Source organism: Peribacillus frigoritolerans, from assembly GCF_030676415.1.
Classification (GTDB): domain Bacteria; phylum Bacillota; class Bacilli; order Bacillales; family DSM-1321; genus Peribacillus; species Peribacillus frigoritolerans_A.
On sequence record NZ_JAUUTW010000003.1, the window covers coordinates 115343 to 230685 of the forward strand.

Annotated in this window: 98 protein-coding genes, 3 pseudogenes and 3 riboswitches (1 of these 104 cut by a window edge); of the genes and pseudogenes, 66 read left to right on the forward strand and 35 right to left on the reverse strand. The window is 41.2% G+C overall.

The window, feature by feature from the left end:
- From qoxB to Q8G36_RS04315, 4 genes are all read left to right on the forward strand, one after another.
- On the forward strand, window positions 1-1868 hold the 3' portion of the coding sequence (gene qoxB, locus Q8G36_RS04300; protein WP_305159134.1) for a cytochrome aa3 quinol oxidase subunit I. It extends 79 nt beyond the left edge of the window; only the last 1868 of its 1947 coding nucleotides appear in the window; its start codon lies beyond the left edge, outside the window; its stop codon occupies window positions 1866-1868.
- Window positions 1868-2464, forward strand: coding sequence for a cytochrome aa3 quinol oxidase subunit III (gene qoxC, locus Q8G36_RS04305; protein ID WP_214745717.1), 597 nt, complete (start codon window positions 1868-1870; stop codon window positions 2462-2464). The genes qoxB and qoxC overlap by 1 nt, the downstream gene beginning before the upstream one ends.
- Window position 2465: 1 nt before the next feature.
- Window positions 2466-2750 carry a cytochrome aa3 quinol oxidase subunit IV gene (qoxD, locus tag Q8G36_RS04310; protein ID WP_048684982.1) on the forward strand — a complete coding sequence of 95 codons (285 nt, stop codon included), beginning with the start codon at window positions 2466-2468 and terminating at the stop codon, window positions 2748-2750.
- 323 nt (window positions 2751-3073) lie between these two features.
- Window positions 3074-3523: a YfmQ family protein gene (locus Q8G36_RS04315; RefSeq protein ID WP_305159135.1), complete on the forward strand. Its 450-nt coding sequence runs from the start codon at window positions 3074-3076 to the stop codon at window positions 3521-3523.
- A gap of 465 nt (window positions 3524-3988) precedes the next feature.
- Here the strand turns inward: Q8G36_RS04315 and Q8G36_RS04320 are convergent, their stop codons facing one another.
- Window positions 3989-4246, reverse strand: coding sequence for a BA3454 family stress response protein (locus Q8G36_RS04320; protein WP_305159136.1), 258 nt, complete (start codon window positions 4244-4246; stop codon window positions 3989-3991).
- A gap of 123 nt (window positions 4247-4369) precedes the next feature.
- A complete protein-coding gene (locus Q8G36_RS04325) occupies window positions 4370-5227 on the reverse strand; it encodes an EamA family transporter (RefSeq protein ID WP_305159137.1) in 858 nt (285 codons plus the stop codon).
- A gap of 130 nt (window positions 5228-5357) precedes the next feature.
- Window positions 5358-5403, forward strand: a riboswitch (PreQ1 riboswitch).
- A 104-nt stretch (window positions 5404-5507) separates the two neighbouring features.
- Here Q8G36_RS04325 and queF point away from each other — a divergent pair.
- Window positions 5508-6008, forward strand: coding sequence for a preQ(1) synthase (gene queF, locus Q8G36_RS04330; protein WP_061461394.1), 501 nt, complete (start codon window positions 5508-5510; stop codon window positions 6006-6008).
- A gap of 203 nt (window positions 6009-6211) precedes the next feature.
- The gene (locus tag Q8G36_RS04335; RefSeq protein ID WP_305159138.1) at window positions 6212-7558 is read left to right on the forward strand and encodes an aspartate kinase; all 1347 of its coding nucleotides are present in this window, start codon (window positions 6212-6214) and stop codon (window positions 7556-7558) included.
- 686 nt (window positions 7559-8244) lie between these two features.
- Here Q8G36_RS04335 and Q8G36_RS04340 read toward each other — a convergent pair.
- Complete coding sequence (locus Q8G36_RS04340; protein WP_305159139.1) at window positions 8245-8805, reverse strand: nitroreductase family protein; 561 nt, start codon at window positions 8803-8805, stop codon at window positions 8245-8247.
- 447 nt (window positions 8806-9252) lie between these two features.
- Between Q8G36_RS04340 and Q8G36_RS04345 the strand changes: the two genes are divergently transcribed.
- From Q8G36_RS04345 to Q8G36_RS04390, 10 genes are all read left to right on the forward strand, one after another.
- The gene (locus tag Q8G36_RS04345) at window positions 9253-11001 is read left to right on the forward strand and encodes an ABC transporter ATP-binding protein (RefSeq protein ID WP_305159140.1); all 1749 of its coding nucleotides are present in this window, start codon (window positions 9253-9255) and stop codon (window positions 10999-11001) included.
- Window positions 10976-12766, forward strand: a complete 1791-nt coding sequence (locus Q8G36_RS04350) for an ABC transporter ATP-binding protein (protein WP_305159141.1) — start codon at window positions 10976-10978, stop codon at window positions 12764-12766. The genes Q8G36_RS04345 and Q8G36_RS04350 overlap by 26 nt, the downstream gene beginning before the upstream one ends.
- A 57-nt stretch (window positions 12767-12823) precedes the next feature.
- Window positions 12824-13006, forward strand: a complete 183-nt coding sequence (locus Q8G36_RS04355) for a hypothetical protein (protein WP_305159142.1) — start codon at window positions 12824-12826, stop codon at window positions 13004-13006.
- 121 nt (window positions 13007-13127) lie between these two features.
- Window positions 13128-15182 (forward strand): carbon starvation CstA family protein, encoded by a 2055-nt coding sequence (locus Q8G36_RS04360; RefSeq protein ID WP_305159143.1) that lies wholly within the window; start codon window positions 13128-13130, stop codon window positions 15180-15182.
- 13 nt (window positions 15183-15195) lie between these two features.
- Complete coding sequence (locus Q8G36_RS04365) at window positions 15196-15399, forward strand: YbdD/YjiX family protein (protein ID WP_305159144.1); 204 nt, start codon at window positions 15196-15198, stop codon at window positions 15397-15399.
- A gap of 296 nt (window positions 15400-15695) precedes the next feature.
- Window positions 15696-16910, forward strand: a complete 1215-nt coding sequence (locus Q8G36_RS04370) for an ammonium transporter (protein ID WP_305159145.1) — start codon at window positions 15696-15698, stop codon at window positions 16908-16910.
- A gap of 14 nt (window positions 16911-16924) precedes the next feature.
- The gene (locus Q8G36_RS04375) at window positions 16925-17287 is read left to right on the forward strand and encodes a P-II family nitrogen regulator (protein ID WP_305159146.1); all 363 of its coding nucleotides are present in this window, start codon (window positions 16925-16927) and stop codon (window positions 17285-17287) included.
- 583 nt (window positions 17288-17870) lie between these two features.
- Window positions 17871-18521: a LytTR family DNA-binding domain-containing protein gene (locus Q8G36_RS04380; RefSeq protein ID WP_095390442.1), complete on the forward strand. Its 651-nt coding sequence runs from the start codon at window positions 17871-17873 to the stop codon at window positions 18519-18521.
- A 131-nt stretch (window positions 18522-18652) separates the two neighbouring features.
- On the forward strand, window positions 18653-20179 hold the full coding sequence (locus tag Q8G36_RS04385; RefSeq protein WP_305159147.1) for an acetyl-CoA hydrolase/transferase family protein: 1527 nt from the start codon (window positions 18653-18655) through the stop codon (window positions 20177-20179).
- Window positions 20180-20577: 398 nt separating this feature from the next.
- On the forward strand, window positions 20578-21684 hold the full coding sequence (locus Q8G36_RS04390; RefSeq protein WP_305159148.1) for an AI-2E family transporter: 1107 nt from the start codon (window positions 20578-20580) through the stop codon (window positions 21682-21684).
- A gap of 68 nt (window positions 21685-21752) precedes the next feature.
- Here Q8G36_RS04390 and Q8G36_RS04395 read toward each other — a convergent pair whose 3' ends face one another.
- The 5 genes from Q8G36_RS04395 to Q8G36_RS04415 form a co-directional block, all read right to left on the reverse strand.
- Entirely contained in the window at window positions 21753-23171 is a 1419-nt protein-coding gene (locus Q8G36_RS04395) for an NAD-dependent succinate-semialdehyde dehydrogenase (protein ID WP_305159149.1), read from the reverse strand.
- Between the two features lie 208 nt (window positions 23172-23379).
- Window positions 23380-24648 carry a dicarboxylate/amino acid:cation symporter gene (locus tag Q8G36_RS04400; protein ID WP_305159150.1) on the reverse strand — a complete coding sequence of 423 codons (1269 nt, stop codon included), beginning with the start codon at window positions 24646-24648 and terminating at the stop codon, window positions 23380-23382.
- 230 nt (window positions 24649-24878) lie between these two features.
- Entirely contained in the window at window positions 24879-25799 is a 921-nt protein-coding gene (locus tag Q8G36_RS04405; RefSeq protein WP_336622948.1) for a ketopantoate reductase family protein, read from the reverse strand.
- A 147-nt stretch (window positions 25800-25946) separates the two neighbouring features.
- Window positions 25947-26507, reverse strand: a complete 561-nt coding sequence (locus tag Q8G36_RS04410) for a 3D domain-containing protein (RefSeq protein ID WP_214745767.1) — start codon at window positions 26505-26507, stop codon at window positions 25947-25949.
- 396 nt (window positions 26508-26903) lie between these two features.
- Window positions 26904-27968 carry a M20 family metallopeptidase gene (locus Q8G36_RS04415; RefSeq protein WP_305159152.1) on the reverse strand — a complete coding sequence of 355 codons (1065 nt, stop codon included), beginning with the start codon at window positions 27966-27968 and terminating at the stop codon, window positions 26904-26906.
- Window positions 27969-28131: 163 nt separating this feature from the next.
- Here Q8G36_RS04415 and Q8G36_RS04420 point away from each other — a divergent pair, with 163 nt between their 5' ends.
- Window positions 28132-28638 carry a general stress protein gene (locus Q8G36_RS04420; protein WP_305159153.1) on the forward strand — a complete coding sequence of 169 codons (507 nt, stop codon included), beginning with the start codon at window positions 28132-28134 and terminating at the stop codon, window positions 28636-28638.
- Window positions 28639-28679: 41 nt separating this feature from the next.
- Here the strand turns inward: Q8G36_RS04420 and Q8G36_RS04425 are convergent, their stop codons facing one another.
- The gene (locus Q8G36_RS04425) at window positions 28680-29048 is read right to left on the reverse strand and encodes a PH domain-containing protein (protein ID WP_305159154.1); all 369 of its coding nucleotides are present in this window, start codon (window positions 29046-29048) and stop codon (window positions 28680-28682) included.
- 249 nt (window positions 29049-29297) lie between these two features.
- Here Q8G36_RS04425 and dacB point away from each other — a divergent pair, with 249 nt between their 5' ends.
- Window positions 29298-30788 (forward strand): D-alanyl-D-alanine carboxypeptidase/D-alanyl-D-alanine endopeptidase, encoded by a 1491-nt coding sequence (dacB, locus tag Q8G36_RS04430; RefSeq protein WP_305159155.1) that lies wholly within the window; start codon window positions 29298-29300, stop codon window positions 30786-30788.
- A gap of 318 nt (window positions 30789-31106) precedes the next feature.
- On the opposite strand, the gene Q8G36_RS04435 is transcribed toward dacB, so the two are convergent.
- Window positions 31107-31385, reverse strand: coding sequence for a hypothetical protein (locus Q8G36_RS04435; RefSeq protein ID WP_305159156.1), 279 nt, complete (start codon window positions 31383-31385; stop codon window positions 31107-31109).
- 65 nt (window positions 31386-31450) lie between these two features.
- Here Q8G36_RS04435 and Q8G36_RS04440 point away from each other — a divergent pair, with 65 nt between their 5' ends.
- Both Q8G36_RS04440 and bluB read left to right on the forward strand, forming a co-directional pair.
- Window positions 31451-32059: a uridine kinase family protein gene (locus Q8G36_RS04440; RefSeq protein WP_305159157.1), complete on the forward strand. Its 609-nt coding sequence runs from the start codon at window positions 31451-31453 to the stop codon at window positions 32057-32059.
- Window positions 32060-32163: 104 nt separating this feature from the next.
- Entirely contained in the window at window positions 32164-32805 is a 642-nt protein-coding gene (gene bluB / locus Q8G36_RS04445) for a 5,6-dimethylbenzimidazole synthase (RefSeq protein ID WP_305159158.1), read from the forward strand.
- Window positions 32806-32993: 188 nt separating this feature from the next.
- Here bluB and rpoN read toward each other — a convergent pair whose 3' ends face one another.
- Window positions 32994-34361 (reverse strand): RNA polymerase factor sigma-54, encoded by a 1368-nt coding sequence (gene rpoN / locus Q8G36_RS04450; protein WP_305159159.1) that lies wholly within the window; start codon window positions 34359-34361, stop codon window positions 32994-32996.
- A gap of 383 nt (window positions 34362-34744) precedes the next feature.
- On the opposite strand from rpoN, the gene Q8G36_RS04455 reads away from it, so the two are divergent.
- The 3 genes from Q8G36_RS04455 (at window position 34745) to Q8G36_RS04465 (ending at window position 39292) form a co-directional block, all read left to right on the forward strand.
- The gene (locus Q8G36_RS04455) at window positions 34745-36070 is read left to right on the forward strand and encodes an aspartate aminotransferase family protein (protein WP_305159160.1); all 1326 of its coding nucleotides are present in this window, start codon (window positions 34745-34747) and stop codon (window positions 36068-36070) included.
- 18 nt (window positions 36071-36088) lie between these two features.
- Window positions 36089-37522, forward strand: coding sequence for an aldehyde dehydrogenase family protein (locus tag Q8G36_RS04460; RefSeq protein ID WP_370694016.1), 1434 nt, complete (start codon window positions 36089-36091; stop codon window positions 37520-37522).
- A gap of 249 nt (window positions 37523-37771) precedes the next feature.
- Window positions 37772-39292, forward strand: coding sequence for an aldehyde dehydrogenase family protein (locus Q8G36_RS04465; protein ID WP_305159162.1), 1521 nt, complete (start codon window positions 37772-37774; stop codon window positions 39290-39292).
- Window positions 39293-39476: 184 nt separating this feature from the next.
- Here Q8G36_RS04465 and Q8G36_RS04470 read toward each other — a convergent pair whose 3' ends face one another.
- Entirely contained in the window at window positions 39477-41525 is a 2049-nt protein-coding gene (locus Q8G36_RS04470) for a molybdopterin oxidoreductase family protein (protein ID WP_305159163.1), read from the reverse strand.
- 157 nt (window positions 41526-41682) lie between these two features.
- Between Q8G36_RS04470 and putP the strand changes: the two genes are divergently transcribed.
- From putP to Q8G36_RS04485, 3 genes are all read left to right on the forward strand, one after another.
- Complete coding sequence (gene putP / locus Q8G36_RS04475; protein ID WP_305159164.1) at window positions 41683-43152, forward strand: sodium/proline symporter PutP; 1470 nt, start codon at window positions 41683-41685, stop codon at window positions 43150-43152.
- A gap of 164 nt (window positions 43153-43316) precedes the next feature.
- Window positions 43317-44594, forward strand: a complete 1278-nt coding sequence (locus Q8G36_RS04480) for an ATP-binding protein (protein ID WP_305159165.1) — start codon at window positions 43317-43319, stop codon at window positions 44592-44594.
- 47 nt (window positions 44595-44641) lie between these two features.
- On the forward strand, window positions 44642-45778 hold the full coding sequence (locus tag Q8G36_RS04485; protein WP_305159166.1) for a DEAD/DEAH box helicase: 1137 nt from the start codon (window positions 44642-44644) through the stop codon (window positions 45776-45778).
- A 77-nt stretch (window positions 45779-45855) separates the two neighbouring features.
- Here the strand turns inward: Q8G36_RS04485 and Q8G36_RS04490 are convergent, their stop codons facing one another.
- On the reverse strand, window positions 45856-46752 hold the full coding sequence (locus tag Q8G36_RS04490; protein ID WP_305159167.1) for a DMT family transporter: 897 nt from the start codon (window positions 46750-46752) through the stop codon (window positions 45856-45858).
- A gap of 166 nt (window positions 46753-46918) precedes the next feature.
- On the opposite strand from Q8G36_RS04490, the gene megL reads away from it, so the two are divergent.
- Window positions 46919-48094, forward strand: coding sequence for a methionine gamma-lyase (gene megL / locus Q8G36_RS04495; protein ID WP_305159168.1), 1176 nt, complete (start codon window positions 46919-46921; stop codon window positions 48092-48094).
- A gap of 13 nt (window positions 48095-48107) precedes the next feature.
- Here megL and Q8G36_RS04500 read toward each other — a convergent pair whose 3' ends face one another.
- A complete protein-coding gene (locus tag Q8G36_RS04500) occupies window positions 48108-48839 on the reverse strand; it encodes a TspO/MBR family protein (protein ID WP_305159169.1) in 732 nt (243 codons plus the stop codon).
- Window positions 48840-49043: 204 nt separating this feature from the next.
- Window positions 49044-49174: riboswitch (FMN riboswitch) on the forward strand.
- Between the two features lie 146 nt (window positions 49175-49320).
- Between Q8G36_RS04500 and ribE (Q8G36_RS04505) the strand changes: the two genes are divergently transcribed.
- The 4 genes and pseudogenes from ribE (Q8G36_RS04505) to Q8G36_RS04520 all read left to right on the forward strand — a co-directional run bounded on the left by ribE (Q8G36_RS04505) (window position 49321) and on the right by Q8G36_RS04520 (window position 52939).
- Window positions 49321-49959 (forward strand): riboflavin synthase, encoded by a 639-nt coding sequence (gene ribE / locus Q8G36_RS04505; RefSeq protein ID WP_251431494.1) that lies wholly within the window; start codon window positions 49321-49323, stop codon window positions 49957-49959.
- 18 nt (window positions 49960-49977) lie between these two features.
- Window positions 49978-50616: pseudogene (ribB, locus tag Q8G36_RS04510) on the forward strand (3,4-dihydroxy-2-butanone-4-phosphate synthase); the annotation flags it as partial.
- 79 nt (window positions 50617-50695) lie between these two features.
- Window positions 50696-51166 carry a 6,7-dimethyl-8-ribityllumazine synthase gene (gene ribE / locus Q8G36_RS04515; RefSeq protein WP_305159170.1) on the forward strand — a complete coding sequence of 157 codons (471 nt, stop codon included), beginning with the start codon at window positions 50696-50698 and terminating at the stop codon, window positions 51164-51166.
- 606 nt (window positions 51167-51772) lie between these two features.
- Complete coding sequence (locus tag Q8G36_RS04520; RefSeq protein WP_305159171.1) at window positions 51773-52939, forward strand: DHH family phosphoesterase; 1167 nt, start codon at window positions 51773-51775, stop codon at window positions 52937-52939.
- Between the two features lie 61 nt (window positions 52940-53000).
- Here the strand turns inward: Q8G36_RS04520 and Q8G36_RS04525 are convergent, their stop codons facing one another.
- From Q8G36_RS04525 to mreBH, 5 genes are all read right to left on the reverse strand, one after another.
- Window positions 53001-53867, reverse strand: a complete 867-nt coding sequence (locus tag Q8G36_RS04525) for a YihY/virulence factor BrkB family protein (RefSeq protein WP_305159172.1) — start codon at window positions 53865-53867, stop codon at window positions 53001-53003.
- A 416-nt stretch (window positions 53868-54283) separates the two neighbouring features.
- On the reverse strand, window positions 54284-55510 hold the full coding sequence (locus Q8G36_RS04530; RefSeq protein WP_305159173.1) for a cation:proton antiporter: 1227 nt from the start codon (window positions 55508-55510) through the stop codon (window positions 54284-54286).
- A gap of 6 nt (window positions 55511-55516) precedes the next feature.
- Window positions 55517-56014, reverse strand: a complete 498-nt coding sequence (locus Q8G36_RS04535) for a cation:proton antiporter regulatory subunit (protein WP_214745985.1) — start codon at window positions 56012-56014, stop codon at window positions 55517-55519.
- Between the two features lie 52 nt (window positions 56015-56066).
- On the reverse strand, window positions 56067-56630 hold the full coding sequence (locus Q8G36_RS04540; RefSeq protein WP_305159174.1) for a tyrosine-type recombinase/integrase: 564 nt from the start codon (window positions 56628-56630) through the stop codon (window positions 56067-56069).
- Between the two features lie 257 nt (window positions 56631-56887).
- Complete coding sequence (mreBH, locus tag Q8G36_RS04545; protein WP_305159175.1) at window positions 56888-57895, reverse strand: rod-share determining protein MreBH; 1008 nt, start codon at window positions 57893-57895, stop codon at window positions 56888-56890.
- 417 nt (window positions 57896-58312) lie between these two features.
- Between mreBH and Q8G36_RS04550 the strand changes: the two genes are divergently transcribed.
- The 6 genes from Q8G36_RS04550 (at window position 58313) to map (ending at window position 63247) form a co-directional block, all read left to right on the forward strand.
- A complete protein-coding gene (locus Q8G36_RS04550) occupies window positions 58313-59410 on the forward strand; it encodes an AbrB family transcriptional regulator (protein ID WP_305159176.1) in 1098 nt (365 codons plus the stop codon).
- Between the two features lie 407 nt (window positions 59411-59817).
- Entirely contained in the window at window positions 59818-60609 is a 792-nt protein-coding gene (gene motA / locus Q8G36_RS04555; RefSeq protein ID WP_305159177.1) for a flagellar motor stator protein MotA, read from the forward strand.
- Window positions 60602-61357 carry a flagellar motor protein MotB gene (gene motB, locus Q8G36_RS04560; protein WP_305159178.1) on the forward strand — a complete coding sequence of 252 codons (756 nt, stop codon included), beginning with the start codon at window positions 60602-60604 and terminating at the stop codon, window positions 61355-61357. The genes motA and motB overlap by 8 nt, the downstream gene beginning before the upstream one ends.
- 46 nt (window positions 61358-61403) lie before the next feature.
- On the forward strand, window positions 61404-61595 hold the full coding sequence (locus tag Q8G36_RS04565; RefSeq protein ID WP_305159179.1) for a late competence development ComFB family protein: 192 nt from the start codon (window positions 61404-61406) through the stop codon (window positions 61593-61595).
- A gap of 283 nt (window positions 61596-61878) precedes the next feature.
- Window positions 61879-62394, forward strand: coding sequence for a type 1 glutamine amidotransferase domain-containing protein (locus Q8G36_RS04570; protein ID WP_305159180.1), 516 nt, complete (start codon window positions 61879-61881; stop codon window positions 62392-62394).
- A gap of 106 nt (window positions 62395-62500) precedes the next feature.
- Window positions 62501-63247 (forward strand): type I methionyl aminopeptidase, encoded by a 747-nt coding sequence (map, locus tag Q8G36_RS04575; protein ID WP_305159181.1) that lies wholly within the window; start codon window positions 62501-62503, stop codon window positions 63245-63247.
- A 41-nt stretch (window positions 63248-63288) separates the two neighbouring features.
- Here the strand turns inward: map and Q8G36_RS04580 are convergent, their stop codons facing one another.
- The 4 genes from Q8G36_RS04580 to Q8G36_RS04595 form a co-directional block, all read right to left on the reverse strand.
- Window positions 63289-63531: a DUF2164 domain-containing protein gene (locus tag Q8G36_RS04580; RefSeq protein ID WP_305159182.1), complete on the reverse strand. Its 243-nt coding sequence runs from the start codon at window positions 63529-63531 to the stop codon at window positions 63289-63291.
- 11 nt (window positions 63532-63542) lie between these two features.
- The gene (gene mobB, locus Q8G36_RS04585) at window positions 63543-64058 is read right to left on the reverse strand and encodes a molybdopterin-guanine dinucleotide biosynthesis protein B (protein ID WP_305159183.1); all 516 of its coding nucleotides are present in this window, start codon (window positions 64056-64058) and stop codon (window positions 63543-63545) included.
- A complete protein-coding gene (gene glp, locus Q8G36_RS04590) occupies window positions 64046-65311 on the reverse strand; it encodes a gephyrin-like molybdotransferase Glp (protein ID WP_305159184.1) in 1266 nt (421 codons plus the stop codon). The genes mobB and glp overlap by 13 nt, the downstream gene beginning before the upstream one ends.
- A gap of 98 nt (window positions 65312-65409) precedes the next feature.
- Window positions 65410-65634: a DUF1128 domain-containing protein gene (locus Q8G36_RS04595; protein ID WP_034305672.1), complete on the reverse strand. Its 225-nt coding sequence runs from the start codon at window positions 65632-65634 to the stop codon at window positions 65410-65412.
- Between the two features lie 230 nt (window positions 65635-65864).
- Here Q8G36_RS04595 and Q8G36_RS04600 point away from each other — a divergent pair, with 230 nt between their 5' ends.
- Both Q8G36_RS04600 and Q8G36_RS04605 read left to right on the forward strand, forming a co-directional pair.
- Window positions 65865-66257 (forward strand): YtxH domain-containing protein, encoded by a 393-nt coding sequence (locus tag Q8G36_RS04600; RefSeq protein WP_305159185.1) that lies wholly within the window; start codon window positions 65865-65867, stop codon window positions 66255-66257.
- A 16-nt stretch (window positions 66258-66273) separates the two neighbouring features.
- Window positions 66274-67113, forward strand: coding sequence for a YihY/virulence factor BrkB family protein (locus Q8G36_RS04605; protein ID WP_305159186.1), 840 nt, complete (start codon window positions 66274-66276; stop codon window positions 67111-67113).
- Between the two features lie 237 nt (window positions 67114-67350).
- Here Q8G36_RS04605 and Q8G36_RS04610 read toward each other — a convergent pair whose 3' ends face one another.
- The gene (locus Q8G36_RS04610; RefSeq protein WP_305159187.1) at window positions 67351-69270 is read right to left on the reverse strand and encodes a heavy metal translocating P-type ATPase; all 1920 of its coding nucleotides are present in this window, start codon (window positions 69268-69270) and stop codon (window positions 67351-67353) included.
- 332 nt (window positions 69271-69602) lie between these two features.
- Entirely contained in the window at window positions 69603-70769 is a 1167-nt protein-coding gene (locus Q8G36_RS04615) for an MFS transporter (RefSeq protein WP_305159188.1), read from the reverse strand.
- A 189-nt stretch (window positions 70770-70958) separates the two neighbouring features.
- On the opposite strand from Q8G36_RS04615, the gene cax reads away from it, so the two are divergent.
- Window positions 70959-72017, forward strand: a complete 1059-nt coding sequence (gene cax, locus Q8G36_RS04620) for a calcium/proton exchanger (protein WP_305159288.1) — start codon at window positions 70959-70961, stop codon at window positions 72015-72017.
- Between the two features lie 470 nt (window positions 72018-72487).
- Window positions 72488-73300 (forward strand): YfkD famly protein, encoded by an 813-nt coding sequence (locus Q8G36_RS04625; protein WP_305159189.1) that lies wholly within the window; start codon window positions 72488-72490, stop codon window positions 73298-73300.
- A 35-nt stretch (window positions 73301-73335) separates the two neighbouring features.
- Here the strand turns inward: Q8G36_RS04625 and yfkAB are convergent, their stop codons facing one another.
- A complete protein-coding gene (gene yfkAB, locus Q8G36_RS04630; protein ID WP_305159190.1) occupies window positions 73336-74463 on the reverse strand; it encodes a radical SAM/CxCxxxxC motif protein YfkAB in 1128 nt (375 codons plus the stop codon).
- Between the two features lie 150 nt (window positions 74464-74613).
- On the opposite strand from yfkAB, the gene Q8G36_RS04635 reads away from it, so the two are divergent.
- On the forward strand, window positions 74614-74799 hold the full coding sequence (locus Q8G36_RS04635; RefSeq protein ID WP_034305661.1) for an SE1561 family protein: 186 nt from the start codon (window positions 74614-74616) through the stop codon (window positions 74797-74799).
- A gap of 309 nt (window positions 74800-75108) precedes the next feature.
- Window positions 75109-76677 (forward strand): fumarate hydratase, encoded by a 1569-nt coding sequence (locus Q8G36_RS04640; RefSeq protein ID WP_305159191.1) that lies wholly within the window; start codon window positions 75109-75111, stop codon window positions 76675-76677.
- 49 nt (window positions 76678-76726) lie between these two features.
- Here Q8G36_RS04640 and Q8G36_RS04645 read toward each other — a convergent pair whose 3' ends face one another.
- Entirely contained in the window at window positions 76727-76864 is a 138-nt protein-coding gene (locus tag Q8G36_RS04645) for a hypothetical protein (protein WP_305159192.1), read from the reverse strand.
- Between the two features lie 111 nt (window positions 76865-76975).
- Between Q8G36_RS04645 and Q8G36_RS04650 the strand changes: the two genes are divergently transcribed.
- The 5 genes from Q8G36_RS04650 (at window position 76976) to Q8G36_RS04670 (ending at window position 81197) form a co-directional block, all read left to right on the forward strand.
- On the forward strand, window positions 76976-77161 hold the full coding sequence (locus tag Q8G36_RS04650; RefSeq protein ID WP_305159193.1) for a hypothetical protein: 186 nt from the start codon (window positions 76976-76978) through the stop codon (window positions 77159-77161).
- 223 nt (window positions 77162-77384) lie between these two features.
- Entirely contained in the window at window positions 77385-78170 is a 786-nt protein-coding gene (gene pdaA / locus Q8G36_RS04655; protein WP_305159194.1) for a delta-lactam-biosynthetic de-N-acetylase, read from the forward strand.
- Window positions 78171-78291: 121 nt separating this feature from the next.
- Window positions 78292-79176, forward strand: coding sequence for a DNA-3-methyladenine glycosylase family protein (locus tag Q8G36_RS04660; RefSeq protein ID WP_305159195.1), 885 nt, complete (start codon window positions 78292-78294; stop codon window positions 79174-79176).
- Window positions 79173-80558, forward strand: coding sequence for a 23S rRNA (uracil(1939)-C(5))-methyltransferase RlmD (rlmD, locus tag Q8G36_RS04665; protein ID WP_305159196.1), 1386 nt, complete (start codon window positions 79173-79175; stop codon window positions 80556-80558). The genes Q8G36_RS04660 and rlmD overlap by 4 nt, the downstream gene beginning before the upstream one ends.
- Window positions 80559-80675: 117 nt before the next feature.
- Window positions 80676-81197 (forward strand): DUF1456 family protein, encoded by a 522-nt coding sequence (locus Q8G36_RS04670; protein ID WP_144478868.1) that lies wholly within the window; start codon window positions 80676-80678, stop codon window positions 81195-81197.
- Between the two features lie 186 nt (window positions 81198-81383).
- Here Q8G36_RS04670 and Q8G36_RS04675 read toward each other — a convergent pair.
- Window positions 81384-82279, reverse strand: a pseudogene (locus Q8G36_RS04675) (3-hydroxyacyl-CoA dehydrogenase).
- Between the two features lie 523 nt (window positions 82280-82802).
- Window positions 82803-82934 (reverse strand): hypothetical protein, encoded by a 132-nt coding sequence (locus tag Q8G36_RS04680; protein WP_258832873.1) that lies wholly within the window; start codon window positions 82932-82934, stop codon window positions 82803-82805.
- Window positions 82935-83306: 372 nt separating this feature from the next.
- Between Q8G36_RS04680 and Q8G36_RS04685 the strand changes: the two genes are divergently transcribed.
- From Q8G36_RS04685 to Q8G36_RS04710, 6 genes are all read left to right on the forward strand, one after another.
- Window positions 83307-84497, forward strand: a complete 1191-nt coding sequence (locus tag Q8G36_RS04685) for a glycine C-acetyltransferase (protein ID WP_305159197.1) — start codon at window positions 83307-83309, stop codon at window positions 84495-84497.
- A gap of 44 nt (window positions 84498-84541) precedes the next feature.
- Entirely contained in the window at window positions 84542-85501 is a 960-nt protein-coding gene (locus Q8G36_RS04690) for an L-threonine 3-dehydrogenase (protein WP_305159198.1), read from the forward strand.
- 332 nt (window positions 85502-85833) lie between these two features.
- On the forward strand, window positions 85834-87228 hold the full coding sequence (locus Q8G36_RS04695) for an amino acid permease (RefSeq protein WP_305159199.1): 1395 nt from the start codon (window positions 85834-85836) through the stop codon (window positions 87226-87228).
- 178 nt (window positions 87229-87406) lie between these two features.
- Window positions 87407-87700 (forward strand): RNA polymerase alpha subunit C-terminal domain-containing protein, encoded by a 294-nt coding sequence (locus Q8G36_RS04700; protein ID WP_305159200.1) that lies wholly within the window; start codon window positions 87407-87409, stop codon window positions 87698-87700.
- Window positions 87701-87879: 179 nt separating this feature from the next.
- Window positions 87880-88800, forward strand: coding sequence for a type I pantothenate kinase (gene coaA / locus Q8G36_RS04705; protein ID WP_305159201.1), 921 nt, complete (start codon window positions 87880-87882; stop codon window positions 88798-88800).
- 619 nt (window positions 88801-89419) lie between these two features.
- Complete coding sequence (locus Q8G36_RS04710; RefSeq protein ID WP_305159202.1) at window positions 89420-90925, forward strand: malate:quinone oxidoreductase; 1506 nt, start codon at window positions 89420-89422, stop codon at window positions 90923-90925.
- A gap of 347 nt (window positions 90926-91272) precedes the next feature.
- Here Q8G36_RS04710 and Q8G36_RS04715 read toward each other — a convergent pair whose 3' ends face one another.
- Entirely contained in the window at window positions 91273-92343 is a 1071-nt protein-coding gene (locus tag Q8G36_RS04715) for a potassium channel family protein (protein WP_305159203.1), read from the reverse strand.
- Between the two features lie 521 nt (window positions 92344-92864).
- On the opposite strand from Q8G36_RS04715, the pseudogene Q8G36_RS04720 reads away from it, so the two are divergent.
- The 5 genes and pseudogenes from Q8G36_RS04720 to Q8G36_RS04740 all read left to right on the forward strand — a co-directional run.
- A pseudogene (locus Q8G36_RS04720) lies at window positions 92865-93143 on the forward strand (urocanate hydratase); the annotation flags it as partial.
- Between the two features lie 55 nt (window positions 93144-93198).
- Window positions 93199-94536 (forward strand): YjiH family protein, encoded by a 1338-nt coding sequence (locus Q8G36_RS04725; protein WP_305159204.1) that lies wholly within the window; start codon window positions 93199-93201, stop codon window positions 94534-94536.
- Window positions 94537-95146: 610 nt separating this feature from the next.
- Complete coding sequence (locus Q8G36_RS04730; protein ID WP_137017804.1) at window positions 95147-95923, forward strand: transporter substrate-binding domain-containing protein; 777 nt, start codon at window positions 95147-95149, stop codon at window positions 95921-95923.
- A gap of 57 nt (window positions 95924-95980) precedes the next feature.
- Window positions 95981-96625, forward strand: a complete 645-nt coding sequence (locus tag Q8G36_RS04735) for an amino acid ABC transporter permease (protein WP_305159205.1) — start codon at window positions 95981-95983, stop codon at window positions 96623-96625.
- Complete coding sequence (locus Q8G36_RS04740) at window positions 96622-97356, forward strand: amino acid ABC transporter ATP-binding protein (RefSeq protein WP_305159206.1); 735 nt, start codon at window positions 96622-96624, stop codon at window positions 97354-97356. The genes Q8G36_RS04735 and Q8G36_RS04740 overlap by 4 nt, the downstream gene beginning before the upstream one ends.
- Window positions 97357-97595: 239 nt before the next feature.
- On the opposite strand, the gene Q8G36_RS04745 is transcribed toward Q8G36_RS04740, so the two are convergent.
- Window positions 97596-100103: an NEW3 domain-containing protein gene (locus Q8G36_RS04745; protein WP_305159207.1), complete on the reverse strand. Its 2508-nt coding sequence runs from the start codon at window positions 100101-100103 to the stop codon at window positions 97596-97598.
- A gap of 253 nt (window positions 100104-100356) precedes the next feature.
- Between Q8G36_RS04745 and Q8G36_RS04750 the strand changes: the two genes are divergently transcribed.
- Genes Q8G36_RS04750 through argH form a run of 5 tightly spaced genes read left to right on the forward strand, consistent with a single transcriptional unit; the run spans window position 100357 to window position 106984 of the window.
- The gene (locus Q8G36_RS04750) at window positions 100357-101583 is read left to right on the forward strand and encodes an ROK family transcriptional regulator (protein WP_305159208.1); all 1227 of its coding nucleotides are present in this window, start codon (window positions 100357-100359) and stop codon (window positions 101581-101583) included.
- Window positions 101583-102674, forward strand: coding sequence for an extracellular solute-binding protein (locus tag Q8G36_RS04755; protein ID WP_305159209.1), 1092 nt, complete (start codon window positions 101583-101585; stop codon window positions 102672-102674). The genes Q8G36_RS04750 and Q8G36_RS04755 overlap by 1 nt, the downstream gene beginning before the upstream one ends.
- 15 nt (window positions 102675-102689) lie before the next feature.
- Window positions 102690-103799 carry an ABC transporter ATP-binding protein gene (locus Q8G36_RS04760; protein ID WP_305159210.1) on the forward strand — a complete coding sequence of 370 codons (1110 nt, stop codon included), beginning with the start codon at window positions 102690-102692 and terminating at the stop codon, window positions 103797-103799.
- Window positions 103796-105484, forward strand: coding sequence for an ABC transporter permease (locus Q8G36_RS04765; protein WP_305159211.1), 1689 nt, complete (start codon window positions 103796-103798; stop codon window positions 105482-105484). Before Q8G36_RS04760 ends, Q8G36_RS04765 begins: the two co-directional genes overlap by 4 nt.
- A 15-nt stretch (window positions 105485-105499) precedes the next feature.
- Window positions 105500-106984 carry an argininosuccinate lyase gene (argH, locus tag Q8G36_RS04770; protein ID WP_305159212.1) on the forward strand — a complete coding sequence of 495 codons (1485 nt, stop codon included), beginning with the start codon at window positions 105500-105502 and terminating at the stop codon, window positions 106982-106984.
- 44 nt (window positions 106985-107028) lie between these two features.
- Here the strand turns inward: argH and Q8G36_RS04775 are convergent, their stop codons facing one another.
- The 4 genes from Q8G36_RS04775 to Q8G36_RS04790 form a co-directional block, all read right to left on the reverse strand.
- Complete coding sequence (locus Q8G36_RS04775) at window positions 107029-107364, reverse strand: hypothetical protein (protein WP_305159213.1); 336 nt, start codon at window positions 107362-107364, stop codon at window positions 107029-107031.
- Window positions 107365-108111: 747 nt separating this feature from the next.
- Window positions 108112-109590, reverse strand: a complete 1479-nt coding sequence (locus Q8G36_RS04780) for a sodium:solute symporter family protein (RefSeq protein WP_305159214.1) — start codon at window positions 109588-109590, stop codon at window positions 108112-108114.
- Window positions 109587-109787, reverse strand: a complete 201-nt coding sequence (locus tag Q8G36_RS04785; RefSeq protein WP_125161884.1) for a DUF3311 domain-containing protein — start codon at window positions 109785-109787, stop codon at window positions 109587-109589. Before Q8G36_RS04785 ends, Q8G36_RS04780 begins: the two co-directional genes overlap by 4 nt.
- Before the next feature lie 293 nt (window positions 109788-110080).
- Window positions 110081-111421, reverse strand: coding sequence for an amino acid permease (locus Q8G36_RS04790; RefSeq protein WP_305159215.1), 1341 nt, complete (start codon window positions 111419-111421; stop codon window positions 110081-110083).
- A gap of 205 nt (window positions 111422-111626) precedes the next feature.
- Window positions 111627-111705, reverse strand: a riboswitch (glycine riboswitch).
- 503 nt (window positions 111706-112208) lie between these two features.
- On the opposite strand from Q8G36_RS04790, the gene Q8G36_RS04795 reads away from it, so the two are divergent.
- Window positions 112209-113597 carry an amino acid permease gene (locus Q8G36_RS04795; protein WP_305159216.1) on the forward strand — a complete coding sequence of 463 codons (1389 nt, stop codon included), beginning with the start codon at window positions 112209-112211 and terminating at the stop codon, window positions 113595-113597.
- Between the two features lie 377 nt (window positions 113598-113974).
- A complete protein-coding gene (locus Q8G36_RS04800) occupies window positions 113975-115324 on the forward strand; it encodes an FAD-binding oxidoreductase (protein ID WP_305159218.1) in 1350 nt (449 codons plus the stop codon).
- The last annotated feature ends 19 nt before the right edge of the window (window positions 115325-115343 follow it).

A 115343-nucleotide genomic window follows, 5' to 3' on the forward strand; every position in this document is an offset into this window, starting at 1 on the left:
TGATTGCGGTTGTTGCCGGAATTACCTATTTTAAAAAATGGGGTTACTTATGGCGTGAGTGGTTAACAACGGTTGACCATAAACGTATTGGTATCATGTACATCTTGGCAGCACTGCTTATGCTCTTCCGTGGTGGCGTTGATGCTCTTATGATGCGTGCTCAAACGGCTATTCCAGATAACGGTCTTTTGGATGGACAACATTATAATGAGGTATTTACAACACACGGGGTCGTCATGATCCTGTTCATGGCTATGCCATTTATCATTGGGTTAATGAACATTGTTACACCATTGCAAGTTGGAGCGCGTGACGTAGCATTCCCACGTCTGAACGCAGTAAGCTTCTGGTTATTCTTCATGGGGGCAATGCTATTTAACATCTCTTTCGTAGTCGGTGGTTCTCCTGATGCAGGTTGGACATCTTACTTCCCGCTGGCAGGTAACGATTTCAGTGAATCAGTAGGTTCGAACTATTACGCGATTGCAATTCAAATAGCTGGTATCGGTACATTACTGACTGGTATCAACTTTATCGTAACAATCTTGAAAATGAGAGCACCTGGCATGAACTTAATGAAAATGCCGATGTTCACATGGTCTATCTTGATCACAAACTTCATTATCGTTTTCGCTTTCCCTGTATTGACAGTGGCACTTGCGTTGATGACAATGGATCGTCTATTCGGAACTCAATTCTTTACGATGGCCAATGGCGGTAGCGATATGCTTTGGGCGAACTTGTTCTGGGTTTGGGGACATCCTGAAGTTTATATAGTAATTCTTCCAGCTTTCGGTATTTACAGTGAAATCATTTCGACATTTGCTCGTCGTAACCTTTACGGGTATAATTCGATGGTTATCTCCATGGTAGCTATTTCTACTCTATCTTTCATTGTATGGGCTCACCATTTCTATACAATGGGTCACGGTGCAATGGTTAATGGTATCTTCTCGATTACCACGATGGCAATTGCCGTCCCGACCGGTGTTAAGATTTTCAACTGGTTGTTCACACTTTGGAAAGGTAAAATCGTATTTACCGTACCAATGCTATACTCTTTAGCTTTCATTCCGATTTTCACGCTCGGTGGGGTAACAGGGGTAATGCTTGCCATGGCAAGTGCTGACTACCAATACCATAATACAATGTTCTTAGTAGCTCACTTCCACTACGTTTTAATCCCTGGTACTGTATTTGCCGTACTTGCTGGTTTCACGTACTGGTGGCCAAAAATGTTCGGTTTCATGTTGAGCGAAAAAATTGGGAAATGGTCGTTCTGGTTCATTACAATCGGCTTCAATGTAACATTCTTCCCGATGTTCATCACTGGTTTAGATGGGCAGGCACGTCGTATGTATACGTACTCTGAATCAACAGGGTATGGCCCATTGAATATGCTCTCTTTCGTTGGAGCGATTGGCTTGGCAATAGGTTTTGCACTTATTGTGTACAATATCTATTGGAGCACTCGTTATGCGTCAAGAAATATTTCAAACGATCCATGGGATGCACGTTCTCTAGAGTGGGCTACACATACACCAATCCCTGAATATAACTTTGCAATTGTGCCAACAGTTGATTCTACAGAAGCATTCTGGGATTCAAAGAAAAAAGGCTTTAAATTATTTGGCGGTAAAGTAGAAAAAATCCATATGCCAAATAACAGTGGCGTGCCGTTTATCATGAGCTGTATCTTCTTCGTTTGGGGCTTTGCATTGGTATTCAGCATGTGGATCATTGCAATCATTGCAACGATCGGTATCTTTGCTTGTATGATTCACCGTTCATTCGAAAAAGATCACGGACGTTATATCTCTGTTGAAGAGATCGAAGAAACTGAAAATAAATTGCGAGGTGCTAAGTAATGAAAATAGATAACTCGCTGCCACTAGAATATAGCACGGAAGAAAATCGCTTAAAGATTTTTGGATTCTGGATTTTCCTGGGAGCAGAAATAGCTCTTTTCGCTACACTGTTCGCCACTTATTTTGTATTAGTTGATGGAACTGGAAATGGTCCAACAGGGGAACATCTTTTTAAACTCCCAACCTTAATGTTTCAAACAATCTTTCTTTTAACCAGTAGTTTTACCATAGGTCTTGGAATCAATGCAATGAGACTTGGCAGGCAGAAAGCAACGCTTGGTTTCTTCATTATCACCCTTATTCTAGGTTTAGGCTTCTTAGGAGTCGAAATTTATGAATTCGTGGAGTATGTACACGAAGGAGCAACCATTCAAACAAGTGCTTTCTTATCTAGTTTGTTTACATTACTAGGTACGCATGGAGCTCACGTTACACTTGGTTTATTCTGGGGAACCTTCATCATCATGCAGATTAAAAAGCGCGGTATGACTCCAGAAACAACAAACAAGGCTTTCATCTTTTCACTTTACTGGCATTTCTTAGACGTTGTCTGGATCTTCATCTTCAGTTTCGTCTACCTGAAAGGAATGATGTAATATGAAAGAATTATTCCCACGGGGCCAAGTTATGGGATTTGCCTTTTCACTAGTCCTGACTTTGGTCGCACTATCAGTTATTATGTTTGATCTCTCACTGAAAATGGCTATGATCATCCTGCTTGTTACAGCTTTCATGCAAGCTGCACTGCAATTAGTTATGTTCATGCACGCAGGAGAGTCTGAAGATAAAGCATCGATTTACACAAACGTTTATTACGGATTGTTCGTTGCATTGGTTACAATTTTCGGTACAATGCTAACAATGATTTGGGGATATCAATAATCGATTCCGGAAAAACTGGGCGTCTTGATGACGTCCAGTTTTTTTGTATTTTAATAAGTAGAAATTCATATACCACTCTATCCACTTCGTTCATAGAAATTTGTTAAGAAAGATGTGGAAGAAACCATTTTCTTTAGTATAACCATTTCGGAACATTATATTTATTATACGAAAAATTCCCCCCTTCGAAGCTCGTCCGTGCGTTTAAGTGCAATGTTTTTAAACGTTAATAGAACGGACACATCTTCTAAGAAAAACTGTCAGCCCATTTGAAATAATCAGCTATATAAGAATTAATTTATAAACGTAGCGGAGATGAAGAATTGACATTGCCGGTTTTGATTTTGACAATTATCTTAAGCTTGATAAAAATATTGGTTTCCTGTCTTCCAACCGATGCAGTTAATTGGATTATCAGCAAATTTAAAATACACTCAGAAATTAGTGACGAGAATGCGATCGTAACCTTTGACGGAAAACGTTTGGAAGGTGAAGAAAAAATTCAAGTTATTAATTTTTTTAATAACGCTAGATTTTTGAAAAAAAATCATATATTCCCGGGGAACGAGCAATTGTTTTTACATCCAGAGAACAGTGGGACTCCATTGGTCATTGATACCAAAAGAGGCAAAAAGGATGTTAAGTTATTTGTGTACACTTACAATGACCACGTGGATGTAGTTAAACAGTACAAGAAGAAAGTCATTTCTTATAGTCTGCATTCCGATAGCCTCCAAGAACGTTCCATGCCATTAATAAGAAAGTTAGTTTAAAAGAACATAAAATCCGGTCTCAGTTTGTAGACAAAAGAGGGTTCTATCTGAATTTTAAAACAAAGTTGATGGAACGTAAGGTGCGGGACTCCCGCGGAAAGCGAGTGCTGGAGGCAACGTTCAAATTGTACAAACCTTAAAAACTGCAGACAAACTCGATTTTCATCGAGTTTGTCTGCAGTCCGGGACGTTCCTTAAAAAGACCGTCCTTTTTTATAAGTCTTTTATTGTGTAATCCCATTTCATTTAGGTGCTTTTTTCATTATAACAATCCTGAATTACTTGTTATTCAGATTGAGAGGTTAAAGTACACACTGAAGTCTTGTATTTTAGTATATTTTGGAAAATGTAATTAAAAGTGAGGGAATTGCTGTAAGAGGTCCTTTAATAGTGCACATGAATAGTATTTTGGAAGTTATTAAAATGGTAATAAAAAAGCAGGTATCTATTACGATGCCTGCCTTTTTATGCTTTCCATTGTTTTTCAACTTGATGAAGGGCTTGTTGTAAAATTACTTCATGATCAGTACCTGGTTTAGTAAGGACATTCGTTTGATAAGATTTTCCTTGGAAATCAACTGTTACTGTAACTTTTACCATTATGCATCTTTCCTTTCCAAATTCAGAATTAAATGAGGTGGTTGTACCTATTTCTTTAATACCCGTGGCAGAGGAACGTTCAAACATTTCAAAAGTTGTAAAATCTAAAGAATTAATATTCAAAATTATCTGATATTTTTGAGGTTATGTCAACATTTTTTTTTGACCAACCCCGTTTCCCGGCTAAATACAAAAACGGCTTGGCTTGTGTGCACAAGCCAAGCCGTTTTTGTAAATGAACTATATTCATATTTTAGTTAAGATAATGCCGATTAATGCTGCAAGTACGCCTGCAATTTGATAGGTTTTTAGTTTTTCCTTGAATAAATAACATCCAGTGAATACGACAACTAAACAGTTCAGGCTGACGACAGGGAAAATGATGCTTGCGATCCCGGTGTTCAACGCAAAGAAATAACATCCATAGGCTATGGTGCTTAAAAGTCCTACTAGTGAACCGATTTTGACTTCCTGTAGCTTGATTTTTTCATTTTTAAAGGCCAGCACCGATAGAAGATAAAGCATTCCTCCTCCATACATTGATACTAGGATATCGAGGGAGTTTAAATGAAGACGTGTTGATGTCGTCATTAGAATGCCGAGCACACCAAAGGATAAGATGGAGAATAATGTGTGCATCATCCAAGGGACATATTGATGGTTACCTTTAGCATTAGGTGTATACTGAATGACTAAGGTAGCGAGAAACATGCAGACAATCCCACTCCACTGCAAGGAAGAAATATGTTCGTGAAAAATTAAAGCTGCACAGAGAATGGGGAATATCGCATTCGCTGCGATTAAAGGGGATGTCAAGCTTGCCGGCCCTTTTTCAAAGGCGCTTGCCATCTGGATATTACCATTAGCGTTCAATACCCCAATGGCTGCACCAAGCAAGATGGACAGCCAGTTCAGCTGCAAACCATCCACAATCACTCCATAAAATATGGACAAAATAAAAGCTGCAAAATAAAAGAAAAATTGGATATGTACCTTTGAGTAACCCTTTCCGCTACTCCATTTAAAAATGCTGTTATTGATTCCGAAACATAAACTCGTGATAAGTGCTGCAAAAATCCACATTGACTTAATCTCTTCCTTCATGTAGGATAAACTTCTTCTACATTTTAAGCTGAATGCATGCAGGAATCAAACCAAATTAAAAAAGTATGATTGACAGATTAGATATTTTTTTCTATATTAACTATGACAATTTTAAAATATTTCCCGATAAACGGGAGAGGTTCATAGCATCACCCTCTTAAAAAAACTATGGCTTTGATATTTTTCGCGAATCAACCATATCTTTGAGGAGATATGGTTTTTGTTATATAGAGGCCCATTTTATGAATCTCCCTGGAACGTGGGATTAGGAGGACTTTTAATGTCTGGAAGAAAAGAAGAAGAATTAAAAAAAGATATTACACTGCTTGGGAATCAAGGAACAAAATATACATTCGACTATGCGCCTGAAATCCTTGAGTCATTCGATAACAAGCATCCGAACCGGGATTATTTCGTCAAATTCAATTGCCCGGAATTCACTAGCTTATGTCCGATAACGGGCCAGCCGGACTTTGCTACCATTTACATCAGCTATATTCCCAGTGTGAAAATGGTGGAAAGCAAGTCTTTAAAACTTTATTTATTCAGCTTCCGCAATCACGGTGATTTCCATGAAGACTGCATGAACATCATCATGAATGATTTAATCGAATTGATGGATCCTAAATATATTGAAGTCTGGGGCAAGTTCACGCCTAGGGGCGGAATTTCCATCGACCCTTACACAAATTATGGGAAACCAGGTACGAAGTATGAGGAAATGGCCGATTACCGCTTGATGAACCATGACTTATACCCGGAAACCGTGGATAATCGCTAAAGAATAGGAGAGACAATGGGCATATGCCCATTGTCTTTTTTAGTTTTTTAGCCATTCTCGATCAATGGTTCTGCCGCTTTGTCCTTTTTGAAAATACAAATGTCCTCCTATAATGGAATTTTCACTTGATTGTTTCATGAAAAAGCGTAATAATAGGGAGAGTTGATTTTGACAGAATATTTACGAAAATAGGGGATGTCGAGATGAAAGTTGCAAAGTTTGGTGGAAGTTCACTTGCGTCAGGTGAACAGTTGAAAAAGGTATTCGAAATTGTTGTTTCTGATCCAGAGAGGAAAATTGTAGTCGTTTCGGCTCCAGGGAAACGCAATTCCGATGATATAAAGGTGACGGATTTATTGATTGAAGCTGCGGAACAGCAGCTGCGCGGGGATAACGGAGAGCATTTGATAGAAGATGTCGTATCCCGCTATGCGAGCATTGCTGAAGAGTTGGATATATCCGAGAGTGTCATCACTGTGATTCATGAAAATTTAATGGCACTGTTGCATGCAGACCAAACTAACCCGAAGCGCTATTTGGATGCCTTGAAGGCCAGTGGCGAGGATAATAATGCGAAGCTGGTCGCAGGTTATTTCCAAAGCCGTGGGGTAGAGGCTCAGTATATAAATCCGAAGAAGGCTGGCTTGATCGTAACGGATGAGGGTGGATTTACCAAGGTGCTGCCAGAGTCTTACGAACGGTTATATGCTCTGCGTGATGAGCCTGGAATCGTAGTATTCCCAGGGTTCTTCGGTTATACGTTAGATGGTGATATATTAACCTTCTCAAGAAGCGGTTCCGATATTACGGGTTCGATACTTGCGAATGGGGTCAAAGCTGATTTGTATGAAAACTTTACGGACGTGGATGCCGTTTATGCGGTGAATCCAAATGTGGTTTCCAATCCCAAGGGAATCCGGGAATTAACCTATCGTGAAATGCGGGAGCTTTCTTATGCAGGTTTCTCGGTATTTCATGATGAGGCGCTGATTCCTGCATTCCGTGCGGGAATACCTGTCCATATCCAGAATACGAACAATCCAGCGGCACAAGGGACCCGCATTGTGAGTACACGGGATAATACGAACGGGCCGGTTATTGGGATTGCAAGTGATAAAGGATTTTGCAGTATTTACATTAGTAAATATTTGATGAACCGGGAAGTTGGTTTTGGCCGGAAACTGCTGCACATCCTAGAAGACTATGGAGTTTCATATGAGCATATTCCATCAGGCATCGATGATGTGACGCTTATTCTAAGGCAGGACCAGATGAAAGGTGAAGCCGAGAAGAAAATCATTTCACGAATCAAGAAAGAGCTTCATGCCGATGAAGTGATTGTGGAGCATGATCTTGCCTTGATCATGGTTGTAGGGGAAGGAATGCGCCATAATGTCGGTACAACGGCAAGAGCGTCAAAAGCCTTGGCTGAAGCAAAGGTGAATATTGAGATGATCAACCAGGGTTCTTCGGAGGTAAGCATGATGTTCGGTGTGAAAGGGCATAACGAAGAGACGGCAATTCAGGCATTATATCACGAGTTCTTTTGAGTATGAGCGTTTAGGGACCTCCTTTTAGAAGGGGGTTTTTTGTGATTAATCTTTTAGTCACTATACATACGCTGGATTTTTCATCCGGTTCTTTATGATAGTGGCAATGACCGTGTGGGGATAATCATTCCAAGCTAACAGACGCGCTGTAGGGTTCAGAGCGTGGCTAAAGCAATTGGAGGAGAACGGAGTTGACGCTCTTGAAATGGATAAAAAGGGGCGTCCAACCTCTGAATACATATCTTTCACCAAATTATAAATGAAAGAGATGTCAATGGCACATCAAGTTTACGAGCCAAATGATTCACTGGCACCAATTGATTTAAAGTAATTACTTCGAGTTTATCTTGCTGAATAGAATCATGTTTAGAAAGTATCCTTATCACCTCAAGTTAAATACTTCTATATAATACAAAAAAAGAAAGTGGGAATAAGTTCTATCTATGTTAAAACAAAGTTGATTGGAGTGTAAGGCGCGAGACTCCTGCGGGAAAAGCGCGTCTAGGGAGACACCGCAGGCGTAAGCCGAGGAGGCTCCCGGACCGCCCGCGGAAAGCGAGTGCCTGGAGCGGAAATCAACGTTCAAATTGTAAAAAGCCATAAAAAAACTGTAGAAAACTCGGTTTTCATCAAGTTTGTCTACAGTCTGAGCCTCCAAATAGAAGATTGGAGGCTTTCCTTTTATGTTACTCCATAATTGTCAGGAGTTGATCAATCGCGTTCCTTGGACGTGGGGCAGGGATCATATCGGGATAGCCGACGTGAAGGCTGCCGACAATCTTCTCGCCGGGTTTCACGCCTAAAGCTTCACGAAACTCCATGCTGTGTATCATGCCGTATGTTTCCCATATCATCCCGATTCCTTGTTCCCAGGCAAGCAGGCTGAAATTCTGGATCAAGGCACTTGTAGCCGCATAATCTTCTTCACGTGTCATGGGATTCGGGTTCTCTTCCATGATCACTGCGACAAACATCGGTACACCTATAAGTTTATTATATCCTCGCTGTCCGGCTGCTTTTTTCTTTTCAGGGTCCTTCTCTTTGCCTGCCATGAATGCACGGGTTGCTTCTGCGAGTTTTAAACGGCTATCACCATGAACCACGACGAAGCGCCATGGTTGGGTCATTTTATGGTTTGGTGCCCATGTTGCAGTTTCCAATAATGATTGGATGGTATCAATAGGAACAGGAATGTCCTTAAATCGTTTGATGCTACGCCGTTCTTTAATGATATCTTCTAGTTTCATGATCATCCTGCTCCTTAAATATATGTAAGTTTAATAGTTGAAAAAAAATAATCCCCGGCTGCCTAATATGCTTCCAACGTGAATAAATTACTTGAATAAAGAGGGGGCAATATTCTAGTGACTTGCATTCGCTAATGAGCATATAATTTTTACTAGGCACAGAGAAGCCGGGGCGACATTGTATCTATGTACAATATCAAAAGGGTACGATAAGAGATTATCGTAATTGCTTATCAAATTTCAGAGATCGATAATGAAATTGAAAATCATTATCAATTAGAATTTTCGCTTATTTCCTGTTATTTGTCAAGGGTATTTATTAAAAAAAAATCAAGATATTTACCAATCCTTTAAAACAGTTAAAATCTTTTAAAAAATCTGTATAAAAATGTATAATGAGAGGATGAAAAGATGCTATCTACATATGAAGAATCGAAGGTGTCATAGATGAAAAAATTGTCCTCATTTCTTAAGCCATACTGGCTTTTGATCATTCTTGCTTTATCCTTAATGATTGTCGAGCTCGGTGTTGAGCTGTTACAACCTCTATTTATAGCAAAAATAATTGATGATGGCATTTTGCAGAAAGATTTATCGGTGGTGATTAAATGGGGAAGTGTCATGGTTGGACTTTCCGTTTTTTCATTTCTTGGCGGAATCGTTAATTCCTTTACGGCATCACATGTAAGTCAAAGCTTTGGACATGATGTCAGGAAAAGCCTTTTTGGTAAAATACAGGCGTTTTCTTTTGCAAATTTGAATAATATCCCGACTTCCTCGTTGATAACAAGGATGACGAATGATGTGACCCAACTTCAAAATACGGTTTTTATGGGCCTGCGTATCATGGCAAGGGCGCCATTGATCGTAATCGGCGGGGCGATAATGGCTATTGCGGTCGATTTGAAACTATCACTTGTTTTGGTCATTTCAATTCCGGTTCTTGTTTTCTTCCTGGGATGGGTTATGAAACGAGCAGCTAAGCTGTTTAAGCTCGTACAGAAAAAACTCGATAATGTCAATGGCGTCATGAGGGAAAACCTGATAGGCATGCGCTTGATCAAGGCTTTTCTTCGTAAGGAGCATGAAATCGGCCGATTTGACGATGCGAATGAAGAGTTGAAAAGAAAGACTGTGACTTCCCTTCGTTTAATTGAAACGACGATGCCAGTGTTGATGCTTGTCATGAATGTGGCGATTCTGATCATTCTCTGGCTTGGAAGTGAATTTATAACAACGGGAGATATACAGGTAGGGGAAGTTGTGGCGATTGTCAACTATGCCACGAGGATTGCGGCATCCCTTTCCGTTTTTTCATGGCTGATCATGGTCATTTCCCGTGCGAAGGCTTCAGCAGAACGTGTGACGGAAATATTTGAAACCCCGATAGATATTGATGAAGGTAAGGCGGAAAGCAAGAGTGGGGCCGTCAATGGGGGAGGCATTAAGTTTCTGGATGTATCTTTCCGCTATCCTGGAACCGATACCCCGATATTGAAAAATTTGAACTTCTCCATCGATCCGGGAGAATCGCTTGCCATTTTAGGAGCGACAGGATCAGGGAAAACATCACTGTTTCAGCTGATTCCGAGATTATATGAAGTTGAAAGCGGCTCCATTCAAATTGATGACCAGGACCTGAAAGATATTCCCTTGAATTCGTTGCGGAAAAGGATCGGCTATGTACCGCAAGAGGCCCTGCTTTTTTCAGGTACCATTAAAAATAATGTCGCTTGGGGAAAAGAAGGTGCCTCGATGGAGGAAATCATGGCTGCGGCCATGCATGCTCAGGTCCATGAGACCGTAATGAAACTTCCGAAACAATATGAAACCCTGTTAGGACAAAAAGGAGTGAATCTGTCCGGAGGGCAAAAACAGCGCTTATCGATCGCAAGAGCATTGGTGCGCAGGCCAAAGATCCTCCTTCTGGATGATAGTACGAGTGCGCTGGATTTGAAAACGGAAAGTAAATTGCTTGCCGCTTTAAAGACCTATACATGCACAACGCTCATCATTACACAAAAAATCAGTACAGCCATGGAGGCGGACAAGATCTTGTTGCTGGAAAGCGGTCAAGTGCTTGCCCTGGGGAAACATCAGGATTTGATGCAAACAAGCGATCTCTATCGAAAAATTGTTCACTCGCAGTTTGGGGAGGAGGGGATTTCTCTTGAGTCGAAGAATATCTCCCGATAAGGTAAAGTCTAAACCGGTCAACTCCTGGAATACTATAAAAAGGATCATTCCCTACTTAGCAACGAATAAAAGCCTGTTATTTTGTGTCCTTTTCATGGTACTGATAAGCTCGGTTTTGGGATTGCTTGGCCCCTTTCTTGTTGGGATGGCCATTGATGATTATATTGTCACAAGAGATAGCGGGGGGCTGATCAGCCTTCTTTTCGGACTTCTTGGAGTCTATATATTTTATTCCCTATCCATGTGGCTTCAGAATTATTGGATGATCGGAATCGCTCAGGATACGGTTTATGCGATGCGCAATCAATTATTCAAAAAGCTTCACCAATTGTCCATTCCCTTTTTTGACCGGCGTCAGTATGGGGAATTGATGAGTCGGGTCACGAATGATATAGAAAATGTCAGTTCCACCTTGAATAGTTCCGTCATCCAGATTTTTTCAAGTGTGCTGACACTGGTCGGGACGATGGGAGTAATGCTTTATTTGAGCCCTTTATTAACTGTTTTAACCTTATTCATCGTTCCTCTTATGTTCTTCGGTCTGAGGTGGATAACGAACCGGACGGGAAAGCTGTTTAAACAACAGCAGAAGAACCTTGGGGAACTGAATGGTTTTATAGAAGAAACGATTTCCGGACAACGGATCGTAAAGGCTTTTTCACAGGAAGATAAAGTGATCCGAGATTTTATCATCCGGAGTGAAAACTTAAAGAAAGCTGGCTTCCTATCACAATCATACTCTGGGCTGATTCCAAAACTGATGAATTTACTGAACAACTTAAGTTTCACGGTAATAGCCGCTGTCGGCGGGTTTTTGGCGCTTAGTGGCATAGGAACGGTTTCCATCGGGGTCATTGTCATTTTCACGGAGTATTCAAGGCAATTCACCCGTCCGCTCAATGACCTGGCTAACCAATTCAATACACTCCTCTCAGCTGTTGCCGGTGCGGAGCGGGTTTTCGCCATACTTGATGAAAAAGAAGAGGAAGTGGATGAGAAACAGGCCTCTGAACTTCGTGATGTCCGTGGTGAGGTGGACTTTGAGGGTGTTTCCTTTTCGTATAATGATGAGGAGCAAACGATATATGATGTTAATTTCCATGCGGAAAAAGGGGAGACCATCGCGCTTGTAGGTCCCACTGGGGCCGGTAAGACTACGATCATTAATCTTCTTGCCCGTTTTTACGAGCCGAACAGCGGCCGGATAATGATTGATGGCCAGGATATCCAACAGGTGACGAGGTCCAGTCTACGTAAGCATATGGGCTTCGTTTTACAGGATTCCTTTTTGTTTCAAGGTACGATCCGTGAAAATATCCGCTACGGCCGACTGGAGGCGGAAGATGAAGAAGTGGTGAATGCAGCCAAGCTTGCCAATGCCCATTCCTTTATCATGAAACTGCCTGATCGATATGACACCATATTGAATCAGGATGGCAGTGGAATTAGTCAGGGACAGCGCCAGCTATTATCGATTGCCAGGGCTATTTTAGCCGATCCCATTCTATTGATTTTGGATGAAGCGACAAGTAGCATAGATACGATTACCGAACTTAAAATCCAGGAAGCATTACACCGTTTGAAGGAGGGAAGGACAAGTTTTGTCATTGCCCACAGATTGAATACAATTCAGCAAAGTGATCAAATCCTCGTACTTGATGAAGGAAGGATCATTGAAAAGGGTTCCCATGATGAATTGTTGAGACAGAGGGGTTTTTATTACGAGCTATTTCGCAGTTCATTAAGGGGAAATCAGATTGGGTGAAGAAAGAATGTGTGCCGTCAGGCGCACATTTTTTGTGTTGGTCCCAGGACCTTAAACTTGGGGATTGCATTCCGTTCATTTAATGATGCACCGGATTTTTCACCCAATACAGTTTTTATAAAGCGAGAAATTACCAATTCCAGCTTGTTGGGGAAAGAGGGGATTATCGACAAAATAATGGAAAATACTTTAAAAATTGACCAATTTGCTATTGCTAAAAATCCTTTTAGTAACATATAATTCAGAATATATATAAAATTCTTTAAATTTAATGGGTACGGGGAGGAATGTAGCCCTGACCCCTTATAAATGAAGGTTTTTTATAGTTGCACACTAGTTCAATAGAGAGGAGATGGAAGAAATGAAAGCGCTTAAGTCAGTCATTCTTTGGGGGATCATATCTGCGGTGGGAGCGGTGAGTTTTGGTTTCGTCGCGCTAAACCGGGGGGAAAGCATCAATGCCATGTGGATTGTCACTGCAGCACTCTGTGTTTATTCAATTGCATACCGCTTTTATAGTAAATTCATTGCACGGAAAGTGTTTGAGCTAGATGACAATCGCCAGACTCCATCGGAAGCGAATAATGATGGGAAAGACTATGTGCCTACAAACAAATGGGTGTTGTTTGGCCACCATTTTGCAGCAATTGCCGGAGCTGGCCCTCTTGTAGGTCCCATCCTTGCAGCGCAGATGGGATATTTGCCAGGGACGCTATGGCTTGTAGTCGGAGTTGTATTAGCTGGTGCCGTACAGGATTTCATCATTCTCTTCGGTTCGATGCGCCGTAACGGCAAATCATTGGGAGAGATGATCAAAGAGGAAATTGGACCGATTACAGGCTTGATAGCTATGATCGGTATCCTGGGCATCATGATCATTTTATTAGCGGTACTTGCCCTGGTTGTCGTAAAGGCGCTGGTGGGCAGTCCGTGGGGGATGTTCACGATTGCCTCGACCATACCGATCGCAGTCATTATGGGTATTTATATGCGTTATATAAGGCCTGGACGGGTTGGTGAAGGATCGATTATCGGAATCATACTATTGATGCTGGCGTTATATTTCGGCCGCTTTGTATCCGAGAGCGCAACATTGGCGCCAATGTTCACTTTCAGTGGGGAAACGATCGCCATCATGTTGATCGTATACGGATTCGTTGCCTCCGTTTTGCCTGTATGGATGTTATTGGCACCGCGTGATTACTTAAGCACATTCTTGAAAATCGGTACAATCATCGGACTTGCACTTGGTATCTTTATTGTGATGCCGAGCCTTGAAATGCCTGCCGTCACTCAATTCATCGATGGAACAGGACCCGTATTTTCCGGGAATTTATTCCCGTTCCTATTCATTACGATCGCTTGTGGAGCGGTATCGGGATTCCATGCACTCGTTTCATCGGGTACAACTCCTAAAATGATCGAACGCGAATCCCATTCACGTCCAATCGGATACGGGGCAATGCTGACTGAGTCCTTTGTAGCCATCATGGCGATGATAGCAGCCTGTGTATTGACCCCAGGGATCTATTTTGCTATTAACAGCCCGGGGGCCGTTGTGGGAACGGAGCCGGCTCAAGTGGCTGCTACGATATCCGATTGGGGCTTCATTTTGACACCTGAGATGATTACCGGCCTTGCAGACGATGTTGGGGAAGAGACCATTATATCCCGTACTGGAGGAGCTCCAACCTTTGCTATCGGCATGGCCCATATCTTCTCGCAAGTGATTGGCGGGGCGTCCCTGATGGCGTTCTGGTATCATTTCGCGATCCTGTTCGAGGCATTGTTCATATTGACCACCATTGATGCGGGAACCAGGGTAGGGCGTTTTATGATACAGGATATCATCGGCACCTTTTACAAGCCATTTGCCGAAACTAATAAATGGCTGCCCAATATTATTGCGACGGCCATTTGTGTAATCGGTTGGGGGTACTTCCTTTATCAAGGGGTCATTGATCCTCTTGGCGGAATCAATACCCTTTGGCCATTGTTTGGAATTGCGAATCAGATGCTTTCCGCCATTGCGTTGCTGCTTGGGACGACGGTCCTTTTCAAAATGGGCAAAAAAGCGTACACATGGGTGACTCTTGTGCCTACTACATTCTTGTTGATAGTGACCATGACGGCAGGGTGGCAAAAGCTGTTCCACGAAAACCCTGCGATTGGCTTTTTAGCACATAAGGATAAGTTTAAAGCAGCCTATGAAAGTGGGGAAATTCTTGCTCCGGCAGCTAATCTAGCCGAGATGAAGCGGGTGATCGTCAATGATTATGTGGATGCTGCCCTTTGTGCCATCTTCATGATCGTTGTGATCACGGTCCTGATTTCTGCCATTAGGTTATGGATAAAAGTCTTAAAAAAGCAGAAAATAGATTTACATGAATCGCCTTATGTATCAAGGTCGTCATAAGGGAGGGAAGGAAATGTTGAAAAGATTAATTAAAATTCTCAGCTACAGAAAGCAATTCGTCAGTTTGCTTGTCGGCGTGCCGAGTTATGATACCTATGTGGCACATATGAGAGTGCACCATCCGGAAGATCCTGTGAAAACCAGGAAAGAATTTTTCTGTGAAGCCCAGGATGAACGATATAATGCAAAGGGCGGGAAAGTGTCCCGTTGCTGTTAACTGAATATTTTATGAAGGGTCCTCAACAGGAGGGCCCTTTTTTTAGTCGGATTTTTTGAAGCAGGACATATGTAGAGGGGGAAATGTAACAGCCGTGGAGTCCTTAAAATGTGGAAAAGTATTTATAAAACTAAAAATCTGATCCTTTATTCTTATAGATGTCATATAACCTAACGTTTTTTTTATAAAACACAAAAATTAAGTTGAATTATTAGAAAATTAAGTATATGATAAAAAATATAACATTATTATGTGAGTAAACATAACATATATAAAAACAAGGGGGAAAAAACAGTATGCAAATGGCAGATTCGGTATTCATGTTTTTGGCGACGATGATGGTTTGGCTAATGACACCAGGGATTGCCCTATTTTATGGAGGGATGGTAAAAAGTAAAAATGTCCTGAATACGGCAATGCATAGTTATATGCCACTGGCTGTCATTTCGATTCTTTGGGTGCTCATTGGGTATTCATTATCATTTTCACCTGGTAATACACTTCTGGGCGGTCTGGACTGGGTTGGTTTAAAGGATGTAGGCTTTGCACCTGGACCATACAGCGAAACAATTCCTCATAGTTTGTTCATGTTATTCCAAATGACTTTTGCCGTTTTAACGGTCTCGATCATTGCAGGTGGCATTGCCGAGCGGATGAAGTTTTCAGCATTCCTGATTTTTACGATCCTTTGGTCTTTATTCGTATACGCTCCCGTTGCACACTGGGTATGGGGAGGCGGTTGGTTAGCGGAACTGGGTACACTTGACTTTGCAGGTGGCAACGTTGTTCATATTTCTTCAGGGGTTGCAGGTCTTGTTTTAGCGATCATGTTAGGTAAAAGGAAAGAGTCGGGGGACAGTGCACCACATAATCTTCCTTTAACATTCCTTGGCGGATCATTAATTTGGTTCGGTTGGTACGGCTTCAACGTCGGAAGCGCACTGACTATCAATGAAGTGGCGATGAATGTATTCGTTAATACAGCTGTTGCAGCAGCTGCTGGTATCATTGGCTGGCTGATCGTTGAGTATATGGCTAATAAGAAGGCAACATTGCTGGGTGCGGTATCCGGAGCTATTTCTGGCTTGGTAGCCATTACACCTGCTTGCGGATTCGTAACGCCCTCATCATCAATCATCATCGGGGTCGTCGGCGGTGCCGTATGTTTCTGGGGCGTATTCTTCCTTAAGAATAAACTGGGTTACGACGATGCACTCGATGCTTTCGGATTACATGGGATCGGTGGGACATGGGGTGGCATCGCTACAGGTTTGTTCGCGACCACTTCCGTAAACGAAAGCGGTGCAAATGGTTTATTCTACGGCGATTTCAACTTGTTGTGGAAGCAGCTTGTAGCGATCGTCGCGACATATATCTTCGTTGCCGTGGTCACTTATATCGTTGCTAAAGTCATTAACCTTTTCGTGCCGTTGCGTGTCAGTGAAGAAGATGAGTCAATGGGGCTTGATCTTACACTTCATGGAGAAAAAGCTTATCACGAATCAATTTAAAAGGGGTTGCTCATATGTCCGAGGTTTTAACGAAAATAGAAATCATTACACGTCCTATCAAGTTTGAACAATTCAAAGCGGAACTTGCAAAAATAGGGGTAAGCGGAATGACAGTATCGGAAGTAAAAGGAACGGGTCTTCAGAAAAGTTATGTGGAAACATATAGAGGTAGAAATCGTGAAATGTCATTGCATGACCGAATAAAAATTGAAATCGTAGTGTGTGAAGTGCCAGTTCAGGATGTTGTGGATGTAGCAAGGAAATTCTTGAGTACCGGTAAACCAGGTGACGGTAAAATCTTCATTTGTGAATTGACGAATGTTGTGAATATCCGTACCGGAAAAGAAGGTCATGATGCGTTAAAGAATGATGTCTGATGCTGTAATTAATGGTCTGAATGTGCCGGATACAGCAGATTGAGGAAAGGGAGCTGAAAATGGGGAGACTGGTCCGAATTGTTAATGCAAAAAAACAGAAGATCGTTAATACGCTCATTTCAGAGGATGTATATCAACCTGATGACCGACCCTTTTTATTGGAATTGCCACTGAAAAATTTAGAAGAGATTTTATCCCTTCGAATAAAATCCCCGTTTCAAAATCCCCGTTTTAAAAAATAACCTTTCAGCCGTTATCCTATATGGGGAGAGCGGCTTTTTTATGCGTTTGATGCCCACCCTCGGCTGTGGCATTTAAATGTTAGTATATAAAGAAACTTTTTTCTTGTATCCCCCATGGAAATCGGGGAGCTTTCCAACTATAATGAATAAGGATATAAATTTAGATGCGCTTTTTTTGCTTTTTTTGACGCTTTTCGCTTAGTTACTTCAATTTTTCTTTAATTTTACGAAAAGTAAATTCAAAAAAATGTAAGTTTCCCAAAAAACTATGAATTATTTCATGAATGCCCTGTTTAATAATAGGGAAATTATTAATATGTTCTTTTAAGAGGTGAAAGGAAATGGATCAATTTACGGTCGAATCCGTTTTAAATATCATCAGGGAGTTTGTACCGAAGGATGCTTCAATTTCTGTGGCTGATTCCGAAAAATACATTTATTATCAACCGAGCAAACAAGTTGACTTAAGAATAAAACCGGGTGATTTAATCAGTGAAAACACGGCGACATATAAAGCGCTGAGTGTCCGTAAAAAAATAGGGGTCCAAGTTGAAAGTAATGTATTTGGCGTACCTTACTATGGGCTGAGCGTTCCTATCATGGACGAGGGAAATCCTTTAGGGGCGGTAACTGCCATCTTGCCGTCAAAGCCATTAATTTTACCGACATCATTCTTGACCATTAAAACAGATGACCGCTGGATACCGCTTCCATATGATGAAATTATGTATTTGGAAGCTCAAAATAGGAAAACTAAAATTCAGTCCGAACGTGTGAGTGGATTTCATAAAATGAATTTAAGTGAATTGGAATTCATTTTACCTAGTGATTTATTCATTCGTGTGCATCGTTCGTACATCGTCAATATCAACTATATACAAGAGATCCTTCCCGATTTTCATTCTACATTTTTACTGATAATGAAAGACAATTCCAAAATCCAGGTCAGTCAAACATATGCCAGTCAATTCAGAAGGGCTTTGGGGTTTTAGTGATTCTCCTTTGTGTGAAAAAAATGCTGGTTTATGCTCTATTTAAGGCTTTTCATTCGAAAATGAATGTGACGATTACACAGGATTGGTAAAATTAAGTGTAAGAAAAGCGAAAAATGGGGGTCTTTTGTATGAACGAAAGCGTTTTCAGAAAAATTCGCAACGAACAATTTAAGGGGAAAGTAGTTACAGCGGAAGAAGCAGCTTCATGGATTAAAGATGGGATGAAACTCGGTATGAGTGGATTTACCCGTGCCGGTGATGCTAAAGTTATTCCGATGGCTCTAGTTGAAAGAGCTAAAACAGAAAAATTCAAAGTTGACGTTTATACTGGTGCCTCATTAGGACCGGAAGTCGACCAACATATGGCGGAAGCAGGTATCATAAACAAACGTTTGCCGTTCCAAGCGGATAAAGGTATTCGCAATAAAATCAATGCTGATGAAGTCACTTATGTGGATCAGCATTTATCTCATACAGCTGAACAAGTTCGTCAAGGCATTGTCGGACCTATAGATTTTGCAATCATCGAAGCATTGGCGATTACGGAAGACGGATTGATCATCCCGACAACTTCTGTAGGTAACTCAGCCATATTCGTTCAAGAAGCTAAACATGTAATCATTGAATTGAACGTGTCCCATCCAGAAGGATTGGAAGGGATGCATGATATATATACACCAGCTAAACAAGGGGAACGCGAACCGATTCCTATGATTAAAGCAAGTGATCGCCTAGGATCGATCGGTATTGCGGTTGATCCTGAAAAAGTAATGGGAATCGTCGTTTCTACAGATCTTGATGCACCTTCTACAATCGTGCCGCCGGATGAAGAAACTGCAACAATCGCCAACCACCTTATTAACTTCCTTCGTGAAGAAATCAAGGCTGGCCGTTTAACTGAAAGTCTTGCTCCGCTTCAGTCGGGTGTAGGTTCAGTGGCAAATGCAGTATTCGCTGGCTTCCTTGATTCTGAATTTAAAGATTTGGAAGTTTATTCAGAGGTGCTGCAAGATGCGGTATTTGATTTAATCGATGCTGGAAAAGTTAAATTCGCTTCAGGATGTTCGATTACATTAGCTGAAGAAAAAGGTAAACAAGTTTACGGTGAGCTTGAAAAATACCGTGATAAACTAGTTCTTCGTCCACAAGAAATATCTAACCATCCTGAAATCATCCGTCGCCTTGGCCTGATTTCAATCAATACAGCGTTAGAGTGTGATATCTATGGTAACGTGAACTCGACACATGTTTCTGGGACAAGAATGATGAATGGAATCGGTGGATCAGGAGATTTTGCCCGTAACTCACGCCTAGGCATTTTCGTAACGAAATCATATGCAAAAGGCGGCAAAATTTCTAGTATCGTTCCTTTCGTTTCTCATGTGGATCATACTGAACATGATGTGGATGTATTAGTGACAGAGCAAGGGATCGCTGATTTACGTGGTTTGGCACCAAAAGAGCGCGTAGAGTTAATCATAGAAAACTGTGCGCATCCTGACTACCGTCAACAGCTTCGTGCATACTTCACTGAAGCTGTTGCGCAAACTGGTGGGCATCAAACTCCACACATTCTTGAAAAAGCATTTTCATGGCATACAAACCTAGCTAAAAACGGTACGATGCTTGAAGCAGTACTTCAAGATCAAAAATAGGATTCAAAACCCCGCCAATACAGCGGGGTTTTTTTATTTGGGTCCGTGTCCCGTATTGGGTGAATACTGATGAATCTTTCATCACACCAATGGAATATTGAAAGGTAAATAGATTATTTCTCCTAAGTAATTTGTATGATGTTGCCGATTAGTCCTTTTTCCTCCAACATATAACAGATATAAAGTGTAAAATGAAGCTTAACCATCAAAAAGATAGGGAACTGTATCTTTAGGCTTTTTTCTTTTATTTATTTTGTATATAATTATTCATTCAAGTTATAGAAATATGGTAAACTGCTAACAATGAAAGATTATCATACATAGAATTTTCCTTATTTATGATGTTGTTTCCTTAGAAATAGGGAGTTAAATAGAATGCTTATAGTGGAGGAGATAATTTGTTCAAGCAAAAACTGCATTTTTGGACGTTAGAGTTATTACTATTGTCTTTACTTTTTTATGTTGGTACAAAGATTTCTTTTCTTTTTGAACCAATAGTCATTTTTACATCTACATTGTTCTTTCCAATCTTGATTTCAGGTTTTCTCTATTTCCTGTTCAATCCCACTGTTGATTTCCTGGTTAAAAGAAGAGTGCCTAGGGGATTGGCGATATTATTGCTTTATGTATTTTTCCTGGGATTGATTAGTTTGCTGGTCGGTCTGGTTGGACCGTCACTTTCCAAACAGGTTACGGATTTAATCAATAACCTTCCGGATTATTTCAATCAAGTAAGGAAGTTCGTTGAAGATTCAGCTGAGTCAAAATGGTTTTTATGGACGGTGGAACAAGATTATGTACCTCTGCAAGAAGTAGGGGATTCGCTGCAGAAATATTTGACTGATTTACCTAGTAATATTACGAACAGTTTAACTTCCGTTTTCAGCGTAGTGACGAATATTACTTTAGTGGTCGTAACGGTTCCTTTCATTCTGTTTTATATGTTGAAGGATGGGGATAAGCTCCCGGCCGCCATTATGAAATTCGTGCCGGTTCGCTATAGGAAACCAGCTTTAACAGTACTTCAGGAAACTGGCGGGACGCTTACTACATACATACAAGGGCAGATGCTTGTTTGCATGTTTGTCGGGATCGGAACGTTCATCGGGTATTTGATCATCGGTTTGCCTTATGCGTTCTTATTCGCGCTGATTGGTGCTGTAACCAATATCATTCCATATGTAGGTCCGTTTATTGGAGCCGCTCCTGCCGTCATAGTGGCGTTGATTCATTCACCGACAGAGGCATTACTGGTCATTCTGGTTGTAACGGTCATTCAGCAATTGGATGGTAATTTCATTTCACCGTTAGTCATCGGGAAAAAATTGAACACACATCCGCTTACCATCATCATCCTATTGCTCGTCGCCGGAAACATTGCCGGTATCATCGGCATGATTTTGGCCGTTCCGACTTACTCCGTTGTTAAAACGATTGTATTGAATATTGTAAAATTCATCAGGATCCGAAAAGAGGAAAAGCTTGAAGAGGATATATTGGAATGAAAAAACGGGCCCGACTCCATTGAGTCGGGCCCGTTTTCTTAGTGAAGGAGCAAAAGCGCCTAAATAGGTTACAAACTTAAGGAAATATATTTTACTTCCAGGAATTCTTCGATGCCTTGGTGTCCACCTTCACGGCCGAGCCCGCTTTGTTTGAATCCGCCAAATGGAGCTTGCGGAACGGAAGGAAGCCCATCGTTTAAGCCTACGATACCGAACTCAAGTGCCTCGGTGAATTTGATGCCCTTATTGATATTTTCAGTGAAGACGTAAGCTGCCAAACCGAAGATGGAGTCATTTGCCCTTTTGATTGCCTCTTCATCAGTCTTAAAGGAGGCAATAGGAGCTAGAGGACCAAATGTTTCTTCCTTCATGCAGAGCATGCTGTCGTCAATGTTGGACAGTACGGTCGGTTCAAGAAAAAGGCCGCTTATTGATTTGCCTCCAGCTTCGAGCTTAGCACCGCTGCCGATTGCTTCATCTATTTGTTTTTGAACCTTATCCACTGCATTTTGATCGATGAGCGGACCGATATCGACGCCATCTTCCAGTCCATTTCCTACCTTTAGTTCTTTGACCTTGGCAACGAGCTTTTCGATGAAGGCTTCTTGAATGGCTTCGTGGACATAAATGCGATTTGAACAGACGCATGTTTGTCCTGCGTTACGGAATTTTGAACTGATGATGCCATCAACCGCTTTATTAAGGTCGGCATCCTCAAGAACGATTGCGGGTGCGTGACCTCCGAGTTCAAGCGAGATTTTCTTTACCGTGTCAGCTGAGCCCCTCATAAGGGTTTTACCGACTTCTGTAGAACCGGTAAACGTCAATTTACGAACCCTCGTATCTTGAAGCCAAGTTTCGCCAATTTCTGATGATTTTCCTGTCACGACATTGATGACTCCTTTTGGAATGCCAGCTTCTTCAGCTAATTCAGCCATTTTTAAAGCTGTTATGGGAGTCAGGTTTGCCGGTTTAATGACGACTGTGCAGCCGACGGCAAGCGCTGGTGCAACTTTTCTTGTAATCATGGCTGCAGGAAAGTTCCATGGCGTAATGACAGCTACAACTCCGACAGGCTGTTTAGTCACGAAAAGCCGCTTATTGGACACGGAAGCAGGAATCGTTTCGCCGTACACTCGTTTTCCTTCTTCGGCAAACCAAGATAAAAAGCCATTTGCATATGTCATTTCACCAAGAGCCTCTTTAAGGGGCTTGCCTTGCTCTTCAGTCATGATTTTGGCTAGTTCTTCTTTATTATCATCAATCAATCGATGCCATTTCCAAATTAGTTCAGCACGTTCGTAGACTGAGAGTGCAGCCCAGCCCGTAAAGGCTTCATATGCAGCATCTGCAGCCTTCGCTGCTTCAGTTGCACCGCCTTTAGGAACGGTGGCAACTACTTCATCCGTTGCCGGGTTTCTCACTTCAATTTTATCCAATCCAAAATCCGACCACTCACCGTTAATAAATAATCCGTAATCCTTCATGATAAAACCTCCTAATTTGGTTAAATCCATCAAACTACCAAAACTTTTAACTTTATACTTTTACCTGTTACATAAAAGTATAAACACTTTTCAGTGATTCTGAAATTTATTTGATTGGCTATTTTTTGAAACTCGTATATTCATTGATAGAAGGGGGGAATGCATAAAAAAGAGGTGTAAGTTGCACACCTCTTCATTCAAAATTTGTTTATTTTTCCGATGAGACGGCCACTTCACTCATATCACTTGAGATGGCTTGGTTTGGATTGAATTCACCTTCTGATTTAGAAATGACCACTGTAGCAACACTGTTACCGATTAGATTAGTGATGGCACGTGCTTCAGACATGAAGCGGTCGACTCCCAGCAGTAATGCCATTCCTTCAACTGGAATCATTGGGAAGGCGGCTAATGTGGCAGCAAGTGTAATGAAACCGGATCCCGTTACACCGGCAGCTCCTTTGGATGTTAACATCAAGATTCCCAGAAGGGTCAATTCCTGCCAGATGCTTAAATCGATACCATAGGCTTGGGCGATGAAAATCGCTGCCATGGATAAGTAGATGGATGTGCCATCAAGGTTGAAAGAATAACCAGTTGGGACAACTAAACCGACTACCGATTTTGAGCAACCGTACTTTTCAAGTTTTTTCATCACGCTTGGCAGGGCGGATTCCGACGAAGATGTTCCTAAAACTAAGAGGATCTCTTCTTTTATATAGGCAATGAACTTGAAAATATTAAAGCCGTATATTTTTGCGATCGAACCAAGGACTAGAATAATGAATAGTGCCATTGTGATATATACGCTACCCATTAATTGTCCTAACGAGGTTAAAGAACCAAGGCCAAACTTACCGATTGTATAAGCCATTGCTCCAAATGCGGCCAATGGAGAAACTTTCATGATCATACCGACGATGCCGAAGAAAATATCGGCAATATGCTGAAAGAAAGAAACGACTGGCTGCACTCTCGGTCCCATTGCCGCCATTGATAATCCGAATAATACGGCAAAGAATAGAATAGGGAGTAAATCTCCGCCAGCCAGTGCGGCAACAGCATTATCGGGAATGATATTAGAAATGAAAGAAACGGCGCCATGTTCCGTTTCGGAAGCGGCTGTTGTATATTGTGATACATCTCCGCCCTCGACTGAATCGATGTTAAAGCCTTTACCAGGTCCCAGCAGATTGACCACGATGATTCCGATGGCAAGTGCGAAAGTGGTAACGATTTCAAAATAGAGAAGGGCCTTTCCGCCGATGCGGCCAACTTTTTTCATATCACCCATACCGCCAATTCCGATTACGACGGTTAAGAAGATGATTGGTGCAATGACCATTTTAATCATTTTAATAAATAAATCTGCCAATATCTTCAGCTGTTCACCGAAAGCAGGGAAGAAGAAACCGACTGTTATACCCAGAATGATACCGATGATGACCTGAACTGTTAGATTTTTTAATATTTTCAAGGTGCATTCTCCTTTGCTATATGATAGCGCTTTCTTAACTTGATAATAGTGTATCAGAAAAAAGAATCAGAATATTCTTTTGGTGATATTGTTTTCTTTTTGGTCTTTTTGGTCTTGGGGATTTCTAATAACTGAAGGGTGGAAGAGAAATTAAAAGTTACTATTAGGATATAGATAGACTGCTAAACTGCAATAAAAAAATACCGGCGGAGCGCCGGTATTGGGGAAAATTAATTTTCAAATGGTTTTATGAGTGCGTATAGGGTTCCCATCACAGGGAGTTTCAAACCAACCTTGTCGGCAAGGCGCAGTGCACCGCCCTGTAAATGCTCCACTTCGAGGGTTAGTCCCTTCCGGCGGTCCTGGTGCATGGAAGAGGTGGATTCATCAGGTAAACCTGCCATGTTTTCCAACGCCTGAGCAATATTCTCCACAGAAATTCCGACGTCATAAGCATTTGCAAGCTCCTTCATTTCTACAAGGACCTTTTCTAGCAATCCATTGGTTTCCGGGAATTTCCGTATCGTGCCGATAGGAAGGTTGGAGGCTGTTGTCACACCGGAAAAAGCGGTGATGAACATATATTTGATCCACATCCTGATCAATATGTTTTCCGTTCTGCTTACCTTCATGATAGCTGATCCGGCCGCTTGTTCGATTTCATCACAAATCTTTTTTTGTGACGGATGAAGCGGGCCGTAGATTAAATCATGATTATCATTGGAGTGAATGACATGACCTTTTTCATCAAGGGTGGCGATTATGAACGCGCTTCCTCCCAATACGGCTTCATCGCCCAGTTCGTCCTGTAAAATGGATATATGTTCCAATCCATTCAAAAGCGGGAGGACCTTTGCGCCCTTTTCAACAAGGATCTTTAAATCTGAAAGGGTGCCTTGCAGATGCTGGCCTTTTACGGCGAGAATCACGAGGTCGACCTTTTCTATATCACTTACATTCTCTGTGATATGGAGGTCGTTAAATTGGTAGTTTCCATGTGGGCTGGTTATGCTGATGCCGTTTTCTTTCAATTGTTTGGCGCGGTTTTTTCGGACAAGGTATTGAACATCCTGCCCGGCCTGCTGCAACCTGCCTCCAAAGTAGGAGCCGAGTGCCCCGGCCCCTATAATGACAATATTCAAAGTGCACACCTCTCTTTTGATTAAGATGTACTAATCATAACATTGACTGAAATTTCAGTAAATATTTCCATTTGAAGGTAAACTGGTTGTTTAGATGTTTGGAAGAATGGGAAAAACAAAAGACCAGCCTGAAAGGTTTCAGGCTGGTGCTTATCATTATTTATAGATTTTTACTTTAACGGTCTTTCTGCCCCAATTGATAGCTTTTGAGTGAGAAGAGTAGAAGACGTCAATTTTATTTCCTTTGATTGCGCCGCCTTTATCTGCCGCAATGGCATCCCCGTATCCTTCTACATGAACTTTTGTTCCTAGTGGAATGACCTTAGGGTCGACTGAGATTGCTTTTACGTTAGGGTTTTTCTTTAAGTTAAGACCCGATGCTGTAATACCGCTGCAACCTTTACAGTTCGCTGTGTAAGCTGTTGCCTTCACCGTGATCGTTTTATATTTTTTTGATGATGTCGTTTTAGCTTTAGCTTTAGGCTTAGCTGAGGTCGATGTTTTCTTGACCTTTAAAACCTGTTTTGGATGGATGTTATCTTTTTTCAGGTTGTTCCAACTTTTGAGTTGATTGACTGTTATATTATGTTTATTGGCGATACCCCATAGTGTGTCGCCGCTTTTAACTTTGTATGTAGTAGTAGCAGCCGATGAAACTCCGGAAAAACTAAATACCAGGAAGAAAGCAGTGAATAGTGGAAGTAGTATTTTTTTCAAAATGAATAGTCTCCTTTGTTTTAAATCGTAGACTTAGAATAACAGGTCTTTATGACAATGATGTTTCGGTGGAATAGTAATTGTGTTACAAAATCGTTTCCCTTGATAAATAAATGTAATATAAAGTAGGGCAAAAGTACTTATCTGTTAAATGTAAATATATTATTTATTATGTCAGTATAAGCGTATTTTTGCTAAATAGTGTTGGTATAATGGCGTATCCTGTTTAATTAGGTAAAATATGGATGTCCAATCCCTGGTTTAAAAGTCCTGTATATTTTGTAAAAAAACAGCACAATAATAGACGATTGAATGCCGTTTATTTTAGTAGAAGAGGATATTCGGAACATGAAAAAACCGACATCTATGTGATGCCGGCTTTTTTCATGATTTGGATTAATTTAAAATGAATTCAGAAGCAAAATCGACTAGCATTTTTTGATAGACTGCTACCGATTCAAGGTTGACGCATTCCCTATCTCCATGCCAGTTCTCACCTTTTGGTCCGAATTCAATGGCTGGGATATCATATGCCGCAAAAAAGACGGTATCTGCGGAGCCGTGTTGTCCAAAAATGACAGCGTCTTGCTTGGTGTTTCTTTTGATAATCGGACGAAGCAGAGTGATGAATGGGTCTGACTCTTCGGTTTTTACAGGTTTACTGTACATATTAAGGTGAACACTATTTCCTGTCACACTTTCGATCTGAGCAAGGATATCTTCCATTGTTTGCGTAGGTAGATAGCGAATATCAAGACTTAGCAAACAGGCATCCGGTACCTTATTATAGACATCCCCGCCTTTTATTTTTGCTAGGTTAAGTGAAGGGGAAGAGTAAAGGGGAGTATGATCCCGGGTGAAAGGAAGTTCCTTTATTTTTTGATAGAGATCATAGGCCTTTTCAATTGCATTCACGCCTTCCCATGGACGGCTTCCGTGTGCAGATTTGCCGGATACTTCAATATCGAGACGAAGGGCACCCTTTGCTTGGAGTCCGATTCCCAATTGCGTCGGTTCAGCACAGATTACAAAGTCCCCTCTGTAACCATGTTTCGCTAAATATCCTGAACAGTTCAACCCACCAATCTCTTCATCCGATACGATCTGTAGCTGGATTTTTAAACCTAAGTCCTTATCTTTCAGTTCGGTAAATGCACACATCATCCCTGCAACTCCAGCTTTCATATCTGCTGTCCCGCGTCCATATAAGTTTCCTTCATGAACCTCAGGGAAAAATTGATCCGGCGTTCCGCTGACAACATCGACATGGCCATTCCAAATTAGGGTTTTATCTCCGCTGCCAATCTCGCTAACAAGCATTTTATAACCGTTATTTACAATCACATTCACGGTAAGTCCTTGTTTTTTAAGCCAGTCCGCACAGTAATCAACTGCTTGGTTAGCTCCTTCTTTCGATGAACTGTCAATGGATACTAAATCTTTAAGTAACTCGATGAGCAAAAAGAAAACCTCCTAAAAATATGCCTACTATTATTATATATACCCTTTCTAAGTAAGGGTTAACGCAAAAATATTTTCCTGCTAAATAACGTTTAGCCTTTTCATCCCCTGGGGTATGTAAAGGGGGAGCGACAATTTACATTCTTTAAGGAGGATGATAGATATGGATAAACGTATAATTGGTGTATATGAATCTGGAGAAGAAGCTATAAAGGCTGTTGAGTCATTACAGGCCCAAGGGTATAACCGTGAAGATATTTCAGTGGTAGCTAAAGATAAAGAAGAATTAAATACAGTGAATGAAGAAACGGGTTCAAAAGTTGAAGAGGGGCTCGCAGCTGGTGCGGCGACCGGAGGTATTTTGGGCGGTGCTGCCGGATTATTAGCAGGTGTGGGTGCGTTGGCGATTCCGGGAATCGGACCAGTACTGGCTGCTGGACCGCTTGCTGCAACATTAGCCGGAGCCGCTGTAGGTGCTGGTACAGGAGGATTGGCCGGTACATTAATCGGAATGGGCATACCAGAAGACGAGGCGAATCGTTATGAAGCGGATGTAAAGAATGGCAAGCTGCTTGTGTTAGTCGATTCGGATGCGAGAAAATCCAGTTCTTCTTACTCAGGAATAACTGAAACCGATGAAACGCTAACGAACAGTAGAAGAACTCTATAAGTCGTAAGTAAAAAAGGACGGATCCCTTAGGACCCGTCCTTTCAGACAGTAGACAAACTCGATGAAAATCGAGTTTGTCTATTTTTATGGCTTGTACAATTTGGACGTTGATTTCCACTCCAGGCTCCACGTTTTGTTTGAATGAATTCTTCATTCACGTCGTAACGCCAATACTTTTGCAACAAGATCGGTTCAATGAAGATGGACCAGATTGCATGGAAAAAAGATAATACGATAAGTCCGTTTAAAATCCATCCAATCCATTCTTTCCAAGTGAAATAATCATCAACAAATAATAGGATGCCAAGGACGGCGAGGATAATGAGATTGGTAATGGCTTCAGTCATCCGCCAAACCTTCACTGATTCTTTGGAAATTTTCTTCGTTGGTGGCTGTATCTTGGAATACATATATTCACTCCTTACTATGTCTTTATACTTATACGGATTATCTTACAAAAAAGTTCCCTATTATAAGTACTGGTAAGCAAATAATGAAGACGGGACCACTGATGGATTCCATGAAATGGAGGCCGAATAATCCTGAAGATTCTTGAGTATGTATAAATAAGGGACTTTTTCTATTGGATCTTTTCTTTTTATATGACCGTAAAATGGACAAGATAGAAGAGGTGAGTTTTTAGAGTGGGAGTGATAGGTTTGACATATAAAAGGAAGTTGAGTTTTATATTCTTCCTGTTTTTGATTTGTTTTTTTGATGGAGAATCGATGCAGGCTGCAAATGATGATGGAAACCTAGGGCAGGAAATTCAACGAATATTGGATGATTCGCCGGGATTGGCTGGGGCATTGACGGGAATTTCCATCCGTTCAGCTGAAACGGGGGAAATGATTTATGAACGGGGGGCGCAAACGAGATTGCGGCCTGCTTCGAACCTTAAGCTATTGACTGCAGCAGCTGCGCTGGAAACTTTAGGGGAAGATCATGCTTTTCAAACAGAACTATACATAAAAGGAGTGCAAGTTGGCCATGTTCTGCAGGGCGATGTATACCTGAAGGGAAAAGGAGATCCCACATTATTGGAAAAGGATTTTGATGAGCTGGCAGCTTCACTGAAAGACAGGCAAGTTAAGCTGGTTCACGGGGATCTTATAGGCGATGATACTTGGTATGATGATGTTCGCTATTCCCAAGACTTAGTTTGGAGCGATGAACAGGAATATTACGGAGCTGCCGTTTCAGCTTTAACCTCTTCCCCGAATGAAGACTACGATACCGGTACCATCATCGTGGAGATAACCCCTGCTGAAAAGGCTGGTAAAAGGGCAACGGTGAAGCTGAAGCCGGAAACGGATTACGTGAAGGTCATCAACAAAACGAAAACTGAATCGGAAGACGGCAATAAGAAAATTGAAGTCGAACGGTCTCATGGTGCACAAGTCATTACGGTGACCGGGACCATTCCGGAGCATGCCGGGGTGACCAAAGAGTGGATCTCTGTGAATGATCCCACAGAATATGCCCTGAGCCTATTTGAAAACTCAATGAATAAACATGGAATTAAAGTGTTGGGAAAAAGGAAAAAAGGGAAAACGCCAGTAGGGGCGGACATGATTGCCACTCATCAGTCCATGCCGCTTTCACAATTGCTTATTCCTTTCATGAAATTGAGCAATAACAGCCATGCCGAGGTTTTGGTGAAAGAAATGGGCAAAGAGGCAGAAGGGGAGGGAAGCTGGAAGGATGGTTTGAAGGTTGCTCGAAATCAACTGAAGAGTATGGGGATCGATATGCAAACGATCATGATGCGTGATGGATCTGGCATTTCCCAAGTCAATATGATTCCAGCGAATGAAATAACGAAGCTGCTGTATGCCGTACAGGAAAAAACGTGGTTTCCTGCTTACTTGAATGCTTTGCCGATTGCAGGCAACGAAAATCGGATAGTGGGCGGTACGCTAAGAAAGAGGATGAAAGGGACATATGCAGCTGGGAATGTTCACGCTAAAACAGGGACGATTTCAGGAACGAGCTCTTTATCAGGTTATGTGACGACCAAAAGAGGGGAAAAAGTCATATTTTCGATCATCTTGAATAATTTTGTAGAAGAAAAAGGCATCACGGCAATCCAGGATAGGATAGCCGTGATGCTAGCAGAACAGGAAAACCGATTGGGGAGTGGCCTTTAGTATCCACGGAAAACTAAGTTCGAAGTTCAGAAAAATCTGCGAAAAACAAATCGGCATCTGCCCATTCATTTTTTATTCGGCAAATCTGAATGGGCAGCATACAGCCGATAAGCCATTTTTATTTGCTGACTCGATGTCGGGTTTTCAATCGCACATCCAAATGGCGTATTCAAATCGATGGTCATTCAGTAACATTGCATCAAGTCGGTCTTCGAACCTTCGAAGACCTTTCCCCGATATATATGTCTATAATAAGAATAGATTTCTTCCACTTTTCAAGACCGTTGCTAGCAATCAAAATGGAAAGGCCAAGCTGTTTTATCGTTGACATGGTCTCCATGACGTGAGGGAAAAGCGACCCTTTTCCTTCTCTGTTTCTTGAATCAAACTTGATGCTTGTAATATAGTCTCCCAAACGACTTTAAGTGGGACGCCCGTAATCCAAGAGCGGTATCCCCTGTCCAGCTTACTTTTAAACGTTTTCTCAAGTGAAGGACCTAATCTATTGTTTGTTTGAAACAAATTGCCGTCCAGATCGAAAATGGGAGCAAATTGGATTTTATTCAATACCAGCACCTTCTTCTTAGTTTTTTTCATTTTATCCCCTCAAGGAAGGAATTTAAGGGAGGAAGAATAGAAATAAGGAGTAAGGGGGAATGCTTATGAACTTTCCAACACTTAATGGACAGTATACGATTAGCAGTCTTATAGCTGAAATTCAGGAAATTTCAAAAAAACGCTCTCTTTATATATTGGCCATAGATGGCCGGGGCGGGTCTGGAAAAAGTACACTTGCTTCCAGTATCCAAGCAGAATTTCCAGGTAGCGCGGTCGTTCATATGGATGATTTTTATTTGCCATCTTCGGATAGAGTTCAACTGCCTCCATCCCAAAAGCGGATTGGTGCGGATTATGATTGGGAACGGGTTTATAACCAAATACTGAAACCGCTTACATCAGGTGAGAAGGAAGCAAGGTATCAAAGGTATGATTGGGAAACGGACACTATGGCCGAATGGCATGAGGTTCCTGCTGGGGGCCTTGTCATTATAGAAGGAACGTATTCTATCCGTGAAGAATGGGCAGGGTACCATGATTTCACGATTTGGGTGGAATGTCCCCGTGATCAGCGTTTGAAACGTGGCCTTGAGCGGGATGGTGAAGATGCGCGTCAAATGTGGGAGGATAATTGGATGGTTCAAGAAGATCTCTATGTGGGCGTGCAAATGCCTCAAGAAAGAGCGAATCTTATTGTGGACGGAACGAGCTGAATCCGGGGATATTTGGACCTCGCTTTTAATTGTAAGGGTTTACCTATAAACTATATGGTATGTTTAGATAAATTTCTGGGGAACCGGAAACATGGGGGGAAACTATGTTTACTAATGAAGAACAAGCTGCCGTATATAAAGCCATTTATAACCGAAGGGATATCAGGAGTTTTTTGCCTAAGCCCATTTCAAAGGATATACTCCGCAGAATTCTGGATGCTGCACATCATGCGCCGTCTGTAGGATTCATGCAACCTTGGAGTTTCATCGTGATTTCATCTCAGGAAACCAAGAAAAGTTTGGCGTGGGCAGCGGATAAAGAAAGAAGGGCACTCGCTATTCATTATGAAGGAGGTAAAGAAAATAAGTTTCTTAGTTTGAAAGTGGAAGGGTTAAAAGAAGCACCATACACCATTTGTGTTACATGCGACCCGACACGGGGCGGCTCCCATGTTTTAGGGAGGAACTCCATTCCGGAAACCGATATCCTATCCACAGCCTGCGCGATTCAAAATATGTGGCTGGCTGCCTGTGCGGAGGGATTGGCAATGGGATGGGTTAGCTTTTATAAGAAAAATGATATTCGTGATATTTTGGAGATTCCGCCGCATATAGAACCCGTCGCACTCCTGTCAATTGGCTATACGGATCAATATCCGGATAAACCCATTCTTGAACTTGCTAATTGGGAAAAAAGAAGGCCGATGGATGAACTTATTTTCGAGGATAAATGGGGAAATAAATAAAACTATATATCGTTTATTAAGCCCCTGGTTCAGGGGTTTTTGGTTGTGAGGAATGATTTTTTTTAAAAAAAATCAAATGAAGCAGTGAAAATATAGAAGACTCTTACGATAGATACATCCTTTGTAAGAGTCTTTTAAAATACGTTATTCCGTAATGTGGACACAAAAAAACAAAGTTTGGTTTGATTTTAAAATCTGCGCCGTTTTGAAGATCCCGGTATACCGAGATCTTCACGGTACTTTGCAATAGTACGGCGGGAGATCTTCGTCCCTTCATTTTCGAATATTTGACAAAGTTTCTGATCTGAAAAAGGCTTTATTTTATCTTCATCGGCAATCAAGACCTTTATTTTTTCTTTTATGGTGGTCGTTGATTCGGTTGCTTGGCTGTTCACGCGGTTTAACCCTCTAGTAAAGAAGTTCCTTAGTTTAAAAAGGCCATGCGGCGTCTGGATATATTTATTGCTCGTCGCCCTGCTGATTGTTGATTCATGAAGCTGAAGTTTTTCCGAAATGTCCTTCAGTGTCATAGGTTTTAATCCCGTAATTCCCTTCATGAAAAACTCTTGCTGCTCGTCCACGATTGACGCTGTCACTTTGTAAAGTGTCATTTGCCTTTGTTCGAGCCCTTTTAAAAGTAATTGGGCATCATTTATGTGCCCTTTTATATAATCTTTAGCTGGATTAACAGGATTCATAGCGATTTGGTTCTTGTAGTAAGGATTGATGGAAAGTTTAGGTGTGCAGCTATCATTGACCGTTATCAGAAAACCTTCTTTTTCTTTTTCCACGTAAACGTCCGGAACGATGTAATGAGTCATATCATTGGAAAAGTGACTGACGGGACGCGGGTTTAACGTACGGATGAAATCCGAGGCCTCTTGTACTTCCTGAATGGTCACTTGGTAAAGGGCGGCAATTTTCCTGTAGCGTTTTTCTGCTAGATCCGTTAAGTGCTTTTTAACGACCTTATACGCGAATTCATTGCGATCCTCATGCTCACGCAGCTGAATGAGTAAACAATCGGTCAAGTCTTTAGCCCCGACTCCAATGGGGTCAAGGGATTGCAATACTTGAATCAAATTTTCGATTTCTTCAACGGATACGGAAAAATGCGAGGCAGCCCAATTGGCATCCAATTCAAGAAATCCATAATCATTTAAGTTCCCAATTAAAAATTGGAGAATCTTCTTTTCAAGTGCTTTCAACGAACTTAGTAAACTCAACTGTTCCATTAAATGGCTTTCCAGTGTTTCTGTGTTGATTGAATAATTGTTGATTGGGTTGTAATCATTGTCTCCGTTGAAACTTTTACTTTTAGAGGAGGATCCACGTATCTGAGAATTTATTTTATGTGTACGAATGCTAGGTTCAGTAAGTGATGCGAGGGGTTCTTTAAAGCTAATTTCGAGAACGGGATTTTCGTATGCCTGTCGGTTTAGGAAATCTATTAGTTCATGGGTGGAATATTGAAGGATATTGATCGATTGCTGTAATTCAGGGGTTAATGACAATTTCAAGGTTTGTTTTTGGTACAGTTCAAATCCTACCTGCATATATATCAACTTCTTTCGTTTAGATTAACATAGCGGCTCAAAAGGAATGGAAAAATATTAACATGATAATAATACAAATCTTCCGAAAATTCAACATTCTATGTCAGGTTTTATAACATGATTTAGAAAATAAAGAGGGGGATTCGAAAAATTGCTTGTAAATTAGTATTTAATCTAATGAATGGGATTGAGTGATTCGAATGTGAATCGAATGATTCGTATATGAATCAACACACGCTCCTATTGATTTATATATGAATCATTTTAACTTGAATACCTTTAATATAAGGCTCATATAATTTGGCATGCATCTTGCTATATCTATAAATATAAAAATAAACTAGCTTGAAAAAAATCCATTACATGAGAAGGGTGTTTTTTACATGATTAAAGAGAAAACGGGTATTCAGGAATTAATCGATTTGGATAAAAAGCATTTTATCCATCCGACTACGTCAATCGAACAACAGCAGGCAGATGGTCCAAGTTTCATCTTTAAGGAAGGGAAGGGAATATACCTTACGGATGTCACGGGCAGGACTGTCATTGATGGCATGGCTTCACTTTGGAATGTGAATATTGGACATGGACAAGAAGAGATGGCTGATGTCGCGAAGGAACAAATGGCGAAGTTAGCTTTCACCTCAAGTTTCGCCACTTTCAGCAATGAACCGGCAATCCGTTTAGCGGCCAAAATCGCTTCCATCGCACCTGGGGATTTGAATGCAGTTTTCTTCACTTCAGGTGGATCGGAGTCGAATGATACGGCTATCAAACTTGCTCGTCATTACTGGCTTTTGAAAGGGCAGCCAAATCGTCAAAAAATCATTTCCCGCTCGAAATCCTATCATGGAGTGGCAATGGGAGCTACAAGTGCGACTGGCCTGAAGCCGTTCCGAGACTTCACGAATTCAATAGCACCGGATTTTTACCATGTGGACGGTTCCTCCATTGAGGAGTTGCGTAAGGTCATAGAACAGGAAGGACCGGAAACGATTGCGGCATTTATCGCTGAACCGATTCAAGGGGCCGGTGGCGTAAACCTTCCTCCTGAAGGCTATTTTAAGGAAGTGAGGGAGATTTGTAATGAATACGGCATTTTAATGGTGACGGATGAAGTCATTACAGGTTTCGGAAGAACAGGGACTTATTTTGGGATTGAACACTTTGGTGTTGTACCTGATATGATGTGCTTTGCAAAAGGTGTGACGAGCGGATATGCACAGTTAGGCGGGGTCGTCCTGAATGATAAAATGCATCAGGATTTCATTGCCCTTTCAAAAGGCACGCTTTTACACGGCTACACATACAGTGGCCATCCTATGGCATGTGCGGTTGCTTTGAAAAATATTGAAATAATTGAACGTGAAAACCTGATAGAAAACTCGAAACAGCGTGGCGAAGAGTTGCTTGCCGGCTTTAAGAAGCTTCAAAGCAAACACCCGATTGTTGGTGATGTCAGGGCACTTGGGTTAATTGGAGGCATCTCCATCGTAAAGGATAAACAAACAGGCGAAGGCTTTGAGACGCAGCTTGCTCCAAGACTGGTTGCGGAAGCGGCGAAGAATGGTTTGATTTGCCGGTCTGTTACGTTTGATCAAGATACACTCGTATTCGCACCGCCTTTAATCATTACTAAATCGGAAGTCGAAAGAATAATTGAAATCCTTGATGTGACATTTACTGCTGTCGAAAAAGAAATTTTATAAGAGGTGAAAGTGATGGTCATGACGGAAACGCTGAAAAAGAAATTATTCATTAATGGTAAATGGAAAGAAGCTGAAAAGTTCACGACACTTAAGTCTCCCTATAGCGGGGAAGTTCTAGCGGAAATTCCTTCAGCAAGCCTTGAAGATGTAGATTTGGCAATAGAATCAGCCTATCAAGCTAGAAAAACAATGGCAGCTTTACCTAGTCATAAACGCGCTGCAATACTTGAAAAGCTTGCGAGCCTTTTGGAAAGCCGCAAAGATGAGGCAGCTGAAATTATTGCTAAAGAAGCAGCGAAACCGATTAAAACGGCAATGGTTGAAGTATCCCGGACGATTGCCACATATAAATTTGCAGCAGAGGAAGCAAAAAGGATTCATGGAGAAACATTGACTATGGATGCTACAGCTGACGGAGAAGGAAGGATAGGATACACAGTCCGTGAGCCTCTAGGTGTTGTGGGTGCGATTACGCCTTTTAATTTTCCGATGAACCTGGTTGCCCATAAAGTAGGCCCGGCCATTGCTGCCGGAAATACACTTGTCCTGAAACCTGCGAGCCAAACACCGCTATCTTCGCTATTTCTAGCTGAACTATTAGCCGAAACGGATTTGCCGGCAGGTGCGTTTAATTTAGTTACCGGAAGCGGTTCGGTAATTGGTGATAAATTAGTCACCGATTCACGGGTGAAGAGCATTTCATTTACTGGAAGTCCGGCTGTCGGAATCGGGATCCGTAATAAGGCTGGGTTAAAGAAAGTGAGTCTTGAACTAGGTTCGAATGCGGCTGTCATCGTTGATAAAGGGATCAATATCAATAAAATCATCCAACGCTGTGTATCGGCAGCATTCGCTTTTCAAGGGCAGGTCTGTATTTCCTTACAGCGCGCATATGTTCATGAAGAGGTATATGATGAGTTCGTCAAAAAATTCACAGAAGCAACGAATGGATTGAAACTAGGAGATTCTTTGGACCCGTCTGTGGATATTTCGGCAATGATCAGCGCTGGTGATGTACAGCGAAGCTTGGATTGGATCGGTGAAGCTAAACAACATGGTGCAATTGTTGCAGCAGGAGGTAAATCTGAAGGGAATATCCTGCATCCCACTGTGTTGCTGGAAGTGGATGCAATGCTTAAGGTATCTTGTCAGGAAGTCTTCGCTCCCATTGTTTTGATCAATAAGGTTTCGTCTGTTGAGGAAGCGATTGATTTGGTCAATGATTCCGAATTTGGATTGCAGGCCGGGATTTACACAGAAAATATCAATCTGGCTCTTTCTGCCGCAGAAAAATTGGAAGTCGGCGGTGTTATCATTAATGATATCCCAACTTACCGTGTCGACAACATGCCATATGGCGGAGTCAAAAAAAGCGGAACGGGCCGCGAAGGGCTAAAATATGCCATTGAAGAAATGACGGAAATGAAACTGGTCATTATTAACCGAAATTAATCAAAAAAGAGATGAGCAGCTGCTCATCTCTTTTTTTGAGCTGCGGGTTTATTTTCTATGAATCTTGAAAAAGATTGAGATGAAGGATTGGCCATATGCTATGCAAAAATGAATAGGTAATTCACGGTTGAATTTAAATGAGACAGGAAAGGGCAAAAAAAACGAGAGTTACCTAATATTTCAAACTGGCATGAATCTTGCTCATATCTTATATATAGGTAGATAAATTAAAATCGAGGAGGAATTTACATGCAGGAAACCTTGCAAAATAATACGAAAAAAGAAGGAACCGGAGCACTGGACTTAAGGATGTTCATCAATGGGGAATGGGTGAATTCGACTTCAGGTGAGAAGCGGGATGTATTGAATCCGGCCACAGGGGAGGTTATTGCCAAAGCTGCGGAAGGAACACAGGAAGATGTGGATGCAGCAGTCGAGGCAGCAAAATATGCTTTCTATGAAGGTGGTTGGTGGGGAACTCCTGCCGTCGAAAGAGCTCGCATTTTATTCAAAATAGCCGACAAAATAGAAGAAAAAGCTGAAGAACTAGCTGCGTTGGAAACATTGGATAATGGGAAACCATTGCGTGAGGCTCGTTTTGATATAGCTGATTCGGCAGCCTGTTTTAGATATTATGCAGGATTGGCCACAAAACCGACAGGTCAGACTTTTGAAGTTCCTGACGGTCAGCAGGCGATGGTCGTAAGGGAACCGATCGGTGTATGCGGGCAGATCGTTCCTTGGAATTTCCCACTTATGATGTCAGCCTGGAAACTCGCTCCGGCGCTTGCCGCAGGAAATTCCGTTGTGTTCAAACCATCTGAGATCACTCCGGTGACGGCGGTCAAACTATTTGAAATCATGGATGAGGTAGGATTGCCAAAAGGTGTCGCAAACCTTGTATTAGGAGCTGGGCCAGTTGTCGGACAAGCCATTGCTGAACATGAGGAAATCGATAAAGTAGCCTTTACAGGTGGTACGGCAACAGGACGTAAGATCATGGAGGCTTCACTGGGTAACCTAAAGAAAGTGACATTGGAGCTCGGCGGGAAATCGCCTAATATCGTATTTGCGGACTCTGACTTTGAGACTGCGGTTGATTATGCTCTTTACGGGATTTTCTGTAATCAAGGACAAGTGTGTTCAGCAGGTTCCCGTTTACTGTTGGAAGAGTCCATTTACGATCAGTTCATTGCAAGTCTTACTGCGAAGGCGAAAAAGATCAAAGTAGGTTCAGGTTCTGATGAAAACAGCCAGATGGGACCTATCGTTTCAGAAGCCCATATGAACAAAATATTATCGTATATCCAAATCGGAAAAGAAGAAGGTGCCAAATTAATCGTCGGTGGAAATCGAATTAAAGAAGAAGGCATGGATAAAGGTTACTTTGTCGAACCTACTATTTTTGTTGATACGACACCGGACATGCGGATTGTGCAGGAAGAAATTTTTGGGCCGGTACTTGTTGTTCAAAAGTTCAAGGATGAAGCGGAAGCTCTTCGACTTGCCAATGATACGAAATATGGTTTAGCGGGAGCTGTGTTCACGAATGATGTCGCAAAAGCGTACCGTGTCATTAAAAAAGTGCGTGCCGGCATCACGTGGATAAACTCATATCATCCGACTTATAACGAAGCTCCTTGGGGAGGGTTCAAGCAAAGTGGAAATGGACGCGAACTGGGAACATTCGGTTACGAAGCTTACACCGAATTGAAACAAATCAATAACAACTTGGATATCCAGCCAACAGGTTGGTTTGATGAAGAGTAAATAGCTTGACGAAAAGGCTGTCCCTTGGGGAACAGCCTTTTTTTGTGGAATCGAAGATATATTCCGAAAATCATAGATGTAACTCCAGAAACGCAGATATAACTCCGAAAACGAAGATATAATTCCAGAATCATAGATATATACCGAAAAACGGAGATATAATCAAAGATTGCTAAACATTCTTTTACTTTTGTTGGACTTTTTCAAGATCAACCCGTCCTGAAAAGAAAACGGCGCCATTACCCATATCTGCGAGGCGATCTGGGGTAAGGGAATTGATGTGTTGCTTTGTTTCGGGCGTATTCTGCCACAAGCCTTGGCTGACAAGAACGCCTGGTAACACATTTTCACCGGGAGCAGCGGTAAGCAAACATTCACCGCGACCGTTCCAGATTTTAACCATATCTCCGGGGGCTATCCCCATTGTTTTGGCATCAGCGGCATTCATGTGCAGTTTCGGTTCCTTTTCCATGGAGATATGTTTGGCATTATTTGAAAAGGTTGAATTCAAGAAATTGTGATTAGGTGCCGGAATGAATAAAAATGGCAGGTCGCTGTCTTTTATGATGGGCGTATATGTTGGCAAAGGCTCGTATCCATCCCGCTTCATTCGTTCGGAATAAAGTTCAATTTTACCGCTTGGTGTCGGGAGTTTGCCGGGGAACATCGGCCGCATTTTGGCTTTGACAAATTGATTCCTTGAAAGGGAGTCATAGGTGATGCCTTCCAAATGCGGGTTGTCGGGAAAATCCAGAGCCTGCCGTATCATATCTTCCTCTGAATCTCTAAATGCTTGTTCCCCAAATCCCATCCCAACAGCTAACAGTTTGAACAATTCAACATTCGATTTCGATTCGCCATATTTTTCGACTACAGGTTTTTGTATTTGGACGTAATTATGCCAGTATGAATTATAAAAATCCTCCGTTTCATAAGATGACGTGGCAGGAAGGACGAGGTCGGCAAACATGGCCGTTTCGGTTAAGAACAGATCATGGACCACTGTAAATAGATCTTCCCGCATTAGACCTTCCTGTACCTTATTTGCATTTGGAGCGACAAGTGCTGGGTTGGAGCCGTATACAAACATGGAGCGAACCGGGTTTTCTTTTTCCAGAAGAGCTTGACCGATTTGGTTCATATTAATGGTCCGGGTAGCTTTATTTTGCAATAAATCAGGACGTCTTAAGGCATTTGTATTAAAAGCCAGATATCCTGAATTACCTTTGATGGCTCCGCCGCCTTCCGCCATCCATTGGCCGGTAAGTGCAGGCAGGCAGGCAATGGTACGTACCGCCATGCCTCCATTGTCATGGTGCTGCAGGCCATTGCCTATCCGCACGAATGATGGACTTGTGGTGCCGTACATCCTGGCTAATTCATATAAGTCATCAATTGGAACGCCAGTGATCGCGGAGACGGTCGCAGGGTCATATTGGCGGACGTGTTCGCGCAATTCAGCAGCACCCACTGTGTATTCATCGAGAAAGGGCTGGTCGACTAGTTTCTCGGCATATAGAATATGCATTAATCCGAGGGCAAGCGCACTATCGGTGCCAGGCAGAATCGGAATGAACCAATCTGCCCACTTGCCGGTTTGGTTTTTATGTACGTCAATGACAACTACTTTGGCCCCGTTTTTTCGGGCTTGCTGGGCAAGCGTAATTTGGTGCATATTTGTGCTCACAGCGTTAATGCCCCACATGATGAAAAGCTTTGTATGAATCGTTTCTTCTGGGTCGGTGCCGAATGAACCACCCATTGTATAGCTGTATCCGACTGAGCCGGCCGCGTTACAAATGGAACGCTCGAGCATGCTTGCACCGAGCTTGTGGAAAAAACGGCGATCCATCCCCTCGGCGCTGAGATTGCCCATGTTTCCATAAAAGCTGTAGGGAAGTATGCTTTCCGGACCGTGCATTTCGATCAGGCCTTTCCATTTGGAAGTGATTGTGTCAATGGCCTCTTCCCAGCTGATTGGAGCGAAATACCCTTCTCCTTTAGGACCGACGCGCTTTAATGGCTGCTTTAAGCGATTGGGGTCATATAGGCGGGCAGTCATGTTTCGGACTTTGTTGCAAATATTCCCTTTGGTGACTGGATGATCAGGGTCTCCTTGAACTTTAATGATCTGCCCGTCTTTTTTATGCAGCAGTAAACCGCATTGATCAGGACAGTCAAGAGAGCAAACAGAGGGAAAGACTCCATCTGGCTGATTGATATAGGATTGCATGGCGTATTCCTCCTAATAATCTAATCTAATAAATTGAATAATCTTAATTATATTGAAAGTGAAATCGTTGAAAGGTGCAAGAACTTCTTAACATATGTTTTTTTTTCTGATAAGCTTACAAGATGAAAAATTAACCTATAAATAGGAGGATTCATTTTTGGAATATGGAATTATAATATCAATAGGAATATACATGGCAGGCATGCTGTTAATTGGTTATTTTGCCTATCGGAAAACGGCCAACTTAACCGATTACATGCTTGGCGGCCGAAACTTGGGCCCGGCTGTAACTGCATTGAGTGCAGGTGCTTCCGATATGAGCGGCTGGCTGTTGATGGGTCTCCCCGGTGCTATGTACATAAGCGGGTTAAGTGCTGGCTGGATTGTCATTGGCCTGTGTGCAGGGTCTTATTTAAACTGGTTATTCGTGGCGCCGCGACTTCGGACATATACGGAAGTGGCCGGCAATTCGATTACGATTCCCGACTTTTTGGGAAATCGGTTTAAAGATGGCTCCAGGGTCTTAAAAGTGGTATCAGCATCGGTCATTTTAATTTTCTTCACCTTTTACACGTCTTCAGGCATGGTAGCAGGCGGTGAGCTTTTCCGCTCCGCTTTCAATTTGGATTATCGGTGGGGCATCTGGCTGACGGCGAGCGTTGTTATTCTTTATACATTATTTGGCGGATTCCTGGCTGTTAGCTGGACGGACTTCGTACAAGGTACAATTATGTTCATTGCCTTAATTCTAGTACCAGTTGTCACGATTGTAAATATTGGGGGCTGGGATCCTGCCTTCAATGAAATAAAATCGATTAACCCGAATTTATTGCATGTTTTTGAAGGAACATCAACCATTGGCATCATATCTCTTTTGGCATGGGGGCTTGGTTATTTCGGGCAGCCTCATATAATCGTTCGATTCATGGCGGTTTCATCTGTTAAAGAATTGAAAAGTGCACGGCGAATCGGTATGGGCTGGATGATTTTTGCTATCGTCGGAGCGATGTTCACCGGATTGGTGGGAATAGCTTATTTTAACCTGACAAACAGTCCATTAGGGGAAAAGAATGCTGAGTCCGTCTTCATCATTTTAGCTAAAGAACTGTTTCCTTCTTTAATTACAGGCTTCTTGTTGGCTGCGATTTTAGCAGCGGTCATGAGTACGATTGCATCACAGCTGTTAGTATCGGCAAGTGCTCTGACCGATGACTTCTATAAGCAGTTCATTCGGCCGAATGCATCTGATAAGGAATTAGTGCTGGTAGGTCGGTTTGGTGTATTGGCGATATCTGCCATAGCTCTATTATTGGCTTTTAATCCAAGCGGTACGATCCTTAAACTGGTGGGGTATGCATGGGCTGGTTTTGGAGCGGCATTCGGTCCTGTCGTTCTGTTAAGCCTGTACTGGAAACGGATGACGAAATGGGGAGCCCTGGCGGGGATGATTGCCGGTACGGCAACCGTGATCGTCTGGGATATGATCGATAAGTTCGCTGAAGTATACGAAATCATTCCTGGTTTCATCGCTGGTTCAATAGCGGTGGTCGTTTTCAGTTTATTATCGGCCAAGCCTACAAAAGATATAGAAGAAGAATTCAATCAAGCCATTAAAAACCTCTCTTGATCATGGAAGTTCCAGTTAAACTGCTGCTGGATTTTTTAGCGATATAAATCAATGAATGCAATATATATGGTACAATATCCATAGAGTCCTTATGTTGAAAACATGAGGGCTTTTTTTGAGTGATTTGGGAATAATAAACCAAAAAACAATACAAAGGAAAAAATATGAACCAATCTCATAAAATTGCATGTAAAGTGGCTTTTATATATATAATCATTGGAGTCTTATGGATTATCATTACGGATTACATCTCTATGACACAGGCAAGGGCAGATGTTCGGATATATGCAATGTTTCAACATTCCAAAGGGTGGATGTTCATTTTCATAACCGGGCTTTTCCTATACTTCATAATCAGGTATTGGACCGGGAAAATGTTGAGGTCCCAACAGGAATTCATTCTGAAGGATGAACAGTATCGGTCGCTGTTCAAGCATAACCCGGATTGTGTCCTTGAGCTGAATCTCGAAGGAAATGTTGTTTCGATAAACCCGGAAGCTGAAAAACTTTTAGGTCATCACAGTGACAATTTGAAAGGCAAGAATGCGAATCATCTCATCAACTGGAATGAAAGTGATAAAGTATCTGAATTCTTTATACAGTCCCTTCAAGGGGAGGCTGTAAAATTCGAAACGACGATTCAGAATAGTAGTGATGAAAAACGGATAATCCGTGTAACCTTTCTACCGATCATCGTTCACGCTGAAATGCTAGGAGTATATGCAATCGTTAGGGATATTACTGAATTGCGGCGCGAAGAGGAATTGATGATCATGTCTGAAAAGCTATCTGTTATCGGACATCTGGCTGCGGCCGTCGCACATGAGATAAGGAACCCGCTGACATCGTTAAAAGGATTTGTACAGTTAATGGATATGACCCAGGAAGTAAACCCGCTGCATTCTGATATCATGCTGAAGGAAATTGACCGAATTAATATTATCTCAAGCGAACTTTTGGTTCTCGGGAAGAAACAGGATGTCGCATTCCTCAGGATCGATCTTGCCGACAGTTTACAACAGGTATTCACGTTGATGAAAGCAGAAACCAATTTGAATAATATCGAAATGGGATTCAGGGTAAAAACCGCCGAACCGATTTATATTATGGCTGATTCAATTGAAATAAAACAGTTGATAATCAATATCGTCAAAAATAGCATTGAAGCGATTGAGGATAATGGCAAAATTGAAATTTCGCTGCAAATCATCGATGGACAAGCTGTAGTCAGCGTGAGTGATAATGGCATGGGAATGGTGCCCGAGCGGCTTGAACGGATTGGTGAGCCTTTTTATTCGACGAAGGAAAAGGGCACAGGGATCGGGCTTGCAATTTGCCGGAAGATCGTTCATCGCCTTCAGGGGGAAATGCATTTTGAAAGTGAGATAAACAAAGGGACGACGGTTACAATTCGTATTCCGTTGGCTACTGGACAAGAATAAATGGTACTATGAAAGATAGGAAAAGTTTTATATTAAAGGAGAACGATATGAGCGAATTACCTGCATTAGTGAACGATAGAAAACCATATATACAAGAGGTATGGAAAAAGTCCGGTTTCGGACAACTTACCCCGATTCAAACGAAGGCGATTCCCGTGATTGTCGAGGGAAAAGATATCATGGCCGAATCACCGACTGGTACAGGAAAAACATTAGCATATTTATTGCCATTGCTAGAAAAGATAGATCCTGAAAAAAAATCACCCCAAGCTTTGATTTTGGCATCATCACGAGAACTGGTCATGCAAATCAATGAAGAAATTCGCATTTGGTCAGAGGGAAGCGGCATTTCGGGTGCAGCATTCATCGGCGGTGCTAATGTGAAAAGGCAGTTGGACAAACTGAAGAAGCGTCCACAGGTGATTGCTGGAACACCGGGGCGGATTTACGAATTGATTGCCCAAAAGAAATTGAAGATGCACGAAGTTAAGACGATAGTACTTGATGAAGGTGACCAATTGATCATTCCAGAGCATATGGGAACGATCAATAATATTATCAAAACAACGCTAAAGGACCGGCAAATCATGGTATTCTCAGCGACCCTGCCAGAGGAAACGGAAAAAGCGGCCCGGGGATTCATGAATGAACCCGAAATGATCAAGGTCGATAAGCATGAAAAAATGGAATCAAAGGTGGAACATCTATACTTTGTTGTTGAGAGACGGGAAAAGTCCAAGATTCTCGAGAAAATCACAAGACTTAAAGATGTGAAGGCTCTTGCTTTCCTGAATGATATAGCAGAGCTGAGCGTCTTACATGAAAAGCTGAGTTATAAAGGTGTTGAAATGGGCGTGCTTCACGGTGAATCCAATAAAGTCGACAGGGAGAAAGCGCTGCGCAAGCTTCGTTCAGGAAAATCCCCAATGCTGATAGCAACGGATGTAGCGGCAAGGGGGCTTGATATTAAGGGTCTTACTGCGGTCGTTCATATTGATATGGCTGACAACATCGAACAATATATCCATAGATCTGGGAGAACTGGGCGAGCAGGTGCAGATGGCACTGTTATTTCAATCGTAACGGAAAGAGAAGAGCGAGAGTTGAAAAAAATGGCTCGTGAACTGGAGATTCCATTAACGAGAGTAACCTTCTATGGTGGAAACATCGTAGTCGATGAATGATTCGGAAAAAGGGACGGCCATGGCGGCTGTCTCTTTTTTTTACAAAGGCCCGTTAAGATTTAAAATTAAAAAGTTGCTCATTTTGCAGAATCACTACATGCCTTTTCCACTGTCTGAATATGCTGGGATTCCCAGTTAACCAAAAAGATGCCGATGAAAATGAGTGATCCTCCAACTGCAACGTACCAGTGAACAGGCTCATCCAGCAAGAGGTAGCCAGATAGGACGCCGAAAAAGGGAGCTAGAAATAGGAAGGCGCTTGTTTTTGCAGAATCACCCTTTTGTAATAGGAAATACCAAACCGAAAATTGAACGATGGATGCCATGATGGCAAGCCATAACAAAATAATGATGGATGCTTGGGTAATCTTGAAAAAGGGCTGTTCAAAAAGAAATGATCCAATGAGCAGGAGAATACCCCCGCACAGCATTTGATAGGCTGACATGACCCAAGTGTCGAAAGTATGTCCCCAATTTTTCATCAATAGGGTCGCAATGGACCAGGAAATGGCTGACATCAATCCAAGGAGGGTGCCGGACTTCAAATCAAGATGTGCGCCCATTGTGATAAAGACGCCGATAAAGCCGAGCAAAACCCCCGACCATTGATGAAGGGTGTATATCGTTCTAAGAAATAACGTACCAAAAATGACCACTAATAATGGGTTCATGAATGTCAAGATCGATAGTTCCCCGGCTGAAATGGTCCTTAAACCTACAAAGATGCATCCCATGACACAAGCTGTCTGGAAAAAACCGATGATACTCAATTTCGTCCAATCCATAATCTTTTTTGGATGAGGGCGTTTGATGAGCTTAACGACAATAGCCATGATGAAACCTGCCAGGATGAACCGAATCGCTGCAAGTAACATCGGGGATGTATATGCTAAACCAATTTTTCCTATTGCGAATGATGACCCCATTAAAGCAGTAGTTAAAATGACCAGAAAACCAAAAATGAATTTGTTCATCTTTTCCACTCCCAAAATCTTCAACTATAATATTTTGATTGTGAAATTATATCATATTCACCAAATTCAGGAGTTCATTAATGAGGGTTAATCATGAATGAAAACGCTTCCTTTATATGATTTTTTGACATATGATAGCAATAGACATAGGTTAGGAGGAGACGGTATGACAGGAAAGTATAAACAGTTTGAAACGGCAGTCATTCATGAAGGATATGACTCGAAGAAGCATTTAGGAAGCTTGGCAACACCCTTATTCCAAACCTCAACATTCACTTTTGAAAATGCCGAGCAAGGGGAAAGGCGTTTTGCCGGTATGGAAGATGGATATATTTATTCTCGCCTTGGAAATCCAACGGTACAAGTGCTTGAAGAAAAGATTGCCGCTTTGGAAGGCGGGGAAACTGGCCTTGCTTTCGGTTCAGGGATGGCTGCCGTTTCAGCAGTACTTTTTGCTTTAACTAAAACAGATGACCACATCCTGTGCTCACAGGGATTATATGGTTGTACATTTGGCCTTCTGCAGCTAATGAAAAATAAATACCGCATCACCCATGATTTTTGTGAAATGGATACAGAAGAACAGGTAAGGAAAATGATCCGGCCGGAAACGACCTGCATATATGTAGAAACCCCGATCAATCCGACGATGAAAATGATTGACTTACAGATGGTGGTAAGAGTTGCGAAGGAATATAATGTGACGGTCGTAGTCGATAATACGTTTTCGACGCCCTACCTACAGAGACCGCTTGAATATGGCTGTGATATTGTCCTTCATAGCGCTACGAAATATCTTTGCGGGCATGGGGATGTCGTTGCGGGACTTGTCGTCGGTAAAAAGGAATTCATGAATCATGTAGCTGGGACTACACAGAAAGATATCGGTGGTATCATTTCACCATTCGATGCCTGGTTACTATTGCGGGGGTTAAAGACATTGCCTGTCAGGATGGACCGTCATTCGGCCAATGCAATGGCAATCTTTCATGAACTTAAGAAACATCCAAAGGTGAAAAAGGTATATTATCCAGGTGATGATGCTTCACCGGATCATTATATCATGCAAAAACAGATGAAACATGGCGGCGGCCTTATCTCTTTTGAATTGCATGGTACAAAACAGGATGCACAGGAATTCCTCAATAAATTGAAACTTATCAAAATTGCCGTAAGTCTAGGGGATGCCGAAACATTGATTCAGCATCCCGCTACCATGACGCACTCTGCAGTTCCTGAAGATTCACGGGAACAAATGGGCATCAGTAACCAGCTGGTCCGTCTCTCAGTTGGCCTTGAAGCTTGGCAGGATGTCTGGCAAGATCTTCAGCAAGCATTTTAGGGTACCATATCCCTTATTTAGTTCTTCTGTTTTTAATGAAGATGGTGATGGATACGATAAAAGTGATGGCAGCCAGGATATAAGAAATGTCTGTGATTACCGGATAGTCGTCGCTATTTCGTATCCCGATTCCTATGAACGCCCAAACGAATACGAGAGGATAGCACCAATCCCGGTTTTTACCTGCAAAGACAAAGGCCAGGATTGTTGCTGCAATCAGCAGGACGATCGTCCAGGTTAAACTGGAAACCCCAAAACCGTCCCATTTGATATAGGTGAGGTAATAAGAAATGTCAGCTATGGTTGCCACACTTACCCAGCCTGTATAAACGGAAAACGGAAATAGGTCGAAAGTAGCGTGTTTCACTTTTTTTATGCTAGTATAAATGACCATTAAAGTAACCAACAGAGCAATGATAATGAATACGGATAACAAAAAGTGCTCATAGTGCCAAGCCAAAAGCCAAGCGCCATTTAGGAAACAGCTTAAAGCGAACCAAGGGAAGGATGCCTTATAAGCAGGGCTGTTTTGATATTTACTTAAAAATTGCCTGAATACCCAGATGGCGAGCAGGAAATAGATCAAGCCCCATATGGAAAATACATAACCGGCAGGAGTGAAAAGGACATCCAGTTTATCGGAAATCTCTCCTGATGTTTGGCCGTTCAATGGCAGGAAATTGGCTAAAAAATTCATCGTGACGACGAACAGAAAGAAAATCAAGTTAATGATGGAAGTAATCATGGCCTTCCTCCTTGTATGAATTGTGATCCTTCTAACCTTATTCCACATATATAGCCTGGTTAACCTTTTTGGATCACATAGAGGAAACATGGGGGTCATTTTTTTCATAAAGAGAGGAAGTTCCTGTAACAATTGAACCATTTAAGGTTAGAAATTTTACATCTTCACTTTATGGTGATAAAATATTCAAAGATTCATATTATTTTAGTCCTTCGGGGTCGGGTGAAAATCCCAACCGGCGGTGATGAAGAAATTCTAAGCCCGCGAGCCTGTTAAAGGCAGGATTTGGTGAGATTCCAAAGCCGACAGTACAGTCTGGATGGGAGAAGGACGTGTGGAACCCAAGTGTATACGTACGCCTAATTTTTCGAAAATGAAAATATTAGGCTTTTTAGGTATACAATTTTTTTCACTCATTTCTCCTGTTAACTCCTTAGGTCATCCTAAGGGGTTTTTTATATTTTATAAAAGGGGGAAAAACATGTTTACGGGAATCATTGAGGATATCGGTACCGTACATTCCTTGAAAAAAGGAAAAAGCAGTATGGAGTTATCGATTCGTTCTGAAAAAATCCTTGAAGATGTGCATCTGGGGGATAGTATTTCAGTCAACGGGGTCTGCTTAACGGTAACGTCCTTCACGAAAAGTTTGTTTACGGTCGACGTGATGCCGGAAACGGTCAAAGCTTCCTCGATCCGGACGTTAAAATTGGGATCACCTGTTAATCTCGAACGAGCCATGAGTGCACAGGGAAGGTTTGGCGGCCATTTTGTTTCAGGTCATATCGACGGAACCGGAACAATCATAAAAAAAGAACGGAAAGAAAATGCCGTATATTATGTAATCCAATTGGAAGAAGGGCTTAGTACCTTTTGCATTCCAAAAGGTTCCGTGGCCATTGATGGAACGAGCTTGACGATATTTGGGATCGAAAGGAACCTTTTGACTGTATCATTGATTCCATTGACACATCAGGACACAATATTGGGACAAAAAGCGGCTGGCGATATCGTTAACATCGAAAACGACATGATAGGGAAATATATAATACATCAAATGAAAAATGGCAACCCAAAACCAGGACTGAATTTAGAGTTTTTGGCAGAGCATGGATTCTAATAAAAGGGCGGTGTAATGATGTTCCATACAATAGAAGAAGCAATAGAAGATTTGAAGGCTGGCAAGGTAGTAATCGTATCCGATGATGAAGACCGTGAAAATGAAGGGGATTTTGTAGTGTTGGCCGAAAAGGCGACACCGGAAGCGATTAATTTCATGGCGACTCATGGACGTGGTTTGATTTGTACAACCATCACTGAAGAACTGGCAGCGAAATTGAAACTGCATCCTATGGTAGGAGAAAATACCGATCATCATGGCACTGCTTTTACGGTAAGTGTCGATCATAAAAGCACCTCTACAGGTATCAGTGCTTTTGAAAGGTCCTTGACCATCCTTGAGCTTCTTAATGAAGATTCGGTCGCTGAAGATTTCCAAAGGCCTGGTCACACTTTTCCGATAGTCGCTAAAGAAGGCGGCGTATTAAGAAGGGCAGGACATACGGAGGCATCGGTGGACTTGGCGAAGTTATGCGGTGCCGCTCCAGCTGGTGTCATTTGTGAGATCATGAATGAAGATGGATCGATGGCCCGCGTATCCGATTTAGAAGTCATCGCTGATAAATTCAACCTGAAATTCATTACGATAGCCGATTTGATTCGGTATCTTCAACAAAATGATACAATCGGGAAACAGGAACTTGAACTGAACATCCCGAAAGCCTGAAGGATTTTAAGGAATTAAATCTTAACATCAAAAAAATGATATTGTTTTTAAAAATTAGGAGGAATTGGACATGGGGAAAACTATTGAAGCACAATTAATCGGATCAGGATTGAAAGTCGGAATCGTGGTAGGAAGATTTAATGAGTTTATCACAAGCAAGCTTTTAGGAGGGGCATTGGATGGCCTTAAGCGTCATGGCGTTGATGAGAATGATGTTGACATCGCGTGGGTCCCGGGTGCTTTTGAACTTCCGTTAATTGCTAAGAAACTTGTGAATACAGGTAAATATGATGCGGTAATCGGTCTTGGAACGGTAATCAGGGGTGCCACTACACATTATGATTATGTCTGCAATGAAGCAGCTAAAGGTATGGCTTCCGTTTCATTGGAAACAGGTGTACCGGTTATCTTCGGTTTGCTGACAACTGAGAATATTGAACAAGCAATTGAACGTGCAGGAACAAAATCAGGTAACAAAGGCTATGAAGCTGCGGTTAGTGCCATTGAAATGGCCAACCTTGGAAAATTGATAGAACAGTGATTCACATAAGGAAGCCGCAGGGATTAACATTCCTGCGGCTTTTTTTGATGTGCCGGTTCATGTCAACTTTCTTAAACCATTAAGCAATTCTTCAGAGTTCGTAAAGTTCCTAGCCATATGATCGATTAGCGAATGCTGATCTTCGACACTCGCCGCAACCTCTACAAACGGTTTTCTATTCTATGATGCAAGCTCCATTGGTGACTTCATTTATTGCTGTGCACTTCCTCGGATATTTTCCCTGTAGTATGGACGTTTTCTTAAAGCCCATTATAAAAATCGCCCAATCCTTTAACGCACCGGAGATCTCATTAAGCATGGCCGATTGTTTGATTTCTGCTTTCCGGCTCTATTCCAATTCTAACAACGCGTTTTTGGATGCGATTCCAATCAAACTTAGAAGGGTGGAGAGAAGGGTGTTTTTATAGATTATGGGAAATAAGGAATCATAAGGGAATTTTCAAAAAAAAAACCGAACAAAAGCATCACGTAATGGAAGCATGATAAAAATATACGGATATGATTATGCTACAATTGTAAAGATTGCAATTGAAATTCATGTCTTTAGGGAAAAGTAAATTTATTAGTTATTTAGGAGGGGTTTGTGTGTACCATCTCTTTACACATAATGATTTAGATGGAGTCGGCTGCGGCATTGTTGCTAAGCTGGCATTCGGAGAAGAAGTAGTGGTTAGTTATAATTCAATTGGTCGCCTTAATCAGAATGTAGGAGCATTTCTTGAGCAGGCTAAGATTGAAGATACATTGATCGTTACTGATCTATCGGTTGATGAAGATAACGAAAAAATGATTACTCAGTTTGTGGAAGATGGAGGCAAGGCGCTGCTGATTGATCATCATAAGTCAGCACTGCATTTGAACGAACACGATTGGGCATCTGTAACTGTCGAACAGGAAGATGGTAAACAGACGGCGGCGACATCATTATTCTATCAGTATGCAGTTGAAAATAAATTGCTGGAACCTTCAAGCATTGTCGCTGAATTCGTTGAATTGGTCCGTCAATATGATACTTGGGAATGGGAAGTCAATAAAAATACAACAGCAAAACGATTGAATGACCTGTTTTTCATGATTCCGATAGAGGAATTCGAAATGAAAATTGCAAATAAGCTGTCGACGGCTGAAAGTTTTACTTTTGACGAAGTGGAGCAAACCCTTCTCAATGTTGAAGAGAGTCGGGTAGATCGGTACATAAACAGGAAAAAAAGGGAAGTCTATCAGGCTACGGTCGGTCCCCATACAGCTGGTGTGGTCCATGCAGAGTCATACCACTCGGAATTGGGTAATGAACTGTCGAAAGAGTTCTCGCATCTGGATTATATAGCCATCCTGATGGTAGGAAGTAAAAGAATCAGCTTCCGGACAATCCACGATGATATAGATGTTTCTGAGGTTGCTGGCAAGTATGATGGGGGCGGCCACCAAAAAGCCGCCGGTTGTACCATGTCCGAAAAGGCATATGGCCAATATGTCGAAAAGACCTTCTATGCCGAGCCCCTTAAACGAGACGCACATAAGAATCAATTGAATGTAAAAGAATCCCCAGAGGGTTGCCTATATTCAACGAGAGACAAACAGGACATATTCATCTATGAAGATGAAGAAGAGGAATGGATTGTTGAAATCAACGGAAAACAACAGAAAAAAACATTCGATACATTCGCGGAAGCGGAAAAATACATGAAGCGGAAATACGCTGCATGGCTGGCCCATGATGAAAGGTATGAAGAGTTTATCAATAAGGGATGAATAGGAAAGCGGCTGTCCGAATGGGACAGCCGCTTTTCAATCTTCCATTGTCATTCATGATTTACCTTTTAAGCGGGACGGGGTGAACGATCGTGCGTGACTGTTTTTTTGGAATGGAATTTTGGCGATGAAGAATTGCATTGATTTCTCCGCCGATCACAAAAATCAGACCACTCAAATACAGCCATAGCATCAAGATGATGACGCCTCCTAAACTGCCGTAAGTGGAAGAGTAGTTGGCAAAGTTACTGACATAGAATGAAAATCCAAGTGATATTCCCAGCCAAAGTACAGTTGCGGTCACTGCCCCTGGGATGACATGTTTAATGGGAAAACTTTTATTCGGTGCAAAGCGATAAAAAAAGGCCAGGACAAGTGAGATGACCACAACTGCGATAACCCACCGTAATAAGCTGAATAATATTTGTGTTTCTTCAGGGATTGGAATGACTTGCTGTAATAAATCGATGATGACTTTTCCGAAGACGGGGAGACCCAACATGACGATGAACGCTACAACCAGGCCTAATGTCAACACAATGGAAATGAAGCGGGCTTTAATGAAATTCCTTGTTTCTTCAACATCATAAGCGATATTCATGGAATGGATGAACGCATTCATTCCGTTGGAAGCGGACCATATGGTGCCAAGGAAACCAAAAGTCAGTAAGCCTCCGTTCCGTTCAGATAATATGTTAATGATATTTTTCTCGATGACTTCCATCGTTTCCGCAGGCATGAAGGTTTTTATCGTGTTAAGGGCTGTCTGAATATCGATGTTCAGATAAGGTAATATGGACAGTAGTAAAATGAGCAAAGGGAATAGTGCCAGTAAATAGTAATAAGCTTGTTCTGCTGCCAGCCCGGTCACACGATCTTCTTTTATTTCTTTAATCAGTTTCTTTGAAAATTTTATCGACTTATTCATCTGGGCATCACTCCTGAATGGTTACTTAGGTTATCTGTTCTTTTCCCTCTGTTAATGAAAGTTAATCCTCAAAAGAAAAGAAATTGAAAGCTCTAATCCGCGCGCTTGTAGAAGCATGTGACAATGACATATCCTGCAACTCATCCAGTGATCGAATGTAACGTGGTTGATCCATTTGCTCCATAATAACCAAATTTGGAGTGAGGCAAGTCAGTTTTAAATGCTCCAGTAAAGTCGAGTAGTATCCCTGAATCTTGAAAGTTCGCGATCAACCTATGAATAATACGGCCAACACTACTACTAGGTATGATTTTATGCCCCCTTTATAACAAGTATAATAATATTCGGAAAATCATGGAGGGGAGTTATAAATGATAAACAGAAAAAAGGCCAGACAGCAATGTCTGGCCTTTTCACTATTGCACTTCTTTTCCTTGTTCCTTTTGAACCTTCGGAGGGGTCCATTTGAAGACTTTATTTAGGATATTATAGATGTGTTTGGATTCTTTTGTAAGGATCGGCCCAAGAATCGCTAAGGTCAAAACATAAAGTGCCGCAAACGGGGTTAGTATAGGCATTAAACCGCCAGCAATGCCTAAGTTGGCTAAAATGATGGAGAATTCGCCGCGTGAAACGATCGTTAAACCGATGTTTGCGGATGCTTTGTGAGATAAACCGGATTTGCGTCCGGCAATCATACCAGCGGCAAAGTTACCGATTATGGTGATGATGACGGCTCCAAGAACCATCCAGACCGCTCCGCCAAGGGTCGTCGGATCGATACTCAAGCCAAAGCTGAAGAAAAATATGGCCCCGAAGAAGTCTCTGAAGGGAATGACAAGTTTCTCAATCCTGTCGCTATGTTCCGTTTCAGAAAAGACTAGGCCGAGCAGTAATGCTCCGATGGCTTCCGCAACATGAATCGTTTCCGAGAAACCGGCGATGAAGAATAGTAATGCGAACACGACGATGATAAAAATCTCATCGGAAGTTATATTGAATAATTTGTTAAGGACCCCAGATGCTTTCCGGGCGATAACGAAAAATATCAGCATATACCCAATCGCGATAAGTGTAGAAAGTAATGTTCCCCAAACGGAACCAGAAGAGCTTAATACCAGTCCGGATACGACTGATAAATAAACAGCGAGGAAGATATCTTCAAACATGATGATGCCAAGGATTAGCTCCGTTTCATTGTTACCGGTCCTTTTAAGGTCCACAAGTACCTTTGCCACAATGGCACTTGAAGAAAAACTGATGATCCCGGTTAATATCAGAACCTCTTTTAATGGAAGACCGAGCAGGAAACCGTACAGCAAGGCCATTCCCACGTTGATTAAAATGTAATAGGTTCCGCCTGTCACGATATTTTTCCCGGACTTCATAAGCTTTTTAACGGAAAATTCAAGCCCTAGGTAAAACAAAAGGAATAAAATACCTACACGACCGAGGAATGCTATGATTTCATCACTTTCAATGAAACGCAGGTCAATTAATCCGAAGTGCGGGGCATGGGGGCCAACGAGCATCCCGATGATAATTAATAGTGGAACATTTGATATTTTGAATTTACCTGCAACGAGGGCGGCTAATGCCACTAGAAGTAGGGCAGTTCCCACTTCAAAGACTAAATGGTCCATATGAGCTTAGTCACTCCTTTCGTCGGTCAATAATTCTCTTGTCAGGTTACGGATATCTTTTCTTTCACCGGATATCACAAGGGTGTCGCCTGTTTCGATGATGGAGTCAGGACCAGGATTATTCAGTTGTTTTTTTCCTTTTTTGGAATGGGCGATGACGGTCACGTTATAATTGCTCCTGATATCAATCGAACCGATCGTTTGATTGATGGCCTTTGAGCCTGGTTCGACTTTGAACCATTCAATCACCAAGTCACCCAATGACATTTCAATCGTTTCAAGTGCTTGTGGTTTATAAACCATGCCGCCTATGATGGAAGCCAGTTGCCGGGATTCCTGATCGTTAAGGGTGATGCTCGATATGACATCTTCATGTTCGTTATCAAAATGGTATAATTCCCGACGGCCGTCATCGTGAATGACGATTACTAACTTTTCATCATTTCTCGTTATGATTTCGAATTTTTGGCCAATACCAGGAAGTTCACTTTCTCTAATTCTCACTGGAATTCCTCCTTAAAATGTTGGTTAGAGTTAATAGAAGATAGCAGAATGTTTATAAGTTAACGTCAATATTCGTCTTGAATTTCTTCTCCTTGGATATGCCGATGTATTTTAATGTCTCCGATGGACTGGAATGATGGTAATGCTTCTGTATCAAGGCGAGTGACACTCCTTGTTTATAGGCATGGTAGCCAAAAGTTTTACGCATCGAACTTGCTCCGAATTTGCCTGTCAGCCCTGCACCTTCCACAGCATCATGGATGATTCGGTGTGCCTGTTGGCGTGTAATCGGCTTTTTTGTCTTAGGGGAAAGAAATAAAAATTGACCTTCGATAACCTTCGAGCCTTTAAGGTATTCTTGTAAGGCGGTACGGACTTTCAGGTTCAAATAAATTTGGTTGACTTCATCATTTTCCGTCCGTTGCTCATAAAACTCCTTGATTTTGCCCGTTTCATCCAGAACGCTGGCGACGGTGATTTCGAGCATTTCATTTATCTTCATACCTGTATTGATGCCGAGTACAAACAATAAATAATCCCGACTGGAATGAGCGCGTAAGTATGATTTTATTTTGCTGATTTGATTGATATCCTTAAAGGCTTCTACATATTCCATAGATCTTCTCCTCTTGCCAATGTAACATAATTACATTTTAACACAAGTTATGTAACATTGCATGCGTTTAGTCCTGCGGGTGATTCCTATCCAAACAGTAATGCATGCTGTCGAACGTAAAAAAACCTTTTCCTTATTCTCTACTCGAATGAGGTAAAATACTCCAGGGGAGTTATTTAATACTGTTTGCATCATGGGGGACATCAGCCTGGAATGATACAAAAAAAGAAACCCCAAGTTGGGGTTTCCTCATCTTTTTAGTACACGGCTTTTTGTAATTTGTGAATGACCTCAAGTGAAAGCCCGGTTCCGATGGCAACTGATTCAAGCGGGTTATCTGCAAGTTTGACTGGGACGACAATTTCATTCGTCAGCCATTCTTGTATCCCGTTGAGAAGAGCACCCCCGCCGGATAAGATGACACCTTGATCGACGATATCCCCGCTCAATTCAGGAGGACAATCTTCCAAAGTGGCCCTGATTGCTTCCAGTATATGAAGAAGCGATTCCTGAATGGCTTCCTGGACGTCAGTGGATGATATTGTAATCGGTTTTGGAAGACCCGTTACAAGATCGCGGCCCCTGACTTCCATGGTGATCACGGAATGTTCAACGAGTGCGTAGCCGATTTCTTTTTTTATTTCCTCGGCTGTTCTTTCCCCAATCAGGACATTATGTTTTTTTCTAACATATTGGCTGATATCTTCATCCAATTGATCTCCGCCAATTCTGATTGAATTGCAAGAAACGACGCCGCCATAAGAGATGATTGCGACCTCAGTCGTTCCTCCGCCGATATCAACGATGACATTGGCAACGGGCTCTTCGACAGGCAGGCCCGCACCTATTGCTGCTGCTACTGGTTCCTCGATAAGGTGGACCTGTTTCGCTCCGCAGCTTTTGACTGCATCCTGAATGGCCCTTCTCTCAACTGATGTGGAACCTGATGGTGTACAGACCACTACACTAGGTTTGCGAATCGATAAACCTAGGGCCTTACTTGCTTTTTTCATGATTTCCCGAAGCATTTGCGCGGTCACATCAAAATCCGCAATGACACCATCCTTAAGCGGACGGATTGCCACAATATTTCCAGGTGTTTTCCCGATCATGTTTTTTGCATCCACACCGACTGCCAATACTTTATTAGTCTCTATATCAATGGCCACCACAGATGGCTCATTAAATACGATTCCTTTATTTTTACTGTAAACTAGCGTATTTGCAGTTCCTAAGTCAATGCCTATTTCTGTATTTGATAACATCTAGTCACCCCTCCATAAGAGTTTGACCCCTATATACTCATTCTACCTTTTATAGCGAGTTTGTGGGGGTGGGAAATCTAGTAAATGGTGGAAGTGTTGCGCTGTTCCTTTTGATAGAGCGAAAACATGATGAAATATAAAAGTGCACTGGCGATGGCAAGCACGCCAAGAACGGCAAATGTCCAATTGTAAGCAATCCATCATGTCATCGGAATGGTTAAGGCCCCAACATTCTGCCTATTGTAAAACGTAAACTGGATGCTGCAAAATATGGTTCTCTCATATGTGCCGTTATTAGTATATTTCACTGCTGCGCTCCTCGCTTCAGTCGAAAACAAGCGTGGATGACAGCTTTGAATCAGCTTTTTTTATGTTAAGATATAGATGAAAATCCGCTTAGATAAAGAAGGTAATTTTGTGAGTGCAAATTTAATCGAGAGTAAGAGTGTTAGAGTCATCTTTACAGCTTTTCTAGCTTTCTTGGGTGGTTATGCGTTTGATAGCCTTGGAATATACCTGCCATGGATGCTTGGACCATTATTCGTCGTGATGATTGCAAAAGTGAAGTTAAGGAAGTACTTGTTTTGGTCTAAAACCTTTAGAAGTACTGGATTGGTCATTCTAGGTTTACAACTGGGCAGTTCATTCACGAAACAATCGTTAAATGAGATGATTGAATATCTGCCTGTTATGCTTTTTACGACAATCGCAATCATTTCATTTACAGTGTTGACTGGCTGGTTTGTCGGAAAACGAATGAACTTATCCTTGGGCACATCCATGCTTGGCAGTTTCCCTGGAGGTCTTTCCCAGATGGTGGTCTTGAGTGAGGAAATGAAGGATAGTGATGAAACGGTTGTAGGTTTCATGCAAACACTTCGGGTCATCCTGGTGATATCCATTGTTCCTTGGATTGTAACCCATGTAATGTCAGTTGAATCAGGTGCGGTAATGGCCGTATCGGAGCGGCCGTTTTTCTTATTTGAATATGATGGGAAATTAGCCATGATGATGTTGTTAACCTTGCTATTATTCATCTTCATCACAAAGAAAGTGAATTTTCCGCTGCCTTTTTTGCTAGGACCACTCATGGCCGCAGCACTATTCAATTTAGCAGGACCAGGTGCCCCGCAGATTCCTGACTTTTGGTTGAACTTGTCGCAATTGTTGATCGGCGCACATTTAGGCTACACATTAAAGGTTGATAATCCCCGACTTTTCAGAAAGATGTTCGGGGCTGTATTCGTCAGTAATGTCCTATTGATTGGATTTTGCTATTATCTTTCCATTCAGTTTGCCCCGATCCTATCTTTACAGGCGAACGAATTATTTTTGAGCATGGCGCCAGGCGGCGTCGCCGAAATGGCAGTCACAGCCATGTCAGTACACGTGGATTTATCCGTTGTCACAAGCTTTCATTTATTCAGGATCTTATTCATTTTATTTTTTCTGTCACCCATCATAAAATGGCTGGCCGGAAGAAACCACGGGAAACAAGAACAGGGACAAAGCTGACAGGCTTTGTCCTTTTTTCTTTTCGGAAAAACTGAAGAGTGAAAAGGACAAATGCCAGGTGTTATGCGGAATTCACGAGTAAAAGCGGAAAACTCACGAGTAAAAGCGGAAAACTCACGAGTAAAATGCTGAAACTCACGAGTAAACCTCCAATACTCACGAGTAAAAGCGAATACTCCAGACGTTATAAGAAAAATAAGTACGGAACATGCTTATAATTCCATTCGAAAGAATATTATGCCCGAACCTTTGAAATGTACTGTTTAATAAGCTCATGTAGGCAATAAAGTTGGTAGATTTTGTGATATTTATGAAAACTGAAATCGAATAGTAAAATAATCCTCACTTTTTTTGAACTTCATCCGATATAAGGAGGAGACGAGACTTTAAATGAATGGGTGAGTATTATGGATATAACATCAGTTTTGGGAGTAGTTCTGGGTATTGTGGCCATCTTAGTCGGAATGGTGTTGAAAGGCGTTAGTGTGACGGCGTTGATTAACCCGGCGGCTATTTTGATCATTATTGTAGGTACGATAGCTGCTGTCGTAACGGCTTTCCCTTTATCGGAATTAATAAGACTACCAAAAATATTCAAGATATTATTCTTTGATCAAAAGTTGACAAAGCCTGAAGATTTAATAAAAACCTTTTCGGAATGGGCGGTCATTGCCAGGAAAGAAGGCTTATTGGCATTGGAAAGCATTTCGGATCAAGTGGATAATACCTTTTTGAAAAATGGCTTGAATCTTGCAGTTGAAGGTCAGAGTGCCGATTATATTCGTGATATTTTAGCAGAGGAAATAGACGCGATGGAAGAACGGCATTTAAGCGCGGCAGCGATTTTCAGTCAGGCAGGTACATACGCACCGACGCTTGGCGTATTGGGTGCGGTAATCGGGCTGATAGCTGCATTGGGTAATATGGCTGACACGGAGGCATTGGGACATGCCATATCTGCCGCGTTTGTCGCAACCTTGATGGGGATTTACACGGGGTATGTGTTATGGCATCCATTTGCCAATAAGCTCAAACGGAAATCGCAGCAGGAAGTCCGAATCAAAGGAATGATGTTAGAAGGTATTTTATCGATCATCGAAGGGGAAGCGCCAAGAACGATTGAACAGAAATTATCATCATATTTGCCTGCTGGAGATCGTAAAAAGTGGTTAGAAGGCGATGTGAGAGAAGATGGCTAGGCGCAAAAAGAAAAAAAGGCATGAAGAGCATATCGATGAATCATGGCTGGTTCCCTACTCCGATATCTTAACATTGCTTCTCGCACTTTTTATCGTCTTGTTCGCTTCAAGTTCAGTTGATGCAGTAAGGTTCCAGCAGTTGTCCAATGTATTTAACCAGGTTTTTACAAGCGGAACGGGCTTTATGGATTTCCCAAGTGATTCCCCCAGCAATGAGCCGACGTCACCAGAACAAAGAACAGGTGCAGAAGATTTTGAGAAGCTAGGGAAAAACGAGCAAGAAGATCTTACGGAAGTTCAGGAGCGTGTAAATGCCTACATCCAAAAGAATGATTTAACGGATAAATTGGGAACGAACCTTACGGATGAAGGCATGTTGATTTCAATCAGGGAAAACGTATTGTTCGATTTGGGTGTGGCTGAGGTGAGAAGTGAAAACCGAAAAATCGCTAAGGAAATCTCGGATTTACTGGTCATGGACTTACCCAGAAACATTATCGTAAGCGGACATACCGATAATATTCCTATTAAAAATTATCAGTATGAATCCAACTGGGATCTGAGCGTGATGCGATCCGTGAATTTTATGAAACTTCTCCTCGAAAATAAAGAGTTGGATCCCGAAATGTTCAGTGCTAAAGGACATGGGGAATTCAAGCCGGTTGCTTCTAATGAAACGAAAAAAGGAAGAGCGAAAAACCGGAGGGTTGAAATCCTAATTGTTCCACGGACAGCGATATATGAGTGAAAAACCTGTCAGGAATGGACGGGTTTTTCTATTTGAAGGAGAATATATGGAAAGAGAATATACAAATGTGATGGAAGAAATCGTTGTGACATGGGTGCAGGTCTTAATGTCAGGAATGGAATACCAAACATTTTGTTCATGCAGGAAATGTAAAAATGACATCATCACATTATCATTGAATAACCTGCCTAATTACTATGTAACCACGGAAGGTGGGAAAGGGTATTTAGAAATTTGAATACAGAAGAAAACAGGAAATGGATCAATAAAAGAATTATCAATGCGATACACGTTGTTGGCCTGTATCCTAAACATTGATCAAAAGGCTGCCTTTATCTTTTTTTCTGATATTAAAGAAGGTGGACAGCAACCGCCGAAGGGATGTCGGAAATATAGCGGTATTTTACTCATAAACAAAAGGGACAACCATTAATTAGGTGTTTTATTTATGGTGGCAGAGGGAACATAAATAAAGTATAAAGTAGGTTCATTCGATCAAAAATTGAGGAGATGAATTATTTATGGGTAAAAATATCGCATGTGTAGTAACGAATATGTTTGAGGACTCGGAGTATAGTGAACCAGCAAGAGCATTTGAAGAAGCAGGCCATACAGTAACGACGATTGAAATGGTAAAAGGGAAAACCGTGAAAGGGAAACAAGGGGAGGTAGAAGTTGAGATTGATGAAAGCATCGACTCGGTGAAACCAGAAAGTTTCGATGCATTATTCATCCCAGGTGGGTTCTCCCCTGATCAACTTCGTGCTGACGAACGCTTCGTATCTTTCGCCAAATCGTTCATGGATGATAGGAAACCTGTATTTGCGATCTGTCATGGACCGCAGCTGCTGATTACAGCCAAAACACTTGAAGGACGCCACGCAACAGGATATACATCCATTAAAGTCGATATGGAGTATGCAGGTGCCACATATTTGGACAAAGAGGTTGTAGTTTGCGGCAACCAGCTTGTAACAAGCAGGACACCTGAAGATCTTCCGGCATTTAACCGGGAATCGCTCAATCTATTGAAATAATGAAAAATCCCGGCAGCTGCCGGGATTTTTCATTTTAAAGGATTCATATACTTCAATCTTTGCAGTAAAATAAAAGGAGAGACGAATAAAAAAGGAAGTGTCACGATTGATCGTATTAAAATCTGCACGTGAAATTCAAGCGATGCATGAATCGGGTAAAATTTTGGCAGCTTGTCATAGGGAGATTGCAAAGTTGATTGTTCCTGGGGTCACAACATGGGAAATAGAAAAATTTGTTGAAGGATTCTTAAAAAAACATGGTGCGAAGCCGGAACAAAAGGGTTACAAAGGGTATGAGTATGCGACATGTGCCAGTATAAATGAAGAAATCTGTCATGGTTTCCCTCGTAAGACCCCTTTAAAAAATGGAGATATCGTTACGATTGATATGGTCGTCAATTATAACGGGGCCCTTGCTGACTCTGCCTGGACGTATACGGTCGGTAAGGTTTCAAAGGAAACCGAACATTTAGTGAATGTGACGAAGGAATCTTTATATAAGGCGATTGAAGTATGTGTGGAAGGCAATCGGATTGGAGATATAGGTCATGCCATACAAACATATGTCGAAGCGGAAGGATTCTCTGTCGTTCGTGATTTCATCGGACACGGGATAGGAAATGTCATTCATGAAGAGCCGCAGGTTCCGCATTATGGACTTCCTAATAAAGGTCCGCGTCTTAAGGAAGGCATGGTATTCACCATCGAGCCAATGGTAAACGTAGGTACATATAAAGCAAGCCGGGATCCGAATGGATGGACGGCATCCACTGCAGATGGGAAATACTCGGCTCAATATGAGCATACGATTGCCATTACGAAAAACGGTCCGCTTATTTTGACCGAACAATGAACATGAAAAAACAGCATCGATCATGATGCTGTTTTTTCATGTTAATCAATTGGCCGTTCCAATGAATACAAATCTTCTTCGATATTTCCTAATCTGTCCTCAATGACCTTTTTAGAATCCTTGATGCCTTCATTATAAATAAAGGGAGCAATATTTTCGAAAATGAACTGCAAGTGATTTTCGGCTGCGATTTCACCGATTTCCTTGCCATGTTCCTGATACACATATTCTTGGATGCTTTCGATCATCTTGCGGCGTTTTTCTATGGGGAATTGAATGAACATTGTGCCCTCCTTCATATTTGTTCTAAAAACCATGTAATGAATTGATCCGAATCCAAAGGGAAGACGGGTACTGAAGCATGATTTCTGGTTCGTTCCAGAAATTCGGGCCAAGCCACCGCTGCTTTGACATTAGTAAGCCGTTCCAATAACAGGAGGTCACTTTCTTCTTTGATTAAAATGACCTTAGGAAAGTCCTCTTGCTTATAACCTTCAATTAAAATCACATCAGGGAGAAATAGACACAGTAATTGAATCAGCTCAGTGATAGGGGCTTTCCCCTTGAAATTGCCGAGCAGCTCGATTGTTCCATCTCCTTCAACCAGTGAAGCGGCCGCCCCAGCCTGAAAGTGTTTATTGGAATCCTTCATGCCTGAAACATCTGGTTTTCCGCCATGTCCATGATGTTTTAAAACGGCTGTCTCTAATTTAGCTGCACGAAGCTTTTTGATTATATTCTTTATGAAGGTCGTTTTTCCTCTATTTTGGTAGCCAACCACCTGAAAAATAAAGGGCTTCACCAAGGCCATTTGCATCCTTCTTGGTCATCGAGAAGCAGGGTGTCCACGAAATCTCCCGTTTGGAAACCACGGGTCCCTCCAGGTAAGACGGTCAGTGAATTGGCACCTGCCAAGCTTGTTGTAATATTGGATTTATCCACACCGCTAGGAATTACCTTCAACTGGCCGGAATCGTAAAATAATCGGGTCCGAAGCAGACGTGAGAATGGATTGGGTTTTAAGAAGTCCTCTGCCAATCGTGCAGTCTCTTTTCGTAAATGCGGATGTTCAGAAAACAGCATGGTGCGGATGATCGGTCTTACAAATAGTTCAAAGCCAACATAACTGGCGGATGGATTGCCGGATAAACCGAATAAAAATTTGTTATTATATACCGCTACGGTCGTCACGCTGCCGGGACGCATTGCCACTTTGTTGAATAAGACATCAGCGCCAATTTTTTGATAAATATCCGGGAGAAGGTCAAAATCACCGACAGAAACTCCTCCTGTTGTAATGAGCAGATCCACTTCCTCCAAGGCCGTTGAAATGGCCTCGCAGCTTAATTCGAACTCGTCCTTAAGCTTTCCATAAAAACGGACTTCTCCTCCGGCCCTGCGAATTTGGGCGGAGATGGCATGTGAATTGCTGTTGCGAATTTTCCCGGGCTCCAACGGTTCATTAACATCAAGAAGTTCCGAACCTGTGGCGAATAATCCGACGACAGGCTTCATGGCAACTGGCACTTCGGCATAACCGAATGTTGCCAGCAAGCCGATGATCCCTGGATTGATCGCTGTTCCTTTTTTCACAAGAACATCGCCTTTCTTTGCATCCTCTCCTTGAAAAGAAACGTTTTCGCCTTCCTTAAGAGAGCGTTTAAATGATATGTACTTCTTTCCGTCTTTTTCGAATTCCTTCGTAAGCTCGAGCATGATTACGGCATCACACTCAGCTGGCATCTGAGCTCCAGTCATGATTCTTGCCACTTGATTTTTTTGTACAGGAATAGTCGATACCATACCCGCAGCCAACTCTTCAACCACTTCGAACTCGAGAGGGTTATTTATGGAACCTTCAGCCGTATCCTTGGACCTGAGGGCGAATCCATCATATGGCGAGCGGTTAAAATGCGGAACATCATTTGTAGCTGCAATATCCTGAGCCAAAAAACGGTCATGGCTTTCCTCGAGGGGAATCAGTTCTACATGTCCTTTTAATTTATGCTTCATCACTTTTTTCACTGCTTCTGCGATGCTGATGGGCGTTCTTCTTTCTACCATGCTTACAACTCCTGTCCGTTTTCAATTTCTATATCAAATGTAGCAGAATTTTTTTGAAAATGAAAAAAATCCTCACCGGTATGGGAGGATTTTGAATGTTACTTATTACGCAGTCTTCCAAGTTCTTCAGCGATCGCTTCCATTTCACGGACACTGAAATTCGTTTTTTTCATCACCATTGTATAGATATCGTGCAGCTCTTCGTACATTTCAATATCAAAATGGGTCGATTTGATTGCACCGAAGTTCATCACTTTTAATTTATCCTTAATTGCTTCGATCATAAACTCGACACTTTCAGCTGTGTTTTGCGTTAAATCCATTTCCCTCATCCTTTCATACGTTCCTAAATTATTTTCATCTTTGCATGATTACCTCTAGAAGTCAATGAATATTCAGGTGGAAAACTAGCTTGATTCCCGATTCACTTGTCTCTCATAGCGTTTTAAAGTGAGAGAGTTTGGGAAAAGATAGGAAAAAACTTTTTTAAACATTGTATAATGGAGATAGCTACCATTATTCATCAACTAATATATGACGAGGAGGAGAATATATGAGCAACATTCGAGAAGAATATAAGTGTGCCAAGAAAAGTAAATTTATGCAAGCGGTCTTTATTGGGGCGTTTGCAGGGGCTGCGATAAGCCTTTTTGATAAGGATACGCGTTATTCTGTATTGGAAAACAGCAAAGGCTGCATGAGTAATATGAAAGAATTCATGAAGAATCCCAATGGGGTGCTTACACAAGTACGGGAAACATCATCTAAGGTCCGTTCCACTGTTGAAAAAATTTCCGATGATGTATCCTTCATTTCCCAAAAGGTGGAGGAAATGAAAGATATTCCATCGCAAGTTGCCCAAGTGGTGATGGAGACGAAGGAAGTTTTTGCTGCAGAGGATGAAGAGCCGTCTTCAAGTCATCATGAACGGATTTCCTTAAATTAGAAAATGGGGTGGAGGTATGGCCAATAAAAAAGAATGGCTGAAAGGCTCATTCTTCAAGACTTTCATAAAACGGTTACAGGTCGATGATGTGTCGGGGCTTGCCGCACAGCTGTCTTATTTCTTTTTACTTTCCCTGTTTCCGTTACTTATTTTTTTATTCACTTTATTGGCCTATCTGCCATTTTCCCAAGAAGATATATTAAACACCGTCCGTACATATGCGCCTGACGATTCGATGAAAATCATTGAGGCTAACCTATCTGAAGTGATGGAAGCGAACGGCACTTTATTGTCGTTTGGTGTCATTGGAACGATATGGTCGGCCTCGAATGGGATGAATGCAATCATTAAAGCATTTAACCATGCATACGGTGTAAAAGAAAGTCGAACTTTCTTTATTTCCCGGGGAATGTCGATTCTTCTCACTTTAGCGATGATTTTTGTTTTTATTGTCGTTTTATTGCTGCCGGTATTCGGAAAACAGATTGGAGTATTCCTATTTGCCGAAATTGGACAATCCGATGAGTTTCTTACGATTTGGAACCAACTTCGCTGGGTGATCAGTACACTTGTATTTTTAATTGTGTTCACCATCCTTTATTGGATTGCGCCAAATATAAAGCTGAAATGCATAACCGTAATGCCTGGTGCTATCTTTGCAACGGCAGGATGGAGTCTCGCTTCCTTTTTGTTTTCTTTTTATGTGGAGAACTTCGCTAATTATTCCGCAACATATGGAAGTCTTGGAGGGATAATCGTATTAATGGTCTGGTTTTATTTATCGGGGCTCATCATCATACTGGGCGGGGAAATAAATGCGCTCATTAGTGAAAAGGAAAAACCAGAATGTGTATGAGATTCCTGGAGTTCCCGTAATAGCGGATTATCATGCTGCAGATACTATTCAAGAAATAGCATAACATCTTTTGAAGAGGAGGAGTTCTTTCATGAGTAAAAAGGATGGCAGCACAAAGCAAAAAGGAAAAAATAAAGGTTCGAACCATAAAACATCAGGTTCTGCAAACGGTAAGAACGGATATCACTAAATGAAAAGATCATAAAAAAGGGAGCCTTTAGGGCTCCTTTTCCATGCTTAGTTTCTCAAAAGTCTTAAGCTGTTCAGTATAACGAGAATTGTGCTTCCTTCATGGCCAATTACGCCATATGGGAGGTCTAGAAATTGTAGGAAATTGGATGCTATCAGGATCATGATGACCGAAATGGAAAAGATGACGTTTTGTTTGATGATTCGATTCATCTTCTTGGATAATTTGACTGCTTCCGCGATGCGAGGCAGGTCATTCTTCATCAGAACAACATCCGCCGTCTCCAAGGCAACATCCGTGCCTTCACCCATTGCAATTCCAACAGATGCTGTTGCTAGTGCAGGTGCATCATTGATACCATCCCCAACCATTGCTACAGTGCCAAAATGTTCTTTCAGTCTTTTCACTTCAGTCACTTTGGTTTGAGGTAGGCATTCGGCAATATATGCGTCAATATGGCTCTCCGACGCAATCGCTTTAGCCGTTTTTTCACCATCGCCTGTCAGCATGACGGTATGGATGCCCTCTTTTCGCAAAGCTTCGATGGCTGTAACGGTTTCTTCACGCACGACATCTTTCAAAGTGAGTATACCGGCAATCCCTTGATCATCTTTTGCATATACGATTGTCTTACCTTGTTCAGCCAATGTCAGTGCAATGCCATTTTGGAATCGTTCTGCATCATTGCGACCGACGAAATCAGCCTTTCCGACTTGCCAAAGCACGCCATTGATGTAAGCTTGAACCCCATTACCTGAGATATCTTCCATGTTATCCGGTTTAATGATGTCCTTTTGCAATTTCGTTTTGGCATAACGTACAATTGATGTGGCCAAAGGGTGATTCGAATAATTTTCAACAGATGCAATATGAAATAAGAAATCTTCTTCGTTTAAATCTTCGCGGATAATGACATCCGTTACCTCCGGTTTTCCTTTTGTCAATGTACCGGTTTTATCTAAAGCAATTGCCTGCAGGTTACCTAGATTCTCAAGATGTATGCCGCCTTTAAATAAAATGCCATGACGAGCACCATTTGAAATGGCAGAAAGTGTAGCTGGCATTATAGAGGCCACAAGGGCACAAGGAGAAGCGACAACGAGCAGGATCATCGCTCTGTAGAATGTTTCGGTCCAGCTCCACCCCAATATGAAATGGGGTACGAACATCATTAAGCCGACAACCGTCAAAACCACTTTTACATAAGTCCCTTCAAACCGTTCAATGAACAGCTGGGAAGGGGACTTTTCACTTTGAGCGGATTGAACGAGGGTGATGATTTTTTGAAATAATGTTTCACTTGCTGGTTTGGTGATTTCCACGGTAATCGTACCACGGAGATTAACCGTCCCGGCAAATACTTCATCATCCAATGATTTACTTACTGGTATGGATTCGCCAGTGATGGCGGCTTCATCGATATTGGTACGGCCGTCTGTGATTTTTCCATCTGAAGGAACTCTCTCACCTGGTTTCACTAAAATCAGATCCCCCACTTGCAGCTGTGAAACGGATACGGTTTCTTCATATCCGTTTGTGATGCGCAGTGCTTCCTCAGGCTGTAGGTTCATAAGTGCCGAGATTTCTTTATGGCTTTTATTCATCGTGTATGTCTCAAGGGCACCGCTTAAAGCGAAGATGAAAATCAATATGGCACCTTCCGTCCAGTATCCGATGACCGCAGAACCGATGGCTGCAAAAATCATCAGCATCTCAACATTCAATTCCCGATCGGCAATCGTATCTTCTATGCCTTCTTTTGCCTTGGCATATCCGCCAATCAAGAAAGAGGCTAAGTATATGAATATGGAAGTGGACTCCATTCCGTTCTTTGAAAGGGCCCAGCCCAATACTATTAATAAACCGCTGAATAATGCAGCAATAAGTTCTAGATGAGGTTTGGCTATTTCCAACCAAGTGGTTTTGCATGTAGCCGGTTGGGTTAAATGTTTAGTGTCTGTAGTCATAAGATTCCCTCCCACATTCTTCTCTATTTTGTGTAAATGATATAGATTATCATTTGTCTGATATCTAATTGAGAAAGATAATCAACGTCATTTCTCTGGATAAAATATGAAAGCTGCCACCGGAATTGCGATGACAGCAATGTTTTCAAAGGTTTATAAACGTGATATCCCTTTTGTTATTATTATAATACCACATATCCTATTCAGAAATAAAGAAGAATGATTCTAATCTAGTAAAAAATATAAAGTATGGCCTATCCAATATACAGTCACTATTGATAAATACCGTTCAAATTGCATAATAAAAGAAGTAGTCCAGATAATAAACTATACTACATAACTGAAGCAGGCATTTTTTCCTTAAACAAGGCCAATGAAATGAAGACAAGGAAAAGCATGATACTGATCATGTAGAAAAAATTTCCACCTTGTATGTGTTCAATAACCAGGCCGCCAAAGAATGGACCGCCGATGCTGCCGAGACTAAAGAAAATACTGCATAATAAATTTCCAGCAGGTAATAGGTTTCGAGGCAAAAGATCTGCCATATAACTGATTCCCAGCGAGAAAGTCGAACCAACCATCATGCCGCCAAACATAAAACAGATGAAAAGGCCAAGCACTGAAAAGGAATAAATCCCTGCAAGAGTGAATATGGTAAACCCTGAAAAAACGATCGTCAGCAAGGTCTTTCGCCTGCCATAGCGGTCACTGATCATCCCCAAGGGAATTTGTGTAAGCAGAGTCCCCGCAGAAAATGCCGGAATGATGATGGCTACTGCGGTTAAATCGATTCCTGAGCGCAGGGCGAATACAGGGAAATTGCTATTCAATGATGCTTCAAGCACGCCAAATGTGAACGGAAGTAAAAAAGCGACCCAAGCTATGCGGCTCACTTTCGTAAACCTTTTGAGTGTGCCAAGGAATGATGTGCTTTCAGAATCATCTTGTTCAGGAAGCTCATTTCTAATAAGGAAAACAGTGGACCAAGTTAGAAGGCTAAGTATGGATGTGATGATGAAAGGCAAAGACTGATTAATCTCGAGAAGCTTCGTCATCAGCGGGCCAACCATGAAGCCAAGACTAAAGAAAAGTCCATAAATGGCAAGATTCCTTCCACGCTTTGCTATTGGTGAAATGGCAGTGATCCATGTCTGGGTAGCAAAGTGAAGTGTATGATCGCCGATTCCAATGAAAAAACGCAGTATGAACCAAAACCAGAATGATTTCCAAACAGGAAATAAGGCAAGTGATACAATGACCGTTATCCCGCCAAATAATATCAATGGCTTATACCCGTATTTACGGAGCGGGGCTTCCATAAAAGGAGAAATCAACAGAATTCCAATATAAAGGGAGGCTGCATGAAACCCATTTAGGGATGAGCTAATTCCGTCATTTTCAAAAATGATGGCAATGATCGGCAGAAGCATCCCTTGAGAAAACCCTGATATGCCGACAATTAAGATTAAAACGCTAAAAAGCAATTTATTATTCATAAAATCATGTCTCCTAAGAAATGTATACCTTTTGATGTTACATCTTAGGAAGAGGATTAAGCAATAGAAATTTGGGTAAATATTGACAAGAAGAAAAGTGATGATATAAAATTTTCCTTTGTCATCGCCCGAAGATTATGTATGCAGTTTTTGTTACATAAAAAGGACTATAGGATTGTGAGGAGAAGTATCGTGAATAAAATTTTTTTGGGGCTTGTCCTGTTAGGCGTCCCTTTATCAGTCATTGGGTCATTATTGCATTGGCCGAGTGTAATCATGTTCATCGTATATTGCTTAACAATCGTGGCGCTTGCAGGCTTCATGGGCCGGGCCACTGAAAGCTTAGCGATCGTTATGGGACCAAGGATTGGCGGTCTTTTGAATGCAACCTTTGGTAATGCAGTAGAATTGATCATATCCATCTTTTCATTAAAGGCGGGGCTTGTGGGTGTCGTGTTGGCGTCTTTGACTGGTTCCGTTTTAGGAAACTTATTGTTGGTGGCAGGACTTTCATTCTTTGTCGGAGGGACTAAATACAAACGTCAGAAATTTAATGTATTCGATGCCAGGCATAATGCCGGTCTATTGATTTTTGCAGTTATTGTAGCCTTCGTCATTCCGGAAGTATTCACACAAAATATGAGTGAATCAAGCACGATGTCGCTAAGTGTCGGAATTTCCATTATTTTGATCTTATTATATCTTGCTGCATTATTTTTTAAATTGGTTACCCACCGCGGGGTATATCAGCATACGGAGAAACCCGAGGAACATGAAGGGGAAGTACCAGAGTGGAGCAGGAAAAAGGCAATGATAATCCTTGCTGCCGCTACATTGGCTGTTGCGTACGTATCGGAAAAACTTGTCCATACGTTCAGCGAAGTAGGGGAAACCTTCGGATGGTCGGAGTTATTCATCGGTGTCATTATCGTTGCAATCGTAGGTAACGCGGCAGAGCATGCGTCCGCTGTCATAATGGCCTATAAAAACAAAATGGATATCGCAGTGGAGATTGCCGTTGGTTCCACGCTTCAAGTAGCGATGTTCGTAGCACCTGTACTCGTACTTATTTCGTTAATGTATCCAACGCATATGCCGCTTGTTTTCACAATGCCAGAACTGATATCAATGGTTACAGCAGTCTTTTTGATGATCATGATTTCAAATGACGGGGAAACGAACTGGTTTGAAGGCCTTACCTTATTGGCCGCTTACTTAATTATGGGAATTGGATTTTACTTATTATAAGAATGCAGGCCTTCCGATGCGGGAGGTCTTTCTTTTTATAAAATTAAAAAATAAAAACGACTCTGCTCAGGTTAGATTTAGCAGAGTCATTTCTATATTAGTAAATTACCATTCATAAGTTATTCCAAAATTTTTCATCATGCTTTTGTAAAAGTTGAGAAAATATTCTAGAGTGTTACACCATCCTTTTACATCAGATTTAAGTATAGACGAATTCGTTTTCTGTCATCCTTTAAAAGGGTGTCATGGATTGTTCGATAAGCATACCTCCTGAAGGTTTAATAGGTATGAACGATTTCGCCTCCTTTTTATAATGTAAAATAAGTATAACTGATTTAAATAGAAAAGTAAATATTCTGAACTTTACAAATTTATTACAAAATTGAAATCGGAATGAAATGTATAGAATGTTGGCTAAAAACAAAATCTATAAACAAAATGATTGAACCCCTCAAAAGGAGTGCGACAGCATGAGAAGAACTATTCTTATTACGATGATTTCCCTAATTGCCTTCATACAGGCGAATGTAAGTTTTGCAGCTGATAAACCAGGAGACAAGGCAAGTCCGAATAAGGTGAATATCCCGCCTTCCGTATTGAATATTGCAAAGGAGAATACGTATCCGAACCCGACCCAGGATCTTCCGATGCTGCAGCCGAGTAAGTTTGCCAAACAATTGATCGATTCGTCGGATATCAAGATTGAAAATCCAGAACTCATCCATATGTTGAATGAATCGGCAATTGCTAAAGCTCCGCTTGCTTTTGGTTACAGGGCGACCATATACCTTGGCCATTGGGCATTGAATTATGAGTCTTCGGAAACGGCACCAAACTGGGAATACCAAAAGATCAATACGAATTACTACGATAATCGCGGCGGTGAAGTTCCATACAAGATCCGTTATGTACAGGAAAGTCAGAAGGCAGTGAGTGGCGGTCTGACAGCGAAAATCCCCAAGGCAGAGGATGTTCAAAAAATGATGCTGTTAAAAGCCACTGAGAAAACGAATTTGCCATTGGCTTTTGAAACGATCATCGGAGCTGGTACGAAAAAAGATGAAGTATACAATGTTGCTTCAAATAGGATTGGTTACTTATCCAGTTATGCTTCCGCCGTCAATGAAAAAGGCAAGGTCACATATGGGGAAGTGTATTTGAACCTAAAAGGAAATAAAAGAACCATTACGATAAAGAACATCACTTCACAAGGCATCGGTGCATGGATACCAGTTCAGGACCATGTTTCCTTCAGCTTTACAGTCTCGCAGCAACCCAGGTAAATGGAAAAACTCGCCGGCTTGGCGAGTTTTTTTCTTCATATGGTTGACTTCCTGATCCTGAAGTCCTCCTTAGGGTAGTATGCATTTTTGACGAGAACATTCGGGCCTAGACATTTGACTGCCGGGCAGTGGCAATTCAATTCATTGGCCAGTTTCGAATTCATCCATGTGTCATAGGATTCGGTCAAGGGCTGGTCTTTGATATTCCCTAATGTAGGCGCGTCCCCGAAATCGGTCACGATTACTTCCCCGGTGAAAATATTGATGTTTAGCCGGGAACGTCCATCAGGGTCATTTCGAACAGTCACTTTATGTGAACCATAAAGGCGTTGAAGCAGCTTTATATCCTCTTTACTGTTATTGCAAGGATAAAATGGCAGAGTACCGAAAAGCATCCAAACATTTTCATCACGGATATCAAGCAAATGATGAATCGCTTCACGCATATTGTCCAATGATAAAGTTTCAAGTGCCGAAGCGAAATCGCTTGGATACATCGGATGAATTTCATGCCTTTGACATCCCATTTCATCGACGATCTGTCTGTGAATATGCTCAAGATGAGGCAATGTTCGTTTATTAAGCATCGTTTCTGCTGATACCAGCACACCAGCTTTTGTCAGGGCACGTGAATTTTCGATCATTTTATCAAATAATTTCTTTCGCTGTTCCCGAGATGGTTTTCGGTCCATCATGGCGAAGCCGATATCAATGAATTCATCGATCGTTCCCCAGTTATGGGAAATGTGCAGAACATCCAAATAAGGAATGATTTCCTCATACCGTTCCAAGTCAAGGGTCAAATTGGAATTGATTTGTGTCCGAACCCCGCGGCTACGGGCATATTTCAATAGAGGCGAAACATAATTCTTCACCTGTTTTCTTGAAAGCATCGGTTCCCCGCCAGTGATGCTGAGCGAGCGAAGCAAAGGGATCTCATCAAGGCGCTGAATCAGTAATTCCAGAGGCAGTGCATCCGGGTCCTTGGGCTGAAGTGTGTAACCGACGGCACAATGCTCACAACGCATATTGCAAAGGGTGGTTGTAGTAAACTCCACGTTGGTAAGGCTGAGTTTTCCATATTGTTCAACGTCCATATATGCTTCCCAAGGATCATACTTGGGTGTAATTGGTGTTAAGAGATCTTGCTTGATTATTGACATGTTTAAAACTCCTTACGTAATAATGCACTAACCCATTATGAACAATGGGGACAAAAATTGTCAAATGGCCGAGAGCTGCATTTATAGCTAGCCATTGCACTTTCAAACAGATTTCGTTACGATGAAAGAAGAGCGGAAGGAGAGTGCCTCATGGGAAAATCCATTACAGGTAAAAACGAACAATTAACATATTTAAAAGAACGCCTCACGATGTTCATGGAAGTTCTTGATCATATCGAACCGGAAAATACGGAGTTGGAAGATATAGACCGTTTAATCGGCATGATAGATGATTTGGAAGGCAAAGTGGAACAATTCAAAACCCGGGAAGACTAATATCTGTTTCGATAGTATGATTTTTTCAATGTTAATATTCATGAAGGGATGACGAGAAACCTGCGTCATCCCTTTTTAATATCAAATCTTTATCATGGAAATGATTGGTGATGAAATTTAACTCATGGGCTATTTCTGGCGCTTTGATCATTTCTCTCTAAATAGCTTTTCATTATGAAAAATAATTACTTGTTTTCGAAAGATTATGTTAGATGTATAATAAAACGGGTGTTGAATCATTCGCTATTTATAGAGAAGCAGGGAAATGATTAAATCTAATCTAGGGGAAATAAGAGGGGGAAGAGAAATTTGGATATTCAAAAATTCCAAGAAAGTATGTACAGTCTTATCGTTGAAACTTCAACGAATCTTCCAAAGGATGTTCGTCGTGCGGTCAAAAGTGCAAAACAACGTGAAAATGCAGGTACTCGTTCTGCATTGAGCCTGACCACCATCACGAATAATATTACAATGGCTGACGACAATGTATCACCGATTTGTCAGGATACGGGTCTGCCGACTTTCAAAATAAAAACTCCAGTTGGCGTGAACCAACTTGAAATAAAAAAAGCAATCCGAAATGCGATCATTTTAGCGACAAAAGGCGGAAAACTTCGTCCAAACGCAGTTGACTCTTTATCGGGTGAAAATAGCGGGGATAACCTTGGGGAAGGTCTTCCTGTCATTAAATTCGATCAATGGGAAAAAGACTATATTGATGTTCGTCTCATCTTAAAAGGCGGCGGCTGTGAAAATAAAAACATCCAATACAGTCTGCCTATGGAGCTTGAAGGATTGGGTAAAGCGGGCCGTGATTTGGACGGAATCCGTAAATGTGTCCTTCACTCTGTCTACCAAGCACAAGGACAAGGCTGCAGTGCCGGCTTCATCGGCGTTGGTATCGGAGGGGACCGTTCATCCGGATATGATCTGGCTAAGGCCCAACTTTTCCGCAGTAATGAAGATGTGAATCCGAATGAAGACCTTCGTAAACTTGAAGATTACATTATGAAGACAGCTAATGAATTGGGAATCGGCACGATGGGCTTTGGCGGCGAAACTACACTGCTTGGATGTAAAATCGGTGTCATGCACCGTATTCCGGCAAGCTTTTTCGTATCCGTTGCTTACAACTGCTGGGCGTTCCGCCGTTTAGGAGTGAAAGTCAGTCCTGAAACAGGCGAAATCAATGAGTGGTTATATCAAGAAGGCGAGAAAATCGACTTTGCTCTAGAAGCAGAAAAAGCAGCGAAGGATGAAGTGGCAGCCGCTGTAGAATCGGACGTTGAAGCTTCCCGTGAAATCACCCTGCAAGCACCAATCACGGAAGAACAAATCCGTGAATTAAAAGTTGGTGACGTAGTTCATATTAACGGCAGAATGTATACAGGCCGTGACGCCATCCACAAGCACTTATCTGAAAATCCTGCACCAATCGATCTAGATGGACAAATCATCTATCACTGTGGACCAGTTATGCTGAAGGACGAAGAAGGCAAATGGCATGTGAAGGCTGCCGGACCAACAACAAGTATTCGTGAAGAACCATACCAAGGCGATATCATGAAACGATTCGGCATCCGTGCAGTTATCGGTAAAGGCGGAATGGGACCAAAAACACTAGAAGCACTAAGTGAACATGGCGGCGTTTATCTAAATGCAATCGGCGGGGCTGCTCAATATTATGCAGACTGCATCAAATCCGTCGAAGGTGTGAACTTCACCGAATTTGGTATTCCAGAAGCGATGTGGCATCTGAATGTTGAAGGATTTACTGCCGTAGTTACCATGGATTCACATGGAAACAGCCTGCATAAAGACGTTCAGCAATCTTCCTTGGAAAAATTGGCACAGTTCAAAGAACCAGTATTTAAATAAATGTATGGAAAAAGACGCTCACCAAACGGTTGAGCGTCTTTTGCATATCTTACTCTTCGATTTCCGGCAGTGGATCGATCCTTGATGCATCCTCTAAATTCAATCCACTTTTCACAAAATGAACAAACACTCCACCACTTAAACCAAGACAACCAATAAAGCCTAAAGTGATTACCCATTCCAGCATTTCATTCCCCCCTTGCTAAATGTATATGAAAAAAAAGGCGATAATTACCTCAAAAAAGTACAATCTTTTGGAACAGTCGCACATACATTAGAAGAGAAAGGGGGGATTTTCATGCAGAATAGCTACTTCTTATTCTTTATCGCCATGTTAACTGGTTTTGCTTTCATCCAACTTCCTGTGGCAAACACGATTTTCTCCGGTCTTGAAACATTCCTTGACGTAATCGGAATTGTAACCGTTCTCATTTTCGCCATCGCCATTATTTGGAAGGCGGCACAAGCGTTATTTAAAGGATAAACAAAGCATGGAGGGCCAATCCTTTTCGGAGGAAAGGCCTTTTTTTGTGTGGGATTAAGGTTTTGCGGGAGATTTGAGCTAACTAATTCGGCCTCCGGGGCGTTAATTCGACCTGCGGAGCGATAAATCGACCTAAAGCGGAAGTATTCGACCTTCCACAATATCATGCATATAAATCTCCATGTTCCAAACAATAAGAAAAAAGAACATGGGGGATATTCCAATGAAAAAAATGGTGATTTTATCCGCTTTTATATGCTTGATATGCTCTTTGGCAAGCTCAGCTTTTGCAGAATCCTATAACTGGGGTTTCAATAAAGGGAAAAATGGGACACCTGCCGATGCCGGTAAAAAATTCAATGAAATGCTGCCTGAATATGAAGCGATTTATAAAGGGGATACAAAGAAAAAAGTCGTTTATTTAACATTTGATAACGGTTATGAAAATGGTTATACGGCCCAGATTTTAGATGTTTTGAAGAAACATGGTGCTCCTGGAGCTTTTTTTGTCACGGGTCATTATTTAAAAACGGCACCTGAGCTTGTTGTCCGTATGGCTAATGAGGGGCATATAGTAGGAAACCATTCCTGGAACCACCCGGATATGACCAGCGTGACGGACGATGTGATTCGCAATGAGCTTCAGCGGGTAAAAAAAGCAACGGAAAAATTAACGGGGCAAAAGGGAATGAATTACTTAAGGCCGCCTCGTGGGATATTTAATGAGAGAACAATGGGGATCGCAAAAAAAGAAGGGTATTACCACATCTTCTGGTCACTGGCATATAAAGACTGGATTGTTGATCAACAAAAGGGTGCCGCGTTTGCACATGATGCAGTGCTTAAGCAGATTCATCCCGGCGCGATTTTATTACTGCATACCGTATCGAAGGATAATGCGGAAGCATTGGACTCGATTCTGACGGATCTTGAAAAACAGGGGTACACATTCAGTAGCCTTGATGATTTAATGATCGAGAAACAGTTGCCGAACCGAATGCTTTATTAAAATGAGAAGCGGGTCCTGTAGTGATAATTCAGGTCCCGCTTTATCCATTCTCCTCAATTTCAAGTAATATTTCAGGAAACATGCTATAATACGTGGAAAACTGCTAAAGGATGGATCGCTTGTGTGGACAGAAAAATTACAGGTTCAAGGACCCTATAATTTCGATCTAGTTCTCGAACGATTATCGTTAGACCCACTTCAGGTAGTTGATTTTACTAACAGGACGGTAAAAGTTCCGCTATATATAGAAAAAGAACCAATCGTTTTGCAGGTTCAGGCAATAGGAAATATCGATGAACCATCTTTTATCATCAAAGGTCATTCAGAGGTGTACAAGTCAAAAGCAATCGAACGGTTAAAAAAGGTTTTTCATTGGCATCAGCCATTAGAAGGAGTTTCCCGGCATTTCCGGGAATCCGATTTGCGGGAAATCTTCGAAGAGCACCGCGGTACTGCCATAGTCTTGGACTTCGATTACTACAGTTGCCTCGTCAAATGCATCATACATCAGCAATTGAACTTATCCTTTGCCCATACGCTCACGGAACGATTCGTTAAAACCTTCGGCTACCAGATGGAAGGTGCCTGGTTTTATCCGACACCGGAAACAACCGCCCAACTTCAAATTGAGCAATTAAGAGCCATTCAATTCAGTGGCCGGAAAGCGGAATACGTCATCGGACTTTCCGAGCAGATCATTCAGGGCCATTTCAACCTTGATATAATGGAAAAGCTATCCGATCAAGAGGTTTTGGATACACTAATAAAAATACGCGGTATCGGTAGATGGACGGCTGAAAACTTCCTGCTTTTTGGACTTGGCCGGCCGAACCTATTTCCTAAAGCCGATATTGGCATTCAAAATGCCTTGAAAATATTATATGGCTTACCGCAAAAGCCAACCCAAGAAGAAATGGAGTCCTACAGTGTGAAATGGGCTCCATATCTAAGCTACGCTTCCCTCTATTTGTGGAGAAGCATTGAAAAACGGAGTGAAAAGAAATGACAAACATTCAAGATACAAATCTAGAAGTGAATCAAACCCTTCCCCTTACGATTAAACGGCTTGGCATTAACGGAGAGGGAGTCGGTTATTTCAAAAAGAAAGTCGTCTTCGTCCCAGGAGCATTGCCTGGTGAAGAAATTGTAGCTTTGGTCACAAAGGTACAGCCAAACTTCACCGAGGCGAAAATAAAAACCATCCGTAAAGAATCACCGCATCGCATTGCAGCGCCATGTCCGGTTTACGCTGAATGCGGCGGATGTCAGTTACAGCATTTAAGCTATGCCCAGCAGCTGATTGAAAAACGAGATATCGTCATTCAAGCGATGGAACGTCATTCAAAATTCCCAGTTTCTTCATTAAATATAAAAGAAACGATCGGCATGGAAGATCCTTGGAATTACCGGAATAAAAGTCAGTACCAAGTAGGCCAAAAAGATGGCAAATTGATTGCTGGCCTTTACGGCTTGAATTCCCATACACTGATCGATATACCGAATTGCCTTGTACAGCATAAGGCAACAAATAAGGTAACACGTACAGTGAAAAAGATACTAAAGAACCTGAACATCTCGATTTATAACGAAAGAAAAAGAAAAGGTGTTATCCGTACGGTCATTACACGGGTAGGCTTTGAAACAGGTGAAGTGCAGGTTGTCCTTGTTACAGGTGCGGAGGAAATTCCACAAAAAGATCAGTTGCTAAAACAAATTCGTGACCAATTGCCAGAAGTGAAATCGGTCGTTCAAAACATCAACAACCAGAACACATCACTGATCTTTGGCGAAAAAACGATTCACCTGGCAGGAGAAAAAGTCATCAACGAAACATTGGGTGACCTATCATATGAACTATCAGCCCGTACATTCTTCCAGCTTAACCCGGTCCAAACTGTTCGCTTATATGATGAAGTGAAAAAAGCAGCAGCCTTAACCGGCACGGAAAAAGTGGTTGACGCTTATTGCGGTGTTGGAACCATTGGGCTATGGCTGTCTGAAAATGCCAAGGAAGTCAGAGGAATGGACGTCATTAAGGAATCCATTGAGGACGCCAAGAAAAATGCCAAAAAACATAAACGCAACAATGTATACTATGAAACAGGCAAAGCCGAGAATATCCTTCCACGCTGGACCAAAGAAGGCTGGAAACCGGACGTACTGGTCGTCGACCCGCCTAGATCCGGCTGTGATCAATCTTTACTGCAGACAATCTTGAAAGTTAAACCGAAAACCATAGTGTACGTATCATGCAACCCGTCCACATTGGCGAAGGACTTACAAGAACTGGGCTCTTCTTATCGCGTGGAGGCCATGCAGCCGGTGGACATGTTCCCACAGACGAGCCATGTTGAAGTAGTTACTTCGTTGAAGCTGATTAAAGAATAAGCAGAGTGATCCGGGAATCTGTAAAAGGTTCTCGGATTTTAATCTGCGTTTATTTCCATCCATTTGTGAAATAATGAAAGTACTGTGAATATCGAGAAATACATAGGAGGTTTTTGGATGCATAATCATGATATATTAATTCGATTAAGATATGCGCTGGATATTAAAAATAAAGATATGGTAGAGATATTTAAACTCGGGGAGATTGAAGTGACAAGAGAAGAAGTCATGCAGATGCTCACAAAACCAAAAGATGATTATTATGATGAATATGATGATGATATGGATGAAGATGAAGATGGGATAAACTGCAATAACATGATGTTAGAGTCCTTTTTAAATGGTTTGATCATTTTTAAAAGAGGGAGACAAGAGCCAAAACCTGGTCAGCCTCAAAGTCAGGCACCGGCTGTAAAGAATAAGGAAAGTGTGAATAATATCCTTCTGAAGAAACTGAAAATAGCATTGACATTAACTAGTGAGGATATGATTGATATCTTGGAAGAAGCAGGAGTCATGATAACCAAAGGGGAATTAAGCGCTATATTAAGAAAAGTGGGTCATAGGAATTATAAAGAGTGCGGAGATCGATACGCCAGGAATTTCTTAAAAGGATTAGCTTTGAAATATAGGGGATAAGGGTTCAGTAACTGTTTTTATCATGCACATCTGATAATTAGGCCTTGATTTCGTGAAAAGTACTTTTCCGATTTCAGGGCCTTTTTCTATTCGTATGAACGTTATTGAAGACACTAGAAAGTGCGAAATAGTTAAAAAAACAGAAGGCATCCCTAAAACACCTTCTGCACATTCATACAAGTTTCATTAACCTTTTAAAAAGTCTGGTTTTGCGAAATTGGGGTTGGGATATTTATAGAAGCCTTCTCCCGCTTCTCTTCCGATTTCCCTTTATCGATATACTCTGTTTTCAATAAGTTAGCCAGCTTTTCAACATCTGGATCATCTGTCGCTTTCGCTTTTGTAAGTGAAATATTATAAGCGGTATTGATTTCTACCACGTCTAAAATGGCGAAAGGGCCAAGATGTGCTCCTGTTGCGACCATCCACGTTTTATCGATGGTTTCCGTATCAGCCACTCCTTTTAATAAGAGCATTTGGGCAGCATCCAAAAGAGGAACCAATAAGGAATTCAAAATATAGCCTGGCTGCTCTTTATGTAAAGACAAAGGCACCATTCCAATCGCTTTTGCAAAATCAATCACTTCATCAAACACCTTACTATCCGTTCCAGGATGTTTCATGATTTCTGCCGTTTTGTTTTTCCAGATTTCATTAGCGAAGTATAAAGCCAGGAATTTTTGGCCGGCCTGTCGCTTCGGCAAATTAGCTTGGTAATAATGTTGAAGAGTTCGTAGGGAAAATTGTTTTTTCAGGAGCAACTTTCCCTAACTCTGTGTAAAAATCCGTTTTAATTTGAACCACTTCTGGAATCGCTTCAATCACAAGGTCAGCTTCGGCAAATGCCGCAGATAAATCACTGTGGAAGGAAATGCGGGCATAAGCAGTATGGAGATCTTCCTCCGTAGCGCCAATGTCTTCTTTATAGTATGGCTTCAAATTAGTGATTTATCTTTTGCACGTTCCAATGCTTCATCATTGATGTCATATACAGATACGTTGAATCCTTTGAATGCGGTTTGAAATGCGATTTGACTTCCTAATACGCCGCTGCCGGCAATCGTGATATTTTTATAATTCATAGCCATTCTCCTTATTGCTTTGGATATCTCAACTTGTTAATTATTGCACTTATAGTGGTCTGTATATGCTTCATTATCGGTGCTTCTAATGGATCAAATCCCCAAAGAAGTTTACTATGTGGATGAGTTATTGTTAAAAACCAATAAATTACGATCAATATTTGACCTATTATATGACGAATTTACCATTCCGATGGTCCTTTACTTCACAGAATGAAAAAGGTGAATCAATAATGTGAATTTTAAGTCGGCATCAATGAAGGGAGCTGGCTTAAATTTTTAACTAAATAAAGTTGTGCACAAGGTGTGGATAAAGGAAGAAGGGAATAGGGAAAATCCTAATTCTTCAAACTTTCCTCCTGATATGTGCATAACTTTTTTGTTTTTTTGATCTCTTTGTTCGAGAACGTAACTTCAATATCCGGAGCTGGTCATCAGCTCTTTTTTTAATGTTGTAATGGACTTAAGCGGTCATTAGTACAATGTAAAACAGACAAAAAAGAGAATGATTAATCCTCTTAGTTTACTTGTCTTCATTTGTTTGTTCATCAGGTTTTTGGACGATTTCTTTTAATTCCCCAATGTCACCTTTTGCATTGATAATCTCAAAAATCTCATTTAGGCCTTCTGAGGTTTTTTCATCTTCCGTTTTCATAATACCCCTCCTTAATTAGGTTAATGGTTAAGGTCTCCAAAAAACCAGTAGATAAAACATCGGTTACCTTGGAAAATTGATGAAATTCTCTTCGTATTTCCATTGATATAAGTGCATTTTAGGCGGATGTTAATTGTAAAACTATAAAAATTCCGATTTTTTTGTCCGCACAATATGGACAACATTAAAATTATCTATTATTATGATTGTTATAACTCTTAGTATAAAGGGATTTGTGTTAATGTTGTGTGTGTTTTTGGAGAAGACACGTGTGTTTTTGGAAAAAATAAAAAAATACAATATTTTTTAAGTAGGGGTAAAACATATAAAGATCCTGCATTTATTCCAACCATCAATGAGGGGGTATATTAAATGTCAAGTGAAATATTAAATAAATTTTTGAAAGAAAATTTGGAAGATTTAAAAGAAAAGGGACTTTACAACGTTATTGATCCGGTGGAAGGTCCAAACGGTCCGGTAATCACCATTGCAGGCAGGGAGCTAATTAATTTATCATCCAATAACTATTTAGGTTTAGCAACAGATCGACGATTAATAGAGGCTTGCATAGAAGCGACGAAAACATATGGTGTCGGTGCCGGTGCCGTTCGTACGATCAACGGAACATTGGATATTCACGTCAAATTAGAAGAAAAGCTTGCTGAATTTAAACATACAGAAGCAGCCATTGCTTATCAATCTGGATTTAACTGTAATATGGCAGCGATTTCAGGAGTGATGGATAAACACGATGCCATTCTTTCAGATGAATTGAATCATGCTTCAATCATTGATGGATGCCGATTATCCAAGGCGAAAATTATTCCCTTTATCCATTCCGACATGGACGATTTACGGACAAAAGCACGTCAAGCAAAGGAGTCTGGATTGTATAACAAAGTCATGATCATTACCGATGGAGTTTTCTCGATGGATGGGGATATTGCCAAGCTTCCTGAAATTGTGAAGATTGCCGAAGAGTTCGATTTAATTACGTATGTTGATGATGCTCATGGTTCGGGCGTATTAGGTAATGGTGCAGGAACGGTAAAACATTTTGGGTTATCGGATAAAGTGGATTTCCAAATTGGAACATTATCCAAAGCCATTGGTGTTGTTGGAGGCTATGTAGCAGGAAAGAAAGATTTGATTGATTGGTTAAAAGTGAGAAGCCGTCCATTTTTATTTTCAACGGCTGCCACACCGGGAGCTGTTGCAGCTAGTATAGAAGCCATCGATATTTTGATGAATAGCTCAGAACTTCAAAATAAGCTGTGGGAAAACAGCGATTACTTGAAAAAAGGCCTAAAAGAATTAGGGTTTGATATCGGGGAGAGCGAAACACCGATTACGCCTTGCATCATAGGTGATGAAGCAAAAACGCAGCAATTCAGCAAGAGGCTGAATGAAGAAGGTGTGTATGCTAAATCAATCGTATTCCCTACCGTTCCTAAGGGTACAGGAAGAGTGAGGAATATGCCTACTGCTGCTCATACAAAAGAGATGCTGGATCGTGCAATTGCCATTTATGAAAAAGTAGGAAAAGAGATGTCAATCATATAAGAGATTGCTTGTTTCGGAGTTTAAAACATGGGGAGGGATTTTTGATGAAAAAGGTTTTAGTAACGGGGGCTTTAGGTCAAATTGGTTCAGAACTGACGCTGAAAATGAGAGAGATTTATGGAGCTGACAATATCATTGCAACAGATATTCGAAAAACGGATAGCGATGTTGCCCTATCAGGTCCATTTGAGATTTTAGATGTTACGGATGAAAAAGCGATGTTTAACATGGCGAAAAAACATGAAGTGGATACGATCATACATTTAGCCGCTTTATTGTCAGCAACAGCTGAAAAGAAGCCGCTTTTAGCTTGGCATTTAAACATGGGCGGATTGGTCAATGCTCTGGAATCGGCACGGGAACTTGATTGCCAATTATTTACACCTAGTTCCATTGGTGCGTTTGGTCCAACCACTCCTAAAGATTGGACACCGCAAGACATCATTCAACGACCGAATACGATGTACGGAGTGAATAAAGTATCCGGAGAGTTATTATGTGATTATTATCATCATAAATTTGGGGTTGATACGAGGGGTCTTCGATTCCCGGGACTGATTTCGTATGTCACACCTCCTGGCGGCGGAACTACCGACTATGCAGTTGAAATTTACTATGAAGCGATTAAAAACAAGCGATATACTTCTTACATTGATAAGGGAACGTATATGGATATGATGTATATGCCTGACGCTATAGCAGCCATCATTAATTTAATGGAGGCAGACGCCTCAAAATTAAAACATCGCAATTCTTTCAATGTGTCAGCCATGAGCTTTGATCCGGAGCAAATTGCAGCCGAAATTAAAAGGCATATTCCGGAATTTGTCATGAATTATGAGGTCGATCCTGTAAGACAATCCATTGCCGATAGTTGGCCGAATACAATAGATTCAACTTGTGCAAAGGAAGAGTGGGGATTCAAGGCGGAATATGATTTGGAGAAAATGACGAATGATATGTTGTTAAAGCTGAGATTAAAGTCCCTTTTAGTAACAGCATGAATAAACCTGCCAGCCGAATAAAAGAGTTGCAATACTCTTTTATTCGAGTTATTTTATACAGAGGAATTTTAACGTTTAAGAGGTGAGCTGTTATAACCGATAAAAAGTAAGCGCTTTCTATGATACCTTGAACAGAATTAAGAAATAAAATGAAATTTGATAGTAACCTTTCAAACTGTCAGGAATGCTTAAAAGTGAAGAATGATTTTATGAGGCAGCTTTAAGAAAGATTAAAAAAAGTGGAGCCTGCTATATCATTTCTATACTAAATAGGGAGTATATTAAGCATCTTGAATAAAATTTCGACTATTAGTAGTGTAGGGGGAAATGGAATGGCAAACAAAGATTTGAATAGGGAGTTGAAAGGTCGTCATATTCAGATGATCGCTTTGGGCGGAACGATTGGTGTCGGTTTATTTATGGGTTCAGCCAGCACGATCCAATGGACAGGTCCGTCTGTAATGTTAGCTTATGCGATCTCTGGGATTTTTATATTCTTGATCATGCGTGCAATGGGGGAAATGTTGTATTTGGAGCCAAGTACAGGTTCATTTGCAACATTTGGTTATAAGTACATTCATCCATTGGCAGGGTATATGACAGCATGGAGTAACTGGTTCCAGTGGGTTATTGTCGGGATGGCAGAAATTATTGCAGTGGGGACGTACATGCAGTATTGGTTCCCTGATCTACCTGCTTGGATTCCTGGTTTAATCGCAATGGTGATTCTTGGAGCAGCGAACTTAATTTCCGTTAAATCCTTTGGGGAAATTGAATTTTGGTTTGCACTGATTAAAATCGTAACGATTATCTTAATGATCGTTGCAGGATTTGGACTTATTTTCTTTGGAATCGGTAACGGAGGGGAAGCCTTAGGATTATCGAATCTTTGGGAACATGGTGGTTTATTTACAGGTGGTTGGAAGGGCTTCTTCTTTGCTCTCTCACTGGTGGTTGCCGCTTATCAAGGTGTAGAATTAATTGGGATTACAGCTGGTGAAGCAAAAGATCCACAAGAAACGATAACCAAAGCGATTCAAAGTACCATTTGGCGTATTTTAATCTTCTATATCGGTGCGATTTTCATTATTGTAACCGTTTACCCTTGGGATCAATTAAGCGCGATTGGCAGTCCATTTGTTGCGACTTTTGCGAAAGTTGGTATTACAGCAGCAGCTGGAATCATTAATTTTGTCGTAATCACGGCTGCTATGTCTGGCTGCAATAGTGGTATTTACAGTGCAGGACGCATGCTTTACACATTAGGGATGAATGGACAAGCGCCAAAATTCTTTGCGAAAGTATCTAATAGCGGTGTCCCTTTATTCGGTACGTTCGGTGTGATAGTCGGGTTAGCAGTTGGGGTTGTTTTAAGTTATATTGCACCAGAAAATTTATTTGTGCATGTATACAGTGCGAGTGTACTTCCTGGAATGATTCCATGGTTTGTCATTCTGATCAGTCAAATTAAATTCAGGAAAATCAAGAAAGCCGAAATGCACAATCATCCATTCAAAATGCCTTTTGCACCTGTTACAAACTACCTGACCATCGCTTTCTTGGTTATGGTATTAATCGGTATGTGGTTTAATGATGACACACGTATATCACTTATGGTTGGAATAGGTTTTCTGGCTATCGTTGTAATAAGTTATTTCGCTTTTGGAATAGGCAAGCGTGGACAAGCCAATGCTCAGGCAGAGGCTCAGGAAGATAAAGTGGGTTAATCTATCATTCACTTTGGGTTTTGCAAAGGGTTGCTGCGGCAGCCCTTTTCCAATGAAACTAAAAGGGCAGTATAGTTTTAACAAGAGATGATAAAATGGATTAAAATGATTGCTTTATTGTGAAGGGTGAACTTTTTATGTTCGGACTTAAAAATCTTAAGAAAAGGAGACATTGACATTGACAACTTCAAAGAAAAATTTGAGGACCTGCGATAAAGGACACAAGTACTATAAATCCAGCGACTGTCCGACGTGCCCTGTATGTGAGCAAGAACTCAAACCTGACACCGGATTTCTTTCATTGCTCTCGGCACCAGCCAGACGTGCATTGGAAAACAATGGAGTAACCTCTTTACAACAGCTATCAACATATAGTGAAAAAGAGATTTTGAAATTCCACGGTATGGGACCAGCTTCTTTACCTAAACTAAGGACTGCTTTGGAGACAGATGGGTTATCATTCAAAGATTAATCACTTAGTATGATTATACTAACAGGAATGCCTTTTATACCTGCTGGAACCATACATTCATTTTCTTTCTAAAAGATCACAGGGGCTTTTCCGTTAATAAGGGATCAGGAACATCTTTTTTATGGACATCATCCTTGTTAAACTGATAGTAACTCTAAAAAGTGAGGTAACGAAAAATCATGAGTTCCTATACTCCCTATTTTCAATTCAATCGAATAAAGTGGGCATCTTTGCGAAACCATACTCCTCTTCCTTTAACTGAAGAAGAATTGGATAACTTAAAAGGAATAAATGAAGAAATATCCATTCAGGAAGTAGAAGAGGTTTATTTGCCCTTGACTCGTTTGATCAATTTACATGTTGAGGCATCTCAGCAGCTTAACACAGCCACTTCTTCATTTCTAAAAACTGATGCAAAAAAAGTACCTTATATCATTGGAATTGCAGGGAGTGTTGCTGTAGGAAAGAGTACGACAGCAAGGTTGCTTCAGACTTTATTATCTAGATGGGATAATCACAGAAACGTTGGTCTTGTCACTACCGACGGTTTTTTGTACCCAAATGATCTTTTAGAAGAAAAAGGACTCATGAAAAGAAAAGGGTTTCCTGAAAGTTATGATACTCAAAAATTAATCAATTTTATCGGAGATGTAAAAGCAGGAAAAAATAAAGTGGAAGTTCCAATCTACTCACATTTGAAGTATGACATTTTGCCAAATGAAATGCAGACTATCTGTAATCCGGATATTTTAATAGTGGAAGGTGTTAATGTTCTTCAAGTTGACAAGGAAAACCAAGTATTCGTCAGTGACTTTTTTGATTTCTCACTCTATGTAGATGCAGATGTAAACGACATAGAACGATGGTATGTTGAAAGGTTCCTTTTACTTCAAAAGACCGCATTTCAAAGTCCTGAATCCTATTTTCATCGTTATATTAACTTATCTAAGGAACAGGCCATTAAACAAGCGACTCAAATTTGGGAAGAAATTAATTTGAAAAATTTTCATGAAAATATACTGCCGACAAAAGGAAGGGCAAAACTCGTCTTGAAAAAAGGATCAGAACATAAAGTTGAAAATATCTTTTTGCGAAAATAATAAATTTAATGTGAGGATTATGTATTAGAATAATATTTTTTTGTAATAGCAATAAAGTGAGAAATTTTATTTGTAAGGGACAATGCAATAAGTCTTAAAATTAGGAATATTATCAATGATCGTACCTTATATTGGTTTAATTATCAGTAATTATTGGTATTGTTATAATATCTAATAATTGGGTGAAATTTATGATCCAAGTTAAAAAGGTAAGAGTTTAACAATTTCAGGAAGGTTCATATTTTTTAGGGAAATGGTTACAAATCCTTCTAATTTCACTTCTGATTTTGTCAATAAATGTGTATTTTCGTTGCTTTTTCCGATGTGTCAATATTATTTCACTAACAGTTTCTTCCTTCAATAAGGGGAAGTTGCTGAAGAAATCTTTTAATGCGACCATCGGGGCGGATAAGTTTAAGCTAATTTCTTCACAAAATCAATATTTTAACAAAAAAAGTAATAGTAGAATATTTTAATCTATGAAATAATAATAATAGATTATGATATAGTTATAAGGAGACAGAAAAGGTGTGTTCCTTGTTCGTGCCTGGCTTTTTATGACACCTAAGCAGGAGCGCCTACATCTTTTTTGCAAATATAGGGGATAAGGAAGGTTATAATGAGCAACATACAGAAACAAACAGACGTTATCTTAATTGGCGGCGGAGTCATGAGCGCGACTTTGGGATCATTACTGAAAGAGTTAGCACCGGAATGGGAAATCAAAGTATTTGAGAAGCTTGCAAACGCAGGAGAAGAAAGCTCTAACGAATGGAATAATGCGGGTACGGGACATTCTGCACTGTGCGAGCTTAACTATACATCCGAAAAATCTGACGGATCTATAGATATAAGCAAAGCAATTAAAATTAATGAACAGTTCCAAGTTTCATTGCAGTTTTGGTCGTATCTTGTAAACTGTAAGCTGATTGATAATCCGCACGACTTTATCATGCCATTGCCTCATATGAGTATGGTACAAGGGGATCAAAATGTAGCGTTCTTAAAGAAACGTTTTGAAGCGCTGTCAAAAAATCCTCTGTTCCAAGGTATGGAGTATTCCGATGACCCAGCAAAACTGATGGAATGGATTCCACTTATTATGCAAGACCGTCCATCAAATGATTCTATAGCGGCAACAAAAATTGATTACGGTACAGACGTTAACTTCGGTGCTTTAACACGCATGCTGTTTGACCACTTAAAGACTAAAAACGTCGATATCAAATATAAACATAGTGTTGATAATGTTAAACGGGCTAGCGATGGCTCATGGGAATTAAAAGTGCGTAATGTCGATACTGGTAGCGTAGAACGCCATAATGCTAAATTCGTCTTTATCGGAGGCGGCGGAGGAAGCTTGCATTTGCTGCAAAAATCCGGTATTCCTGAAGGGAAACATATCGGCGGATTCCCAGTAAGCGGATACTTCATGGTATGTAATAATCCGGAAGTTGTTGCGCAGCATCATGGAAAAGTATACGGAAAAGCTAAAGTTGGTGCTCCGCCAATGTCTGTTCCGCATCTTGATACACGTTTTATCGACAATAAAAAATCGTTGCTATTTGGACCATTTGCGGGCTTCTCACCGAAGTTCTTAAAAACAGGTTCAATGTTCGATTTAATAACTTCCGTGAAACCGAATAATGTTTTGACTATGTTGGCGGCAGGCGCAAAAGAGATGGCATTGACAAAATACCTGATCCAGCAAGTTATGTTATCGAAAGAACAGCGCATGGAAGAGTTACGAGAGTTCATCCCGAACGCTAAGAGCGAGGATTGGGATTTAGTAGTAGCTGGCCAACGTGTACAAGTTATCAAAGATACCGCTGAAGGCGGAAAAGGTACACTTCAATTTGGTACGGAAGTTGTCAGTGCATCTGATGGCTCGATTGCAGCGTTGCTGGGTGCTTCTCCAGGTGCTTCTACTGCTGTACACGTAATGCTTGAGGTCATTAATAAATGCTTCCCGCAACGTATGAAAGAGTGGGAACCGAAAATTAAAGAAATGATTCCTTCTTATGGAGAGTCACTAATGGAAAATACAGAGCTTCTGCACGAAATTCAAACTTCAACAGCAGAGACGCTTGGTCTGAGCAAAAAAAAAGAGCTAGTTTATAGTTAATTTTTGGATATGGAAGCAACATTGAAATTAAAAACAAAAGAACCTTTAATCTATCTTTGATTGAAGGTTCTTTTTTTGTCTTAAAGCCTATTCAATTAAGGATGCTTATTTGTAGGCAAACTCGAAGAAAATTGAGTTTATGGCTTGTACAATTTGGACGTTGATTGGAACGAGAGTCACTCGCTTTCCGCGGGCGGTCCGGGAGCCTCCTCGGCTTGCGCCTGCGGGGTCTCCCCTAGACGCGCTTTTCCCGCAGGAGTCTCGTACCTTCCGTTCCAATCAACTTAGTTTTAACTTTTAGATAGAACCCTTTTGTCTACAAACTGAGGGATGCTATTATGGCATCCCTAAAAATTTCGGCTTCTAATGTGTATATTTGAATTTATTTGGGAAATGGTCTCTTTATCGCAAATAACGAAAAGCTGTGCATCATCAGGAATTCGTTCGTCTAATTTTTGGTTTATGTTAAGATCACCACGATCTGCTACCAGTGTGGCTCCTTTGTTAAGAAGATCTATAAATGCCTCACGATAGGTTCGCCATTCATCTTGTTTAGGAATCTCATACATAGTTTCATCATACTTTGTGCTCATAAGTTCAGAATACATGTGGGTGACTCCATGAGAAAATAATGATCGTACTGCTGCGTGGGAGATCATTTCTTGTGTAGGAATAAACTCATCCACCTTAACACGCTCGAATAAACGAATATGCTTTTGATTGATCACTTCGGCGGTGACATGAATGGCCGTATTCGTTTTTTCTTCAATGGCCGTTATGGCAGTGGCAACTAATAATGTCTTTCCATCGACAAGTAACGGATCTTTTGTAGCATAATTATCTTGTGTTATTTGGTCAGCAAAAATGATAACGCCTTTTGCTCTAGGCAGATTTGCACGGAGTAATGTTTCTTCATCGGTAGCATCCCCGCGAACATAAAACAGACGCTCCTCCATCATAGGAGCTTTTTCCAAGTTATCAATGATTACAATATCAATGGTTTCATCAGATTTAGAAATTTCTTGGAGTGCTGATTTTGACTTATCACTCCAACCAATCAGAATGATATGGTTTTTACCTGTATATTTCATTTTTCCACCAACTTTACGTTTTTCGATAAGATATACAGATTTAATGGTTTTTCCAATAAAAAGACTAACAAGCCCAATACCTGTGATGTAAAGACCAATGGTAAATGTTTTTCCAAGATCGGTGACCGGTGCATAGTCTCCAAAACCAACCGTAGCAAGCGTTGTAAGAACCCAGTAAACTGAGGTTAAATATGATTCGAACGTCTGTGGCTCTATAGAAAAGGCAACATACGCAGCAACTAATATGTATAAAATGGCAAATGGTATAAAGATTCTACCTCTTAATTTAATCAGGTAATATATTATTTTTTTTACCGTAATTCTCATCATACCCATCCTAGTTTTCAAGTCATCATCGATTAAATTTATATTTCCCCAATTTAACAATTAATTAAACGTAAGTGTAAAAACTATTTTTGCCCAAGTGGGGAGCAAGAAGCATATAAAAGAGAGTTTTCTTTAAATCTGTGACGTTCAGTTCTTTTTTTATGAAAAAAAGGGGCAAAATCGAGGAGAATTCTATTGAGTTTTATCAAATTAATTCAAACCTATGCAGAATAGTGGTATCAGTATGCCCAAGTTTAATAGACTGCACAATCAGTTTTTGCACCAAAACCACAGATTCTGCTATTAAATTTAGCTCTAATTTAATATAGATTATAAAATGAACAATAGTAGATGAATTTTTGTAAATAAATTATAAAATAAACATTAAACAATAAAAATATTACTCGAATTTTCAGTATACAATGAATGTTAAGTAATGAGGGGGTCCATCAAAATGAAAGCGGATACAAAAATAGAAATCATCAAAAGAGCTGGAAGAGGGTGAAACTTTACTTGTCCAATCTGGGAAACCCGTGGTCATTTTTAAAACGCATACCGATGCACCACGCGCGAATTTGCTGAAAATGTGCATTTGTGCAACTGGATTCGTATGGCACAAGAATAAATTTAGTTCCAAGGCTTTTCTTCCCGTATTTGCTGGTTAGGTGCCGGATTTGGATAAATACTGAACGATATGGTGGCAAGCGGAGAACTAAAAGCCCCTATCGTAATTGGAGACGTTGTATTCCCGTTCTATTGCTTCACCAAATCGTGAGACAGAAGCGTTGAGAGGATCGGATGTGGGTATGATGCCAAGAATTTACCCAGCATACAATTATAATAGGGGGAATAATTATGGGATCACCAAATGTGGCGAAAAATACGAAACAAGAAAAGCCGCAAATTCAATCAACTACTAATATACTGAAGTTTATTATATATAGTTTAATAGGAAGTTTTATGTTTTTTATTCCTATTACCATAAATGATGTTTCAAGCATACCAATTGATCATATAGTAACATGGATCAAAGTAACCTTGCCGTCAGCCGTTCCTATTTATGCTCTTATTGTCATTCTATTAGGAGCTGTTTATCCATTTATTTCAAAAAGCTGGAGCAAAGATAAGGTATCAATAGTTTTTTCTTTATTAAAAGTAATAGGTGCTGTTGTTGCGATCTTAATATATTTCAAGATCGGACCCGAATGGTTAATGGCCCCAAGTATGGGTCCTTTCCTTTTCGAAAAACTGGTCATACCTGTAGGACTTGTCGTTCCTTTTGGTGCTCTATTTCTGGCACTTCTGATTGGATACGGGCTTCTCGAATTTTTGGGCGTGCTGATGCAGCCAATCATGAGGCCGATATTTAAAACGCCGGGGCGTTCAGCAGTTGATATGGTTGCTGATTTAGCAGGTAGCTATTCTATTGGTATGCTTATTACGAATCGACTATATAAAGAAGGAAAATACACCCTTAAAGAAGCCGCTATTATTGCAACTGGCTTTTCAACGGTTTCAGCAACGTTCATGATCGTTGTAGCAAAAACTCTCGGGCTTATGGACATATGGTCGCTTTTCTTTTGGGTTTCTTTAGGGATCACGTACCTTGTCACTGCCATTACTGTACGTATTTGGCCATTAAATAAAATGAGCGACGAATATTATTCGGATAATGCGGATCCAGAAGAAGTTATCAAAGAAGGACTTTTCCGAAATGCCTGGAACAGTGCGATGGTGGGAGCAAATAATTCCGTAAGTCTTGGAAGGAATTTATGGGAAAATTTAAAGGACGGTTTTCTTATGACAATGAGCATTCTGCCGTCCATTTTATCCGTTGGTCTCATCAGCCTTGTATTAGCGGAGTATACTCCAGTATTTAATTTACTTGGCTATCTTTTTTACCCATTTACCTGGGCATTACAAATACCTGAACCATTTTTGGCTGCAAAAGCTTCAGCTATAGGAATTGCAGAAATGTTCCTGCCGGCGCTTCTTGTAGTTGAAGCACCTCTGGTAACTAAGTTCATCATTGCCGTGGTATCTGTATCATCGATATTGTTCTTTTCAGCGACGATACCTTGTATCCTATCAACTGAAATCCCGATCAGCATTACGAAGTTGGTTGTAATTTGGTTTGAACGGACGCTCATCACATTAATCATTACTGCACCTATCGCAATATTACTCCTTTAGTACAAATCAACGAATCTAATGGATGAGAACTTAATCGATCACAAATCGAACAGGTGCGTTCGTATTATAAGGTCGGCCAGTAAAAAAATTACTGGTTGACCTTTTTTAATAGAATCTATTATATCAGTAGCCAGGCCAGGACATACGGGAGCGCGGGACATGATCCAGTGAACTAAAATGCCGGGCCCTACTTTCCTCCTCTACTTACTAACCAGTACCCCTAGTCCTCCAAGCAGTGTCTTAGCTTCGCTTGTTATACGAAATCTACGTCCCAACAAGCCTTCCAAACATGTTTCTAACGGGATAGTTAGTTGCATAAGAATGGGGTATCTCCTATTAGGGATCATTAAAAGCACCCTAGTGAAAATTGTCCTCTAATGGTCTTATTTTACAGGTACTGGTGGCATGATCGGCTGTTTTTATAGTGAAGATTCCATATCCTTTTTTTATTTTCCATCACTGAAACAATATTAGGAAAAACATCCATAAAAATTATTTGGAGAAAATATTATTTATTCTAAAAATTCATATTATAATACTTTATTCTTATGCTATATTATAGGGAGAATTATTTATTATCACGTATAATTTAAGAATTGGAGTGATTTGAATGAAGAAACTTGGTTTACTTAGTATGTTTTTGATTCTAACTATCTTTATCTCGGCTTGTGGAACCAATGAAGAAAAAAATGCAGGTGAGGAAAAGAAACCTGAAAAGGTATATAAAGTTGGTGTGGATACGACTTATCCTCCTTTTGAATTTAAAGAGGGGAACGAATATAAAGGCATTGATATTGAATTGATCAATGCAATCGCAAAAGACCAGGATTTTAAAATCAAATTGTCTCCAATGGATTTCGGCGGAATCATTCCGGCTATGCAAGCCAATCAGCTTGATGTGGCCATTGCGGGAATGAGCATTACAGAGGAAAGAAAAAAGGTAGTGGATTTCTCAACACCGTATTTTGATGCAGGATTAACGATAGTTGTTAAAAAAGAGAATACAAGTACTAAAACTGTTAAAGATCTTAAAGGAAAAACCATAGCAGTGAAAAAAGGAACAACAGGTGCTAAATATGCACAGGATAATGCTACGAAACTAGGAATTAAAGTTGTTCAATTCAATGATAGTCCAGCGATGTTCCAGGAAGTGGCCAACGGAAACGCAGATGCCCTTATAGAAGATTACCCGGTTATCTCCTATGCGATCGCCCAAAAAGATCTTGGGTTGAAAATCGTAGGTGACCGTTTGAATGGTGACCAATATGGAATTGCTGTATTGAAAGGGCAAAACGAGGATTTATTGAAGAAAATAAATGATGGTCTTGCCAATCTTAAAAAAGACGGCACGTATGATGAAATTATAAAAACGTATCTTGGTGAATAGATTCATGATCAATAGGCGCGCTTAAGGCGCGCTTTCTTTTTAAAAGGGGTGAAAGGAATGGATATAATTGTTGCGGCATTGCCTATTTTATTAAAAGGACTTCAGGTGACACTTTATATCTTTGTGATTGCCATTATCCTAGGTTTTTTGATTGGTTTAGTGGTGGCTTTGCTGCGACTTGCCCCCATCAAGATCTTGAACTGGATTGCAAAGGTTTATGTGGATGCGATACGAGGGACACCGTTCATCGTTCAGTTATTTTTTATCTATTTTGGTGTGAATTCACTGAATTTGATTTCTTTGGACAGTACAACAGCTGGAATAATTACCGTTGCAATCAATGCAGGGGCATATTTTGCTGAAATAATAAGGGCAGGGATACAATCCATCGATAAAGGACAAACGGAAGCGGCAAGGTCCATCGGGTTCACTAGTACTCAAACAATGAGGTATGTCGTGCTGCCGCAAGCCTTTAGAAGGATGCTCCCTACCATTACGAACCAATCGATCATCAGCTTGAAAGACACTTCCCTATTATCAGTCATTGGTATAGCGGATTTAACCCAGCAAGGTCAGATTCAAGCTTCGGCAACCTTTGAAGCATTCAAGATTTGGCTGGCCGTTGGTGTGATTTATTTTATCATCATCTATTTGTTAACCCTAATTGCTAATTTCATAGAAAGGAGGGTACAAGTTCGATGAGCATCATTACAGTAAAAAACCTGAGAAAATCATTTGGGACTGTCGAGGTTTTAAAAGATATAAATGCAGAAGTGCAGGAAAAGGAAGTAATTTGCGTAATAGGCCCTTCTGGATCTGGAAAGAGTACATTCCTGCGTTGCCTGAATCTCCTTGAGGAAGTTACGGGAGGTGAGGTGGTCATTAACGGACATGATATAACCGATCCTAAAAGGAAAATCAATATAAACAAAGTCCGGCAAGAAGTTGGAATGGTTTTTCAACATTTCAATCTATTTCCTCATAAAACCGTTATGGAGAACATAACATTGGGCCCTATTAAAATTCGTGCCACCGATAAAGCGGAAGCAGGAAGGTTAGCGCTTGAATTATTGGATAAGGTTGGTCTTAAGGAAAAGGCAAATAGTTATCCAGGGGAACTTTCCGGCGGACAAAAACAGCGGGTCGCCATCGCAAGGGCATTAGCGATGAATCCGAAGATCATGCTATTTGATGAACCGACTTCGGCCCTTGACCCTGAAATGGTCGGCGATGTTTTGGAGGTAATGAAACAACTTGCTAAAGAAGGCATGACAATGGTCGTTGTTACGCATGAAATGGGCTTTGCCCGGGAAGTCGGGGATCGGGTCATATTCATGGATGGAGGATATATCGTGGAAGAAAATGAGCCGAATGAATTATTCGGTAACCCTCAGCACGAAAGAACCAAAGCATTCTTGAGCAAAGTGCTTTAACGGGATGTCTGTAAGAGATCATGGTAAATCATGAATGAAGTTGTGCATAAAGTGTGGACAAAGGAATGCGGGAAATGAGGGGAAACCCAAACGCATGAGACTTTCCCTCATCTTTGTGCATAACTTTTTTGGTTTTCAGAGCAGGAACCTATTAGTCAGGCGATGTTTTTATTCATATCTGCTCAAACATCAAAAAAAGAAACCTATGCATTCGACACATGCATAGGTTTCTTCTCTATTTACTTGGCACCGTAACTAATCAAGTTCGTCATGATTCGATATCCGCCTGGAACCTGGCCTTGAATTTGCCTATATAGGACAAGGTTGGTGTAGAGGTAGGTGCCATTACCGTATTTAGCCATAAGGATTCCGCCATCAAATGGTTCTTCATGTGGATCAGCCATGGAAATGAATGTTTCAAACCGTTCATCCCACTTCATTGGGAAGTACAATCCCCTTTCTTGCACCCAATTGTTCCAGTCATCATTAGTTATTTTATTTGGATAGTTAAAAAGCGCTGATTCTGGTTTCGACACGTTTACCGTGGCTTTTTCATCAGTTACCCGCCAGCGAATGGAAGGGTTCCCGAGGGTAAGAGGATATGGAGCAGTCTTCATGGCATCCCATCCGTCACCCGGTTTATGGTACTGAACGACGAGATGACCGCCGTTTTCCACATATTCAAGTAAGCGCGCGTTATTTGCCTTTAAATCTTCCCTGGATAGATAGGCACGTATGCCTGTAACGATCGTGTCATATTGACTTAAATCACTTTCAGCTAAATCAGCTGCAGTTAACTTCGTAATGTTAAGACCTGCATTGCTTAAGTAATCTGCCACTTTATCGAATCCGCTTTCAATGTAACCCACCTTTAATGAAGCTGGCTTCAAAAGCTCAAATGCAACGGTGTTTATAGCTGCTGGGTATTGGTAATAGAATGTTCCGATATGGTCATAGGAAATTTCCTGAATGGTCGAATCAAAGGTTTTTCCATTGACAGTAGCAGCTGCCCTAATCTGATATTCGCCTTTTTGTATTGCCTTCGGTGGTCTGAGGGTGAACTTCAATTGTTTTTCTTCTGATTTTTCATTAAATGATACAGTGGCATTTTTGGGATGAACTCCCCAATTTTCAGGGACTTTTAAAACGACCTTTGCTGATGCTTTTCCTTCTGTATAGTTTTTCAAGGTTACGGTCACTGGGACTTCCTCTTTTACATCTGCTGTATTTACGACGATATCTTCAGGAGATAGGGTAAGGCCAACGTCGGGAAGGACAGCGATCGTTCCATCCAATTCTTCCTTGATGGAAGTTTTTGTGCTGCCGTATTTATAAGAAATGCTGGTTGTCATGGTTGACTCATCATAAGCATGGTAATAGGCTGCATCTTCAGGGACTTCAACCAGATAGGTCATTGTCGCTGATTTATTTGGTGCTAGATTGACATCTTTAGCTTTTGTTTTGGTCTTCCATCCTTTAGGCACATTCAATGCAGCAGCGACTTTTTTCAAGGTTTGTTTCCCGTTATTCTTCACGGTTACGGTTACGTACGTTTTTTGACCTTTCGTCAGGATCTTTGAAGCTGCTTTAGCTTGAACTTCGAGTCCTGAGGAGACATAACTGACGTTTTGCAATTGCTCTTCTTTTAATGAGAACTTATGAAGCAAGTCGTTCTTAATGGCAGGGCTTAGCTTTGCCTTTTTGACTTGCGCAGTAATTGACCGAACATTGGAGAGAGCATTTTGGGATATTGAAAAAACACGTTTATCATTGGGATAAGCCGCAATAACATCGTCCAAATTCCGTTGCAGGTCTTTAAATTCACCTTTTAATTTTGAAGCTGAGCGAGGGAGTTTCTCTGCCCATTCAGTAAAATTGTAAGGTACACCTGCAAAGAGGTCAGGCTGGCTTTTTGTATCAACGGCGCTTTGCTTCAAATCCAGATGGATCTGGCGAGGTGCTGCAGGGATATCAGAACCCATGCCTTGGCTTTTATGCAGATAGCGGGATTGTTCTCCAAGCTGTGGGTAAGTCATATTGTATATTGGGTCATATTTACCGATTTCAATCGAAGTGGTTGCATGATCTGCCGAAGAAACGGGCAAATATAACTTTTTCACTTGCCATACCGATAGACCTTGTTTCAATTGTTGTGGAAACACAGTGGGGTCGGCGGCATCCTTAAAAGCACGTTCACTTAAGATGGTCATTGTTCGATGATGTCCATGCTGGGTATCATCATTTTGAAAGGATGGCATCAATATATCCGGCTGATACGTCCGAATAAAGCGGATAAGCCGTTCATAGGTCAGTTCCTCGCCCCATTTTTCTAATGTTTCCTCTGGTGTTTTTGAGAAGCCGAAATCATAAATGGGATCAGAGGTAGTTTCACTTAGATGATAGGCCTTAACCCCGGTGATTTTTGCAGCTTCTATCATTTCCCTCGAACGGATGATTCCAAGAGCATTGTCCAGTTCATCCCCCATTTCATTTTGTCCTCCTTCACCACGGTTTGCAATCAGGCTGGATGTCTTCACCCCTAACCCTCTCGATAGATAAGCGAGAAAGTCACTGCGTTCATCATCTGGATGGGCACCGCTGTTCAAGAATGTCACAGTCGTCTCGAGCGGCTTGACCGCATTCCATAACTCGACGTTGGCTTCCTCAGGATTTGCAGCGCTACCTCCAAGCGGCAATAATGCAAGAACCAACAAGAGGGAAAGCAACGATAACAAAGCTTTTTTCATTATTCTTTTAACCTCCTTCAACTTTATAAAACACCTAAAAAAATGTAGGTTAGTAATATTTTCTAACTAACCAGACGAAAAACTCATCTAATAAATAGCACTATTGGTTATAAATGTAAATGATTCGAAGTAACTATTATAGATCTAACATTTTAAATGTTCAGAAAAAAGACTTGTGTGCAGAATTTTTTTAAGTTATATTTTTACTTAATTAGTAAGATTTACTAACTAAATGATGTAAGGCCGTGATGTGATGAGTTTTAAAAGAACACCCAGTCATCAAAAATATGTCAATAAAAAAAGAATCATTCAATGCATCCAAGAATGTTCACCCATTTCAAGAGCTGAAATCGCCGTTAAGCTTCAGCTAAGTAAGCCAACTGTTTCTCTGGCTGTGGATGAACTTATACAGGAGAAATGGGTATTTGAGAAAGGAATAGGAGAATCCTCCTCTCAAGGTGGGAGGAGGCCTATCCAGCTCTTTTTTAATGAAAAGGCTGCCTATATCATTGGTGTCGATATAGGCGGGACGAAAGTGAAAATGGTTTTAAGTGATTTAAGTGGCAACATCCTTGCCGACACTAGTTTTTCAACTAACACTTATTTACAATCAGGGCTTCTTAAACAAATGGCGATTGAAACGGAACGGTTAATAGCAAAGAATCAGATTGCGAAAGGCAGGATATTAGGGATGGGAGTCGGGATCCCTGGTATTACGCAAACGGCAAGCGGATTAGTAATAGAGGCACCGAGTCTAGGCTGGGTACAATATCCGTTCATAGCCGAAGCGAAACGGTATTTTGATTTCCCCATTTTTCTTGATAATGATGTAAACGCGGCTGCACTAGGTGAACAGTGGCTGGGTAATGCACAAAATAAGCGGAATTTGCTGTTCATTGCGGTAGGCACGGGGATAGGAAGCGGCATTATCTTGAATAACCAGTTATACAGAGGGGCTTCCAGTGCAGCTGGGGAAATGGGGTATATGGTAACGGACAAAGAGGATATGAAGCGTGAATTCAAGCCGATTTTCCATAGATACGGTTATTTGGAAAGTGTCGCAGGAGGAAAGTCAATTGGCGGTCATTTTACCAGGGAGGTTCTCAAGGCTCCTCATCATTTTTTATTCGAACGGGCCAAATCTTCCGAACTATCGGGAGAGGATGCTTTTTTGTCAGCAAAAAAAGGAGACACGACAGCTATGGCCGTCATAAATGAAGCCATCGAACATTTAGCCTGCGGAATTGTCAATGCGGCTAGTTTGCTAAATCCAGAAGTGATTATTTTAGGAGGTGGTGTATTAAATTCATCTGAATACATTTTACCTAGAATTCGGGAGATCGTTGATCGATATCTTCCAAGTTTAGTAGAAATGAAAACTTCACAACTGGGAGAAAACGCAGGAGTGCTAGGAGCGGTTTCCCTATTCTTAAGGGAACATGATGGCATTTTGAATTTTCGTGATGAGGGGGATTATTAATGAAAAATAGGAAAAAGTCGCTTGTTTCAGTACTGACCTTATCGGCAGCACTATTGATTTCGGGATGTAACGGTACAGATACGAAAACGAATTCGGATGCTGGCGGTGCCAAGGGAGAAAAGGGTGAGCTGGAAGATAAAATCGTTGTTTATTCACCGCATGGCAAAGATATTTTATCAAAATTCGAAAAGCAGTTCGAAGATGAGTATGGTATTGATGTTGAGTGGCTGGATATGGGGTCTCAGGAAATCCTTGACCGTGTTCGGTCAGAGAAAAGTAATCCGCAGGCAGACGTTTGGTGGGGTGCACCTTCAACGAACTTCAATCAAGCAAAGGATGATGGGCTGCTGGCTGCTTATAAGCCTACCTATTCCGATAGTCTCGATGAAGGATTCCACGATCCGGAATGGTATTGGACGGGAACGAGCCAGACACCGGAAGTCATCATGTATAACAGCAAAGAACTATCAAAAGACGAAGTGCCGAAAGATTGGGATGAGCTGCTCGATCCGAAGTGGAAAGACGAAATCATCATCCGCTATCCGTTAGCCTCCGGAACGATGAGGACAATTTTTTCTGCGATGATCTATCGTACGTATAAGGATACAAATGATCCAAAAGAAGGATATGACTGGTTAAAGAAGCTCGACCAAAACACAAAGGAATATTCAGCGAACCCTGAAATGATGTATAACAAGGTAGCCAAAGGGGAGGGCTCACTTTCCGTTTGGGCAATGCCGGATGTTGTCATGCTGAAAGAAAATAAAAATTATCCATTTGAGTTCGTCATTCCAGAAAGCGGAACGCCAGTATTGACAGAAGGTATCGCTATCGTTGAAGGTGCCAAGCATCCAAAAGCGGCTGAAGCCTTTTATGAGTTTGTGAATTCACCGGAAGCCGCAAAAACTTTGGCAGAAGAATTTTACAGGATTCCGACCAGAAGTGATGTGAAGGATTTACCTGAATGGATTACGGAAACAGAAATTAAAGCGATGGATATTGATTGGAATGCATTCCAGGAAAAAGGTGACGAGTGGATGAAATATTGGGACGAAAATATTAAAAGTGGAGATAAAGAAATTAAAGAATAAGGAAGTGTCGTTGGGATGGCGTCAATAAAAATAGAGAATGTCCAAAAGGCCTTCGGGGAAACAATAGCTGTTGACCATTTAAATCTGGAAATCAAAGAAGGTGAGTTTTTTACCTTTCTTGGTCCAAGTGGCTGCGGTAAAACGACAACGCTTCGGATGATTGCCGGTTTTTATTATCCAACAAAAGGTGTCGTCCGATTTGGCGACAAAGATATGACGCGTGTACCTCCGGAGAAAAGAAATACAGGCATGGTCTTTCAAAACTATGCCCTATTTCCCCACATGACTGTTTTTGAAAATGTAGCGTTTGGCTTGCGTGTGAGAAAAGTTTCGTCTGCTGACCTACAGAGGAGAGTGCTGGATGCCCTCCAAAAGGTCAGGCTGGAGAGCTACTCGAATCGTCAAGTGAGCCAGTTAAGCGGAGGACAGCAGCAGCGGGTGGCCCTTGCGAGAGCACTGGTCATTGAACCGGAAATATTACTGCTGGATGAACCATTAAGTAATCTGGATGCCAAGCTTCGTGATGAAATGAGAGTGGAAATCTTAAGGCTGCAGCGTGATTATAAGATTACCACCATTTATGTCACACATGATCAGGCTGAGGCATTATCCATGAGTGATCGGATCGCTGTGTTCAATTATGGTGTATGTCACCAGGTCGGGACGCCGGCAGAAATTTATAATCGGCCGGCCAATGATTTTGTGGCAAGTTTTATAGGTGAGATTAATCTATTGCCCGTTCAAGTCGAAAAAGTTCAACAAGATAATATAGTGGTTGCCCTTAAAAATAGTGAACAACCGATTAAATTGAATGTAGATAATCAAAGTAGAGAAGGAATTTCAATCTTACAGAATGATGACCTTGCTGTTTCGATACGTCCTGAAGCAATCAGAATTCTGGATGGGACCGAAAAAGGAATGAATATCTTTAAAGGTAAAATAAATTCCTTCCAATTCTTTGGATCTGTTATGAATGTCATGGTGGATGTTCAAGACGTGTTACTAAGGGTCGACGTATTAAACACTTATGATTTTGGATACTTTTATCAAGGAAAGGAAGTGTATGTCCAGCTTCCTGAGAAACAGCTGCGTCTTATCCCTGTCATAAGCGGTGATGCTCCATGATTAAAAATCGTGATACGAGATTGACGATTTGGCTCCTTATACCAGTTGCATTGGTGCTCGTAGCTTACGTACTCTACCCATCGTTGAGGACCTTTATAGAAAGTCTGCAAAAAGTCGGAACGATATCCCTTGGAAATTATCAGGACTTCTTCGTACAGGAATCGAAAACGAACTTAGAGGCTCTATGGAATTCTGTTTATATATCCTTATTGAGTGTATTGGTCAGTGCCTTGATTGGCATACCGCTCGCATTCATTTTTAACCGTTACGAATTTCCCGGCAGAAGCTTCTTTTCATCAGCAGCTATTTTGCCGATTGTCCTTCCATCATTGGTAGGGGTCATGGCCTTTATGTTTTTATATGGAGAATCGGGATTAATTCCAAATGCCATCAAGGATTTGTTTGGTCTCGATAAAGTTCCATTTAAAATTGGCGGGGTATCGGGAATCCTTATTGTGCATGCCTATACGATGTATGTTTATTTTTATATGATCGTATCCGCTGCAATCAATAAAATAGATCCGTCCCTTGAAGAAGCTGCTTATAATTTAGGCGCAAATAAATTCAAGGTTTTTTGGAAGGTGACATTTCCATTATTGACACCTGCCATCGTTGCCGCTTCTTTACTTGTTTTCATGATATCAATGGCCTCTTTCAGTGCCCCGTTTTTATTAGCTGGCGGGTACAGGGTGTTGAGCCTGCAAATTTATTTTTCTAAAATAAATGGTGATATGGAAATTGCCGCTACCCAATCGGTCATTCTATCCATCGTTTCGATTTCATTTCTATTATTCATGCGTTGGTATCAGAATAGGAAAGATTATCGCATGGCTTCGAAAGGAATTGGGGCACACAGGAGTGAAGTGAAGAACCCGTTTATGAAATGGGTGATGGTCGTAACGGGGGTCATCGGCGTAATTATTCTGCTTTTACCGCACTTTACGATTCTTTTGCTTTCACTTGTGCCGGATGGAACCTGGACATTTCAAACGTATCCAACAGTATTTAATGTGGAAAATTACAGGCTTCTGTTTGAAGACCCTAATATCTTCAAACCGTTACGAAATAGTTTACTGATGGCGGTTATTGCAACGTTGGCAAATCTGGTGTTTGGCGTCATAGCGTCCTATGTACTTGTCAAACGGAAATTCGTCGGGAAAAGCTTTGTCGATATTCTAGTCATGATTCCTTGGGCTTTGCCTGCAACGGTCATAGGGATGAACTTGATATTCGCATTCAATGAACCTAGCGTTTTTTCTTTCGGTCAAATCTTGGTAGGAACATTTTGGATATTGCCACTTGCCTATTTCATCAGACATATTCCACTCGTTGTCCGTTCGACTAATGCCGTTCTGGAGCAGCTGGATGATTCGATTGAGGAAGCAGCCAGAAACTTGGGGGCTAAGTGGTTTTATACCTTCAGAAAGGTCATATTTCCGATTATTATGCCTGGTGTTTTATCAGGGACATTATTGGCATTTATCGAATCTGTAGGGGAATTCCCGACCTCGGTTCTGTTGTACACGATTTCAAACAGGCCCATATCCATTGAAATCATGAATCAGCTTCGGATGTTCAATATGGGGCAGGCAGCTGCCTATGGGATGATTCAAATCACGCTGATTGTAATCGTTCTCTTTATTTCGAACAAGTTTTTTGGAATCAAAGCGGAAAAAGCTTTATAAATCGGAGGTTCAAAGATGAGCAGGCTTGAAGAATTTATCAAAAATGAAGGTAGTGTCTTTCCCGGAAAAACATATGCAGAAGAGCTTCTAATGCCTGTTTTTAATGATCAAAGAGATTACTTATTTCATGCAATGTTCGATATTCATCGGGCACATGTCATCATGCTTTCGGAACAAAAGATCATTAAAGAAGAAGAAGCGAAAACCATGCTTGATGGGATTCGGAAAGTGGCCCAAACGGATCTCACACAGTTGACCTATCAGCCCCAATTCGAAGACTTATTTTTCATGATGGAGGCAAAGGTCGGTGAGGAAATCGGTCATGAACTTGCAGGAAAGATTCATATCGGCCGCAGTCGTAATGATATGGGAGTTGCTATGTACCGGCTTGTTTTGAGAGGTCATCTGCTTCAATTGATTGGCTATGCAAACCATTTGAGTGAGGCATTCTTGGTACAGGCTGAAAAACATACAGAAACCTATATTACTGGTTACACGCATACCCAACCGGCTCAGCCGACTACGATAGGACATTACTTTTTAGCCATTTATGATGTGCTTCAAAGGGATATTGGCCGGTTATGGGCAGCTTATGAAACGGTTAACCAATCCCCTTTGGGTGCGGCCGCGTTAACGACCACCGGTTTTCCAATCAGCCGGAACCGTACTGCTGAACTGCTTGGGTTTGATTCGGTGATTGAGAATTCCTATGACTCGATAGGCGGGGCAGATTATTTATTGGAAACCGCAACTGCCATCATGACTTGCATGGTCAATACTGGGAGATGGATTCAAGATTTCCTGCAGCATGTGACAAGGGAGTTTGGTACCTTTCATGTGGCGGATCCTTATGTTCAAGTGAGCAGCATCATGCCGCAAAAAAGAAATCCAGTCTCAATTGAACATTCCCGTTCGATTGCAAGCAGTTCTTATGGTGATGCACTCGCTGCGATGAATATGATCCACAATACACCATTTGGTGATATCGTCGATACAGAAGATGATTTACAGCCGCATTTATACCGAGCTTTTTCGAATGCAGGACGTGTCATGAAACTAATGTATGCCGTCATATCGACTTTGAAAGTAAATGAAGAACATACAAAGAAAATGGCCGCAAAATCCAGTATAACGGTTACTGAATTAGCGGATACCCTATCAAGAGATTACGACATATCATTTAGAAAAGCCCATTCCATAGCCAGTCATATTGCAAAAAGGTCGGTTAGTGAAGGGAAAGAGCTATATGATTGGGATACACAAGAAATCAACAAGATTATCAATGAATTCGTTTCAGTGAACATAGCAGAGGATGAATGGAAAAAAATAATCTCCCCCGAATATTTTGTAGAGATTAGAAGCATTCAAGGCGGGCCAAGCCCGAAAGAGGTTACGAGAATGATTGTAAATAGAAAACAAAAACTGGAACAAGAGTTGCAGGAATATAAGGAATTGGTCAAAGCATTAAATGATTGCAGGATGGCTTTAGTGGATTACTGAAGGTACAGGGTAAAAAGGAAAATGAGTCTTAACGCGCATGAAACTCACGAGTAAAAGCGTGAAACTCGAGTAATTGCGTCAAACTTACGAGTAAAAGTGTGAAACTCACGAGTAATTGCGCCAAACTCACGAGTAAAAGCGTGAAACTCACGAGTAATTGCGCCAAACTCACGAGTAATTGCGTCAAATTCACGAGTAAAAGCGTGAAACTCACAAGTATTTGCGTCAAACTTACGAGTAAAAGTGTGAAACTCGAGTAATTGCGTCAAACTTACGAGTAAAAGTGTGAAACTCACGAGTATTTGCGCTAAACTCACGAGTAAAAGTGTGAAACTCACGAGTAATTGCGCCAAATTCACGAGTAAAAGCGTGAAACTCACGAGTATTTGCGTCAAACTTACGAGTAAAAGTGTGAAACTCGAGTAATTGCGTCAAACTTACGAGTAAAAGTGTGAAACTCACGAGTAAAAGCGTGAAACTCGAGTATTTGCGTCAAACTTACGAGTAAAAGTGTGAAACTCACGAGTAATTGCGTCAAACTTACGAGTAAAAGTGTGAAACTCACGAGTAATTGCGCCAAACTCACGAGTAAAAGCGTGAAACTCGAGTATTTGGCTCGGAAGCAATACGATGCATTTTATCTGCTAACTGCGAAAGCTCATATTTCATCATATATAGTCATTCTTTATTAAGGTGGCTATTTATTTTGGATTTTTATCAATGACAATAAATGTATATTATTTCCAAAAAAATAATGCTGCTATTTGTAAAGTACAATATAAGGCGGAATATTAATGTCAAATAGATCTCAGTTCGGTTTTATTCTAATTTTAATAGCTTTCGTAATATCGATTACTTTTTGCTTGAATCCGGAGGCCTTATTAAGAGGTGGATATGATTTAGCTATTGATGGCCTGGTAGTATCCAGAACCTTGATGCTTATTTTTTCGTTGTATTTATTAGTTAAAATAGGGGGGGTGTTTATAAACAAAAAAGATTAGTAGTTTAAAATGAGAATTCCTATAATCAATCTAGAGATGCTTTGGATGCCGATAATAAGGAAGGCTCAGTCTTTTGACTGAGCCTTCCGATGTTTATTATCCAAAATAACCGGTTTCAAATTAGCTTCATATATCGTTAACGGATTTAGGTTCCAACTGAACCGCGTGCTTTCTGAAAGCAAGACTTACTGTGATCATCACAATGAAATTGACTGCCAATGCGATGATTCCCACATTTAAATCTTTCGCTGCTTGCGGCAAGGGTGGAAACAAGGTCCCTATTGTTGAATGACTGAGTGTAATGCAGATTACGATGGCCAATCCGGTGACGATGCCGGCGATTGCGCCATATTTATTGATTGGATTATTCCTTTTAAGACTAAAGAGAAGGGATGGGAAAAGCTGTGTGATGAGACTGTATCCCATAAGAATTAATGCTGACATCGTTTCGCCGCCGTTTAAAGTGAAGTAGACGGCTATAAGGGCAATGACTGGAACAAGGAACTTTGCCAATCGTACAATATGGCGATCGGATACTGCAGGTGCAAATTCCTTATAGACGTTTTTCGCGAGCAGTGTAGCGACGCTCATCAAAAGCATGGATCCCGGCACCAATGCGGTCAACAATCCAGCTCCGCCGATTATGCCAATAAACCATGGATCAAAGGTCTCAATCGAAAGGCGCAGTAATGAGAGGTCTGCATCTGCCCCGACGAGTCCGGGCACTTTCAATATAGCTGTAAACCCTACAAAAAAGACGAATAACAGCATAAGTGTATATAAAGGGCTGATAATGGCATTTTTTCGAAATATCTTGCCGCTGCGTGCTGAATAAACAGCGCTGAAAACTTGTGGCCACATATAGAAACCGAATACGAGCAATATTACCGTGGAGATAAACCATGATACGCTAAGTCCCTGATCCGGGAACTTTAGAAAACCAGGCTTGGCCGCATCAATCGCTTCAAACATCGGCTGAAATCCGCCAAAGTAATGAATCGGCAGATAAATCCCTAAGAATCCTATTATAACGACCATCATGATATCCTTAATGACCGCTGTCCAAACAGAACCGTGTATACCGGAGATCATCACATAAATGGTAAGGCTGATCGCCCCCATCCAAACTGCCTCAGACATTGAGATGGCTCCATAAGATGCTTCTGAGACAATGATCCCCAATCCTTTCAGCTGCACGACGATCACTGGAATCATCGACACGACACCGACAAGCGCAGCCAAAATTCCTAAACTGGGACTCTTATATTTGCTTACAAAGAAATCGGATTGAGACATCAGTTTATTTTCTTTGGCATATTTCCATATTTCCGGAAGGAGCCAATAGGATAATACGTAAGACAAAGTAATGTAAATTAGAACATATAGAGCGGGTGCGCCCTTGCCATAAGCCCAGCCGCTGCCGCCAAGGAAGGAGAAGGTCGTATAGATTTCCCCGGCCATCAGCAGAAAGACGAAAATCGCACCAAAACCACGTCCGCCCACCGTCCATTGTTCCAAGTCCATATCTTTTCCTTTTGAAGAGCGTATGCCTAAAAATATCGATAGAAGTAAAAATGCTAAAATGATTAAGAGAGCAATATTCATTCCTGGTCACCTTCCCGATTCCTGGGATCCAGCTTATACATGATGCCCAGTATGGCAGAGGTAAGGACCACCCACATAGCCATCCAGAACATATTGAAAGGCATCCCTAATACATATGGTTCTATTCTATTAACAAAAGGTAGAAATCCCAGTATGCCTATAAAAGGAACTAGAGTAAGAATATATATAATCTTCATAAAACAAACCCCTCCGTTTTAAATAAAGTGAAACGCCCACCAATGGGGGTTTATTCTTCAATGCCACTGATGGATGGGTGAACCAAACCGGGATGAAAAATTCATACATGATTGATTTCCCTTCTTTTACAAGTTCCAATGATATATATTAGCTTACACTATTTCGATATAAAATTTAATGTGGTTGCTTGATATATTTTAAGCAAACGAGTCCACTGATAGAAAGTTGAAGTGTTTGTTGAAATGGATAAAGCCTTGAATTCATATTGAGTTCAAGGCTTTATTTCCATTAGCTATCTTTTTTTCCGATAGTTATATAGTATCACCAAGAGGATGAACCAGATTGGCGTCATGAGCAGTGGTAGCCGTGTAGCTTCAGCGAATAGCATAACTATAAGGATGAACAGGAATAATCCTAAAATGGCGTAATTGATAAAGGGTGTAAAAGGAGCCTTGAAAGTCGATTCGGCTCTTAGGTCAGGCCTTGTTTTCGAATACTTGATATGGGAGATCAAGATAATGCTCCATACCCATATGAAACAGATGGCACTGATGGTCGTCACGACGGAAAATGCCTGTTCCGGTATCAGCTTGCTTAATAATGCCCCTATTGATACAACGATTGTAGATGTTAATAAGGCATTGCTCGGAACAGCCTGTTTGTTTAATTTTTCCAGTTTGGCAGAAGCTTCGCCATTCCTGCTTAACGTATAGAGTATTCGGCTTGTTGAAAATAAACCGCTGTTGCATGCAGAAGCAGCGGATGTCAAAACGACGAAGTTGATGATCCCTGCAGCGACAGGAATGCCGATTAACGCAAAGACCTCTACAAATGGACTGCTCGTGGCATCCAGTTGTGTCCATGGGTTGACACAGAGAATGACGAATATGGCACCGACATAGAAAAGTAAAATCCGGACAGGGATTTTATTGATGGCAGATGGAATGTTCTTTCTCGGGTTCGCCGTTTCTGCTGCGGAAACCCCGACCAATTCGACACCGACAAATGAGAAGACGACCAACTGTAAAGATAGTAGGAATCCTGAAATGCCATTGGGGAACATGCCTCCATGATTCCATAGGTTCGTTAGGGAAACCGTTCCGGTATTGGTATTGAAGCCGATGATCAATAAGATGATACCTACGATGATCAAGGCGATGATCGTGATTACTTTAATGATGGCAAACCAGAATTCCAATTCGCCAAATAACTTAACGGTCAATAGGTTCAATCCTAACAGGATGACTAGGCATATTAGAGCCGGAATCCATTGAGGGATATCGAACCAGTATTGTATATAGACACCGACAGCTATGATATCGGCCATTGCGGTCATGATCCAACAGAACCAATAGGTCCAACCGGTCACGAAGCCAGCCCATGGACCGACATATTCGGTTGCGAATTCAGTGAATGACGTATACCCTGCATTGGATAAGAGCAATTCGCCTAGCGCTCTCATCACAAAAAACAAAGCAATCCCTATTATCAGATAAGAGAAGATGATGGATGGACCTGCCAATTGTATGGCTTTTCCGGATCCTAAAAATAAACCGGTTCCAATGGTTCCTCCTATAGCAATCAGTTGTACATGACGATTTTTTAAATCTCTTTTTAATTCCTGTTTAGCCAATTCGTACGCCCCCGTCTTTTATGGTCTTGGTAGTGAATGATTTCAACCTGCATGGTCTTGGAGAGAGGGTCGTGATTTTCGCCCAGCTTGCCTTTCCCATTGGTTTTAAAGCTGTTGTTTTTAGTCCAACCACAAAATGGACAATAAAAAAAGAGATTGGATAATACCAATCTCTTAAAGGGTTCAGAATAACAATTTTATCATTCGTTACTCTTCTGTCCTTTTGCCTGAGATTGTGAATCCTTCGGCGCTGCATCTTGTACAGTCTCTCCAGAAGCTGCTCCTGCTATAGTGTCATCCATAGCATTCATCGCTTGCTTGTATGCGGTTGTGAATAAATGTCGTCAGTGATACTCTTCCACTGCTGAATCATTCATTATACTTATAAAATAATATTGGAATTCTATCATCTATTATTCGGTAGGTCAACAAATTTTTTTGAAGTGAAACAGGCGATTTTATAATGAACGTTACTTGTAAAGGGTTAAGCACTAGTGATTGTTTTCTACTCATTTTGAATGATCAATATTATGAAATACTGATCATCATTTTTTTAAAATGATATTTTTAGATTGGGAAAATCGCCAAGATATATTTGGTAACTGTTTTTTTCAAAAATACAATTGTGTTTTTACAGAATATTTACTATTATAAGATAAGAAAACATAATAGAAGTGTTATGTAATATTGATTACGATAAAGCATTTCTAACTGTAATAATTAATGGAGAGTCGTTCGTGATAAGGATAGAAAAGCATTACCGATATTGCATCTGGGGGAGTTAAACATGTCGAACAAGGAATTAAAGAGAGGGCTGGAAGCACGTCACATTCAAATGATAGCTTTGGGCGGAACCATCGGTGTCGGGTTATTCATGGGATCGGCGAGCACGATCAAATGGACCGGGCCCTCTGTAATGCTTGCTTATGCCATCGCAGGTATTTTTATATTTTTCATCATGCGTTCCATGGGTGAGATGCTCTATTTAGAACCGACTACAGGTTCTTTTGCAACCTTTGCGAGCAGCTATATACATCCTTTGGCAGGTTATATGACTGCTTGGAGCAATTGGTTTCAATGGGTAATCGTCGGAATGTCCGAAATCATTGCGGTTGGGTTGTATATGCAATATTGGTTCCCGGAGTTACCAACTTGGATACCAGGTGTGGTGGCCATGATCATCTTGGGGGCGGCCAACCTCATTTCAGTGAAATCCTTCGGGGAATTTGAATTCTGGTTTGCGCTTATAAAAATCATAACGATTGTATTGATGATCGTTGCCGGCGTTGGCCTTATCTTCTTTGGAATAGGGAATGGCGGGGATGCGATTGGATTATCGAATCTTTGGGCAAATGGCGGCTTCTTTACGGGAGGCTGGACAGGATTCTTCTTTGCGCTTTCCCTTGTCGTGGCATCCTATCAAGGCGTTGAGCTTATCGGCATCACAGCCGGAGAAGCGAAAGATCCAACGAAGACCGTAACAAAAGCGATCCAATCAATCATATGGCGCATATTGATTTTCTATATTGGTGCTATATTCGTCATTGTGACAGTCTTCCCTTGGGATCAACTGGATGACTTAGGAAGTCCATTCGTTTCAACCTTTGCAAAAATAGGTATCACAGCAGCAGCAGGCATCATTAACTTTGTCGTAATCACTGCGGCAATGTCCGGATGCAACAGTGGGATTTTCAGTGCAGGGCGTATGCTTTACACACTGGCATTGAATGGCCAAGCTCCAAAAATATTTGCAAAAGTATCTAAAAATGGAGTGCCGGCATATTGCACGATCGCTGTACTACTAGGATTGGGCATCGGAGTTATCCTGAATTACCTTGCACCGCCGCAATTATTCCTTTATGTGTACAGTGCGAGTGTATTGCCCGGAATGATTCCATGGTTTGTCTTACTTATCAGTGAGCTTAAATTCAGAAAGGTAAATGCCGCTGAAATGGAGAAGCATCCTTTCAAAATGCCGTTGGCCCCTTACAGTAACTATGCGACAATAGCCTTTTTACTGATGGTGCTGGTGGGTATGTGGATCAATCCGAGTACCCGGATTTCCTTGGTTGTCGGGATCGTTTTCCTAGCCTTGGTCGTGGCAAGTTATTACATGCTGAAAATGGATAAACGAACACCATTGGACGTTAAATCCGATGATGAGATTTCGGGATAAGAAATTCTATTAAAAAGCCCTTCTCTTAATTCGAGAAGGGCTTTTTTTGTCTTTGTGGATCAATTGTTGGAATTCACGAGTAAATGCGTGGAACTCACGAGTAAATGCGTGGAACTCACGAGTAAATGCGTGGAATTCACGAGTAAATGCGTGTAATTCACGAGTAAATGCGTGGAATTCAAGAGTAAAGCCGTAGAACTCACGAGTAAAGTAGTTGAATTCACGAGTAAATGCGTGTAATTCACTAGTAAAGGCGTTGAATTCACGAGTAAAGCTAAATTGACGTCAAAACAAGGGAGGGCCAGCAGGGGGAATGTATCTTCCTGCCAGGTTTTTTCATAGGATGTAACATATTTACCCGAGGAAGGGGTTATCTTTTGGAAAGAACAAAGCTTACCGGGCGTATCGTTACACCTAATGATGCTGAATATGAGCGTGCCAGGATAAATAATAACTTAAGTTTTTCTAAATTCCCAAAGGTAATTGTGTTTTGTCAAAATTCCGATGATGTGTTGAATTCATTAAAGTGGGCCCGGGAAAATCATGCACCTTTCCGGGTTAGGAGCGGCAGGCATAGTTATGAAAATTTTTCATTAGTGAATGGCGGTCTAGTCATTGATATTAGCGAAATGTACAGTATCAAGGTCAATCGTGAAAAAATGATCGCAAAAATTGAAGCCGGAGCTGATTTAGGGCGAGTATATAATACGTTATGGAACTATGGCACGACGATTCCGGCAGGGACCGAAAGCAGTGTTGGTGTTGTAGGTCTTACGCTCGGCGGTGGAATAGGTATGTTAACGAGGCGCTTTGGACTTACTTGTGACAATCTACTTGAAATAGAAATGGTAAGGGCATGTGGAAAGAGGGGCGCCAAACTCATTAAAGCAAATAGGAAAATCAATAGTGATTTATTTTGGGCATGCTGCGGGGGAGGAGGGGGAAACTTTGGTATAGTCACTTCTCTTACTTTCAGGGTAACCCCCGTATCAAGGGTATCCGTTTTCTCCGTCACATGGGGGTGGGAAGATTTCGAAGCGGTGTTTGAAGCCTGGCAGGATTGGGCCCCTCAAGCTGATGAATGCTTAACTTCAGAAATAGAATTCAAGGCAAAGGAAGCAAACGAAATTTTTGCTAAAGGTGAATTTGTTGGAACATCACATAGATTGAAGCAGCTATTAAAGCCTTTGACAAAAACTGGTTCACCAATAAATGTCATGATAAAGGAAGTCCCATACATTGAAGCCGTAAGATTCTTTGATTATCCAGCTGGAAATCAACCGGCGCATCGAAAGAGGTCAGGATCTTTCATTGAAAAACCTTTTCCACAGCAAGCAATCATGACCATGAAACATTTTTTAGGAAATGCTCCAAATGATAATGCAGCCATTTGGCACCAATCCCTAGGAGGAGTGGCGGGCCTTAAAGATCCAAGGGAGACAGCTTTTTATTATCGTGATGCCATCATCGCCCAGGAGTATCAGGCTACATGGACCAATCCAGAAGAAGAGCGGCTAAACATTCGGTGGATCAAGGACCTGAAGCATGCCTTGTCGCCATTTACTACCGGTGACTACGTGAATTGGCCGGATACTCTAATCAAAGATTGGCCAACTGCGTATTATGGAGAAAATTTCAAACGGCTTAGGGACGTGAAAACGAGGTATGATCCGTATAATTCGTTTAAGTTCCCACAAAGCATACCGCCATTAAATAAGTGGGGGTGAAAAAGATTGGTTTCACCAA

Bases quoted from the DNA above. Each gene is read 5' to 3' on its own strand.
- Q8G36_RS04365 (WP_305159144.1), top strand. From the start codon at position 15,196: ATGTTGAAAAGATTAATTAAAATTCTCAGCTACAGAAAGCAATTCGTC.
- Q8G36_RS04680 (WP_258832873.1), bottom strand. From the start codon at position 82,934: ATGAAAACGGAAGATGAAAAAACCTCAGAAGGCCTAAATGAGATTTTT.
- Q8G36_RS04455 (WP_305159160.1), top strand. From the start codon at position 34,745: ATGATTAAAGAGAAAACGGGTATTCAGGAATTAATCGATTTGGATAAA.
- Q8G36_RS04420 (WP_305159153.1), top strand. From the start codon at position 28,132: ATGGATAAACGTATAATTGGTGTATATGAATCTGGAGAAGAAGCTATA.
- Q8G36_RS04710 (WP_305159202.1), top strand. From the start codon at position 89,420: ATGAGCAACATACAGAAACAAACAGACGTTATCTTAATTGGCGGCGGA.
- Q8G36_RS04645 (WP_305159192.1), bottom strand. From the start codon at position 76,864: ATGCTGGAATGGGTAATCACTTTAGGCTTTATTGGTTGTCTTGGTTTA.
- Q8G36_RS04695 (WP_305159199.1), top strand. From the start codon at position 85,834: ATGGCAAACAAAGATTTGAATAGGGAGTTGAAAGGTCGTCATATTCAG.
- qoxD (WP_048684982.1), top strand. From the start codon at position 2,466: ATGAAAGAATTATTCCCACGGGGCCAAGTTATGGGATTTGCCTTTTCA.
- rpoN (WP_305159159.1), bottom strand. From the start codon at position 34,361: ATGCAGGTAGGATTTGAACTGTACCAAAAACAAACCTTGAAATTGTCA.
- glp (WP_305159184.1), bottom strand. From the start codon at position 65,311: ATGGTAGAAAGAAGAACGCCCATCAGCATCGCAGAAGCAGTGAAAAAA.
- Q8G36_RS04745 (WP_305159207.1), bottom strand. From the start codon at position 100,103: ATGAAAAAAGCTTTGTTATCGTTGCTTTCCCTCTTGTTGGTTCTTGCA.
- coaA (WP_305159201.1), top strand. From the start codon at position 87,880: ATGAGTTCCTATACTCCCTATTTTCAATTCAATCGAATAAAGTGGGCA.
- ribE (WP_305159170.1), top strand. From the start codon at position 50,696: ATGGGGAAAACTATTGAAGCACAATTAATCGGATCAGGATTGAAAGTC.
- mreBH (WP_305159175.1), bottom strand. From the start codon at position 57,895: ATGTTATCAAATACAGAAATAGGCATTGACTTAGGAACTGCAAATACG.
- argH (WP_305159212.1), top strand. From the start codon at position 105,500: ATGAGCAGGCTTGAAGAATTTATCAAAAATGAAGGTAGTGTCTTTCCC.
- Q8G36_RS04650 (WP_305159193.1), top strand. From the start codon at position 76,976: ATGCAGAATAGCTACTTCTTATTCTTTATCGCCATGTTAACTGGTTTT.
- Q8G36_RS04600 (WP_305159185.1), top strand. From the start codon at position 65,865: ATGAGCAACATTCGAGAAGAATATAAGTGTGCCAAGAAAAGTAAATTT.
- Q8G36_RS04780 (WP_305159214.1), bottom strand. From the start codon at position 109,590: ATGAATATTGCTCTCTTAATCATTTTAGCATTTTTACTTCTATCGATA.
- Q8G36_RS04380 (WP_095390442.1), top strand. From the start codon at position 17,871: ATGGATCAATTTACGGTCGAATCCGTTTTAAATATCATCAGGGAGTTT.
- Q8G36_RS04730 (WP_137017804.1), top strand. From the start codon at position 95,147: ATGAAGAAACTTGGTTTACTTAGTATGTTTTTGATTCTAACTATCTTT.
- Q8G36_RS04715 (WP_305159203.1), bottom strand. From the start codon at position 92,343: ATGAGAATTACGGTAAAAAAAATAATATATTACCTGATTAAATTAAGA.
- motB (WP_305159178.1), top strand. From the start codon at position 60,602: ATGGCTAGGCGCAAAAAGAAAAAAAGGCATGAAGAGCATATCGATGAA.
- Q8G36_RS04565 (WP_305159179.1), top strand. From the start codon at position 61,404: ATGGAAAGAGAATATACAAATGTGATGGAAGAAATCGTTGTGACATGG.
- Q8G36_RS04755 (WP_305159209.1), top strand. From the start codon at position 101,583: ATGAAAAATAGGAAAAAGTCGCTTGTTTCAGTACTGACCTTATCGGCA.
- Q8G36_RS04725 (WP_305159204.1), top strand. From the start codon at position 93,199: ATGGGATCACCAAATGTGGCGAAAAATACGAAACAAGAAAAGCCGCAA.
- pdaA (WP_305159194.1), top strand. From the start codon at position 77,385: ATGAAAAAAATGGTGATTTTATCCGCTTTTATATGCTTGATATGCTCT.
- Q8G36_RS04500 (WP_305159169.1), bottom strand. From the start codon at position 48,839: ATGATTACTTCCATCATTAACTTGATTTTCTTTCTGTTCGTCGTCACG.
- Q8G36_RS04690 (WP_305159198.1), top strand. From the start codon at position 84,542: ATGAAAAAGGTTTTAGTAACGGGGGCTTTAGGTCAAATTGGTTCAGAA.
- Q8G36_RS04615 (WP_305159188.1), bottom strand. From the start codon at position 70,769: ATGAATAATAAATTGCTTTTTAGCGTTTTAATCTTAATTGTCGGCATA.
- Q8G36_RS04345 (WP_305159140.1), top strand. From the start codon at position 9,253: ATGAAAAAATTGTCCTCATTTCTTAAGCCATACTGGCTTTTGATCATT.
- Q8G36_RS04440 (WP_305159157.1), top strand. From the start codon at position 31,451: ATGAACTTTCCAACACTTAATGGACAGTATACGATTAGCAGTCTTATA.
- Q8G36_RS04530 (WP_305159173.1), bottom strand. From the start codon at position 55,510: ATGGACCATTTAGTCTTTGAAGTGGGAACTGCCCTACTTCTAGTGGCA.
- mobB (WP_305159183.1), bottom strand. From the start codon at position 64,058: ATGGCCTTGGTGAAGCCCTTTATTTTTCAGGTGGTTGGCTACCAAAAT.
- queF (WP_061461394.1), top strand. From the start codon at position 5,508: ATGTCTGGAAGAAAAGAAGAAGAATTAAAAAAAGATATTACACTGCTT.
- megL (WP_305159168.1), top strand. From the start codon at position 46,919: ATGACAGGAAAGTATAAACAGTTTGAAACGGCAGTCATTCATGAAGGA.
- Q8G36_RS04425 (WP_305159154.1), bottom strand. From the start codon at position 29,048: ATGTATTCCAAGATACAGCCACCAACGAAGAAAATTTCCAAAGAATCA.
- Q8G36_RS04385 (WP_305159147.1), top strand. From the start codon at position 18,653: ATGAACGAAAGCGTTTTCAGAAAAATTCGCAACGAACAATTTAAGGGG.
- Q8G36_RS04670 (WP_144478868.1), top strand. From the start codon at position 80,676: ATGCATAATCATGATATATTAATTCGATTAAGATATGCGCTGGATATT.
- Q8G36_RS04760 (WP_305159210.1), top strand. From the start codon at position 102,690: ATGGCGTCAATAAAAATAGAGAATGTCCAAAAGGCCTTCGGGGAAACA.
- Q8G36_RS04795 (WP_305159216.1), top strand. From the start codon at position 112,209: ATGTCGAACAAGGAATTAAAGAGAGGGCTGGAAGCACGTCACATTCAA.
- Q8G36_RS04785 (WP_125161884.1), bottom strand. From the start codon at position 109,787: ATGAAGATTATATATATTCTTACTCTAGTTCCTTTTATAGGCATACTG.
- qoxC (WP_214745717.1), top strand. From the start codon at position 1,868: ATGAAAATAGATAACTCGCTGCCACTAGAATATAGCACGGAAGAAAAT.
- Q8G36_RS04525 (WP_305159172.1), bottom strand. From the start codon at position 53,867: ATGAATAAGTCGATAAAATTTTCAAAGAAACTGATTAAAGAAATAAAA.
- Q8G36_RS04540 (WP_305159174.1), bottom strand. From the start codon at position 56,630: ATGGAATATGTAGAAGCCTTTAAGGATATCAATCAAATCAGCAAAATA.
- Q8G36_RS04685 (WP_305159197.1), top strand. From the start codon at position 83,307: ATGTCAAGTGAAATATTAAATAAATTTTTGAAAGAAAATTTGGAAGAT.
- Q8G36_RS04490 (WP_305159167.1), bottom strand. From the start codon at position 46,752: ATGAACAAATTCATTTTTGGTTTTCTGGTCATTTTAACTACTGCTTTA.
- Q8G36_RS04435 (WP_305159156.1), bottom strand. From the start codon at position 31,385: ATGAAAAAAACTAAGAAGAAGGTGCTGGTATTGAATAAAATCCAATTT.
- Q8G36_RS04580 (WP_305159182.1), bottom strand. From the start codon at position 63,531: ATGTTCATTCAATTCCCCATAGAAAAACGCCGCAAGATGATCGAAAGC.
- Q8G36_RS04485 (WP_305159166.1), top strand. From the start codon at position 44,642: ATGAGCGAATTACCTGCATTAGTGAACGATAGAAAACCATATATACAA.
- Q8G36_RS04470 (WP_305159163.1), bottom strand. From the start codon at position 41,525: ATGCAATCCTATATCAATCAGCCAGATGGAGTCTTTCCCTCTGTTTGC.
- Q8G36_RS04765 (WP_305159211.1), top strand. From the start codon at position 103,796: ATGATTAAAAATCGTGATACGAGATTGACGATTTGGCTCCTTATACCA.
- Q8G36_RS04480 (WP_305159165.1), top strand. From the start codon at position 43,317: ATGAACCAATCTCATAAAATTGCATGTAAAGTGGCTTTTATATATATA.
- Q8G36_RS04750 (WP_305159208.1), top strand. From the start codon at position 100,357: ATGAGTTTTAAAAGAACACCCAGTCATCAAAAATATGTCAATAAAAAA.
- Q8G36_RS04570 (WP_305159180.1), top strand. From the start codon at position 61,879: ATGGGTAAAAATATCGCATGTGTAGTAACGAATATGTTTGAGGACTCG.
- ribE (WP_251431494.1), top strand. From the start codon at position 49,321: ATGTTTACGGGAATCATTGAGGATATCGGTACCGTACATTCCTTGAAA.
- rlmD (WP_305159196.1), top strand. From the start codon at position 79,173: ATGACAAACATTCAAGATACAAATCTAGAAGTGAATCAAACCCTTCCC.
- Q8G36_RS04360 (WP_305159143.1), top strand. From the start codon at position 13,128: ATGAAAGCGCTTAAGTCAGTCATTCTTTGGGGGATCATATCTGCGGTG.
- Q8G36_RS04370 (WP_305159145.1), top strand. From the start codon at position 15,696: ATGCAAATGGCAGATTCGGTATTCATGTTTTTGGCGACGATGATGGTT.
- Q8G36_RS04605 (WP_305159186.1), top strand. From the start codon at position 66,274: ATGGCCAATAAAAAAGAATGGCTGAAAGGCTCATTCTTCAAGACTTTC.
- Q8G36_RS04625 (WP_305159189.1), top strand. From the start codon at position 72,488: ATGAGAAGAACTATTCTTATTACGATGATTTCCCTAATTGCCTTCATA.
- Q8G36_RS04325 (WP_305159137.1), bottom strand. From the start codon at position 5,227: ATGAAGGAAGAGATTAAGTCAATGTGGATTTTTGCAGCACTTATCACG.
- yfkAB (WP_305159190.1), bottom strand. From the start codon at position 74,463: ATGTCAATAATCAAGCAAGATCTCTTAACACCAATTACACCCAAGTAT.
- motA (WP_305159177.1), top strand. From the start codon at position 59,818: ATGGATATAACATCAGTTTTGGGAGTAGTTCTGGGTATTGTGGCCATC.
- Q8G36_RS04465 (WP_305159162.1), top strand. From the start codon at position 37,772: ATGCAGGAAACCTTGCAAAATAATACGAAAAAAGAAGGAACCGGAGCA.
- Q8G36_RS04375 (WP_305159146.1), top strand. From the start codon at position 16,925: ATGTCCGAGGTTTTAACGAAAATAGAAATCATTACACGTCCTATCAAG.
- Q8G36_RS04335 (WP_305159138.1), top strand. From the start codon at position 6,212: ATGAAAGTTGCAAAGTTTGGTGGAAGTTCACTTGCGTCAGGTGAACAG.
- bluB (WP_305159158.1), top strand. From the start codon at position 32,164: ATGTTTACTAATGAAGAACAAGCTGCCGTATATAAAGCCATTTATAAC.
- Q8G36_RS04735 (WP_305159205.1), top strand. From the start codon at position 95,981: ATGGATATAATTGTTGCGGCATTGCCTATTTTATTAAAAGGACTTCAG.
- Q8G36_RS04595 (WP_034305672.1), bottom strand. From the start codon at position 65,634: ATGGATTTAACGCAAAACACAGCTGAAAGTGTCGAGTTTATGATCGAA.
- Q8G36_RS04610 (WP_305159187.1), bottom strand. From the start codon at position 69,270: ATGACTACAGACACTAAACATTTAACCCAACCGGCTACATGCAAAACC.
- Q8G36_RS04460 (WP_370694016.1), top strand. From the start codon at position 36,089: ATGACGGAAACGCTGAAAAAGAAATTATTCATTAATGGTAAATGGAAA.
- Q8G36_RS04635 (WP_034305661.1), top strand. From the start codon at position 74,614: ATGGGAAAATCCATTACAGGTAAAAACGAACAATTAACATATTTAAAA.
- Q8G36_RS04740 (WP_305159206.1), top strand. From the start codon at position 96,622: ATGAGCATCATTACAGTAAAAAACCTGAGAAAATCATTTGGGACTGTC.
- Q8G36_RS04395 (WP_305159149.1), bottom strand. From the start codon at position 23,171: ATGAAGGATTACGGATTATTTATTAACGGTGAGTGGTCGGATTTTGGA.
- Q8G36_RS04340 (WP_305159139.1), bottom strand. From the start codon at position 8,805: ATGAAACTAGAAGATATCATTAAAGAACGGCGTAGCATCAAACGATTT.